This is a genomic window from Agarivorans sp. OAG1 (genome assembly GCF_037076485.1).
In the GTDB taxonomy this organism is placed as follows: Bacteria; Pseudomonadota; Gammaproteobacteria; order Enterobacterales; family Celerinatantimonadaceae; genus Agarivorans; species Agarivorans albus.
This window is the reverse complement of sequence record NZ_AP028990.1, coordinates 4,114,028-4,229,370: the sequence shown is the minus strand read 5'-3', so window position 1 is coordinate 4,229,370 and position 115,343 is coordinate 4,114,028. Positions and strand designations below refer to the sequence as shown.

Sequence of the window (115,343 nt, the reverse complement as noted above, 5' to 3'; positions counted from 1 at the left end):
CTTAGCGCTATTTTGGACAATTTAGCTCAGCTTCCCTGTATGAGTTGGCAAACAGTGAGTGAGCAAACACTTGCGCCATATAGCCCGCTAAACCAAGAGCAGCAAAGTTTTGCTGCTAAGCAATTTACTACCCAGCTTAATCGAAACTGGTGGCTAACCAGTTATTCTGCGCTTAGTCGCCAGCAAGGCCATGGCGCAGGCTTTGATGCAAGTAGTGATATGGCATGGCTAGATGAAGCAGAAGGTTTAAGTGCTGAGCCAAGCCAAGTTGAACAGCCGCAATCGCTGACTATTTTTGATTTTCCTCGTGGTGCCGAGGCTGGTACTTTTTTGCACTTATTGTTTGAAGAAGTGGATTTTCAAGCCGATTTAGCGAGTATTCAGCTGGCTATTGCCCCTTTACTGCAAGCCTCTAGTTATAATCAGTTGGACGCCCAAGGCGAGTTGTTATGGTTAGCGCCACTGGCTGATATGTTCCAACAAGTGTGTGCTACGCCTTTGGATGATGCTGGGAGCGCTGCTGCATATAGTTTAAGCCAACTAAGCCCAGCGCAACGCTTGGTCGAAATGGAGTTTTTCTTGCCAATTGCAGACCTACAAGCCAATCAAGTTAATCAGCTAATTCAATATTTCGACCCATTAAGTCGCCAAGCTAAACCTTTGGATTTTGCCAGTGTGCAAGGCATGTTAAAGGGCTTTATCGATTTAGTGTATCAACATGATGGTCGTTATTACGTATTGGACTACAAGTCGAATTACCTGGGGGCAGAAGTAAGTGAGTACCAACAACAGGCAATGATGGATGCCATGGCTGAGCATCGCTACGATTTCCAATATCAGCTGTACAGTTTGGCTTTACACCGTTGGTTGGGGCAACGAATACCTGACTACGACTATGAGCAGCACTTTGGCGGGGTTTATTATTTATTTTTGCGTGGAATGGCCGGTGATATGGCTAGTCAAACCGCTCAAAACGAGCAGCGTAATGGTGTGTATTTTAGCCGACCAGATCCGCAATTTATTGAGTACCTTGATCAGCTATTTGCCGGGCAAGATCTTAATCAAACATTAGTGCAGCTAAATCTTGAGGAGGCGAATGATGACTAGTTTACTGGTTAATGATGTCAGCCTTCTAAGCGCTACTGATTGGCTCCAACAGTTAAAACAACAGGGACAAATCAGCGCCTTAGATTTTCACTTTGCTAAGTCGTTTGCAAGCAGCGAACAGGCAGATGTTTTGATGGTTGCAGCCGCGCTGGTAAGTAATGAATTACAAGCCGGCCATGTTTGTATAGATATGCCTAGCCTAGCCAAGCGTTGTGAACAATTGGGCGCTTGCCCACTTGCTGGCGCGCTAGAGCCTGAGTTTTGGCAAGTGCAACTTGGGTTTTCAACGGCAGTAATGCAAGCCGAATTATCCAGAGATGCTAAGCCATTGGTATTGCAGTATGGGCGCTTATATTTGTATCGATATTGGAACTATGAGCAGCAAATTGCCGATTACTTCGGTGAAAACTCACTTACCAGTGATTACCCCTTAGCCAAAATACAACAGCAAGCGGAGCAATTGTTTAGCCCTAACTGGCAAATGCTATTACAGGCTAAAGCCGCTTATACTCCGCAACAGATGGCTTTATATGCCCAGCAATATTTGGATGTAAGTGACGCGAACTTGCTTAATAATGCCGAGTTCTTAAGCAAACTCGCTGGTATTGAACAAGTATCAGAACTGCAAAGCCTAGTCGCTAAAATTACGAATACTAGCAAGATAAATTGGCAGAAGCTGGCAGCCTTGCAAGCCTGTTACCAACCTCGGCTAGTGATTAGTGGCGGGCCGGGCACCGGCAAAACCACCACCGTGACGCGCTTGCTCGCCTTATTACAAGATTTACAACTTAGTGCAGAAAAAGCGGCGTTACACATTCAGCTGGTTGCACCAACGGGTAAAGCTGCCGCGCGCTTAAGTGAATCTATTATCGGCGCAAAACAGCAGCTTAATGCGAGCGAGCAAACCATAGCGACTATCCCTGAGCAAGCTTCTACGATTCACCGCTTGTTAGGTGTTATACCTGGGCGGGCGGAGTTTCGTCATCATGCCGACAATCCTTTAGCTTTAGATTTATTAGTTGTAGATGAAGCGTCGATGATTGATATGCCACTTATGGTGAAGCTATTGGCGGCCATGCCTAAACAGGCGCGAATTATATTGTTGGGAGATAAGGACCAACTGGCTTCGGTAGAGGCGGGGGCAGTATTGGGGGATTTATGTGCCTTTATTGAGCAGGGTTACAGCCAAACCTTGCTGGATAATTTGCAAGCCAGTAGTGGTTTTAACTTAAGTGCTTGGCAAGCTAAGCAGCCTTTGCCCATAGCTGATAAGCTGTGTTTATTGCGTAAAAGCTATCGCTTTGATGCTCATTCAGGCATCGGTTTGTTGGCAGCTGCGGTAAACCAAGGCCAAGTTAAACAAACTATGGCTTTGCTGGAATTACGCCGCGAAGACTTACCCTATCAAACGCTAAATCAAGACAGTTACCAGCACTTGCTTGGGCAAAGCGCTAAGGCTTACCAGCCCTATTTAGAGGCGTTGCGTCAAGGTTTACCGATGGAGCAGGTGTTTGCCGAGTTTCATCAGTTTCAGCTTTTAGTTGCACTTCGTAATGGTGATTTGGGTGTGACTGGGCTTAATCAACGCATCGAGAAACGGCTAAACCAGCAAGGTTTTATTACCTTGCCAAAACATGCCGATAGCGTGTGGTATGCCGGTAGACCAGTGATGATTGAGCAAAACGATCACGAGCAGCAGCTGTACAACGGCGATATTGGCATTTGTGCGCAAGATGAAAATGGCCAGCTAATGGTGGCTTTTGAGTCTGCCAATGGTTTGCGCTGGTTATTGCCTAGTCGCTTACCTGCTCACCAAAGTGTTTACGCCATGACGGTACATAAAAGCCAAGGTAGCGAATTTAAACAGGTTTGTATGTTGCTGCCGCCTGCCACCCAAGCGTTGGTAAATCGAGAGTTGTTGTATACCGCAATCACCCGCGCAAAAACTACCTTTAGTTTATATGCCGATGCCGAGAGCATAAGTGCAGCATGTCGGAATAAAACCCAGCGGCGCTCGGGCTTGGTAGAGCGCTTGGCTGTTGGTGAGTAAATCTGATGCTTAGCGCTCCAATTCTTAAATGTTTCACAGTTGGCTAGTTTTTACGTTGTTGAATGTATTCCTTAAACAGCTTATGCACGCCGTGTAAAAACTCTATATCGTCGCGCCGAGCACCCAGCATATCGTCAACAAAGCGCAGGCTGCTGGCTGGAATTGGTGGCCCTTTCACTAAATCACGCTCATGTTGAGATAGCGGCAATAAGTACACCACACTCAGATCTAACGCTTTGGCAATTTTAAATAACTCAATCTGGCTAAAGTTAGCGTTGCCGTCTTTATCTAGCTTGTTGTAAAGGGCACTTTTTGAAATGCCGCTTAGCTTGGCCAGTTGATTACGGTTAAGTTTGCAATAGGCTAGCAGTGACTCGATCCGGTCGATTTGCATAAAGCGATATTCGCGCTCGTTTATATCTTTAAATTCAAAACTGCCCGTGGCAATGCTGTCTAAATCAGAGTTGTCCATAACTTTTCCCTGTTTGCGGAAAATACGATGCATTCTGTTCCAGTATAGGGAATCGTATACCGATAAAATAGCCTTATTGAATCGAACTGGAGATAAGCATGAGACAAACATCCGATAGAATTCGCCATGCCGTAGGTTTTGAGTTAGTTGGCCTATTGGGAGCTATGCCTTTGCTGGCTGTGCTATTTGGGGTAGACCCAATGCATTCTGGCGCGATGGGTTTGTTTTTTTCGGTTATCGCTACAGCGTGGAACTATTTCTACAATCGCTGGTTTGATATTTTTTTATTTAAACGCCAAGGGCATAGCGATAAAAGCCAAAAGCAACGCATCTTCCATGCCTTTGGTTTTGAGTTAGGTCTGTTAGTTATCACTATTCCAGTAATGGCTTGGTGGCTAAATGTTAGTTTGCTAGATGCGCTGATTATGGATGCAGCCATGATCATCTATTACTTGTTTTTTGCATACTTTTATAACCTGGCCTATGACAAGTTATTTCCAATTAACAAAGCCAGTAAACTGCTTACCAGCGTTTAGTCGAGTAAACCCGCAAGCTTAGCGCGGCTATAACAAGCAATGGTTTTGGCATCGTTGATGGTTCCATTAACGATGCCTTTTTCAAACTCTGCACTGCTCATTTCAAATACTTCAATAAACTCATCTTCGTCGCATTGACCTGCTTGATGCGAAAGCTGCTTGGCCAAAAACAAATACTGTATCTCGTCACAAAAGCCCGGCGCCGGATATAGTTTACCAAGGCTGTGCCATTGCTCGGCGACGAGATTAACTTCTTCCTGTAGCTCGCGTTTAGCACAGGCTAGTATTCCATCTTCGCTTTGTTCATCGGCTTCTATGGTGCCCGCAGGGAGTTCCACCAACCAGTCTTGAATGGCAGTACGATACTGGCGCTCCATAATAATATTGCCCGCATCATTAATCGCTAGCACTACCACTGCACCAGGGTGGCGAAGTGTGGTGATGGTTTTTTGCAGTTGATTAGGCAGACGTTGTTGCTCGCGAGTTACCTCAAAACAATGCCATTTTAGTAGGCTTTGCTGTTGCATAGCGGGATCCTTTTAGCGCCAAAAAACTTAGCTTACTGCAGCGGCAATTAATTGTATTTGTAAAAAACCTGAAAAATTAAATATAAATTTATCAATTGCTGGTGGTTTGTATAAAAATTAACCATAGTTTAAAGAGTTGTAGGAGGGAATATTATGTCTCGCTTAAGTCTTTATCTTATTGCCAGTGCCTTATTTATTGGGGTCGTTATGGGCTTAACCAGCATGAGCTTGCTGAGCCAACATAACGCAGCAGTGAATCAGCTTTCCAGCAGTGTCGCTAAGCGCGCTGCCGCCGTTGCTGCCTTAATTAAGCATACCGAAACGCAACACCGCCAAGAGCTAGAATACTTTGCCGAACTTTCGATGGTGCCCAAAGCTTTAGATAGTGGCAACTATGAGGTTGTCGCGGAGTTGCTTAGCAAGCTAATGCAAAGTAAATCAACCGTGGTGCAAACGCGTTTGTTTAACCCCGAAGGGCAAGAGGTATTCAAGCTGGTGAATCGCGCAGGTGTGCCAGTGCGTTTAAGCAATATAGAGCTTCAGGATAAGTCTCAGCGCTACTATTTCAAGCAATTAAGTAGCACTGCTATTGGCAATAGCTACTTGTCTCCGGTGGATTTAAACGTTGATTATGGGGTGATTGAGCGGCCTTATCGACCGGTGATGCGCATTGCGCAAAAGATAAGGCATTTAGATAGCGGCCAATATCTAGGTAGTTTGATGTTTAATTACGATGTGAAACAAGAGCTTAGACAGTTAGCTAGCTTGTTACCCGAGCAGCTAAGGTTTTACATTGTAGATGAGCGCCAGCAGTTTTTGGCCCACCCAAATTCGGCGAGTTTATATTGTGCAGAGTTGAGTTGTGACGATCTTTTCATTGAATCTCAAGTTCAGCGCTTGGCCCACCAGCGGGTTTATTTCGACGATAGTTTAGCCGCAGAAATAAACCTAGATAGCCCCGTTCAGCCGGTAATGATGGGCGCACAACTTATTGTGGCTTACCAACATAATTATTTACCACATTTAACCCAGCCTATCTCTAATTTAGGCGTGTTAACAAGGAGCTACCAATGGTGGGCTGCTTTGCTTGTGGCGAGCTTAGTATGCTTGGTTGGATGCTATTCCTACCAACATTTGCAAAACCGGATAGAAGAACGCCTGCAAAAAGCCAGAATGCATAAGGTGCTAGAAGGGGTAACCGAAATGTTAGAGCGCTTGCATGAGAATGACGACGCGGTAACCGGCAGCCATGTGCAACGGGTGGCCGATTATTCTCGGCTTATGGCGGAGCATGTTGGTTTAGATAAGCAGCTGGTTGAGGATATTCATCAATTTGCCTCTTTGCATGACATTGGCAAAATCTCTACTCCCGACGCGATTCTTGGCAAACCGGGCAAGCTTGATGCGCAAGAGTGGGAAGTGATGAAGCAACACGTGGATAATGGTTATCAACTATTAAGAGAATTTGAGTTAAGCCCAGTAGCCGAAAACATTGTTCGCGGTCACCATGAGCGTTGGGATGGGCAAGGCTACCCACAAAAAATTGCCGGTGAAGAGATTCCTATTGAGGCAAGAATCGTTAGTTTAGTGGATTGTTTTGATGCCTTAATGTCGGAGCGGCCCTATAAACCGGCTTTCTCCTTTGAGAAGTCGAAGGAGATTATTAACGACTTGAGCGGAAAAGCTTTTGATCCCTACCTAGTCAAAATGTTTAATTTTTTGGAAGCTGATTTTCGTAACAGCCACCCTAGCCCAAAAACTAAAAGTGGCTAAGGTAAACTGCTTGGTTTATTGGTAGCGCTATTTAAGCTGTTTGGTAGCCAAAAGGGTCATCAATGCTTGGGCTTGGCTGGGTGAACCAAACTGGCCCCGACTCGCCGATATAAAAATGATCTTCTAAGCGAACGCCAAAGTGTTCGGGGATCACCAACATCGGCTCGTTACTAAACACCATGCCAGGGGCTAACAGGGTTTCATCGCTTGCTACTAAATAAGGCCCTTCGTGAATGTCTAGGCCACAACCGTGCCCTGTGCGATGCGGTAAGCCAGGTAACGCATATTCTGGCCCATAGCCATCCGCTTCTAGCGATTGGCGAGCTGCAGCATCTACACTGGCGCAGCTAGCACCAAGTTGCGCCGCATTAAAAGCGGCTTGTTGCGCTTTATGTTCACTTTGCCAAGCTTTACGTTGTTGTTCAGTGGCTTCACCGTAAGCGTAGCTGCGGGTTATGTCTGAGTTATAACCGTGCAATAGGCAGCCTGTGTCAATGAGTACCCAATCGTTTTCTTGCAAGATTTGCGGCTCTTTTACGCCATGTGGAAATGAGCTGGCTAGGCCAAACAACACAATACAAAAAGACGAACCGCTAGCGCCTACCTTTTGGTGGGCTTGGTGGATGAACTCGGTCACTTCGCTAGTGCTAATGCCAGGGCGCAAAATTTTAGCCGCAGCTTTTTGTACCGCCAAGGTCATGTCTTTGGCTCGTTGCAATAAGGCAATCTCGGCGGCTGATTTTATGGCGCGACAAGCTTGAGTGACTACATCACCATTTACAAAATTTAACTCAGGGTTCGCTTTAATCAGACCGTCTACCAAAAAGAACGCTGCACTAGGGTCGACTGCAATGGTGCCTTTTAGTTTTAAATCTGAACATAGCGTTGAAAACAACTGATAAGGGCTTTGGTGTTCATGCCAGCCATGGAAGGGGGCATCAACAAGCATGAAGTCGTTTAAAGAGTCTTGCTCAAAATACGGAGCAATATAGTGTAATTGACCATCGGCACTTAACAACGCTCCTACCATGCGCTCGCTGGCACTCCACTTTAATCCAGTGAAATAATACAAGTTGGTGCCGGCGTTTAAGTAAATAGCGCTTATGCCTTGTTGTTGCATTAACTCACATGCTCGTTGCTGGCGCTGTTGGTACTCGGCCTTACTAATTCCACTTATGTCGCTACACATATTGCTTAATGCAGCCAACTGCTCGCTGGCTGAACTGCCACCTACCCCTATGGTCATTATTTTTCCTTGTTGCATGATTAGCTAAGATAGTCGCGCTATCTAGGGTTTGCTAAAGAGTATGGCGAAATGCTTAGCGGGTAAAGTGGAATTGCTAAGCTAAAGTAGTGAAATGTTTCAACTAACTGCAGGTGCTTTCATTTAGAGCGTACACCTTGACCTTGTTTCCGCCTTGGCGTTTGGCTTGGTACATTGCTTCATCGGCTTGTTTAATAAGTTTGGATAAATCTTGAGTTTTTAAGTTTGACGCTACGCCAAAGCTGGCACTCATGTAGAGCTTACCCTTGCTGGTTTTTAGCGCTTGCTGATTGAGTTGAATGCGGATTCGGTTTGCTAGTGCATTAGCCTGCTGCGCGTTGGCTCCGTTCAGCGCTATTACAAACTCCTCGCCGCCAAAACGGCCAAATAAATCGCCGACACGCAGGTTGTCTAGGGCTATCTCTGAAAAATGCATCAAGGCTAAGTCACCGTTGTCGTGGCCGTAGTCATCGTTAATGCTTTTAAAACGGTCTAAATCGATAAACACAACGCTAATTTCACCACCAGAAAATTGTGCGCGTTTGGTCATTTTTTCTAGTTGTTTTAAAAAGTAGCTGCGACGCATAGCACCGGTGATATCGTAATTGGCGAGCTGTTCTAATTGAATGATTTGCCGCCAATGCAGTAAAAAGTAGAAAACGTAAGTTTGCAGTGCGTTTCCGGCGAAAATGGCTAACGAGAGCAAGGTAGGCACGCCAAGCAATAAACCCTGGTTTTGCGGCGTATGTTGCATGGTGATGTAAACCCTGAGTAGTAAACAAGTACCAAAGAATAAGTACAAACCAATGACCAGCCACAAGGCATGATTGTGTTGCTGTCGCCAATAGCGAAAATACAGATAGGCGCAGTAGAAACAGCATAGTGCAAGGGTGCTGGAGAATAAGGTAATGCGAGATTGGCTAGAAGGCTCGATCGAGATGAAATAAAACATCAGTGCGCAATACAATAACAGCCCTATCGACAGAAAATTGCGGTTAAAGCGCTGCTTTAAGTAATGGTGATGACCCGCAACGATAAGCAGGAATGAGCCAGCAAATAAGGTATTTTGTAACAACAACTCCGTGGCCGAGGGTTGTCTGGAAAGTAGCACAACCAGCAAGGCACACACTTGAGTGTAGGAGGCCATAATCCAACAATCTAGCGCGGTTTTTTGCCCATGAAATACCCGAATAAGGGTGAGCACCACTGCCGACACCACGGTGACTAAAGTGGTTAAAATAAAATAGGTGAGTCCATCAACAACCATTAACGAGCGATTCCTTTCTGCTACACCCATAGTGTAGATGGCTGTTTTATTTATACAAATTGAATGTTCTGAAGAAGGTGCTGTTCGGCTAAAAAACCAGCATTAAAGCTAAGGAACCCAGAGCACTATAAAGGTACTCTGGGCGCTTTGGCTTATCGGCCTTTTAATAGATATAAGGTATTACGATCGATAGCTTGATTAGCCGGTAGGATCTTTTGGATAACATGCTCGCCTTTAGCGGCTACGGCAAAATCATCATCATTAAGTACCGCCAGCTGATTGTCAGCGCGCAGCCACAAACCTTCCAATTTGTCGTGAGGGTAGGGATTGGGCAAATCTACCAATAGGTCATTCACCAAGGTTTTTGTTACTGGCTTAATCCCTTGTTGTGCGAGTTCTTGCCAGCTCATTTGCTCTAGGGTTTTCCCTGAAAAGGTTAATCCTAGCTCGGCATCTACGTCGCCGCTTACATCGGTGGCTTGGCTTAAATCTATTTGATAAATACGTTTGTATTTCGCCTGTTTTTTGCCACTAGCACCGGCAAAACCGCCGTCACGTTCTATGACCAAAAACTGTTGCTGGTTTAAGGCGACAATTTCTGAGTTAGAAAGGTTATTTGCTTCTTGCTGGTAAAGGTATTGCTTAGTTTTACCACTAGCGATATCAAAACTTACGATGCGAGTGAGGTTTTTGTTGCTGATAGCTTTTTTACTTGGGTTGTATAGTGTCGACTGCATAATGCCAAACAATACTTTCTCGTCTGGGCTAATTGCCAAGCCTTCCATTCCGCGATTAGCACGACGATTCGCCAATACCGCAGGTAGCTTTCTGCCACCAGTTCCGGTGCCAAAGGGATTAATACGCTCCAGTTCTACACCAGTGGCACTGTAATGAACAATATGCGGACCGTATTCATCACTCACCCAAAAGCTGCCATCTTTTAATGCAACTAAGCCTTCGCTATCTAAACCAAAAGGATCGGCTTTTAGTACCGACTTGTCGTTAGCGTAGGCTACTTCACCGGTATCGCCCATGCCTTTGGGGTTTGGTAAGCCAGAAATTAGTTTGCCATTTGGGTCCTTTAACAAAATTTCTTTTACTTGGTTTACCTCACCATTGGTAAAACTAAATAAACCAATGCGTGGTGTGTACCCAGGTGTTGGAAAGATCTTGCCTTTGCCTTCTGGCCCTTGGTATTTGGCATTGGGGCCCCGATCGGTAAGGGCATAAAAGTGATCGGCCAAATGCGGATGGGCGGTCATTGCAGATCCGTATCCACCATTGCGGATTTCGGTGCCGTTTTCCATGCTTGTTAACACTTGATAGGGCAAAGCTGCTGAAGATGCTTCATCTTTAGCTAATATTTGCGGGCTAGTTAACAAGAGTAGAGAGAGGGGGAGAATCAGCCGTGGGCTCATGTTTGCTTCCTTGCTATGATGTTTTATAAAAAAATAATACAAACATCAGGTTAATCTTTTATTACGCATTTTTTTGCACGAACAATGAGCTAAAAAGCCAAAATTAATAATGGCTTACAGTTTTTTGATGTGCGGAACATCGCACAATAACGACTAAAAAAGATAATCAACAAAATCCTTACTAGTCTTACTAGTACGGGAATTAGCGAGCTTTTGGGAAAAGGTAGCAAGGCATGTTGGGAAAAAGTATCAATCAAATCTCGGTTGTTCATCGTTTATATATTGGGTTTGCCGTTCTCACTTTGGTGATAGCGATGGGCGGTGGTGCCGCTTTCTTGCTGGCCCAGCAAATCAATTCAAGTTTCAATACACTTACTGACAACAGTGCAAGAACCCAGTTGCTTGCAAACCAGGTAGGCAGCCAAGCGCTTCGAGCGGGTATCTTGCTGTTAAGTTTGGAAAATGCCAGTAACTTAGATGAGCTGCAAAGCATTAATAGCCAAGCCGATGAATCACTAAATGATCTAGAAAGTCATGTGGCAGAGTTAGAAGCTCATGCCCAAAAGTTTAATATTAATGGGCTTTCACAGTATTTAAATGATGTTAGTAATGTAGAAAACACCTTGGCCTCACAAGGTGGGCGATTAGCGCAATTACAAAATACTTACCTGCAGCAAGACGAAAAAGTACGTGATGATTTAAGTCAGTTTCTATTTCGCTTGTCTGATTTGAAAAGAATTGTGACTAAAGTGGCTAGCCCTGCAGCTGCTGAAGATTCATATATTGAAGATATACTCACCATGGTCATGGACCGTTTTGGTTTGATGGAGTTCTTACTATCAAACATGGTGAATACTCGCGACCCGCAAAAAATCGCAGATTTGGTTAAGAAGATTCAATATAACAACCGTGTATTTAACGATGACTTTTCTTCATTAATTGATGAAGTAGAAGGCTTGGCTGATCCTCAAGTCGCGGACTTGGTTGCTGAGTTTAACCGTCAAGTGAATGACCCAAGCGGCATTGTAGAGCGCTATGTAGATAGCCAAGAAACCATTGCTAATATCGCTATCCAAACTGTAGAAATTAACCGTCAGCTTTCTGGTTTAGATTCTACCGTTACTAAGATTGTTGATTTAGCTAACCAGCAAAGTGAGGTTGCCAGCGAGCAGGGCCGAAGTCTAATTCTTAATGCGCGCTCTATTACCGCTATTGTTGTGCCTTTGGTGATTATTTTTGCTATTGCCGTTGCTTACTGGTTAGCGAGTTTGATTCGTAAACCGCTAGAGCATACCCAATCCCACATTCTACGATTGGCTGAGGGCGACTATAGCCAAAGCATGAATGGTAAATACTCTGGCGAATTTGCGGTGCTGGTGGCAGCCATTAACCGAATGATTGAACAAGCTCGCGAGGTGTTTAGCCAAATTCAAAGTGCTGCTCACCAACTTAGCGATGTATCGGTTAAAAATAACGAAGCTTCAAGCGTGGTAAAAACCAAGCTTGATAAGCAAACCGCGGAACTGAGTAGCGTAGCAACTGCTGTTACTGAAATGGAGTCGGCAATTAAAGAAGTGGCTTCGAACACCGAAAGTAGCCGCGAGTTGTCGATGTCTGTTGAGAACAATATTGATCAAGGCCAGCAGGTAATGAATCAAAATATCGAAATGATCGATAGTTTAGATGATGCCTTGCAGAGCACTTCTGGCCAAGTGGATAAGCTAGCAGACGCCAGTAAACAAATTGGTTCTATTATCGAAGTGATCGATGGTATTGCCGAGAAAACCAACCTGCTAGCGTTAAATGCGGCCATTGAAGCGGCACGTGCCGGTGAGCAAGGTAGAGGTTTTGCGGTGGTTGCCGATGAAGTGCGTAGCTTAGCTAGCCAAACCACCAAAAGCACCGAGTCAGTGCGGGCAATGATTACTACCTTGCAACGCGAATCAACCCAAGTATTTGATGCAATGGCCGCTAGTCGTGAACAAATGAGTCAGTCAAAAGATCTGGCCGAGAAATCTCGTGAAGCGATCATGACTATTCGCACCGACATGAGCCAAATGCGCGAGATGACCGATCAAATTAGTGTGGCCGCTCAAGAGCAACATCATGTTGCAAGCGAAGTTACGCGTAATGTGAATGTGATTGCCGAGGTAGCAGAAGATAATTTTGAGCAAATAGAGCGAGTTGCTCAATCTAGCCAAGCGCTACAACAACAGGTAAATGATATAGAAACTATGTTAAAACGTTTTATATTGAAGTAAATTAGAGAGCCTTTTGGCTCGGTCTTTTGCGAGTGATTCGCTGAGGTTAGTTTATGTTCAATTTATCGCGTTTGTTGAGTCCCAAAACTCAACAGTTGGCTGCTCTGGATTTAGGCAGCAATAGTTTTCATTTAATTATTGCTGACTGGGAAGACGGCGAACTTAAAGTTCGCGATAAAGTGAAAGAAATGGTGCGTTTGGGTTGGGGCTTGCAAGATGATGGCAGCCTCGACGCAGCTGCTTGGAATCGCGCTCAAGCTTGTTTAGAGCGTTTTGGTGAGCGTCTTCGCGAGTTTAAACCTGGCAGCGTTAGAGTTGTTGGCACCAAGACCCTACGTAGCATTATTGATTCCAATGTGTTCCTGCAAGCTGCCGAGCAACGCCTTGGCCATCCAGTAGAAGTTATCTCCGGTGAAGAAGAAGCCCGTTTAATCTACCTAGGTGTTGCTCACTATATGGCGCCAACCAATGGCCCGCGTATGGTCATCGACATTGGCGGTGGTAGCACCGAAGTCACCCTTGGTGAAGGCATGGATCTAAAGCTTAAAGAAAGCTTAGATATGGGCTGTGTATCTATCACTAAACGTTTCTTTAAAAATGGCCGAGTGACCAAAAATCGCTTATTAAAAGCCAGTGTCTATTGTTCGCAGCAATTGTTGCCTGTGGCCGATGATTTCTTGGAACATGCTTGGAATGAGTGTTTAGGTGCTTCTGGCACCATTAAAGCTGTAGCGAAAGTTTGCTTAGAAAACCAATTTTGTGATGGTGAAATTCAGCTCAAAGGCCTAGACGCCATTATTGAACGCTACCTTGAAGCTGGCGAATGTAACTTGCCGCTTAAGGGGCTTTCACTAGAACGTCAGCCGGTGTTTTTAGGAGGGGTTGTCGTCTTACAAGCCTTATTCCAAGCACTGAACATAGATACTATGCACGCCGCAGAATCGGCCCTACGCGAAGGTTTATTGTATGAGCTAAAAGGCCGTTTAGAACACAGTGATATTCGTCCATCTAGTGTGCAAAAGCTAGCTGAGCGTTACCACGTAGACAGCCAGTTTAGTGGCCGAGTAGATAGCACTTGTCAGTTATTGTTAAACCAAGTGGCAGAAACCTGGTCGTTGGATGAAGTAGAAACCACCAAGCTGTTAAATTGGGCTTCGCAATTATTTTTAGTGGGCCTAGATGTAGCACACAGTGATTATCATAAACACGGTGCTTATATTGTGGAGCATGTGGATCTTGCTGGCTTTTCCCGCATCGAGCAACAACAGTTGGCAGCCTTAGTTTTAGCGCATCGTAAGCGCATCCCAGTTAAGCAGTTCCCGATGGAAAACGTAGACTTGCTCAAGGCGTGTTTGATCATTCGTTTATCAGTCATTTTTAACCGTGGCAAACGTCGTCAAACACTGCCAGAACTACAGTTTAGAGCTGCTGGGCAGCAAATGAGTTTATTGTTGGATCAAACTTGGCTGCAGAATAATCCTTTAACCCGCGCAGATTTAGAAAATGAGCAGCAATACTTGAGCCAGATAGATTATAAGCTAGACATTATTGAGCTCTAAAAAGCAAAATGCAGTTCAATGGTGAGTTTCACCAGAACTGCATTTCAAATATTGAAAGCCCGCACTGCAGTGCGGGCTTTTTTATTAGCGGTCTTTGTTGGTTGCGCTAATTTTGTGAATCGCTAAGTCAGCGCCGTGGAATTCGTCTTCTTCAGAAAGACGTAAGCCTGCAACTTTATCTACAATGCCATAAACAATCACACCACCGATTAGCGCTACAGCCACACCTGCAAGACTACCGATGATTTGGCTGATTAGAGATACGCCACCTAAACCGCCTAATGCTTGGCTACCGAAGATACCTGCGGCAACACCACCCCAAACACCACACAAACCGTGAAGTGGCCAAACACCTAATACATCGTCTAAGTCAGAGCGTTGTTGTAACCAAGTGAATACCCAAACAAATAATGCACCAGCTACGCCACCCGTTACTAAGGCGCCAATCGGATGCATTAAGTCTGAACCTGCACAAACAGCAACTAAGCCAGCTAAGGGACCATTGTGAACAAAACCAGGGTCATTACGGCCTACAACTAGCGCAACAATCGTTCCGCCTACCATTGCCATTAAGGTATTAACCGCTACTAAACCGCTGATGCCGTCCATAGTTTGGGCCGACATTACGTTAAAGCCGAACCAGCCAACGGTAAGTACCCAAGCACCTAAAGCTAAGAATGGGATGTTAGAAGGTGCAAATGCCACGCCTGGCTTTCTGCCCTTACGTGCGCCAAGAACTTTAATCGCAACCAGTGCTAACCAGCCACCCATTGCGTGTACAACTACCGAGCCTGCAAAATCATGGAAGGCAGCGCCAAATTGCGCTTCTAACCAATCTTGGAAGCCGAAGTTACCGTTCCAAATAATGCCTTCGAAAATCGGGTATACCAAACCAACAATCAATGAAGAAGCAATTAAGAATGGATAGAACTTACCACGCTCTGCGATACCGCCTGAAACAATGGCTGGAATAGCAGCAGCAAAGGTAAGTAAGAAGAAAAACTTCACTAGCTCGTAGCCGTTTCCTTCAGCAAGTACTTCTGCACTATTAAAAAAATGGCTACCGTAAGCTAAGTAGTAACCAATAACGAAGTAAGCCACACCAGAAAATGCGAAATCGGTGATAATTTTAACTAAGGCGTTTACTTGGTTTTTATGGCGAACTGTACCTACTTCTAAAAAGGCAAAGCCAGCGTGCATGGCTAGAACCATAATGGCACCTAGCAGAATGAATAAAGTGTTTGCGCTTTGCGACAATACGTCGATAGCGTCACTAATATTATCCATTAAAAAATCTCCCTAATTGTTTCTTTTAATATGGTTTGCGCCAAAAAGAAGCAATTTTCAGGCCTTTTGTTGAATAAATTTCTTAACTAAGCACTAAGTTGATGCAATAAAAGGGTTTTAACTTGATGATAACAGTAGAGTTACAAGTTTTAGCTCTAAGTTGGTGCGGTATTTTATGTGATCTATATACGCTGTGTTCTAAATTGGTGCGGTATCGCTATATTTTGGTGCTCGGTAGTTGCGGCTCATCATAGTGTTAAGCGAGCCTTTTTAAGCTGAGGTTTAGTCAACAAAAAAACTAAGGGCGCTGAGCTAATATGCCTGCTCACTAGGTCTTTTAAAAAGGGGTTAATGCCTAAGTTTTTGTGTTAGCAAGCAATACTACAAGCAACTCACCTATACTGAGCATTAGTAGTCGCTAATAAGGAGAATAAATGAGCCAATGGCATGAGTTTTATCGAGCCGCCAACTTTGTAGAAGCGCGATTGCTGCAAGGTATGTTAAGTAAAATGGGCATTGAGAGCCGAGTAGATGGTGAGTATGCCATGGCGGCGGCTGGTGAACTCCCTATGGATGTTGTACAAGTTACATTAATGGTAGAGTTAGCCCAATGGGACAAAGCGAAGCAAGCGGTAAAGGACTACGAAGTAAATAATGTTGTAGAGTGGACCTGCAATAAGTGCCAAGAGATTAATCCCGGAAGCTTCGATTATTGCTGGTCTTGCGAGCAAGAAAACAGCACAAAATAGCGTTCAAAAAGATGCGATTTTGGGCACTTAGTGGTATGCTTAAAAAGTATACAGCTAGGATGGCTGCTCTAGTAAATGTTTTGTTGAGGATATCCAATGGCTATCAATCAGGTTTCAAGCTCCGTTTCTCCGTCCGATTTTTATATGGACCAAGCGAAGAAACGCCAAGAAGAACAAGATGAAAAACTTGCTTCTGGTAAGCGTATTAACACAGCCGCAGATGATCCTGCAGGCTTACAGATCTCTAATCGCTTAACCACTGGTATTAGCGAGCAAGAAGCTTACGCCAATATCTATCAAAACCAAGTTAGCCTCAACAATATTGAATCTGCTCAACTACAGGGCACTACCGAGCTACTGCAGCAGAACCAAGCGTTGGTTGTACAAAGTGGTAATGGTATTTATAACTCTGACGATATTGCCGCTTTGCAAGCTCAAGTTGATGCCAACACTGCCGCTATTCCCAACGCCACCGATCTTGGCGTAGATAATGTTGACCTTAACGATCCTGCCACGGCTCAAGCTGCGTTGCAGGGAGCCCAGCAAACTACCGATGCGAATCAAGCGGAACTAGGCGCTTCTAGTAATGCGGCAGAGTCTGCTTATCGCTCTACCCAAGCTGCCATCGAGGCACAAAGCGCAGCGCGTTCGCGCATACTAGATACCAACTATGCGCAATCAACATCGCAACAAGCACAAAACGATGCCTTGTTGCAAAGCTCTATTCAGTCTTACCAACAACAATTGGCCTCCAAGAACATTGAGAAGCTTATCTAGCTTGTTCTAACGCAACAAACAAACGGCGTGGCACTGGTAAAGTGAACGCCGTTTTTTAATGGAGGTAATAATGAGTCAGTCGATTCACGGGCATCAAGTGATGCAGTTGATGTTAGAACAAGGTGGTAGTTTCACTTCTGCGTCTCTAGAGGCGTTAATGAAAGAAACATTTGGTGAAGACAGTGAGTACCATACTTGTCGTCAAAAAGGCATGAACGCCCAGCAATTGATCGTGTTCTTAGCAGAACGTGGCAAGTTCATCGAAGCAAAACAAGGCTTTACTACTGCTGAATCAAAGATCTGTTCTCACAAATAAACCTGCCTTATATGGGCCATTTCAGGCCCTTTTCATATATAAACGACTAATAATTTAGTTATAACTGATATTACTTGCTATTTATCACTCTTATAGTGTTTAATTCATCTTTCTTTGCTGTTTCCCCATCTTATCTGGAATAAACATCTATAATTTCTTATGCACCTAGGCTTTTAGTCGGAACGGAATAAGTGGTTTAATCTAATAAGATTTCTAACAACATTTAAACATGTGTTTTAATTGTTTTGGATTTGCTTAACAACAGAGAAGTTATTTAAACATTCAGTTGATGGTGCCGATACATAAGTTATCGATACTTGTATTTACATGGAGTGGTATAAATGGATTTGGCTAGACGTCTAAAAATAAGCCATAAGGTTGGGATCTTGGCGGCAATTGCTGTTGTTGGGTTTGCAATCTACTTGGTAAACAACATGCAAGTTCAGCAACAAAGCCAGTTCAATATTGAACAAATTAGAGACCAGTACTTCCCAGCCTTAGACACCGCAACGGTTGCGCAAAACACCCTATATAACGTAGACCAACTACTACAAACAGCAGTAACCACTGGTGAAGAAGAATCATTAGATGCGGCTGATGAGCAAAATCAGCTGTTAAACGATAAGCTAAATGAGCTAATTACAATTCTGCCTAGCGCTAGGCAAGACGTAGAGCAATTGCAAAGCCTGCAAAATAAGTATTACGGCCAAGCTAGAGGCATTGCCATGAGCTTGGTGGATGGCAGTGCCGACTTCGCCACTTTACCTGCCAAAGCTGAGCGCTCCGCCGCGGTACTGCAAGAGCTGACTCAAGGTTTGGCAAGTTTGCGGGTAAACACCGAAAAAGCCTTTAACGAAACCATAGATGGCACCATTGCTAGCTCTCAGTCTGCGGTTACCACTGGTATTATTTTGGGCGTGGCCACCATTGTAGTGGTTATCTTCGTCGGCATTATGACCACTCGCAGTATTGTTAATTCGATTGCCCAAGTGACTTCATCATTGCGTGAAATCGCCGAAGGTGAAGGGGACCTTACGGTTCGTGTTGACTACGACGGTAAAGATGAAATAGCCACACTGGTTCATTGGTTTAATCAGTTTATTAGTAAGATGCAAATTAGCATTGCTACAACCACCGAAACTGTGCAAGCCCTTCAAGATGTGTCTACTCGCTTAATGGAAACCAGTAAACATACTGCGAGTAGTATCGAGTCTCAAAATCACTCGGTAGATGCGGTAAGTGCGGCAATTCAAGAAATGACCGCTAGTGTGCACCATATTGCTGATTTTGCCTCGCAAGCTTCTCAAGAAGCGTCTTCTGCAAACAGTTCCGCGCAAGAAGGCAACCAAGTTGTAGAAAATACCATCTCAGTAATTAACGATTTAGCTGAAGAAGTGAACGGTACTGCACAAGCGATTAACCAGCTTGAATCTTATACCAGCAATGTAGGTGTGATTTTAGATGCGATTCGAGGCATTGCAGAGCAAACCAATTTGCTAGCCTTGAATGCTGCTATTGAAGCAGCACGCGCCGGCGAACAGGGACGAGGTTTTGCGGTAGTAGCTGATGAAGTTCGCACCCTTGCCTCGCGCACCCAAGACTCTACTCAAGAAATTCAACAAGTATTAGAAGAGCTACAAAAAGGCTCTGGATCGGCTGTTGAAGCTATGAACCGCGGTATTGAACAAGCCGGTTTAAGTGTTGAGCAATCTGCTCAAGCGGGTAAATCACTAATGGATATCACCGGTAAGGTGGAATCAATTCATGCTGTGAACGAGCAAATTGCAGCAGCAACAGAAGAGCAAACTAAAACTTCAGATGTTATTCACAACAGCGTGAATGACATTCAACAAATATCTCTCGCGGTGGCAAAAAGTTCTAGCGAAATAGACAACGTTAGCGAGGATGTAAGGCAAGTAACTCAGCGATTAAGTGACGTTATTAGCCAATTTAAAGTGTAAATAAAAAAACTATAAAAGAAAGGAGATGCCCCATGGATTTAAGGGCGTGGCAGGCGTTACCAATATGCTTATTGAGTGGCGCAGTAATGGCAGACGAAGCTCTCGAGCAACGAGTAAATGATCTCGAGCAAGAGGTGCAGGTTCTAAGAGAACAAAATCAGGATAATGCCTTTGATAGAATCAGCTTTAACGGTTTCTACAGCGTGGGCATTAATCAAGCTAACAATAACCTAGGTTATGCCGGTTCTACCGACGAGTACGATTTTAATAATCTTACTTTGGTGGGCCTACAGGGTGACTTTGCTTTAGCTGACAGTACCAGTGTAACGGTGCAGTTAGTGGCACGTGGTGAAGATGACTTTAGCCCAGATGTTGAATGGGCTTATTTAAAGCATACCTTTGATAACTACATTACAGTGCGTGGCGGTAAACTTCGCTTACCTATGTATATGTATTCTGATTATCTAGAAGTGGGTTACGCACAACCGTGGGCTCGCCCGCCAGAAGAAGTATATGGTTTTGTGCCATTTAACTCTTTTGTAGGTGTTGATGGTAGCTACGACTTTGAGTTTGATAACTCAACCCTAACGGTACAGGGCTTTTGGGGACAGTCGGAAGAAGATGGCACAAACTACGATGACATCTTAGGAGCTAACCTTACTTGGGCTATCGACGATTTCACCGTTCGGGCTGTTTACGGTGTAACTAAAATTACCGTTGACCCAAGCAATCAACCCGATGCCCAGGTATTGGCCGATAAAAACAAATCTGACTTCTTAGGTGCAGGTTTTAGCTACGATAACGGCTCCTTGCTTGTTGTGTCAGAGGTGACTCGTGCAACGGTTGAAGGCGGTTATTCAGATGTTGATTCAGGTTACTTTACTCTAGGTTACCGCTTTGGCAAGGCGATGCCTTACGGCACTATTGCTGGGATGAAAACTCAGGATGACGACGAGCGTGTAAATATTTTTGTGCCTAACCCAGGTTATGACCCGACCCTACCAGACGGGCCGACTAACCCGCCTGTTGTTTCTACTGATTCTTCATTCATCTACAGCGGTAAACGTACTTCGTACTCTTTAGGTTTACGCTACGACTTACTGTCTAATCTAGCAGTGAAGTTTGACGCTACTTTAGTGAATGGCTTTGGTGATACTAACGGCTTGCTTGAAAGCAAAGTGGCTGGTGCAACCGAAGATAGCACTACAGTTTACAGTATCGTATTTGACGGCGTATTTTAGGAGGAGTCATGAAAAAACTATTATTGGCTCTGTCTTTGAGCGTATTTAGTCTAAGTAGCTTGGCTGCTCCGGTAGTGATTGCAAACCCTGCGGGCCCAGACGCTTTATCAAAAGCAGAAGTGAAAAAGCTGTTTTTAGGTAAGCTTAAAAAGCTACCTAATGGCACACCACCAGTGGTGATTGAATATAAAGAAGGCGACGCATTACGTGCTAGCTTTCACGATGCTGCGACCGGTAAAAGTGAAGCCCAGCTTCAAGCTTATTGGTCAAAGTTAATCTTCACTGGTAAAGCTAAGCCGCCTAAAACGGCTGCTTCTCCGTCAGTTGCTGTATCAGAAGTTGCTGGCAATGCCGCTGCTATAGCCTATGTTGACGAAGCGGATGTAACTGACGCAGTAAAAGTCGTTTATAAACCGTAAATAAAGCTAAGCTATAAAAGAGTCAGGGTGTTATGCTCTGGCTCTTTTTTATTTCTTAGACAAAATAGTCGTTATTTAGTGAGTTAACCAATGGATATGTTATCAGCAGCAGTGATGTTGTTTTTGATTATGGATCCGCTAGGAAACCTTCCTGTGTTCCTTAGCATGGTCAAACATCTTGACCCAAAACGTCGGCGAATCGTTTTACTGCGCGAGCTGGTGTTTGCCCTTACTGTTATGTTTGCCTTTTTGTTTGCTGGTGAGCAAATTCTAGGTTTCTTAAATCTTCGACAAGAAGCGGTAAGCCTTGCTGGCGGGATAATTCTATTCCTTATTGCCTTGAAGATGATTTTCCCTCAGCCCGGTGGTGTTGCTGGTCTTGCAGCGGGTGAAGAGCCCTTTTTAGTGCCGATGGCAATCCCAATGATTGCCGGCCCCTCGGTACTTGCATCGTTAATGCTGCTGGCAAATCAAGATGGTAGCCGGATGCTAGATTGGTCTTTGGCGCTACTCATTGCGTGGGGCATTAGCGTAGTGATTTTCTTATTTAGTGGGGTGCTTTTAAAACTGCTGGGTGAGAAAGGCTTAAAAGCCATGGAGCGTTTAATGGGCATGTTGCTTATTATGCTTGCGGTGCAAATGTTCCTTGATGGAATAGCCGATTATTGGCAATCACTATAAGCAGAATGGCTAGCCTTGCGGATTCCAGCTTTAAACTGGTAATCCGCAAGTGTATTAAGCCTGTTGATCTTTAGAGCAAAATTAACCACGGAAGACTTGCAAATCTTAGTAAGGGTGATTAATACCTAAACGAAAAATGCTGTCATCGCCGCTGGTAGCAAAATCACCGCGTAGTACAACACCTTCCATCATTACTCTAAGACTGCCGCCTATGCTGTATTTCATATCTTGGTGTAAGGTTGCCAAGTTGTATTCATCGGCCACTCGGCCAATTTCAACAAAGGCTACCCAGTACCAAGCAGGTACGTTAAACCAATTTACAACTGGCACTTTGGGAAGTGGGTTCCAGTTGGGTGTGAAGCGGTATTCTGCCGAATAATAGATCATCGAACGGTCGTGATAGCGGGCAGTTTCATAGCCTTTAAGCCTGTCCATTCCCCCTAAACGAGAACCAGCAAACCACGCAGGGCGGTGAAATTGCTGTTCGCCATTGTTGTAAGAACTATGGTTCCAAGTGGGGGTATCAGAGGTGGCAAAACCAAACGCTAAAACTTGGCTTTGTGCCCAAGAGGTTTTTGGCAAACTGATATATTTAGAGGCCGAAAGCTCCCACATCGTCCACGAAGGTCGCTCACTATCGCCCCAATCACGGCTTACATTTAAGCGCTGTCGGCTACCTGCTGTTGGGTTTTGATGGTAGTTACGATTATCGTATTCGAGTTCTAAGGTAAGGCCCGCCGAGGTATTAGAATCTTGCAGTTGGTTATATTCGCCAACATCTTGTTTCCAATAAAAAGGTTCAAGTTGAATAATGGTGCGACCGCTGGTGAGTGGATTCCATTCTTTAGCGCCTGCTTCGTAACCTTCCATTACTTCACCGCGGTTTACTCTAAAAGTGTGAACTGCTGAGTTTTCACCGTGGCCTAGAGGCAGTAAATAGCGAAATCTAAAGCGATACTCTTGGCCTTTGCTGTGGGTATAAACACGGTTCTCTTGGCTAGAATCATTGCTACCCGCTCGCTCTCCTGGGTAATCCGAATTACCGTTAATATATTGCGGATCGCGAGTAAAATTAGTTTGATACAAAGTGGTATCAAAAAAGATCCGATCAGCAAAAGGCATTTGATAGTCACCGCTATACAAAAAGCCCATCCAGCTATCGTTACTGGTTACAGTCGCCGTTGCCACCATGCTAGAGCTGGGTTGAATATGTCCTGCCGCGCCTACGCCAACACCCACGCCCCACTGGAGGTTTTCGGTGTAATAGGCATAGGGTAATACTTGGGTCCAAGCTCCGCTGCGTTGATGTTTAGCATCATCAATGACCGTAACGCTCATCGCCCAACTAGGCAGACTTACAAAGCAAATGCTCGCCAATAGTAACTGGCGTGTAATCAAGAGTCTTTCCCAGTCATACGTTTGTGAATTTGCCACATAGCAAAAAAGCCAAAGAACATAATTTGTAGATTATCACCTTTCTTCAACACGCCAGCTTCAACTAAAGTGCCTCGAATGGATAACAGCTGAACGCCGTGCAGCAATAACAAAAAACCACCCACTAGCGGTAAAATCCAATTGTAAGGCGGAACAAAAATAATTGGGCTGAGTAGCATCGCTAACCACATGGCAGCCATAAACAGTTTGCCAATTTTAATAAACATAAATAGGGCTCTTAAGTTAGTTGGTATAAACGGTAGCTTACTTGGCCTGCTTGTTTTTCTTTTATGCAGTGCCAGTTTGCGGGTAATTGGGGCTCGTTGGCTTCGTTCTCAAATTCAAGATAAACCAGTGCGTCGGGTTTTAACCAGCCGTTGTCATTTAGCATTGCGCAGCTAGGTGCTAGTAGCTCGCAACGAAACGGCGGGTCAATAAATACAATGTCGTAGGCTTCGCTTGGTGTTTGCTTTAGCCATTGCAAGGCATCTTGGTTAATTAACTTTGCTTGCTCGCTGCTAAGCTCTAATACTTGTAAATTGGCCTTAAGTTGCTTAGCGGCTTGCGCATCTTTCTCTACAAAGGTGGTAAAACTAGCAAAACGCGACAAGGCCTCAAAACCTAAGCTGCCACTTCCAGCAAAAAGATCTAAACAGTGGCTGTTGTGCAAATAGGGGCTTAACCAGTTAAATACGGTTTCTTTAACTCGGTCGGTAGTAGGGCGTAAGCCTTGGCTATTCAGCACCTTGAGCTTGCGCCCGCGCCATTGACCAGCGATTATGCGTACCTGGCCACTGCCATTATTAGATTTGTTACTTTGATTTGAATGTTTTCTTGAGGAAAGCCGTGCCATTTACTTAGACCATTGAGAAACTGTGATAATATCCGAGCAATATTGATTGGACGTTGGCATTGTAACAGCCAACGTCGTTTACTGGTAAAAAAGGTTTTGCAGTAATGGCAAAAAAGAAGGGCCTATTTTCTTGGTTTGGCCGAAAAAAAGATGACGAGCAGCAACAATCAAGCGATCCCGCCGCAGAACAACAAGATACTCAGCAAGCTGAGTTAGACGCCCAAGCAGAACGCGAAGCACAAGCAGAACGTGAAGCACAAGCAGAACGTGAAGCTCAAGCAGAACGTGAAGCTCAAGCAGAACGCGAAGCGCAAGCAGAGCGCGAAGCTCAAGCAGAACGCGAAGCGCAAGCAGAACGTGAAGCGCAAGCAGAACGCGAAGCGCAAGCAGAACGTGAAGCTCAAGCAGAGCGTGAAGCTCAAGCAGAACGTGAAGCTCAAGCAGAACGTGAAGCCCAAGCCGAACGCGAAGCCCAAGCAGAACGTGAAGCCCAAGCAGAACGTGAGGCCCAAGCAGCACAAGAGGCCGAACTAGCGGCGCAGGCTGAACAAGAAGCCGAGCTAGCCGCAGCGTCGCAAGCTGCTGAGCCAGTGAAAAAAATGGGCTTGTTTGCCCGTTTGCGTGCAGGCTTAAGGCGTACCCGTAAGAATTTTGGTTGGGGTTTCTTTTCTCTCTTTAAAGGGCGAAAGATCGACGATGAGCTGTTTGAAGAATTAGAAGAACAGTTATTGGTGGCGGATGTTGGCGTAGATACCACTTTAAAAATTATCGAAAACCTCACCAGTCACGTTAAACGTAGCGACCTACAAGATGGTGAAGCCTTATACCAGCAACTAAAACTCGATATGGCTAGCATGCTTAATCAAGTTGAAGCGCCTTTAGATTTAGATAGTAGTGATGGACCGTTTGTTATCTTAATGGTTGGGGTTAATGGTGTGGGTAAAACCACCACCATCGGTAAGCTTGCCAAGCAATATCAAAGTCAGGGTAAATCGGTGATGTTGGCCGCGGGTGATACCTTCCGCGCCGCTGCGGTAGAGCAGCTGCAAGTGTGGGGGGAGCGTAACGAGATCCCGGTAATTGCTCAACACACTGGCGCCGACAGCGCTTCGGTAATTTTCGATGCTTTTCAAGCAGCTAAGTCACGAAATGTAGATGTATTGATTGCCGATACAGCAGGTCGCTTGCAAAATAAAGCGCATCTAATGGAAGAGTTGAAGAAAATTGTACGAGTAATGAAAAAGCTCGACGATGCCGCTCCTCATGAAATTATGTTAACTATTGATGCCAGCACTGGCCAAAATGCCATTAGCCAAGCTAACTTGTTTAACCAAGCAGTGGGCTTAACGGGTTTAACACTTACCAAGTTAGATGGCACCGCTAAAGGTGGGGTGATTTTTGCCTTAGCCGACAAGTTTGCTTTGCCTATTCGTTATATTGGTGTGGGTGAAGGCATTGATGATTTACGCGAGTTTGAGTCACAACCCTTTGTTGATGCGCTATTTAGCAGCGAAGAGAGTGAAGAGGCGTAGTTAAACGCTGCCTAAACAGTATAAAAGGTCTAGGAATGATCCGGTTTGAGCAAGTAAGTAAAATTTATCCAGGTAGTCAGCGAGCCTTACAAAAAGTCTCGTTTCAACTAGAACAGGGAAAAATGGCCTTTTTAACCGGCCACTCTGGCGCAGGAAAAAGTACCTTGCTCAAACTTATCACCGCCATGGAGCGCCCCAGCGACGGTAAAGTATGGGTAAATGGCGACGATATTAGTCGTATCACTCATCGAAAGATCCCTTATCTTCGCCGTCAAATGGGGGTGATTTTTCAAGATCACAAACTGCTAATGGACCGTACGGTATTCGACAATGTTGCTCTGCCTTTAGTCATTGAAGGCTATAGCATGGGCAATATTAAACGCCGCGTGGCCGCTGCCCTGGATAAAGTGGGGCTATTAGACAAAGCCAATTGCACCCCGGTTATTCTCTCTGGTGGTGAGCAGCAGCGAGTAGGCATTGCGCGCGCTGTAGTTAACAAACCTGCTATTTTGATCGCCGATGAGCCAACCGGTAACTTAGACCCAGCATTGTCCTTAGAGATTTTCCGCTTATTCGAAGAGTTCAACCGCGTAGGTGTTGCGGTGCTTATCGCAAGTCACGATTTAAGCCTAATCGCTAAAATGCACTATCAGCGACTTATTCTCCAAAATGGTCAGTTGCTTAATGCCTCACAAGCCGAGGAGGTGCAGTAATGGCTGGCGCTAAACCGCAGGTGAAAGTCGCGTTTCCGGTACGCTTTATGATGTTTTGGGTACGCCATTTACAGCAATGCATTGCCAGCTTAGGCGAGCTTTGGCGCACCCCTGCTAGCTCAATGCTTACTTTAGCGGTAATCGGCGTTTGTTTGGCTTTGCCAGCAAGCTTTTATTTGGCCACCAAAAATGTCCAACAGCTTACTGCCTACTGGAAAAGCGACGCTCAAATCAGTTTGTTTCTAAAACAAAACGTTACCGAACAACAGCGCGATTTATTGCAAAAAAATATATCCAGTATGCAGCAAGTTGCTGCTGTGGGGCTGGTTACCAAGCAACAGGGCTTGGCCGAGTTCCAAGCCAACAGCGGTTTTGAAGACGTGCTCGCTTTACTGCCAGAAAACCCCTTGCCCGATGTATTACTGGTGCTGCCAAGTGCCGAGTACAGCTCCGCTAGCGCTGCAAAAACCTTACTCGACAGTTTGCAAGAGCATAGCTTGGTTGAAGAAGGCCGTTTAGATGTTGAATGGTTACAACGTTTAGACACCATTGTAAGCATGCTGCAGCAAGCCGCTTGGCTGCTGATTATATTGTTGCTCACCGCGGTGGCCTTAATTGTAAGTAATACTCTGCGATTAAACATTCTCAATCGTCGTAACGAAATCGAAGTTATGAAATTGGTCGGCGCTACTGACGCCTTTATTCAACGGCCGTTTTTATATACCGGATTTTGGTTTGGCATTGTAGGCGGCTTAATGGCTTGGGTATTGTGTAATATTCTGCTTATTTGGACCGAGTACGCCCTGCAGCAAATCGGTTTGTTGTACCAACAAGACATTTACCTTTCGGGTCTAAGTATTCAAGAGTTTGGCTGGTTAATCTTATTTGCGACTTTACTGGGTTTAGGCGCATCGTGGTTCTCGGTAAATCGCCATATTAAGCAAATAGAACCAAGCTAGGCGGAATGAGAAATAGCTAGTTATTCAAAAATGGAGTAATTCTGCATGCCGGCCTCAGCCTTCAGGTTATTTAATCTAGCACTTGCTCTGCCGGCACTTTTCTCCATATTTGCTATATTACTGAACATTTCTTTTCTTCATCTCATAATCGATAAACACTTCATTATTCTTCCTTCTGTCTGGTCTAGCACACCCAGTGGCATAAAAATGCTAACTGCGATCAGCGTAAATATTTGGCTTCCTGCTTTTTTGATTGTGGGCATCTTCATCTCCTTTAGTTTTCATCGAAAGGCGATTATGTCACCGCCTTTTAGACGTCATTTGAGCATTGCTTCAATATGGATAGTGGCGCTATTTTTTGAAGCCTTAGCTTTAAAATATAAAGGGATGAATCACGGTGGGTTGTTCATGATAGGTTCAGTATTCTTGGCTTTGCCGTTTGTAATACTGGTAACTATTGTAGGTAGTTCATCGGTACTAAAAGAAATTGAGAGTTTTCGGCAGGCTCCAAGGATATTTGATCCTTTCTTTCCGGCGAGCATTTTATTATGGGCGCTACCCATACCTTTGTTCACGCTTATGTTAATTAGTTTGCTGTCTGTGCTGTCTTGGTCTCCGGTCTCTTTATCTTGGAAGATGAATAAGGATTTCCATAAACTCTGTGAAGATACAGGTGTTGAGTATTTTGCTCGCCCTTCAGGCAAAGTACGTTCGGTTGCTTACTTGAGCACTCTTAATCAAGAAGTCGTTGATTCTAAACATGCTGAAATAGTATTGAATCAAGAGGGGAGACTCAAAAGAACATTATATGAGGCTTATGGAGACCGGTTCGAAAGGGAGTTAACCCTCAAATTAAGCGAAGGAGAATCGGACTTAGTTAGAGTAGAAGAGGTAACTCTCAAACTTGAAGAACCTTTTTATGGAGCTCCTCAGTCTTTAACTAATACTGTAGACTCTGGCGTTGATGCTGTAGAAGCGGATATTTTGGTGTATTACAACATAGAGCAAGCTTTGTATGAGGCTCGTAGGTTGAAATGGTCGGGGCCTAAGCATTACACAATTGAAATTAGTGATCGTCGTTCTGATGAGTTACTTGGAGTAATGAGGTACGTTATTGATAGAAGTAATCGACGTGCTTGTGGGGCTAACCTAGACAACACAATTGACGAAGACTATTTTGTGGTGACTGCTCTTACTCGTTAAGCGTTATTAGGTCTCATTGGTTTAAATTTTAGAAGCTATTTAAACTACTTCTCGTTTTAATACCCAACTTAAAGTTTAGTCCGGTGCTAACTTACGCTTCCATTTATCGCTCTTCCAGCGGCGCCAGTTTATTTGGCTACGTAGGAACTCGTCTACCATGCCTGCTAGTAACACCGCATATAAACCATAACCTAGGTAAACGCCGGTAAAGTAGGCCAGTGGTACTGAGAATAGCCAAGTCACCGCAATGGCGTTACCGGTAACAAACACTGCGTCACCACAACCGCGCAATACATTGCCGCTGATTATATTAATTGCCCTTAGTGGCTCGTTAAGGCTGTGAATTAAACATACCACCACGCCTAGGGCGAGTACTTCAGGGTTACTGGTAAATAAACCTAGTAAGCTTTGATGAAAGATAAAGATAATGCTGGCAACAATAGCCACCGCTATTAAGCCCCAGCGCATGCCTTGGCGCATTTGTTGGTGGCAACGTTCAAAGTGGCCAGCACCTGCAAGTTGGGTCACTAACATGGTATTAGCAATGCCTATGGCGACTAGCATCATGGTGCAATAAACGTAGATGTTTAGTGCGTAGATACGCACGGTGAGCGAGGTTTCGCCAAACTGGACAATCATTAAGTTCATGACCATCACAAAGCTTTGGTAAGAGAAGGGCTCGAGCGCAGAAGGTACGGCAATTTTTAGAATAGGTTTAAGGCTAAGAGCTGGCTGTTTAATCGCCTCGGCTAAGGGCAGCTTCACTTTTATTAACAGCAATACCACTAACAAACTAAAGCTAAGGCTTAGCAACCAAGCAATTAAGCTGGCTAAGGCTACCCCAGTCACGCCCATTGGTGTTGCGCCAAACCAGCCCAATACCAACACGCCATTGCCAATAATATTGGTGACCAGCATGAGCGCCGCCGAAATGGTGTTCCAATGAGATTGACCATAGCTATTACAGATGTTGGCTAAGGTCATTCGTAAACCCATAAAGCCCACACCCGCCCCAGCGAGCACTAAGTATTCGGCGGCTAATAGGCTCATGTCTGGAGGAAGGCTCATCCATTGGCCAATGTTGCTGGCTTGGCTTACAAAGAATAGCCCGCAGAGTAGCCCTGCAAGTACACCGAGTATTATCAAGCCGGCTAGAATCAAATTAGCCCGTTGATAGTTTTGTTTGCCCATGTACTGCGATGCCAAACTTGCGCCAGCGATGCCTGTGGCCGAGAAAAATACAATGGCCATTGAGAACCAAGGCATCACTGCACCTACCGATGCGGCGGCTTGATCAGAGACTTGGCTAAGGAATAGCGCGTCAAATACCGGTACCGACATGTTCAGCATGAACTCGCCAAAAATAGGCAAGGCCATTCCAAACAGTCCTTTTTTTAGGGTTTTACTCTGGGTAGTAGACGACATGCTGACCACAAACTAGCAAGAAATTGCGCTTATACTAGGCACTTCCTAGTAACTAGGCCTTTATGTAAATCAACTTTATATTTATGAAAGTTAATTAAGTTGGCTGGCCCACTGCCATATCACCACTAGCAGCAAAAATAAGGTGGTTGATTGCCAAAAACGCACCGGATTACGCTCGATTAAGGGTTTGGCTTGATAGCTGGCTTTAAGTTTGGGATTGGCATGTTGTAAGTCATGAATCAGTTCCGACAAGCTCTGATAACGCTGCTGTGGTTTAGGATGGCAGCCTTGCTCTAAAGCGGCGTCTAACCAATCGGGCATGTCATTGCGGAAATGCTGAATGTTTTGATAGTGCCAGTCGCTGTAATTTCGCTGAGCAATTTGCTCACGGCTGGCTTGCTTGTAGGGCAACTTGCCAGAGAGCATTTCGTAAGCAATCACCGCAAACGAGAAAATGTCGCTACGATGGCGACCCGTTTCACCCACTAAATACTCTGGTGCGATGTATTGCACCGAGCCAACCGGTGTGGTGTTTTTTTCATCTTGCTCAAGTTGTTCGGCCGATTGCACTGTGCCAAAGTCGACCAGTTTAAGTTGGTCGTCGGCGGTGATAATAATGTTCTCGGGTTTAAGATCGCGGTGCACCATTTCGTAACGGCGTAAGGCTCGCAAGGCTTTAGCCAGTTTTTGCAGCATGCGTACTACTTGCTGAATGGGTGGGTGAGGGTGCTTATCCATCCATTGGCGAAGGGTAATGCCAGGTACGTATTCGGCGATTAAGTAACGAAAGCGGCGAGTACCAATAGGCTCGAAGGTGCGCATGATATAAGGATTACTAACCACGCGGCCAACCCACTCTTCGCGGGCAAAGCCGGCAAAGTATTCTTGGTCGTCGGCCATACTGGCATCGGGCGCTTTAAGAATACGTACACGCCCATTGCTATTACCTTGTTCATCTAGTTCTTCGACTAAATACACATGGCTACGTGGGCTGGTATGCAGGATCTCACTAACGCGGTATTGGTCGATTTTATTGCCAACCGACATTACCGGTGGAATAGGCAAGTGCAGCAGCTGTGCGCGGCTTTCATCCAGCTCGGCTTCAGGCACGTTATCAACGTTAACTAGCATGGCGCTAATATTGTCGTCGCTGCCTGCTAATTCCGCAGCATTAACAATGGCACTGGCTTGTTCTTCTAAGCTTGAAAACTTGGCTTGTAATAGCTTAACCAGTTGCTGTTCGCTTAGTGCATCGTGCACGCCATCGCTGGTTAGCATGAAGATATCGCCAGTCTCTACGGTACGAGTGGAATAATCTAACTCGAGGCTCGAATCCACACCCATAGCACGAGTGAGGTGGTTTTTTTGTTTACCGCGAATTTGCACATGGTCACGGGTTAGTTGGCGTAGTTTGCCCGCGCGAAAGCGATAGATGCGGCTGTCACCCACATGAAAAAGGTGGGCGACTCGCGATTTAATAATTAGTGTTGATAGGGTACAGGCGTAAGAGCCTGTTTGTTTACCTTGTTGGAATAGCCAATTGTTCAGCGATTTGGCGACTTGAGCGGTAGATTTGTTTACCGACCAGCTTTCTGGGGTTGCGTAGTAGTCTTCAACAAATTGGGTAACCGAGATTTGAGCAGCCATTTTGGCATGTTCTGCACTGCTTAAACCGTCGGCCAGCACTGCTACAACACCTTTGTAGTATCGGGTCCATGGCTCGGGGATTTTGGCTACACATGCATCTTGGTTTTCTGGTTTGGGACCAGGAATGGAGGCGCCTCCAAAAGACGCCTCCAACTTGTTGCTAGCTTCAGAGGATGCTTTTTCGCTGTTACTAACTCGGTTACTGCTGGCTGGGGTGGCCGCTGCAGTTTGCTGTTCTTCTAACACTAAGATCGCTTCCTTGAGGTAAGCAGCGTGGCCAATTAAGGCGCACGCCGCTATACGGGGCTGGCTTAGCTAACGTTGATTAGCGTTACTTCGCCATCTGGGCCTACTTCAGCAATAGTGCCCTTCGGCTCTTCTAGAAGCAATAAGGCGATAAAACCTAACACCGCAGTGGCACCAATTACGTAGAAAAACGCTTGGTAGCTTACTAGGCTTAACACGGTTAAGTAGAATACTGCGCCTACGTTACCGTATGCACCTGTCATACCGGCAATTTGACCGGTTAAGCGACGCTTGATAAGCGGTACAGCGGCAAATACTGCGCCTTCACCAGCTTGTACAAAGAATGAACATGCCATGGCCATTGCTACTGCTAGGAATAGTGGCCAAGTTCCGTCAATTTGGCCCATGCCAAAGTAACCTAAGGCTAAACCAGCGGTTAATACTAATAGGGTTTTCTTACGGCCAAATCGATCCGAAATCCAACCACCGCCTGGGCGAGAAGCTAAGTTCATAAAGGCATAAGCAGAGGCGAGTAGGCCCGCGTAAACCATATCTAGTTCGAATACTTCGCTAAAGAACAATGGCAACATAGATACTACCGCTAGCTCTGAACCAAAGGTTGCGAAGTACAATACGTTTAATACCGCTACTTGCTTAAATTTGTATTGTTCAATTTCTGGAACTGGCTTAACAAAGATGTTTTTGTTTACTTGGTAAGTTTTCCAAAAATCCAGAACGTATAAAGCAACTAAGCCCGCGTAACACGCATATACCACTTCTTGGCTTAGCATTTTTACGCCAGCTGGAGACAGTTTCCATGCTAACAAAGCAAGGGTGGCATACATTGGAACCTTCATAATTAGCAGCAATACAAAGTCACCTTTGGTGGTTACTTCCATTGCGCCAACATTTTTTGGCTTAAAGTAGGTAGAGCCTTTAGGCGTGTCGCTTACGTTTTTGTAGTAAATAACACTGAACACAAGGCTGATTAAACCGGTAAGGCCAACTGCATAACGCCAGCCGTCTTCACCGCCAAATATAATAGCTAGTGTAGGAAGTGACATAGCTGCAGCTGCGCTACCAAAGTTACCCCAACCGCCGTAAATACCTTCTGCAGTACCTAACTCTTTAGCTGGGAACCACTCCGATACCATACGAATACCCACTACAAAGCCGGCGCCAATAAAGCCCAATAAGAAACGAGCGATAGCGGCTTGCTCAAAGCTATTAGCAAAGGCAAACATGAAACAAGGGATAGAACATACTGCCAACAGGGTAGAGTAGGTAAGGCGTGGACCAAAGCGGTCGGTAAACATGCCAATAACAATTCGCGCAGGAATGGTTAAGGCTACGTTTAGAATAAGTAGGGTTTTAATTTGGCTGGAAGTTAAACCTAGGCTGGCAGCAATGCTGGCCATTAATGGTGCGTGGTTAAACCACACCAAAAAGGTAATAAAAAAAGCCATCCAGCTCATGTGTAGTATTTTCATTTTTCCGGTAAAGGAAAACAGGTTAAATTTTTCTGCACTCATCATAATGTCTCTAAAAAAGTTAAAGCGTTTCCTACCACGCCGCCGTAGCGGCGCGGTTTAGTATTATTTTTTTAAGTATTTTTTATTAAGCGGCGACTTTGATGCTGTCACCCTCTACCTTCACTTGGAAGGTAGGAATAGTGACGCTGTCGTCGTCTAGGCATTGGCCGGTTTTTAAACTAAAACGTTGCTTGTAAAGGGGAGATGCCACCATTAATTCGCCTTTGAAGTCTCCAATAATGCCTCGAGACAACATGTTTACTTTGCCAAACGGGCAGTAGTTACTTATGGCGAATATTTGGTCACTAATTCCTTCCCAGAAAATGGCGACTTGTTTGCCTTTGACTAAGGCACAAACACCGGTTCCTGGGCTAAGCTGCGATTTGCGACAAACTTCGGTCCAAGTTTCTGTAGCTAATTCACTCATCATCACTCTCCTTGTTATGGTGCTTCTACAATTTCGATGGTTTGAATACGTTCTTCTTCGGTAGCTGGGCGACGTTGGCCACGCTCACGAACATATTGCAGGTTGTTGTCTGGCTCGTCGGCGTTAATAAACTGGCTGAAGCGCTGCAGTTTCTTCTCGTCATTAATCGTAGATTTCCACTCACACTGGTAGCTTTCTACTACGTGATTCATGTTTGCTTCGAGTTCTTCACAAATGTTGAGTTTGTCGTCGATAACCACTTCTTTTAGGTAATCTAGGCCGCCTTCAAGGTTTTCTAACCATACCGAGGTACGCTGTAAGCGGTCGGCAGTACGTACGTAGAACATCAATACGCGGTCGATGTAGCGCATTAGGGTTACGTCGTCTAAATCGGTAGCGAATAAGTCGGCGTGTCGAGGGCGCATACCACCATTACCACAAACATACAGACCCCAACCGCCCTCAGTTGCAATAACACCAATATCCTTGCTCTGTGCCTCAGCGCACTCACGAGTACACCCTGACACACCAAACTTAATTTTGTGCGGGGCGCGTAGGCCCTTGTAACGGTTTTCTAGCAGAATCGCCATGCCAACACTGTCTTGCACGCCGTAACGACACCAGGTTGAACCAACACAAGACTTAACGGTACGTAATGCTTTACCGTAGGCGTGGCCAGTTTCGAAACCCGCATCAATTAACTTGCCCCAAATCTTCGGTAGTTCGTGCAGTTGCGCGCCAAATAAATCAACCCGCTGGCCACCCGTAATTTTGGTGTATAGGTCGAACTCTTTGGCCACTTCACCAATGGCAATTAGCTTGTCTGGAGTAATTTCACCGCCAGCTACTCGAGGTACTACTGAGTAGGTGCCATCTTTTTGCATGTTGCCTAAGAAGATGTCGTTGGTATCTTGTAGAGCAATATGGTCATCGGTAAGAACGTAGTCGTTCCAGAAAGTGGCTAAAATAGAACCCACTGCTGGTTTACAAATTTCACAGCCATGTCCGGTTCCGTGTTCTTTAAGCAACTGTTCAAAGGTTTTGATTTTCTTAACGCGTACAATGTCGGCTAGCTCGGCACGTGAATAGGCAAAGTGCTCACAAATGTCATTACTAACTTCAACGCCTAGGTTTTCTAGTTCTGCGTTCATCACTTGAACGGCTAATGCGCTACAGCCGCCACAGCCGGTTGCGGCACCTGTAGTGGCTTTAATATCAGCCATGCTGGTTGCGCCGTCGCGTACTGCTTGGCAAATTTGCCCTTTGGTTACGTCGAAACATGAACAAATTTGTGCGCTGTCTGGCAGTGAATCAACACCCATCGCCGAAGCTGCACCTTCTTCTGATGAAGGTACCAGTAAGTATTCTGGTGCTACTGGCAGTGGCATGTCGTTTAAGAACAATTGTAACCAGTTGCCGTAATCGTCGGCATCACCTACCAATACTGCGCCCAACAAACGGTCGCCAGCGGCGTTGGTAACAACTTTTTTGTACACTTGACGGGCTTCGTCGCTCAAGCTGTAACTTAAAGCGCCTTCGGTGTTAGCGTGTGCGTCACCAATACTGGCTACGTCTACACCCATCAACTTAAGCTTGGTGCTCATGTCGGCACCGGCAAATTCTTTAGCTTGCTCACCGGCGATATGGTCGACGGCTACTTTAGCCATGCTGTAACCTGGGGCTACTAGGCCAAAAATTTTGCCTTCCCATAAGGCACATTCACCAATCGCGTAAATGTCTGGGTTAGACGTTTGACATTGATTGTTAATCACTATGCCGCCACGAGGACCAAGCTCTAGGCCGGTTTCGCGTGCTAACTGATCTTGTGGGCGAATACCTGCAGAGAACAAAATCATGTCGGTATCTAAACTGCTACCGTCTGCAAAGTTCATGCGGTAGCGAGTGTTTTCACCTGCCACAATTTCTTTGGTATTTTTCTCGGTATGAACTTGTACGCCAAGCTCTTCTATTTTAGTGCGAAGAATTGCACCGCCACCGTCACACACTTGCACAGCCATTAGGCGAGGTGCAAATTCTACAACGTGAGTTTCCATACCAAGATCTTTAAGTGCTTTAGCGGCTTCTAAGCCAAGTAAACCACCACCTACAACTACACCTACTTTTGAGTTTTCGCCTGACTTAGTCATGGCTTCTAAATCTTCAATGGTACGGTATACCAAGATGTTTTCTTGTGCCGCTTGATCGTCTGGACGAGGAATTGGCGGAACAAATGGGTAAGAACCGGTAGCTAGCACCAGTTTGTCGTAGCTTTCGCGGCGACCACTTGCGGTAACTACAATCTTTTCTTCAGGCAATACTTCAACAACTTTGTCGTTTACAAAGTATTGAACGCCATGTTCGTCATAGTATTCAGGAGAGGTCATCATCAAGTCGTCTGCGGTTTTACCCGAGAAGTAACTTGATAATTGCACGCGGTCGTATGCTAAGCGCGACTCTTCACTAAAAGTGGTTACCTGAACTTGGCCTAACTTGTCTTGCTGTATCAATTGGTCAATGAAGTGGTGACCAACCATGCCGTTACCAACAACGATGATACGTTCCATGTACTCTCTCCTATGCGCTTAGAGCGGCGCTATTTTCTAATTCAAATTGGTTCTGGTTCGCGTCTAACTTACTTAGCCAGTTGAGTTGCTCGCGCAGTGATACCACTTCACCGATTACAATTAATGTAGGGGATTGCAATTGGTGTTCACTGGCGAGCGTAGGTAACTGGTCTAATTGGCCGGTAACAACGCGTTGATCGCTTTGGCAGCCTTTTTCTATTAATGCGGCAGGTGTCTTTGCACTCTTTCCAAAACGTTGTAGCTGTTGGCTGATTTCAGGCAAGCTGCTCAGCCCCATGTAAAACACTAAGGTGTGGTCGAGTTGCGCCAGTTGGGCCCAATCGATATCTAATTTGCCATCTTGTTTGTGGCCAGTAATAAAGCTACAACCAGTGGCTAGGCCACGGTGAGTAAGCGGAATACCCGCGTAGCTAGTACAGCCAGATGCAGCAGTAATACCAGGAATAACCCGAGCTGGAACGTCATGTTCATGTAAAACACTGAGTTCTTCACTGCCGCGACCAAATACAAATGGGTCTCCACCTTTAAGGCGACAAATACGTAAACCTTGTTTAGCTTTGTCTACCATATAGAGGTTAAGTTGTTCTTGCGGGATGCAGTGATTGGCTTTGGCTTTGCCTACGTAAATAGCTTTAGTGTTGCTAGGAATAAGCGCTAAGATTTCTTCGCTTACTAGGCGGTCATATAACACAAGGTCTGCTTGTTCTATGCTGCGTAGGGCCTTTAAGGTGAGCAGCTCTGGATCGCCAGGGCCAGCACCCACTAAGTCAACCATGCCTGTTTCAATAGGCTGCTTTTGACTTGTTTTAGGATGTTGGCTAATTCTTTGTATGCTCATATCACTGTCTCGCAATTACTTATGCCAGCTATGACGCAATCATGGTGCCAGTAGCAAAAAAAACACTAAAACTTGATTAAAATCATTTTTTATCAACGAGTTAGAGGTTTTTGAAATTTTTATTGAGCTCCAACTGTCTATACTCCTTAAGGGATAACTTGCACCTATTTGGTAAAATTGCGCACCTAGAAAGTGCTTAAAAATGTGAACTATCTCTGATTTAGTGCGTCATATATCTGGAAACAAGTGAGACTGCGCAAAGCCGCGCAGCCTGCTATATAGGGGGTTAGATCTTGCTAATTGGCTATGGTAGACTCGTTGACCGAGTAATATTTAGAGGTTGAAATGGATCAAGTAAATGCATCTATGGCGCTAGTCCCGCAAGGGAGCATTGAAGCCTACATTCAATCAGTTAATCGCGCTGATATGCTCACGCCTGAGCGTGAGAAAGAGCTTGCTACTCGTTTATACGACGAGGGTGATTTAACAGCAGCTCGCGAATTAGTTATGTCGCACCTACGTTTTGTAGTGCATGTCGCTAAAAATTACGCAGGTTATGGCTTGCCGCAAGCCGATTTAATTCAAGAGGGCAACGTAGGCTTAATGAAAGCCGTAAAACGTTTTGACCCTAAAGTGGGTGTTCGTTTGGTATCTTTTGCTGTGCATTGGATTAAAGCGGAGATTCATGAATACGTATTACGTAATTGGCGTATGGTTAAAATTGCTACCACTAAAGCACAACGTAAGTTGTTCTTTAATCTTCGTAAATCTAAAAAGCGTTTAGGCTGGTTTAGTAATGACGAAGTAAACATGGTGGCTGAGAACCTTGGTGTAAGCACCAAAGACGTATTGGAAATGGAATCTCGAATGAGTGCCCAAGACCAAGCCTTTGATTTAGCCGCCGATGATGATGAGCGTGAAGGCAGTTTTGCGCCGATTCAGTACTTGGAAGATAAGTCTTCTGATGTAGCCCTGTTTGTTGAAAAAGAAAACTGGGAAGTTGCTGCAGCTAATCGCTTAAGAGCCGCTTTAAATACCCTAGACGAGCGAAATGCGCATATTGTGCAGCGCCGTTGGTTAGATGAAGACAAAGCCACTTTGCAAGAATTGGCAGATCATTACCAAGTTTCTGCAGAGCGGATTAGGCAGCTAGAAAAAAATGCCATGAAGAAGCTCAAAGCAGCCATGGAATAAAAACTTATTAAAAACCTCGCCTAGCGAGGTTTTTTTATATTCAAATCTGCCGCTTGCCTGTGTTAAATTTGCACAAACTTTCTAATACATGGTCTGACATGGACGGTCCATTCGAACTTTCTAAAGTTAATTTTGTTATTGACGGTGATGGCCGCAAAACCGCTGCAATTTTACCTATTGAACTGTATCAGCAGCTATTGTCTTTACGTGAGCTAGTGGTTGAGAGCAGTCAGCACACCATATCCGCTGAATATTCGTTCAGCGTTAAGCAAGCGGTTGCGCATGGTTACCCTACTGGCGCTAAAAACAAACCCGGCTTTACTGTAGTGAAAGGTTCAACTGCCAATGGTGGTGGGGCGGAGTCGTTACGTCCGGCAGTGTTGGCACTACGCGAGCAGTTACTTGAAGATACTGTTCTTTGCCGTCAAGGCGATGGTTACGAGTTTATGCGTGATTATCAATTCTCTAGCCCCAGCTCCGCTGCTTGCTTAATCGCTGGTAATGCTCGCAGTGGCTTAGATGCTTGGTTAGATAAATGGGGGCGCAGCCTTAAAGATCGCGGGTATGGCAAAAAGCGCTAAGGCTTAATAATTAATCTGAGCTCGGGACAATAAACCGGTTTCTAACGACTATTTTTACTTATTTCGGTGTTGAAGCCACTTGCAATAGGCTAGCTATTGACGCGCAGCTTCTCCTTGAACTAAGCAAAACTATCTCGCCAGAAACATGAAATTAGATTAAGTACTGGTTTGCGGAGTTATCGTCAGTTCCTTATCCCGAGTTCAGGTTAACTAGACAGATATAAAAAAGAGCGCCTAAGCGCTCTTTTTTGTGACTTAGGCCAGTAGCTCTAAAGGGTCGACCGTTTCAATGCCTAGGGCTTCGCCTACCTCGGCGCAAGTTAACTTGCCATGCATTACGTTTAAGCCATTGCGTAGGTGTTCATCTTCTAGCAGTGCTTGCTTATATCCCTTGTTAGCGAGGGTGATGATGTAAGGTAAAGTTGCATTATTAAGTGCCATGGTAGAGGTACGAGCCACGCCGCCTGGCATATTTGCAACGCAGTAGTGCACCACATCATCCACGATATAAATAGGATCTTGATGGGTGGTAGCCTTTGAGGTTTCGGCACAACCGCCTTGGTCGATGGCAACATCAACAATAGCGCTGCCAGCCTTCATGCGTTTAACCAAATCCTTAGTGATAAGCTTGGGCGCAGCGGCACCTGGTAACAATACACCACCAATCACCAAATCAGCCTCTAATACATGCTGCTCAATACTGCTGGTCGTTGAGTAAACCGTTTTAAGTTGGCCATGGTATTCAGCATCAACACTGCGAAGTACATCAATGCTGCGATCGAGTATGGTGACGTCTGCACCCATTCCAACAGCCATTTGTGCAGCATTACGACCAACCATGCCGCCGCCAATTACGGTAACTTTGGCAGGCTCTACCCCTGGCACGCCACCCAGTAATACCCCGCGACCGCCTTTAGATTTTTCTAAGGCAAGTGCGCCTGCTTGGATCGCCATTCTGCCCGCAACCTCTGACATTGGTGCCAGCAAAGGAAGACCACCACGTGGGCTAGTTACTGTTTCATAAGCCACACAAACTGCGCCAGATTTTATTAAATCATAAGTTTGTTCTGGGTCGGGAGCGAGGTGCAAGTAAGTGAACAATAGCTGGTCTTCACGCAACATAGCGCGTTCAACCGCTTGTGGTTCTTTTACTTTCACAATCATTTCGGCTGCGGCAAATACTTCCGCGGCAGTGTTTGAGATGTTCGCGCCGACCGCTTGGTAATCAGCATCACTGAAGCCAATACCTGCGCCGGCCTGAGTCTCAACAATGACTTGATGGCCATGTTGAATTAACTCATTCACACTGGCGGGTGTCATTCCCACACGATATTCGTGATTTTTTATTTCCTTAGGTACACCAATCAGCATAGCGATTAACTCCTTTTTAGATATATATGTTGGTCATATATGCCGCTCTAATTATTAACATATAGTTAAATGCGCTGATAATGCAATTGTTTTTTGGTGTAACCGTCTGTGTTGTTTTTGGCTTTTCGGTAGGATATGTTGTGCCCTTGTTAAAGGATAAAACAAAGTTATGGGAAAACCGCAAATCATGCAGCAAAATATTCTGAATCAGGTTTTAAACGATATCGATCAATTTAACTTAAATGACCCAAATAAGGAGATAGATGAGTTAGGAACCGAGCATGCCAAAGAATTTTTGTACGGTAAGCGCATGTCTAATTGCTTACATGATTTTATGTTAGCACCTCCAGCTGAATTACAAATTGCTGCCCGAGCTCAGCACATTGGCCGTTGGCTATCACTACGAAGTGATTACCCAGAAGGGCGAGCTGGCTATTTAAAATGGCGCAGCGATTTAGGTAAAAAGCATGCTGAGTTGTGTGCTGAAATAATGCGTAAGCACAATTTAGATGAAACCCTCATTGATGCTACTGCCAGTTTATTACGTAAAGAAAAGCTAAAACGAAATCCGCTTACTCAAGCCCTTGAAGATGTTATTTGCTTGGTATTCTTAAAGTACTACTTTGTTGAATTTGCTAATAAACATGCTCAAGAGAAAGTGATTAGCATTGTGCAAAAAACCTGGGCAAAAATGTCTGAACAAGGCCAGCAAGCAGCACTTGCACTAGATTTGTCTGACGAAGCGCTAAGCTTGGTAAAGCAGGCCTTAGCTTAGCTTTTCAAGCTGAATAAAACATAATCTTGTGCTAGTATTCGTCACGATTTTTAGTTGATTAGGCGTATCTGATGAGAAGAGATCTGGCATTTCGTTTTTCCCGTGTGACCGAAGCCGCAGCATTAGCTGGTTATAAGTGGTTGGGGCGTGGGGATAAAAATATTGCTGATAACGCAGCTGTTGAAGCCATGCGTATCATGCTCAATGACATCGACATTGATGGCGAAGTGGTTATTGGCGAAGGCGAGATTGATGATGCACCGATGCTTTACATTGGCGAGCATGTTGGTACCGGTGGCGAAGGTGTAGATATTGCGGTAGATCCTATTGAAGGCACCCGCATGACCGCAATGGGTCAAAACAATGCTGTTGCCGTACTTGCTGTAGGCGAAAAAGGCGCATTCTTACGTGCACCAGATATGTACATGGAAAAGTTGGTAGTTGGACCGGAAGCCAAAGGTTGCATCGATTTAAACCAACCTCTTGAGCACAACATTAAAATGGTTGCGTCGGTCTTGGGCAAAGAGCTGAGCGATATGACAGTGATTACCTTGGCTAAGCCTCGTCATGACCAAGTGATTGCTGAGATGCAAAAGCTAGGTGTTCGAGTCTTTGCGATTCCTGATGGGGATGTAGCTGCATCGATTTTATCGTGTATGCCGCTTAGCGAAGTTGACATGATGTACTGTGTAGGCGGAGCGCCAGAAGGGGTTATTTCGGCGGCGGTAATTCGCGCTTTAGGCGGTGATATGCAAGGCCGTTTAATTCCACGTCACCAGGTAAAAGAAGATACCCCGGAAAATCGCGCAATTGGTGAAGAAGAGATTCGTCGCTGTGAAGCAGAAGATATTCAAGTAAATAGCGTATTGCAGTTGAATGACTTAGCCAAAAACGACAATGTGATATTTTCGGCGACGGGCATTACCAAGGGTGATTTACTGGAAGGCATTAATCGCCAAGGTAATATTGCCACCACCGAAACGCTATTGGTTCGTGGTAAAACGCGTACTATTCGTAAAATACAATCAACCCACTATTTAGATCGTAAAAACGATGATTTGAAGTCGATTATTTTGTAGTAATACGGGTAGTAAAGGTACAAAAAACCAGAGCCATGGCTCTGGTTTTTTTATAGCTGAAAGGTGAATTGATTGTTTAAGCCAAGATGCTGATAAAAGGCCAGCACGGCTGGATCGTTACTGTGCGGAAAAGTGAGTTGGCTTAGACCCTTTTGAGCCGCTAACTGCAGAAGCTGCTGGAACATAAACAAGCCTATGCCACGGCGTTGAGTAATATCTCGTACGTGAAAGCGCTGCACTAATAGCTGTTGTTTATTACAACTTACAACACAATATGCAACTACACGCTGATTAAACGTACAGCTGTAGAGTTGAGCCGCTTGCTGCCATTCTTGCCACTGTGAGGGCTCTAGATTACTGGATATTTTCGATAAATCACTGGCGTGCTGTTGCCAGTTTTCAATAGCTTGAAAAGATAAACGCATAAAACCTTTAACTGTATAAATTAAGAAACTTGAGAGAGTGGTGTATCGGTAATTTGTTCTATATCGAGACTGTGCCAGCTTTTTAAGAAATGCTGAGCATCTTGGTGAATAAGTTTAATTGCACCTTTTAACTCTTCACTAAGGTAGTCTTTGTCTTGGTTAGCTAATTGATTAAGGGTATAGCTCAAGTCGTAAATGAGAGGTCCAAGGTCGAATAGATTATTGGGTTCGATATTTCGCTTATGGTTAGGTTGCGCTCGGCGCTTTCTCCAAGTGCTAAAAGCGACCAAAAATAAATGCAATAGTTGTTTTGATTCTCGGCAATCTAAACACGATTGTTGTACCCACCACGGCGCACTCCCCTTCATGAAACTGACACATTCGTTAACAACATTGTTTACATAGTTATCATCAACGTAGCTAGGTACTGACTGAGGTTTCATAAAAAAAGTTGCGTGATTATTGGTGGATTTAGATTACACATTTTCATTGTTACACACCAATATTTTTATCTGGCTTTGTTAAGAAAAGTGTTGCTAACACGGTTCGCCGGACAAAATTGTGTTGGGTATTTGAGACAGTATTTCATGCTGTCAACCCTGCATTACAGAAGTGGTAGTTCGAAGTATGATATCTGTCAACTATTGTTGCTCTGCTTATTGTGTATACAAGGTATGTTTGACAAAATGACTCGCTAATTTATTGATTTTTTTACTATATAGTCTCATCAATTTTTTACCTGTGGAGTGACTGGTTCGCTTTACATTATTTGCTGTGATTATTGCTGTTATGGATGATAAGCAATGCTTGGTATTTCCAAACAAGGCTATGTAGCCAAAGGCTTTACCCTGCTTGAACTGATGATCGCCGTGGCGATTCTGGTGATAGTACTAGTAATAGCTGTGCCCTCGATGCAAGGCTTGATGCAAGACAACAAGCAAAAGGTCACTCGCGATCTACTTGCCAATAGCTTAATAGTGGCTCAACAAGAAGCGATTAGAAGTAACCTCTCTACCTATGTTTGTCCCACAACTAATGGCACAAGTTGCGAAGCAGCTTGGGGAGCGAATAAGGGCTGGTTGGTTTATCTTGATACTGCTAGAGATAGTTCTTTGACTGATGGGGCTCAAATCATTGCGGCCCATCCTAAGCCTCAATCCGGAGAATTGAAATATAGTCCTTCTGCCAGTGGGAGCACTAGTACTTTGGTACGTTTTTTCCCTACTGGTCACGCTACCGCTGGTGAGTTAACTGTTTGTGCTCCTTCAAACGATTATGAAGACCAGCGTATCAGCATTACACGCATGGGGAGGGTTGAATATGCTTCGCCATCAACAACTTACTGCAACTAAACAACAAGGCTTTACCTTAATTGAACTGCTGATAGCAGTAGTTATTGTTGCTATTGGTTTACTTGGGCATGCCGCTTTACAGATCCAGTCGGTAAATACTGCTCACCAAGCCCGCTTTGCGCAAACGGCTAACATTGCCATGTTAGATATTGTACAGCGCTTTAGTGCCATGCCAGAAGCCACCGTAAACAATGAGTTTAATATCGATAACCTTGCCGATGGCACTGCCCCTACCAGTTCCAAAAACTGTATTAGCGAAACTTGCACGCGTGCAGAGTTTGCGGCGTTTGAGTTAGCTGATTGGTTTGGTAATCATTCTGTATATATACCCCAGCTACGCTTTTCAATACAACACGCCAACAACCTGGTCACTGTAAAAATGACCTGGGATGCCAACTTATCAGGTGCTGGGGTAGCTAACTGTAATGCTGATACCAGTGGGGCTGGTCACCAATGTAGTGAGGTAGCGGTATGGGTAAGGTAATGCACAAACAAAGTGGTTTTGGCTTAGTTGAGTTAATGATCGCCTTGGTATTGTCACTGATTGTGGTCGGAGGCTTATATGCAGCCTTGATCGGTGACCAAAAAAGCTATGAAGCCACTCGAGCTAGCCATTTATTGGTGAGTAAAAACCGGATGAGCATTCAAACCTTGCGTCTTTATTTGCAACAAGCAGGCTTCCGGGATTACAACCAACTCTATCAAAATACCTTGTTGCCGCTGGTTTCAACCGCCGATAGTTTTGGCTTTACTTGGGATGAAGCGCAAATGGTGCAAGGTTTAAACGACCAAACCACCTTTGCTGGCGCAAAAGCCGCTACCGATGTTATTGCTTTTCGCTTTTTTGGTGCAGCAGCGCCCAATGCCAGTATGTATACCTGTGACGGCTCTGAGTTGGCGGCGGATACAGTAACAACCTTGGTGTTCTTTATTTCTACTAGTGACCAATTGATTTGCCGTGACGCAAGTGGCGATACTGTATTTGACGAAAGCATAGATAATTTGCAAGTGCTATACGGAAGTATCGAGGACAGTACATTTAAGTACTATACAGCCACTGAAGTCTCGGATTGGAATGAAGTTAATCGCGTCAAAGTGGGCTTACTGGTTTCACAGGAAGTATCGATGAGTAATTTGACGAATACCAGAGACTATCAGGTATTAGATAAAGAAATTTCGGTGAATGATAGAAGTATCCGCCAAGCGGTGAGTGAAACTGTTTTACTATTAAATATGGGAACCTAAATATGCCTTTAGTCAGTATTAAGCAACAAGGCATGGCGCTAATCATGTCCCTGGTAATGGTAGTGATTATCGCGATGATTGGTATTGCCATTGCCCAGCAAGTCACCAGTGGCCGTAAAGGCTCTGCGGTACACCAAGACCACTCTATGAGCTTTTCTCGTGCAACTTCCGGAGTGAACGAAGCTGAGTTTGTAGTTCGCCAGCAGGCCTATCATACCGATGCTTTATTAAATCCAGACACACCTAATAATCTAGTGACTCCTGCTTTTGCAAGTGATACTTGGTGGCAAGATAACAGTAATTGGAGCGCGGCCAATAAAGTGACAGCAGTGACTGATGCTGGCGGCAATTCTTTGGCTGGAACACCTCGTTACATTATCGAGGATGGTGGAGTTGATTCCGGCTTAGTATTGGGTGTACAAGTACCTAAACGTCGCTTTTTACGTATTACTTCGAAAGCGGAAGGTGAAGGTGGCGCGGTAACTTATCTACAATCTTATGTAGCATTTATGGAGTAATGTAGTGAAACAAGTAAAAGGATTTACACTGCTAGAGGTGATGATAACCGTTGCTATCGTAGCCATTCTTGCGGGCATTGCATACCCTAGTTATTTGAGCCATGTGCAAAGCACTAAAAGAGAAGAAGCTAAGCGCACTTTGGTGGAAGCTGCTCAGAAAATGGAAAGTTATTACGCAATGCATCTTAGCTATGCTAGTGCTGCAACAGGAACCAGCTTGACTATCTACAGCCCTAGCACCGAATTTAATGAAATTTATACCCTCACAGTAAGTAATGTTGGCGCTTCTAGCTACACACTTACCGCTACGCCTAAAGGCTCTCAATCAAGTGATGATTGCCAAAGTTTATCAATCACCCATACCGGTCACACAAGCTCAACTAGTGGGGATTGTTGGTAATGAATAGTTTTTTAAAGTCCGCACTTTGTTGTTCGGTTTTAGGGGCCGTATCGCTTGGTATTAAGGCTGCTCAGCTGGATTTAGCCGAGCAGCCTCTGTATACAGCTAGTAAGCCACCACCAATGGTTATGTTAGTAATGGGGCGTGACCACACACTTTATTATGAAGCGTATAATGATGCCTCTGATTTAGATGGTGATGGTGAGTTAGATATTACCTATAAACCTAATAAAATAAATTACGCAGGCTACTTCGATAGTAACCGCTGTTATGCGTATGAGTCTGGCAAGTTTGTACCTAAACAGGCGGTTATCAACTCAGGTATTGCGCAATCAGACTCTGATACCAATGACTACAAAACATGTGCTCAATCGGGAGCTGGGCCTTGGAGTGGCGATTTCTTAAATTATCTTACTATGTCTCGCATGGACGTCTTACGCAAAGTTTTATACGGCGGATATCGATACATCGACACTGCTGCAAGCGGCGATTCACTTGGTGAGACAGTTCTAGAGCGTGTTTTTATTCCACAAGATGCACATAGTTGGGGGAAAATGTATACATCTGTGGCCATCGATAAGTTTGATATAAGGAATTATTCACCCTTTGGGCTACCAGAAGATAACACTAAGCATTTTTTTGGCACAGCCTCTTTTAGCGATGGTGGCACTCCCAAATTAAAAGTTAGAAGAGATGTAGCTCCTAGTGCTAGTAACCCTAATGAGCCTACCGGTAGCATTTGGGAGTGGGCGAGTACCGAGCGGCCGGTGCTAAGCAGTTCTAATCGAACGATCGATAATACTTTCAATATACGAGTTGCAGTGTGTGTTGAAGGTGTTCTTGAAGAAAACTGTAAAGAGTACTCTGATGGAAACTATAAACCTACAGGGGTTCTTCATGAGTATGGAGAAAGCGGTAGTATTGAGTTTGGTTTAATCACTGGAAGCTACGACAAGAATCTATCGGGTGGTGTACTTCGCAAAGCGGTGGGAGACTTTAATTTAGAAGTTAAATCTGACTCCGGCATATTTGATAGTAGCGTTAATGGCATTGTTAGTACCATCAACAAGTTGAAGATATACGGTTTCAATTATGACTCTGAAGAATATGGCTGTGGTTGGGTGGCGACTAGGGCGATCACCAATGGAGAGTGTACTTCTTGGGGTAATCCGGTTGGTGAAATGCTTTATGAAAGCCTTCGCTATTTTAACGGAGAGAAGAGCGCAAGTTCGAGCTATTCTGCCGGTAGCGGCACCATTGACGGAACTTTAGGCCTACCATATGCCACTTGGGATGATCCTTATGAGAATTGGGATGACCCTGCTACCGCCAAGCGTTCGTATTGTGCAGCGCCTTACAACTTAGTTATTAGTGATATCAATCCATCTTATGATTCCGATGAGCTTCCTGGCACACTTGATGACTTTCTTAAGCGGGATAGCGAAGGCAATGCTATTAACTATCAAGGCTCTACACTTAATGGCTTTAATATAACCAATCTTCTAAAAACTATCTCCTCAGAAGAAGGGTTAGATAATGGTCATTATTTTGTTGGTGAGTCAGTTGGAGATACGTCGAATACTAAAAGTGCGCCTACCGCTAAAGACGTCACTGATTTATCAACTATTCGTGGTTTATCACCTGCCGAGCCGACTAAAGAAGGCAGCTACTCCGTAGCTGGAGTCGCTTATTATGGACATAAGACGGACTTGTTTCCTTCAAAAGAAGGTAAGCAGAATATCAATACTATGGTAGTGGCGATTTCTTCCCCATTACCTGAGGTAGACGTTAAAGTTGACGGTAGTATTATTAAAATAGTTCCCTTCGCTAAGTCTGTGTCAGGTTACAGCATTGACAAAACACAAGGGGAGTTTCAGCCCACCAATACTATTGTTGATTATTATGTCGAAGAGTTATCACCTACCAAAGGTAAGTTTAGGATTAACTTTGAAGATGTTGAGCAAGGTGCTGACCACGACATGGATTTAATCGTTGAGTATAGCTATGAGGTCAAACAGTTATGCCTAGACTATGATGATCCTGTTGATTGTGTCACGAAGGAGGGCTTAGAGTTAAGCTTAGTCTCTAGTTATGCTTATGGGAGCATCGATCAGCACGCTGGTTATGTTATTTCAGGGGCTGAGAATGGTGATGGTGAGAATGCAGATGGTATATATCTAGATGTAAGAGACAAAAAGGATGGTGGCGGTAGTTTGACCAACTATTATCTTGATACACCTGAGCAAAATGATTTGCCATTTCCTAATAATTCACGTCTACGGATTATTAATCCAAATGTTGATAATTTGGAATTAGTGCGTACTCGCCGATTCTTCCCAAGTTCTACGCCGGCAAACTTACTATCTTCACCATTGTGGTATGCAGCTAAGTGGGGAGCCTTTGTAGACTCAGATGAAGGGCCAAACGCTAATGGTATGCCAGATCCAGACGAGTGGGATAAAAACCAATCTGGCGAACCTGACAATTACTTCCCAGTAACTAATGCTGGTGAGCTACAAGCTCAGATTGGTAAAGCGCTCGATAGCACATTTGGTGATGATCAATCTTCAACTTCTCCTGTTTTTAATAACACCTTTTTAAACAGTGGCGCTTTCTTGTACCAGACAAGATTTGAAGGTGAAGCTTGGAGCGGGGATGTTTTAGCTTACTCTAGTAACGGGGGGAGCTTTAGTGATACGCCGTCTTGGCAAGCTGCTGAAAAAATAGACGCCATATCTTCATCAAGTCGAGTAATTTATACTCGAAATGATGAGAGTAATGAAATTATTGATTTCGTAGTTCCTACCGATTTGCTTGGTGCTGATGATGGCTTAAGCTCTAATCAAATAGGTGCTTTGTTAGCCGGGCAAAATGGTTCTGATGATGAAAAGCTTGCTTATCTTACGGCTGTTATTAACTATTTGCGAGGTGATAGAACTTTCGAATCACCAGATCTTGCTTACAACATGAGGGAGCGAAAGTCAGCTTTAGGCGACATAATTAACTCTACTCCATATTATGTGGACAAAGTAAACGGCCATGATGTAGGGAAGCCTGTATTAGTTTTTGGCGCAAATGATGGCATGGTTCATGTTTTAGATGTTGCTACAGGCGAAGAGATAATGGCTTATATACCTAGTCAGGTTTACGCGGATCTAAATAGTTTGACTAAAAGTAGTTACACGCATAGGTATTTTGTTGATGGTGGTATTGCAGGCTTCACCGATGATAATGATAAAACTATTGTTGTAGGTACTTTGGGTACTGGATTTAAAGGTCTTTATGCGATTGATGTGAGCGATATGTCGAGCCCAAATAAAAATAAGATTAAATGGGAAATCGATGCTGACACTTCTGGTTATGGTGGGCTAGGTTACACAAGAGAAACACCTACTATTGCAAAGCTTGCAAACGGAAAAACTGGGGTTATTTTTAGTAATGGCTACAACTCAAGTGATGATGAAGGCCAGCTATTTATTGCTGATATCGAAGATGGCAGTTTAATTGCCACTTTAAAAACTGGAGTGGGAAGTAGTGATGATCCTACTGGAGAAAGCAGGCCTAATGGACTTGCTAGCCCAGCAGTCGTAGACAAGAATAGCGATGGGGTGGCTGATCGTATCTACGTTGGCGATTTATTTGGCAATCTATGGGCTTTCGATATTTCTAATTCAAGCTCTTCAAATTGGACGATTGATAACTCAGATAACAAACCTCTATTTACCGCGGTTAGCTTGGATAAATCTGGCTCTCCCGCTGAGTATATTTCGCAAGCTATAACCACAAAACCTTCGGTTGGTATTCACCCTAATGGCTTATCTCAAGGGGTTCTGGTGGCTTTTGGAACAGGTAAATATATTGAAAATGACGATAACAAGTATCTTGGTGAGCCAACTCAAACCGTTTATGCGATTTGGGATAAGTTGAATCAGACTTATTACACCGATACTCGAGAGGAGGTTGATGGAGAGCAGGTCTATACTAGTCTTTTACGTCAATCTATCATTGAAGAGGATTCAAGAAACCGCCGTCTCTCTAGCTATCCAATAGACTGGGGAGCACACAAAGGCTGGTATTTGGATTTGGTGAATACTCAGAATGACAATACAAACAACTATGGCGAGCGACAGGTAACTAATAGTTTATTGTTGGCTAACAAATTGAGTTTTACGACTTTATTGCCGAACGAGGACCCTTGCACAACTGGTGGTAGTGGTTGGTACATGGAAATGAATTTACATTCTGGCGTTACTTGGAACTCTGGGAATGAAAATTATGTCGATCCCAATGATGATACAAATACCATTGATGATGAAAGCTCTCATCAAAAAGTAAATGACGGGATTCCATCAGCACCTTCGGTGATTATTGACCCTAATTTGACTGACGGAGTAGTTAGTGACGATGGAATTATTCAGAAGAATTGTATTACTTTAAGTAACGGCTCAATGTTCTGTTACGACGATTACCAATCACCCACAGGGCGTTTAAGTTTAAGAACCTTACACTAAGAGCCAGGGTAGGAAATCAGACAATAAAAAGGGAGCCTTAATCGGCTCCCTTTTTTATCATATATTTGCTATTTGGGTCATTTTTATATTCTCTATATAACCTTGATATGTTTTGGCTGAGAGTTTATTTAAATATATGTTTTTCAAATATATTACTAATTTAAACTGTCTAGTGCTTCACTAAATTTCTATTGCTTAAAGATTAAAATTTCAGCAGGTTTTCTATGGTTGTTAGTTGTCGCTTCAAACCAGTTTGAGGTAACAATAGCCTAAGTTGTTGGAAGCAAAACTTTGAGTACTCTCACCACACTATTTACACACGTGCGTTGCTGCATGCTCGCGCAAAAATCTATCCGTTTTACTTGCCTTTATTTGACTATGGGGTTGCTGCTAAGTGTAATTTCATTAGCAACTAAAGCAGCTCAGTTAAATCTGGCTGATAGCCCCTTATACGTCGCTACTTCACCCTCGCCAATGGTGATGTTGGTGATGGGAAGGGACCATACTCTTTACTATGAAGCTTATAACGATGCTACCGACTTAAGTGGTAATAACGATCTAGATATTAACTATAACCCCTTAGTTGTAGATTATGCGGGTTACTTCAATAATGAGCGCTGCTACACCTATAATTCTTCGCAAAGACGTTTTACCCCTGGCGTCGAGGCAAATACGAATACCAAGGCGTGCACCGGTTCAGGAGAGTGGAGTGGCGATTTTCTCAATTACCTCACCATGTCACGCATGGATGTTCTGCGTACCGTACTGTATGGCGGCTATAGAGCGATAGACACTGAAGGTACAACGGTATTGGAGCGGGTATTTATTCCGCAGGATGCCCACTCATGGGGTAAAAGCTATACCTCGGAAGCGGTGAATGGTTACCGTATCGACAACTACACCCCATTGTCTCAGCCTAATAGTAATCGTAAGCACTTTTTTGGAACTGCGTCTTGGTCTGATGGCGGTGCCCCCGAGATAAGAATCAAAAAAAACCAGAACAGTGAAATATGGGAGTGGGCGACTACAGAGCGTCCTGTATTGGCTGGAAATTATAGTGAGTCTTATGAGATTAGGGTTGAGGTATGTGTACAAGGCAAGTTGGAGGCTAACTGTAAAGAGTATCCCAACAAACAATATAAACCTACCGGATTGCTGCATGACTACGGTGAAGACGGCAGTATCGAGTTTGGGCTTATTACTGGTAGTTACGACAAAAACTTATCAGGTGGGGTATTGCGTAAAGCGGTATCTCATTTTGGCGACGAGTTAATCAGCAATACCGGGCAGTTTAAAACCAGCGTAAACGGCATTGTAAGTACAATCAATAAATTGCGTATTTACGGTTTTAAATATGGCAGCTATGAGTATGGCTGTGGCTGGATTACCGATCGCGCAATTCGTAATGGCGAATGTACTTCATGGGGTAACCCTATTGGTGAGATGTTGTACGAAAGCTTACGTTATTTCCACGGCGAAGGTTTTGCTAGTAGCTCATATTCAAGCGGCAGCGGTACTGTCGATGGCCAACTAGGCTTGCCGTTTGCAAAGTGGGACGACCCTTTTGCTAATCGAGAATATTGCGCAGCACCTTATAATTTGGTGATTAGCGATATTAGCCCGTCTTATGATTCTGACGAAATTCCCAATGCACACCCAAGTTACGCAGGTTCTTATCAAGGGTCGATACTTGACGGATTTCACCTTAAAAACTTGTTAGATAATATTTCAAAATACGAAAATATTGGTGGTGATTATTTCATTGGTGAATCGGTTAGCGATACTACCGGTACTACTAGTGCACCCACTGCAAAAACTGTAAATACTTTATCGGAGATTCGAGGCCTCTCTCCTCAAGAGCCAACAAAAGAGGGCAGTTATGCGGTAGCTGCAGTGGCGCATTATGGTCACAAAACCGATATCTTCCCCAATAAGCCGGGTAAGCAAAACATTCAAACCACGGTGGTAGCTGTTTCTTCTCCGCTGCCTGAGGTGGAAGTTGAAGTCGATGGAGAAACTATCATCATTGTTCCGTTTGCTAAGTCAGTAGGCGGCTGTGCTAGTGGTAGTTGTATTAGTACTAATAAGGGGGATTTTCAGCCAACAAATGCCATTGTTGATTACTACGTGGAAGAGTTTTCTCCCACTAAAGGCACCTTTAGGATTAACTTTGAGGATGTCGAACAAGGTGCTGATCACGAGATGGACATGATCGTGAAATACCACTACGAAGTAAAACAGCTGTGTGAGAATGCCTACGATAATGAGGCCACTTGTAGTAAGCGCTTAGGTGTTCAATTAACGTTAGATTCAATTTACGCTGCGGGCAGTATTGACCAACATGCTGGTTACGTTATTTCCGGTACTGACAAAGATGGTATCTATTTAGATGTGAAAGATCGTGGTGGAAGTAAGCGTACTTATTACTTAGATACACCGTTACAAAATGATTCGGCTTTTCCAAATAACTCTCGGGAATCTAGCAACAACAGCTCAGATTTACCGCTAATTCGTAAGCGGAATTTCTTTCCTAGCTCAAGCTCTGAGGCTGCGACCTTATTGCCTTCGCCGCTTTGGTATGCGGCAAAGTGGGGCGGCTTTACCGATACCAATAACAACGGCATACCTGATGACGGCGAATGGGACGAAGAAGAAAGTGGTCAGCCAGATAACTACTTCCCGGTAACTAACGCTGGGCAACTGGGCGCGCAAATTGGCAAAGCCTTAGAGAAAATAGCCAGTGGCAGCCAATCAGCTAGCCCTCCGGTGTTTAATAACAATTTTTTAAGTAGTAGCTCGTTTTTATATCAATCGTCATTTGATGGGGAATACTGGAGTGGCGATGTAAAGGCATTTAAAGCGGCAAGTGGAGGTGGATTTAGCTCTACTGAGACTTGGAGCGTAGCCAAAGAACTTGATGCAATGCCTCATCAACAGCGTACCATTTTCTCCCGTAACGATGAATCCGGGGAGGTCTTTGAGTTTACAGCGCCAAACAGTTTACAGCCTTCGGCTACTGGCTTTAGCCAATCGCAAATCTCCGCCTTGCTGGCAGGGCAAACAGGCTCCGATTCTCTGAAGTTAGATTATCTTCAGACGGTAGTGAATTACCTGCGAGGTGAGCGCACTTATGAGCAAAGTGACTTGCAGTTTTCCATGCGAAAACGCGCTACTGCATTGGGTGATGTCATCAACTCCATTCCCTATTATGTGGATCTTGCTACTGGCCATAAAGTGAATAAGCCAGTGCTGGTGTTTGGAGCAAACGATGGCATGGTGCATGTGGTTGATGCTAAAACCGGCAAAGAGCTAATGGCCTATTTACCTAGCCAAGTTTATCAACATCTAAATAGCCTTACCCGCAGTACTTATACTCACAAGTATTTTGTCGATGGGGCTATTACCGGCTACACCGACGAATCGGATAAAACCACTGTAGTGGGAACCTTGGGCACTGGCGTGAAGGGCTTATATGCATTAGATGTTACCAATATGAATTGGCCAACTAAGAATAACATTAAATGGGAAATTGATAGTTCCACCAAAGGTTTTGAAGGCCTAGGTTATAGTCGTGAGCAGCCTACTATTGCTAAGTTGGCCAATGGTACAACTGGAGTGATCTTTTCAAATGGCTATAACGCTGCAGATGACCAAGCAACTCTATATATTGCCGACCTAAAAGACGGCAGTTTAATTGCCGACCTAAGTACTGGGGTCGGTAGCACAGAGGACCCAACAGGACAAGGCCGGCCAAACGCATTGGCTTCTCCCGCCGTGGTCGACTTAACGGGTAATGGTGTTGCCGATCGCATTTATGCGGGTGATCTATATGGAAACATGTGGGCATTTGATGTATCCGATACTCGAGCTAGCAACTGGGATCTTGCTACCATTCAAAGTGCGGGGTCCAAGCCGCCGTTATTTTCTGCAACTAGCCCAAGCAAACGTTTAGTTGGCTCTAGCATGCAATATCAAGCGCAGCCAATAACTACCAAACCGTCGGTTGGCGCTCATCCAATGGGCTTGAATCAAGGTGTGTTAGTAGCATTTGGAACGGGTAAGTATATCGAAGTCGATGATAACGATGCAGATGATCAAGATACTCAAAGCATCTATGTCATTTGGGATCGTTTAAACGGCGAAGCAGTAAGTTCCAAGCGTTCTAGAGTGAGTGGAGAAGATGTTTATAATGCTAATTTATTACGGCAAGCCATTATAGAAGAGGACTCCAGCAATCGCTTGTTAAGCGATAATCCAATTGATTGGAATACCCATAGCGGCTGGTATTTGGATTTTGTGAATACTCAGAATAACAATACCAATAACTACGGTGAACGGCAGGTAAGTAACAGTCTACTGCTCGCCAATAAACTTAGCTTTACCACTATGCTACCCAATACTGATACTTGTGCCTCTGGCGGTAGTGGCTGGTATATGGAGTTGAATCTGCATTCAGGAAGAACCTGGAATACGGGAACTAATGGCAACACCGATCCCAACGATCCTAACGATACGATTAATAATGATAGCTCCCATCAAAAGGTAGAAGATGGCATTCCTTCTTCACCAGGAGTGATTATCGATCCCAACTTACCTAGTGATGGTTCAGTTCACGATGGCTCGATTAATCAGAAAAACTGCATTACTTTAAGTAACGGCACCATGCTCTGTTTTGACGACTTTACCTCGCCAACCGGTCGATTAAGTTTACGCCGCTTACACTAGTAAGCCGCAAAGCGTAATAAAAGCAGCCCTCTAGGGCTGCTTTTTTGTTCAAATAAACATCGATTTATGTTGGCGTGTTTTGCTACACTAGCCGCCCTTTTTTGGAGAGCCTGTTATGCAGTGTCGTTTAGGCTGCGGTGCTTGTTGCATTGCGCCATCAATTAGCTCATTAAATAAAGTAGCGAGTGAGCGATGTGTTCATTTAAATGCTGATAATTTATGCGCTATTTTTGGTAAAGCTGAGCGACCTAAGGTTTGCAGCGATTTTAAAGCTGCAGAGTGGCTGTGTGGAACTACCCAGCAACAAGCCATGGACAATCTCATCTACTTAGAAAAGCAAACTGCGTAATGTATCGCTTGGTATTGTGGCTTTGTATTGCTTGCTTTAAATCAACTGCCTAGAGCTGTTTGTTGTGCACAGGCTGCACAATGGGCTCTTCTGAACCCACTAAACGAATGCTAGGTTCGCTCTCGAGCTCTGGTGCTAATAAAGCTAGGCGCTGGGCTACCCCAACCAATTGAACATCTTCCGGCAAACTTAGCTGATTAAGTAAATCCACCGAGTGTGGTCTGGGATGAGCGATTAGCACTGCATGACCATATTTTCGAGCAAGGCTTAGGGCTTTTTGCCATTGGCGTTCAATGGCCACGGGATTGTCTTGGTGGTCAAGAAACACATGGCGCTTTAAATTGGGTACTTGGTACACCCTGGCTGTTTGCTGGGCTATGCTGGCTAGGTGGGTGCGGCTATCCACAAAAAATAGCTGCTGTTTAGCCAGTACTTGCATTAACCAATGCATTTCTGTGGGCAGTTGGGTGAGTTGGCTACCCATGTGATTGTTTAAGCCAGTGGCTTCTGGAAAGTCATTAATAGCTGCTTCTACACGTTGCTTAAAGGCCGCTTCTTCTAAGTTGTCTGGTAAGCCATATGGCCCTAAAGCAATGGTGCCACTGCCCTGCATCGGCAGGTGCAGCATTATTTCGCGTTGCTGTTGCTGAGCTTGTTCGGCAATGTCTTTGGCATAAGGACTTGATGGAAGTACCGATAAGGTAATATTGGGGTGCAGATCTAATAGCGCAAAGTCGCGAGCACTATTACCGACATCATCAATGATGATACTTAACTGTGCAGCCATAGCTGAGCTTGTCGCCAGCATACCTAGGCAACGTAGAATTATTTTAACCATTTACGTGGGTCTTGGGTTTGCCCTTTATGGCGAATCTGGAAGAACAAGGCGTTGGTAGTTTGGCCGCCAGTATTGCCGGCGTAAGCCACGGTTTGACCGGCACTTACTCGCTCACCAATTTCTGCATTTAAGCTTTGGTTATAGCCGTAAAAGCTAAGGTATTGCTCGCCATGATCGATGGCAACAACTAGACCATAACCACGCAACCAATCAGCAAATACTACATTGCCAGAGGCCACTGCTTTTACGTTAGTACCAGGGTGGGAGTCAATCACTATGCCTTGCCAACGTGTTTGCCCCTGATTTTTACTATTATAACTGTGAAGTACTCTGCCTTTGAGCGGCCAAGGCAGTTTGCCTTTTGCCTTGGCGAGGCCAGTGAGAGGCGTTTTATCTAAGTTTTGTTTAAGGGCAAGTTGTTGTTGCTGTTCTATTTGGTCACTAATCACTTGCTGTAAGTGCTGTTCATTAATTTGTAGCTGCTCTAAACGGCTTTGCTCAGTATTTTGCAGCTTATTAAGTTTAGCGAGCTGTTGCTTACGTTGATTTTGTTGAGACTGTAGCTGGTCCAGCTTTTGTTTTTGCTGAGCGACCAAGCCTTCTAGATGCTTTTGCACCTCGGCCAGCTGGCTTTGAACTTTGCTTAACTCTAGTTGTTGGAAGCTGACTTGCTCTAAGGCCTTGCTTCGGGCTTTGGCCAAATATTGGTAGTAACTTAACATCCGCTCTAAATCTGCGGCATTTTGCTGGTTCAGTAGCATTTTCATGTAATCGCTATTACCTAAGCGATAAGCGCTGTTGATTTGTGCTTTAAGTGCTTGTTGCTGTTGAGCTAGCTTTTCTTCTAGGGCTTTTTCTTGCTGCTGAATATATTGCTGTTCGATTTTTGAGTGGGAAAGCTGATTGTTAAGTTTGCGTAGTTGTTGGCTGGAGTCCGCGAGCGCCAGCTCATATTGTCTTAACTGTTCTTGCGCTTTGCTTATATCATTTTTGCGCTTTTTAAGTTGCTGTTGTTGCTGCTTGAGCTGTTGTTGAACGTCGAGCAACTGTTGTTGTTCATTGGCATGAAGTGGCGGGCAGAGCAATAGCAAAACGCCAGCAATAAGGCTGGCGTTAAACAGGCGAATAAGGCGCTTGCTAGCGCCTTGTTTCGAAGCTGAAATAGGCTCTTTCATCAAGCCATTATTTCAAATTCATCAATACCTTGCCAGTCATTTCTGCTGGAGTTTCCATGCCCATCAAGCTTAGCATTGTTGGTGCAATATCACTTAAACGACCGCCTTCAACTGGGCTTGCTTCACGACCATAGTAGATGAAAGGTACAGGCAGGTTGGTATGAGCTGTGTGGATACCACCCGTTTCTGGGTCAACCATTTGCTCGGCGTTACCGTGGTCGGCTGTGATTAAACATTCGCCGCCAACTTTATCAAGTGCTTCAACCAAACGGCCAATACTCTTATCTACGGCTTCACAGGCTTTAACTGCAGCATCGTATACGCCAGTGTGGCCAACCATATCGCCATTCGGGTAGTTACAAATGATTACGTCGTACTTGCCGCTCTCGATTGCAGCTACAAACTTGTCGGTTAGCATTTCCGAGTTCATTTCTGGTTGTAGGTCGTAAGTGGCTACTTTTGGAGAAGGGATAAGCTCGCGGTCTTCACCAACAAAAGCGTCTTCTTTACCGCCATTGAAGAAGAAGGTTACGTGGGCGTATTTTTCTGTCTCAGAAATACGTAGTTGCGTTTTGTTGTTCTTCTCTAGCCACTCACCTAGTGTGTTAACTAAGTCTGTAGGGCCATAAGCACAAGGAGCTTTAATGTCCGCTGCATATTGGGTTAGTGTAACAAAGGCACATGCAGGCACTTTAGCGCGCTCAAATCCAGTGAAGTCTTGCTCAACAAAACAACGTGAAATTTCACGGGCACGGTCAGCACGGAAGTTCATGAACAATACCGCATCGCCATCGTTAATGCTGGCTGCGCTTTCGCCTACTACGGAGGCTTTAACAAACTCATCGTTTTCGTCACGCGCGTAAGCTGCTGCTAGCGCTTCAGTAGCGTTAGCGTAGCTGTATTCAGCTTTACCTTCAGTAAGTAATTGATAAGCTTCTTCTACACGTTCCCAACGGTTATCGCGGTCCATTGCGTAGTAACGACCTACTAAAGAAGCAATACGACCTGAACCAATTTCAGCAAATTTTGCATCAAACTTTTCAATTGAGCCTTGCGCGCTGCGTGGTGGAGTGTCACGTCCGTCTAAGAAAGCGTGTAAGTAAATTTCTTTTGCGCCTTGCTTAGCGGCTAATTCAATCGCAGCTAGCATGTGATCTTCGTGGCTGTGAACACCGCCTGGAGAAAGTAGACCCATGATGTGAACGGCTTTACCGGCTGCTACGGCTTTATCTACCGCACCTACTAATACTTCGTTAGTGAAAAAATCACCGTCTGTAATTGACTTACCAACACGGGTAAGTTCTTGGTATACAACGCGACCAGCACCAATGTTAGTGTGACCAACTTCTGAGTTGCCCATTTGTCCGTCAGGTAAACCTACATCTAGGCCTGAACCCGAGATAAGGGTGCTAGCAGCAGTTTCCCAAAGGTTGTCTAATACTGGTGTGTTGGCGTTTGCTACAGCGTTATTGGCGCTGTCTTGGCGGTAGCCCCAGCCGTCCATAATAACTAGTGCTAAAGGCTTTTTGCTTGCAGACATTGCAATTTCCTCAATCGGTAAATGTTTAAGTGAAAAACGAATTAGTGAAATATTACTACATTTTTTGTCTGAGTCACCTGATTGAGCGCAAATCAACCGAGATTAGTTGTTTTTGCTCAGATTTGTTCTGGTGTATGAATCTTAGGTCAATTTGCGAGCTTTGGCGCGCTTGAGAGCTGCTATTCTTCTCGCTCAGGTGTATACTCTCGCCCCAATATCACTAACTATTTGCTTAACTGGAATTGTCATACTATGCAGCAAGTTGTCGAATTTGTCGGAAATAACCCTATCATTTCATTCGCTTGGGTAGGTTTGTTCGGTGCCGTTATCTACACTTTTATTCAACCAATGCTGTCGAAGGTTACCTCGGTAGGCAATCACGAAGCTACATTGCTCATTAATAAAGAAGATGCAGTAGTGGTGGATGTTCGTACTAACGACGAGTACAAAAAAGGGTATATTGCGGGCGCACGTCACATTCCTTTAACCCAAATACAGGCTAATAACTTTAAGCCTATTGAAAATTTAAAGGGCAACCCCATTATCGTTGTATGTGAAACAGGGATGCGTTCAGGCTCAGCGGCTAACGCTCTGGTTAAAGGCGGTTTTGAGAAAGTGTATAACCTACGCGGCGGCATGACCGATTGGAAATCAGCAAACCTACCGATCACTAAGAAGTAAGATCGAGTTTTAATGGCTAGCGCTCTAGCGATTAAGCAATTTTAAATAAATATATTAAAGGTAATTATCATGGCTGAAGCAGCAACCACTGAAGCACCACAAGTAGAATTTGCAATTCAACGTATTTACACAAAAGATATTTCTTTTGAAACACCTAACTCTCCACAAATCTTTCAACAAGAGTGGAAACCAGAAGTTAAGGTTGACCTAGACACTACTAGCAACAAACTAGCTGACAACGTATTTGAAGTAGTATTAACACTTACTGTTACTGCTAAAGTTGGCGAGCAAACTGCATTCTTATGTGAAGTTCACCAAGGTGGTATCTTCACTCTAGGTAACATGCCAGAGCCTCAACTTGCTCACGCAATTAACGCTTACTGCCCTAACATTCTTTTCCCTTACGCACGTGAAGCGGTATCTAACCTAGTTAACCGTGGTTCTTTCCCACAAATTAACTTAGCGCCAGTTAACTTTGATGCTTTGTTTGCTAACTATGTACAACAGCAAGCAGAACAACAGCAAGCGGCTAAAGCTGACGCTTAATGGTTAACTCAAAGGCTACTATGACCGTATTGGGCGCAGGCTCATACGGTACCGCGTTGGCAATTGCGATTGCTCGAAATGGACAACGTACCGTGTTATGGGGTCATGAGCCTGAGCACGTGGCTGCGCTTGATGCAGCCCGTGAAAACCAAGACTTCTTGCCTGGGGTTGCTTTCCCCGAAAGCCTAGAACTAGAAGCTGATTTAGCCACCGCGGTTGCGCAAAGTGACAACTTGCTAGTGGTAGTGCCTAGTTTTGCTTTCGCTGATGTAATGCGTCAGATAAAACCAATGTTAAGTGAACAATCACGAGTAGCTTGGGCAACCAAAGGTTTAGAAGCGAATACCGGACATTTGTTGTCTGAGGTTGCGATTGATGCCTTAGGTGAACAGGTGTCGCTAGCGGTGATCTCTGGGCCTACTTTTGCTAAAGAACTAGCCGCAGGTTTACCTACCGCCATTTCTGCGTCATCTTCAGATGCTGAGTTTGTGCGCTATTTGGCGAAGGTTATGCACTGTGAGCGAAGCTTTAGGGTGTACACCAATAACGATATTATTGGCGTACAGCTAGGGGGCGCAGTTAAAAACGTTATAGCGATTGGCGCTGGTTTAGCCGACGGTTTAGGTTTTGGTGCAAATGCACGTACTGCCTTAATTACCCGCGGTCTGCGCGAAATGGCGCGTTTGGGTAAGGCCTTAGGTGCTGATCCTGAAACCTTTAAAGGCATGGCTGGCTTGGGCGATTTAGTGCTTACCTGTACTGATAATCAAAGCCGTAATCGCCGTTTTGGCTTGGCATTAGGCGCCGGAAAATCCTTCGAGGAAGCGGAACGCGAAATTGGCCAAGTGGTAGAAGGTTACCGCAATACTAAAGAAGTCTATTTGTTAGCTGAAAGAGTTGGAGTTGAAATGCCAATTGTGGAGCAGGTTTATCAAGTGCTCTACAAAGGGAAACAAGCTAAACAAGCTGCTATTGATTTGCTTGCGCGCGACCAGCGCGAAGAGTAGTGACAAGCGCCACAAGCTAGCAACAAAAAAGCCTATCAAATGATAGGCTTTTTTATATTTATAGTTCGCAAGACTTAATAGTAAGAGTGCTCACCGGCTTGGTGCTCGGTAACATCTTTAACACCGGTTAGCTCACCAGGGAAGGCTTCAAGCAACTGCTTTTCAATACCTTCTTTTAGCGTAACATCTACCATGCTACAACCATTACAACCGCCGCCGAACTGCAGCACTACCACGCCTTCTTCGGTTAACTCCATTACGCTAACTTTACCACCGTGTGAGGCTAAGTTAGGGTTAACTTGAGTTTCAATGGTGTATTCAACACGCTCAATGAGTGGGGCGTCATCATCTACTTTGCGCATCTTGGCATTTGGTGCTTTAAGAGTAAGTTGTGAACCCACTTTGTCGGTCACAAAGTCGATTTCGGCTTCTTCTAAAAACGGCGCGCTAGCGGTATCAACCATGGCTTTAAAGCCGTCGAATTGTAGCGCGGTATCATCTTCTTCAACCGACTCTGGTGGGCAATACGATACACCACACTCTGCGCTTGGTGTACCAGGATTAACCACAAATACACGAATATGGGTGCCTTCAGGCTGTTGTTCTAGCAACTTAACAAAATGCTGTTGAGCTGTTTCTGAGATCGATACCATCTGCTTCCTCGATACCTGACTAAAATACTAAGGTTTATTGTACGGCTTTTTAAACAGCGCTGCTAGTGTTGCGAGTGCTTATCTTCGTTGTGAAGGTTTTGGGGTGCGTGCAAGAGCCCAGATGTCGACTCGTTCTGCGCCGGCGTCTTTAAGCTGCCTAGCTAGCACGTTAGCGGTGCTGCCGGTAGTTACAACATCATCAACGATTACCCAGTGTTTATAGTTAAGCGTATCTTGGCAACTAAAGCTGGCCGCCAAGCCTCTTTGTCGCTGGCGGCGGGTAAGCCCTGCCTGGCTTGAGCCATATTGCTTGCGCGTAAACGGTTTTTGCATTGGCTTTGCTGCGTGTTTTGCCAACTGCTTACATAAAACCTCACTTTGGTTAAAACCACGCTGCCATTGCTTAAACCAATGCAAAGGTACTGGACAAAAAACATCTGGCAGCATTGCTTGAGTATGTTGAATATGCTGCCAAATAAGGTAGCTTAAGGGCTTCGCCAAGTGTTGCTGTTTGGCGTATTTGTAGGCTTTAATCACCGGCTCTATCGGCCATTGGTAGTCACTTAAACAGATTACTTGATCGTAAAAAGGAATATTGCCTTGGCACTCGCCACATATTCCTGGCTCAGCTAAGGGCAAATAACAAGTCTTACAACGGTGTTGGTTTGGGGTTAACAGCAGGGCGCTGCAGCTGTCGCAACAAACCTGATTGAGCCTTTTACTTTGAAAACAAAAATCACAGTGTTTAGACAAAACTAAGCGGGAGTTTAAAGCCGCGTGAAATCTAGTTAACATGAGCATCCTTTTTGATGAGTAGTTAAGTGTAGATGAGCAAATTGCATTTTGAACGTCATGGCTCAGGCCCTGCGCTCATTCTTATTCATGGTTGGGGCTTAAACGGCGCTGTATGGCAGCCTGTTACCGAGCTATTAGCCGAGCATTTCAGTGTATATCTGGTGGACTTACCCGGTTTTGGTCACTCTCCTGCTATTGAGCCGCTTAGTTTAGATGGCATGGTGCAAGCCATTAGTGCGCAGGTGCCGGAGCGGGCCATTTGGCTAGGCTGGTCTTTAGGTGGTTTAGTGGCAAAGTATGCAGCTATTCACCAGCCGCAACAGGTTGCGGGCCTAATTACAGTGGCCAGCTCGGCTCACTTTATCGCTAAATCGGAGTGGCCGGGAATTCAGGAAAAAGTGCTCGATGGTTTTGCCAGTGGTTTGCAGCAAGATTTTAAGAAAACCTTACAGCAATTTTTGGCCATTCAAGCCATGGGAAGCGATCAAGCTAAGCAAGATATCAAGCAGTTGCGAGAGCTACTAGCAAGCCGACCACTACCCCAGCTTAGCGCCTTAGAACAGGGCTTAGCGCTATTGCAAAGCCAAGATTTACGTGATGAGTTAGCGCAAATCTCAATGCCTTGGTTACAGCTATATGGTCGTAGTGATGCGTTGGTGCCAAAGGCTGCTATGCAGCAACATGCCGAGCTTCATCCCGAGGCTACTCAATACCTATTTGCTAGTTCTTCGCATGCACCTTTCATCTCTGAGAAACAGCTATTTGCTGAAAAAGTACTCAGCTTTGCGCGCAGCATAGTGGTGTAAAAGTGAGCAATTTGCTAGAATTAAGGCTAACTATGATCTAGGCGGCAACTAACTAAGCGGAGGGCATATGCAAATTGGCGCAGCAAGTAGCGGTTTTCAAATTATTGCTAATGCAAATCAGCAGGTTAGTGAAAGTGCTCAAACCCTTGCAGAAGTAGCGGCAAAACGTGAACCACAGCAAAACGAAGTGGTTGATGCCATGGTGAGCCTTAGCCAAGCTGAGCTTTATGCTAAAGCTGGCGCAAAGGTGATACAAACCGAATCAAAAATGTTAGGCACTTTACTGGATGTAGAGGCCTAGTATGAATATCAATGTTAGCTTGCCTAATGTTTTCCCCAATACCTTAACTCCGCCTACGGATTCCGCCCGTCGCGATAATCAGTTGCGTCAGGTGATAGCTCAACCCAAAGAAGTCGCTAGTTTTGCTAAAGAGCCCGAGGTAGGCGCTGAGAAAGATCGCAGCAAGCCGCAAAGTACGGCTCAATACCCTCAAGTTCAAGAACAGCAGCAAGCTAAAATAAACGAGCGTGAAGCGCAGCAAGGTCGCGAGCAACAAGGCGAGCAGCAGGGTAAACAAGACGAGCAAAAAGGCAGCCAAGACCAGTCCGGTTCTGAGCAACCCAGTGCCAGACAAAAAGGCCAAAATGAGCTTAGCGAAAGCGAGCAGAAGAAAGTTGATGAGCTAAGTGCGCGCGACCAAGAAGTACGCACCCATGAAGCGCAACACCAAGCGGTTGGTGGGCAATACGCCAGTGCCGCCTCTTTTGAGTTTGAACGTGGCCCAGATGGAAAGCAATATGCGGTAGGCGGTGAAGTGTCTATCGATGTGAGTGAAATCCCCGACGACCCACAAGCTACCATTGCTAAAATGGAGCAGGTACAACGGGCGGCACTAGCACCCGCAGAGCCTTCCTCGCAAGATCGGCAAGTGGCCGCTCAGGCTCAACAAAAAGCAGCCGAAGCACAACGCGAACTTAATCATGCGCAACCGCCTGGTTTGCTGGCATCAGACGAACAACCTTCAGCCTTTGGCACCATTGCTGCCGAAGGTGCCGAGTTTGAACCTACACAGCAAGCGCGAGAGCAGCAAAATGCTCAAGCCTTGCAACAACGCTACCCCGATATCGCACAGCAAATGGCGCAGCGTAATCAAACCATCGAACAGCGCTATAGCAGTGCTGCGGCCTTTAAGCCGCAATCTCAACTAAGCTTACAAGCTTAATCTAAATCTCCGCTTAAATTTATTTCTTCGCTTTAGCAAAAGCATCTGCAAAGGCGCTATTTATCGGCGCACTAGCTTGCGGCTTTTTGGCCGAATGAGGCTTATTGGGTGTTGGTTTTGTTTTGTTTGTAGATGGAGTAGAGCGGACGTCTTCATCTAAGCGCATGCTAAGGGCAATGCGTTTACGTTGTACTTCTACTTCCAGCACTTTTACCTTAACAATATCGCCGGCTTTAACCACTTGATGAGGATCTTTCACAAAGTGATTGGCTAAGCAGGAGATATGTACCAAACCGTCTTGATGTACGCCAACATCAACAAAGGCACCAAAGTTAGTTACGTTGGTCACAACGCCCTCCAACAGCATGGCTGGCTTTAGATCGCTAATGGTGTTTACACCCTCTTTAAAGGTGGCGGTAGCAAACTCTGGGCGAGGATCGCGACCAGGCTTTTTAAGCTCATCAATAATGTCGGTTACAGTGGGTAGACCAAATTTGTCACTAGTAAATTGTTTCGGGTCGAGTTTGTTTAAGCGCTCACCGTTAGCAATCAACTGGCTAACTTCACACTGGCTATGCTCAGCAATGGCCTGTACTACGGGATAAGCCTCGGGGTGAACCGCAGAACCATCTAGGGCATTTTTCGCTTGGTTAATCCTTAAAAAACCCGCCGCTTGTTCAAAAGCTTTAGGCCCTAAACGAGCCACTTTTTTAATGGCTGCGCGTGATTTAAACGCACCGTGCTCGTCGCGGTAGGCCACAATGTTTTGCGCTATGGTGGTGTTTAAACCGGCCACAAAACTTAGCAGTGGTGCCGAGGCCATGTTTACATCTACACCTACGGCATTTACACAGTCTTCAACTACGCTGTCTAATTGTTGTGATAGTTTGCTTTGGCTAACATCGTGTTGGTATTGGCCAACACCAATTGCTTTGGGCTCAATTTTCACTAACTCGGCTAAGGGATCTTGCAGCCGGCGTGCAATCGATACTGCACCGCGAATCGACACATCCAACTCTGGAAATTCTTGCGCTGCTAACTCTGAGGCAGAATACACCGAGGCACCAGCTTCACTCACCATTACTTTTTGCAAACCTTGCGGTGGCAACATGCTAATCAGATCCGCGGCCAGTTTATCGGTTTCACGCGAGGCGGTGCCGTTACCTACACTAATCAACTTAACTTGGTGCTTAGTCACTAAGCTCGCCAGTGTTTTTAGTGAGTCTTGCCATTGATTTCGTGGCGCGTGAGGGTAAATGGTGTCGTACGCAACCAGTTTACCGGTAGCGTCAACCACCGCGACTTTAACCCCAGTACGCAAACCTGGATCTAGACCTAAGGTGGCTTTTGGCCCTGCAGGGGCTGCCATCAATAAATCATTTAAGTTACGCGAAAACACACTAATTGCTTCGTCTTCGCCACGTTCACGTAGCTGATTGAGCAATTCTGTTTCCAGTTGTAGTTTCAGTTTTACTCGCCAGGTCCATTGCACCACGGTCGCTATCCAACGGTCGCTAGCATGCCCTTTAGGGGCTAAAGCAAAATAGTCGCGGATCATTTGTTCGGCTGGGTGGTTTAGCCCGTCCTCTTGCTCAACTTCTACGCTTAGGTTGAGTATGCCTTCATTGCGCCCTCGCAATATGGCTAAAGCGCGGTGAGAAGGTATTTTTCCTATGGCTTCGTGGTAGTCAAAATAGTCTTGGAATTTCTGACCATTTTGTTGCTGACCATCGATAACTTCGGCCTTTACTGTGGCATTTTGTTGTAAAAATAAACGAAGCTTAGCGAGCAGCGGGGCTTGCACGGCAAAGCGCTCCATCAGTATGAACTTGGCGCCATCTAATACCGCTTTGCTGTCGGCAAAACCTGCTTCGCTATTAATAAAATCTTCGGCTAGGCCTTCTGGGCTGGTATCTGGCTGGCTTAGCAAAAGCTCTGCTAAAGGCTCTATACCAGCTTCAATGGCAATTTGCCCTTTAGTGCGGCGTTTGGGTTTGTAAGGAAGATAGAGATCTTCTAGTTCAGTTTTACTGCTTGCTGCATTAATGCCTTGTTCTAATTGCGGTGTAAGTTTGTCCTGTTCGGCAATAGATTTAAGAATGGCGCTGCGACGTTGCTGCATCTCTCGCAAATAAATTAAGCGTTGCTCTAACAAGCGTAATTGCCCGTCATCTAATCCGCCGGTAACTTCTTTACGGTAGCGGGCAATAAAAGGAACCGTTGAACCTTCATCAAGAAGCTTAATGGCGGCACTCACTTGTTGAGCTTGTGCGTTGATATCTGAAGCAATTTGTTGTTCTAAATTTTGCATGGGCTTATGTAATTTTAGAGGTGCTGCTTGCTGCAGCAAAAGAAAGTGCCTTCTATCTTATTCGCTTATTAACTGGCATCAAGCAGAAAAGTTAATATGTAGAATCTTAATAGCGTGAAAACTATTTCACAGCGTGACAAATTTTTCATAAGCACTTCATAGATACGTTTTGTTGCAGGCCCTTGGTCATAGTTATGTGAGCTAAGCCCATCAACAAAACCGACTTGCTGAATTAGAGTGAAGTTAGATTTTAATGCCTCAGTTCAAGGAGAGCGAAATGAGCGCGAGCGACAAGACTCTTATCAATTTTAGTTTAAGCCGTATTAGCCAAAGTATTGTATTGGCTAGTTTAATCAGTGCCCCAGCACTAGCGGCTAGCGATGAAATGCTTAGTAATACTGATTTTAGCAATGGAACCACCGGCTGGTGGTCAAGCGGTGCCGAGTTAGTAGCAAAAGACGGCGAAGCCTGTATGGACATTAAGCGTGCCGGCTCTAACCCATGGGATGTAATTTTAGGCCAGCGCGGATTTGGTTTAGAAGAAGGCCAAGACTATGCTATCGACTTTGTGGCGCGCGCCAACAAAGACACGGCCTTTACCGCACTTATTCAGCATAATGGTGCACCTTATACGCAATACTTTAATCAAGTATTAGAAATTGGCACTGAGCCAAAATCCTTTAGCTTCAAGTTCACTCAAGATCAAAAGAGTGATGCTAAAACCGAGTTTCAGTTCCAGCTAGGAGCCCAAAAAGAAGCGGTACTGTGTTTTAGCGATATCTCGGTGAAAGGTAAGTCGTTCGTAATCGTAAACAAAATTCCTAATATTCGTTTAAATCAGATTGGCTTCTATCCTAAATCAGAAAAAATTGCGGTGATTCGCAGCGAAGAACAACAGCCTCGTGTTTGGCGAGTGAAAGATGCCGAAGGCAATCACCTGCTTACCGGTAAAACCAAAATATTTGGGGTGAATGCTGCATCTGGCGAAACAGTGCATCAAGCTGATTTTTCTGCTTTAACCACCAAGCATGAAAACTTGGTATTAGATGTAGATGGCCAAACTAGTCATCCTTTCAAAATCGCCGACGATATATATAGTGAGCTGAAACATGATGCCTTAGCTTACTTCTACCAGAACCGAAGCGGTATTGAGATTAAGCCAGAGTTTGTACAACGTCCAAACTTGGCGCGCCCAGCAGGGCATGTGCCAGATGTAGTGAGCTGCTTTAACAAAACCGACGACAAAGGCAACAAGTGGCCAGGTTGTGATTTTGACATGGACCTCACTGGCGGTTGGTATGATGCGGGCGACCACGGCAAGTATGTGGTAAACGGCGGCATTAGTACCTGGACCTTAATGAACCTGTACGAGCGCTCGCAGTTTATTGAAGGCGCTAGCGAACCGTTTGCCGATGGCAAACAACCGATGCCAGAAGCGGGCAATGGTGTTAACGATTTATTGGATGAAGCGCGCTGGAACATGGAATTCATGCTAGCGATGCAAATCCCAGAAGGCAGCAAAGTATCGGTGCCAGTGGGTAACCAACAAGAAAACATTCGTTCCCTTAAGCTAACCGAAATTGACGCCTCTGGTATGGCGTTCCATAAAGTAGCCGATGAGAAGTGGACCGGTATGCCATTACCGCCGCATAAGGATACTCAAAAGCGCCATGTTGGCCAATCTAGTACAGCGGCAACCTTAAACCTAGCCGCAACGGCAGCCCAGTGTGCGCGTATTTGGAAAGATATTGATGCAGATTTCTCGGCTCAGTGTTTAACTGCGGCAAACCGTGCATGGCAAGCTGCCAATAAACACCCAGAAGTATACGCTTACGATAACTTCACTGGCTCTGGCCCTTACGGGGATTTAGAACTAGCTGATGAGTTTTATTGGGCAGCGGCAGAGCTATTTATTACTACAGGTGAATCTAAGTACTTAGAAGCAGCTAAAGCATCTCCTGCATTCTTAGCGGCGCCAGTAGGTGATGAAACCGCTAAAGGTGACTTATTCTGGCAAGATTTAAGTTCAGCAGGCACCTTGAGCCTAGCTCTTGTTCCTAGCAAGTTAGATCAAGCAACTCGTGATAAAGCGCGTGCCAAGATTGTTGCTACGGCCGATGCATACAGCTCATTAATGACAAAAGAGGGCTACCACATTCCATACAGCGCAGAGCAGTATCCTTGGGGGTCTAACTCAAACTTAGTGAATCGCGGTATTTTCCTTACCTATGCAAGTGATTACAGTGGCGATAGTAAGTACATGCAAGCTTTGGTACATGCCATGGATTACATCTTAGGGCGTAACCCGCTTGACCAGTCATACATTACTGGTTACGGCAGCAACCCGCTTAAAAATCCGCACCACCGTTTTTGGGCGCATCAAGCTGATGCTAATTCTCCAAAACCGGCACCAGGCGCATTATCGGGTGGACCAAATTCAATCAGCTTTAGCGACCCAGTTGCGGCAGGTATGAAGGGCGGCTGTGTTGGCCAAACTTGTTTTGCCGATGAAATTGGTGCGTGGACCTTGAACGAAATTACCATCAACTGGAATGCACCTTTGGTATGGGTGACTACAGTGTTGGATGAACACCGTCTCAAGTAAGTAAATCCATAACAATTAAGTATTTTAGGCCGACATTATGTCGGCCTTTATTGCTTCAAAAATTAAGTAATTACTGATACTTGGGTGTAAGCACCAGCAGATTATGTGATCTGTCACGGCGTTCTAACGCTCAATGTCATTGAAAACAAGTTCTTGGCTAAGTAGACGGTTATAGTGAGACAGGGAGTTATATCTTTCTAGGTCGCTATCACTATTTAGCAACACCGGGAGAGATATAATGCGAACTAGTGTTAGTTGTCAGAGAATCAATGTGAAAGATAAAAATAAATTAGAGCAACGCTCAACTGTTTATGATGTCGCTGCGTTGGCTGGGGTTTCACCTAGCACTGTATCTCGGTTTATGAATCAAACCACTTATGTGTCTGATGCAAAACGTAAGCAAATTCAAGCTGCAATGATTGAGCTTGGCTATAAACCTGGCCAGCAAACCGGAGCCAGTGCTAGCAGCCGCACCATGACAATTGGTGTATTGGTGCAAGACCCAGACAGCCCGTTTTATTCATCTATTTTAAATGGAATTGAAGAAGTTCTGCTGGCTCAAGGTTACTCACATATTATTGTAACGGGCCACTGGAATAGCGAAGAAGAAATGGAGTCGATGCAGCTGTTGTTATCGCGCTCGGTGGATGGAATTATCATCGTAACTGGCGGGTTGAGTGACGAACAGGTGGTCGAGTTTTCAAAGAAAAGACCCATCGTTGCTTTAGGCCGTGAGTTAGAAGCAGCCCGCTTACGTTCGATAAAGATTGAAAACTCAGTGGGCGCTTACATGGCCACCAATCATCTTATTCAATTGGGCCACCGCGAGATTGTGCACATTAAAGGTGCCGAGGGGCATCCCGACGCTCAGCAACGTTATGAAGGTTATTGCCAGGCTATGGAGCATGCAGGTTTGCCTGTGAAGCTGCAGCTGGTTGAGCAGGGCGATTTTACCGAACAAGGCGGTTTTGATGCGGTGCAACGTTTGTTAACCAACAAGCGTCAGTTTAGTGCTATTTTTGCTTCTAATGATTTAACCGCACATGGTGCAATGTTGGCTTTATACAAAGCCAAGCGACCAGTGCCAGAGCGGGTTTCGGTGATTGGATTTGATGATGTGCCGGGCTCGGCGTTTTTCATTCCGCCGCTAACTACAGTGCGTCAACCCATATTTGATACCGGTTATGCTGCCGCCTTAACCATTTTAGACATGCTAAATGGTGGTGCTAGCAACAACTTCCGTATTCCTCCAGTTGAATTGGTGAAACGCGAAACCACCCAAGCACATATCCTCTAGTTAAAGCTTGCGAGTTTGCTGCCTAAGTCGTTTATAATCGGCTTAGGCAGACTTAATTACGTAGCTATGAAAACCAATTTAATCACTCGCCCTGGCTGGCATAAACTCGATGAAGAATTAAAGTATTTGTGGAAGGTTAAACGCCCACAAGTAACTCAAGCAGTATCCGAAGCCGCAGCACTGGGTGATCGCTCAGAAAACGCGGAATACAAAGAAGGTAAGCGAGAGCTTCGCCGCATCGATTCTCGATTAAGGTTCTTAACCAAACGCTTAGATGCCTTAGAAATCGTTGACCATCACCCCCAACAAAACGGCAAAGTATTTTTTGGCGCATGGGTTGAGCTGGAAAATGATGAAGGCGATATCGTTCGCTACCGCATTGTTGGCACCGATGAAATAGACCCAAAGCTGGGTTACATCACTATCGACTCTCCTATGGCTCGGGCGCTTATCGGCAAACAAGTTGACGATGATGTGTTTGTAAAAACGCCCTCTGGCACTAAAGAGTGGTGGATTAATCTTATTCAATACACTCCTTTCGAGTAGCGGAGCTAATTCTGTTAGCTAACTATTTGCCTTAATGCATATTTAACGAGTAGTTAGCGGCTAAAATCCCGATGTTGAAAATAATTCATCTAAAGCTATGTTTAAGATGAATAGCGTTGACTTACTTTGTCTTCTCTTTAGTATCTAGCGGTATAGACGTCTAAAAGTCTTTAACGGAGAAGGTCAATGGGATTTCACAACGCGCAACAAATCGAAACACTCAATCAAAGCTTAAGTGAGCTTAACCGCGATATTAACGTGTCCTTTGAGTTCTTCCCGCCAACCACCGAGACCATGGAGCAAACTTTGTGGTCGTCTATCGAGCGTTTGCAAACCTTAAAGCCTAAGTTTGTATCTGTAACCTACGGCGCTAATTCGGGCACTCGAGACCGCACTCACAAGGTGATTAAAGCGATTAAAGACCGCACAGGCTTAGCAGCTGCACCGCATTTAACCTGCATCGACTCAACGCCTGATGAGTTGCGCCAAATTGCTCGCGATTACTGGAACAGTGGCATTAAAGACATTGTGGCACTGCGAGGTGATTTACCAGAAGGTTCAGCCAAGCCGCAAATGTACGCCAGCGATTTGGTGGCTTTGTTAAAAGAAGAAGCTGATTTTGATATCTCGGTAGCGGCTTACCCAGAGATTCATCCAGAAGCAAAAAGTGCCCAAGCTGATTTGCTGGCACTTAAACGTAAAATGGATGCCGGTGCCAACCGCGCCATTACCCAGTTCTTTTTTGATGTAGAAAGCTACCTACGCTTTCGTGACCGCTGTGCAGCAATCGGCATTGAAGGGGAAATCGTACCCGGTATTTTGCCAGTATCTAACTACAATACCCTGAAAAAGTTTGCCTCTTTTGCCAATGTAAAAGTGCCAAAATGGCTACACAATCAGTTTGCTGGCTTAGAGCATGACCAAACTACTCGAAACCTAGTAGGCGCCAGTGTTGCTATTGAAATGGTTAAAGTATTATCGCGCGAAGGAGTGAAAGACTTTCACTTTTACACGCTTAACCGCTCGGAATTGTCTTACGCTATTTGCCACACTTTAGGAGTTCGCCCGGCGGAGGCAGTGCCTGCTTAGTGACGAATACAGCTGATAGATAAAAAGCCTAGCAATGCTAGGCTTTTTTGGTCTGGGTAGGTAGTCAATAACAGTAGATTATCTTCAAACGCTTATTAGTTTAGAGATTGACTTCAATAATTTTTGATACCTAGGGTATGCGATTGGGAGCAGCTTTAACTCGTTCAGTTCTTTAAGCAGAATAAACTGAAATTTGAGATTCACTTCACGGCTTTATTATCTAGGTTTAGAGCGTAATCGTTAAGATGCATATCATACGAGGTGACTATTCATGTTTTGGTTTTAGGAATGCTTTAAGCGTTACTTTAATGCAGCGGCAATCAATTACTTTTTTCAGAAACGGCACAGTAAAATTGAATACAAAAAACATCCATTTAGAAACTTTTCTTTTTATTCTTGGGGTTACGTGGAGTTTTGGTAATGTACTAACAATTATTAATCCGGCTTTTGACTCAGTAGATACTAATGTTTTCTGGATATCAAACTTAGCATTTGTTTTCATATCTATGTTTTCATTTTACTTTAAAGCTAAGCGTAAATTAGGAATTATTTATCTTTTATGGCAAGCATTTCTGTTTCTATTTGCTGTGTGGATTATTTACGATATCAATGCCAGAATTTGGATTAGCACTCATGATGATTATTCGATTATTATTTTGTCGCTGCTATTCAACCTACTTTTGTTTTCATTATCTTTTACTATTAAAGTTTTTGATCCCGCTTCTAATTTTATACAGAGTATTAATGCCAAGCGATTTAAGAAAGGCCGCTTTACATTCAACCCTTACGCACATCTCTCAAATATAGCTTCTACTGATAATCCCTTTTTGAAAAAAATTGGCTGGAAACCAAATAATGAGTCTAACAACTTTGCTGATAACGTTAGAAAAGGCGGTAGTGGCACAGCAATTCTCACTCCTCTGGGGATAATGCTAAAACTCTACAATCTAGAGGAATTGTTTTTATTGATTCTTTTAACGGGCGGAGTGGCGTGTTTCAGCTATATGGCAGCAAATAACTTTTTTGTAGACCTTTATTATTGCTTACGAGCAGGCTTTCGTATGAAGTAATTCTTACGAAAGCCCCTGTTTATGCTTTGACGGCTGGCTTACTTGAGGTTCATCTTATAAACCATTGAATTCAAACCTTACTGTAACTTAGCCTGGGTCTGGTATATGATACTTTCCCTTTCTTCCTTCATTATCGCCGAGTCGCGGAAGTGACAAGCGATCAAGCTGAGCATTGTTTGAGCGCAGCGAGTTGCGCAGGCGCGCTTGCCACTGAGCAACGAAGGATAAAGATAATGCAGGGCGACCTTTCTTTTTGCTTCGTTTTTCTTTGGTCGTCAAAGAAAAATGACGTCGCCGAGAGGCGAAACTCAATATACATGCCCACGACCCTTGTTACATCAACAGCGCATTTACCCCAGAGCATATTAGCCACATGATTAGGGCGTAGTACCAGTTGTTTTTAAGTATCTGCCGAGTGGAGAATTGGTAGCGGCCAATCATGGTTAAACCCACTCCCGACAAGGGGCTGCTGCCGGTGGATATTGCCCAAGAACTTAAGAATAGAAAACCTAGCTGACTAGGTTCTGGATTAAGCGGTAATAACAAAGGGCTGGCTAAAGAAATGCTAATAACTGGATGAATACCAAACATGCAGGCCACGATCATCATAGCTAACACTATTGCAAAGGTTTGATGATTAAAGCTTACGTTGTGCAGGCTTAAGGTTTCTGGATAGGCCAGCAACAAGGCTTTAATACCCGCCGAGAATACCCCAGCAGCTAAAAACAGCACGTACTGGCTGCCAACGTTAGATAAGCGATGGCTAACAAAGTTTCTGGCAATGAGCACTTTTGAGTTCCCTTTGGCAAAACTCAAGGCTGCAATCGGTGCTAGGCAGGTGATCATCAAAATAATGCTGAAATCGGGGAAGGCGAAATGCAATGCAATCACGCTGGTGGCGAGCACAAAGGGAATGGTTAAGCTTTCTCGACGCAAGGGGTAACCAGCAAAACTGTCTTTCTCTCTTAGTGATACTTCGGCAGTGGTAAAAGCCAAGGCAATTAGCGCCATTAAAGCGCCCGGAAGCAGTACATCTAGCCATTGCATACCGGGGGCGTAAGTAATGGAAACCGCAGTGGCAATAAAAAATGGAGACCACCAGGCCGCGGCACAAAAGCAGCGCATTAATACTTTTTGTTGGGCATTAGTTAAAGCTTGCTGTTTGGCCAAGCGGTCGCCGACAATGAATACAATCGATAGATTGATTACCGCACCCAGCAGGTTCATACCTAGGGCGGTTGAGGCAATGCTGCGTTTGCCAATAGGTAAAGGGTCTTGCTGATTCTCTGGATTGGCTAAGGCGAGAAAAGATACCGCGCTAAACATCGCCAGCAAGGGAAGGTTTATTGAGAGTATGTCGGAGGCACTTAGCAAAGTATTTTGCTTGGCTGCAATTAATAGCAATACGATGCCAATGCTTAACAAACAACCCGCCTGAATGCGAATGGCTTTGCTAAGTTGAGGTAAATACAGCAAGGCGGCAGCCCAGGTTACTGCGGTGGCTAAACCAATGCCAATTACGCCAAAGGCATACAGTAAGTAAAGTAGCAGCGAGGCAAGAAATAACCACCCTTTGTATTGTTGCATTGAAGACATCCTAGCTATCAATGAGCCAACGCTGCCAAGCAGCAAAAGTACCCTGTAAAGTAAGCTATTAGCTTAGCCTAAGAACAAACAACCCCGCATAAAGCGGGGTTGCTACGGTTAAATAGGTGTGTATTTAACCGGTGTTACGCATACCCGCAGCGATACCGGCAATGCTTACCATTAAGGCTTGATCAACTACAGGGCAAAGTTCTTCGTTAGCGCGAGAACGATTTAGCAGCTCAACCTGTAATACATGCAAAGGATCGATGTAAGGGTTACGCAGATTAAGTGACTCAACCACCCAGGCTTGATTAGCCAATAGCTTGTTGTCTGGTGCTAGCGAAACAATGGCCGCTTTAGCGCCTTCTAACTTAACCCGAAGTTTTTCACCTAGCTCCTGTAGCTCTGGCTCCACTAAACGCTCGTCGTAGATTTTTGATAGCCAAGTATCGGCTTTCATAAATACCATTTCTAGCATTGCTAAGCGGTTATCGAAGAATGGCCACGCGCGCATTTCGGTTAGCAGCTCGCTTTTACCTTCTTTAATTAAACCTTCGAATGCCGCACCGCTACCTAACCAAGCTGGCAGCAATAGGCGGTTTTGGCTCCATGAGAAAATCCATGGGATTGCACGTAAGCTTTCTACACCACCGTCTGAGCGACGCTTGGCTGGGCGACTGCCCAATGGCAGTTTAGCTAACTCGCGCTCTGGGGTTGCCGAGCGGAAGTAAGGCACAAACTCTTCTTCACCCCAAACAATGCCACGGTAGGCTTCACAAGAGGTTTCGGCAATTTGATCCATCACTTCGCGCCATTCGTCTTTTGGCTCCATGGGTGGGATCAAGTTCGCTTCTAATACTGCGCTGGCGTAGAGGTTTAGGCTATCCATGGCAACTTTAGGTAAGCCGAACTTAAAGCGGATCATTTCGCCCTGCTCAGTTACACGTAAGCCACCTTTTAGCGAACCTGGAGGTTGTGATAACAAGGCTGCGTGCGCTGGCGCGCCACCACGACCAATTGTACCGCCACGTCCATGGAACAAGGTTAGGCTGATTTGATGGCCTTCACAGATAGATACCAGCGCTTCTTGAGCGCGGTATTGCGCCCACGATGCCGCTAATACACCGGCATCTTTAGCTGAATCTGAGTAGCCAATCATTACATGTTGTTGGCCAGAGATGTAACCGCGGTACCAATCTACTGATAGCAGTTTGCTCATGGTAGCAGGCGCATTGTTCAAATCGTCTAGGGTTTCGAACAAAGGCGCAACCGGCAAGCGGAATGGACAACCGGCTTCTTGCAGTAGCAGTTGCACGGCTAATACGTCAGATGGCTCGCTCGCCATGGAGATAATGTAAATGCCTAATGCTTCGCGCTCTTGCTTGGCGATAATGGCGCACGTGTCTAGTACTTCTTGTACCGATTCACTGGGCTCCCAATCACGTGGGAACAGCGGGCGCTTAGAGTTTAACTCTTGCAGTAAGAAGTGCTGCTTATCGGTTTCGTTCCAATGTGCATAGTCGCCCATGCCTAGGTAACGAGTGATTTCTGAGAACACTTCTTCGTGGCGGCCACTGTCTTGGCGAATATCCAAACGTAGTAAGTTGATGCCAAAACAGGCAATACGACGTAGTAGATCTAGCAAGGTGCCGTCGGCGATGATGCCCATGCCACAGTCTTGTAGCGAGTAGTAACAAAGCTCAAGTGGCTCACGTAGCTGCTCGGTATTGGTGATAATATCGCGCGCTTCGGTGTACTGGCCTTTTAGCTTGGCTGTAAGGTAGTCGTGAGTTTCTTGTAGCTCGCTGCGCAATACTTTTAATAAGGCGCGGTAAGGTTCGTTTTGGTCACCGGTTTGCTCAAGCAGTGCTTCGTTAGCATCGCTCATCGACAATTCGCTAACTAAGGTTTGAATTTCTTTTAGGTAAAGATCTACCGCTACCCAGCGGCTAGACAACAATACTTCTTCGGTTACTTTGGAAGTAACAAATGGGTTACCGTCACGGTCGCCGCCCATCCAAGATGAGAACACTACTGGCGCAGCATCTAAGGCCATGCGCATATCGAAGTGCTGGCCAAGTTTTTTGTCTAACTGGCGCACAAAGTCTGGCACGGCTTGCCATAGCGAGTTTTCAATTACCGCAAAACCCCATTTAGCTTCATCTACCGGAGTAGGGCGCTGCTGGCGAATTTCGTCGGTGTGCCATGCTTGGTTGATTAGCTGCTCTAAGCGGCTTAGCAATTGGCTGCGCTCTTGATCTGGTAAGTCGAGTTCTAACCAATCTAAACAGTTATTAATGGCAACGTGTTTGTTGATTAGGGTACGACGGGTCACCTCGGTTGGGTGCGCGGTAAGTACCAACTCAATATTTAGCTGTGCCACTGCATGGTGGATCTCTGCTTCACTTAAGTTTTCTTGCTTTAATTTGTTGAAAACTTGGTCGATAGGATCTTGGGCACAGGTACTGCCTTCGCAGTTACGTGAAATGGTGTGGAATTGCTCGGCGATATTTGCCAAATTTAGGAATTGGCTAAAGGCACGGGTTACCGGCAATAGCTCGTCATCACTTAGGTTACGCAATAGCTCCAACAACTGCTCGCGCGCCTCATCATCGTTATTACGTGAGGCCTTAGCTAGCTGGCGTATGGTTTCTACTTTCTCTAGAAACGCTTCTCCCATATGGCTCTTGATCGTGTTACCAAGTAGTTGTCCGAGTAGACTCACATTTCCTCGTAACGAGGCGTTAATCTCCTGAGGCATATTCTGGCTCATTGTCTTTCCTTCACTGTTTGCGTTTGCTAGCGATTATTGAAATTTTTTTACTAAATCACCCTAGTCCTAGGGCAAAAACATACCTAAGACCGAGCATATAGTCAAAATACCTGTAATTAAATTACAAATAACGCTGTTTCCTTTGCTTAGGATCAAGCGGCTATTTATAGATTGTTACTCATATTTTAATAAGGGCAACTTTGTTCGGCTTACTTTTTAACCTATACGCGTAAATTTAACAATAAATAAAAATTCATTTTTATTGCATAAAGAATTGCCTGTGGTATTCTCCGTTTATATTAAAGACAGCTAGTTTTTTTTGAGCTGACAAGCGTGACATTTTGTTCATTTGGTCAGTAAAATGCAGCTCAATAAATAACACTATGCCATAAGATTTCAAGGGAACAAGAAACGATGTTAAAGGCAGCGATTGTTGGTGCAAGTGGATACACCGGAGCAGAGTTGGCAGGCTATGTAAGTCGCCATTCAGATTTAGAACTTGCCGGGTTGTATGTTTCAGAGCGAAGTGTAGACGCAGGCAAGGCGCTATCTACTCTGCACGGCAAATTACGCGGTGTGGTTGACGCTCCTGTACAACCGTTAATTGTGGCTGATATCGCCAAAAACTTTGCTGATATTGATATTGTTTTGTTAGCCACTGCTCACGAAGTAAGCCATGATTTAGCCGAAGCATTTTTAAATGCAGGTTGTCAGGTCTTCGATTTGTCTGGCGCCTTCCGTGTTCAAAGCGCAGAGTTTTACGAAAAATTCTACGGTTTTACTCATCAATTCCCCGAGTTATTAGAAAAAGCGGTATACGGTTTAGCTGAATGGAATGCCGAGAAAATTAAGAAAACGGATTTAGTTGCTGTAGCGGGTTGTTACCCAACTGCATCGTTAACTGCGCTTAAGCCACTAGCTGAAGCAGGATTGATTGAGCCAAGCAACAAAGCAGTAATTAATGCTACTAGTGGCGTGAGTGGTGCAGGGCGCAAAGCCTCGTTAACTAGCTCATTCTGCGAAGTAAGCTTAGCGCCTTATGGGGTGTTTAATCACCGCCACCAACCAGAAATTGCTGCCCACTTAGGTCACCCAGTGATCTTCACTCCACATTTGGGTAACTTTAAACGCGGTATTTTAGCCACCATCAATGTGGTGCTAAAAGCAGGCACCACTGAAGAGCAAGTAAATGCAGCTTATCAGCAAGCGTATGCAGGCCAAAACATTGTACGTATATTGGAAGGTGAGTGGCCTTCTATTGCCAAAGTAGAAAACACCCCGTTTATTGATGTGGCTTGGCAACAACAAGGTGAAGACTTAATTGTGGTGTCGGCTGAAGATAACCTATTAAAAGGTGCCGCTAGCCAAGCTATCCAGTGTTTGAATATTCGTAATGGCTTTGCCCTTACCGAGTCGCTGGTTTAGGAGCAGGCAATGAAACCATTAGTGATTAAGTTAGGCGGTGCCGTTTTAAATAACAGCCTAGCCCTAGACAATTTATTTGCTGCCTTGCAACAAGTTGAGCAACCTATTGTTTTAGTGCATGGCGGTGGCGTAGTAGTAGAAGATGTATTAGCTAAAACCGGCTTTGTATCGGAAAAGTTAGACGGCTTGCGCATTACCCCAAAAGAGCAGATTCCTTATGTGGTGGGAGCCTTAGCGGGTACCAGCAATAAGTTGTTGTTAGCGCAAGCGCTAAAAGCAGGTTTGTCGGCTGTGGGCTTGTGTTTAAGTGATGCAGGCTCTTGTAAAGTAAGCCAAATGGATGCTCGTTTAGGCCATGTAGGCGAGGCATCTTTAGGCAACCCCGCTTTACTAAATAGCCTTATTGAGCTGGGCCACGTGCCGGTAATGAGCTCAATTGGTATTGGCGAAGATGGCGAACTTTACAATGTGAATGCCGACCAAGCTGCGTTAGCGGTGTGTAAATTGCTGCAGGGCCAATTGGTGTTATTATCCGATGTGGCTGGCGTACTTGACCAAGATAAACAGTTGGTGGCTGAGCTAAATAGCGTACTGGCTGATAAATTGATTGCCGATGGGGTAATTACCGATGGCATGACGGTAAAAGTTAAAGCGGCTCTAGAGGCTGCCGAATTTTTGCAAACACCGGTTTCGCTAGCATCATGGAAAGATCCTGCGAAACTTGCCAGCTTGTTAGCTGGACAAACATATAAAGGTGAGTCGGTAGGGACTCAAGTTACCGTTTAAGGAAAGATGATGAGTGATTTTAAACACCTGTTAAGCTTGCAGGACCTAACTCAAGAACAAATTTTAGGGCTGCTTGAGCTGGCCGCTAAAATTAAAAAAACACCCGCAGATTATGGGCAAACCCTTGCAGGTAAAAGTGTTGTAACTTTGTTTGAAAAACCATCATTACGTACACGAGTAACTTTTGATATTGGCATTAACCGTTTAGGCGGCCATGCGGTGTATTTAGACCAGCAAAATGGCGCGATGGGCGAGCGCGAAAGTGTTAAAGACTTTGCCTCTAACATTACTCGTTGGGCTGATGCGATTGTAGCGCGAGTGTTTTCTCATAAAACCCTACAAACTTTGCGTGAGCATTCGTCGGTACCAATTATCAACTCACTGTGTGATTTGTACCACCCATGCCAAGGCTTAGCTGATTTCCAAACCATCGCTGAGCACTACTCAGATTTAAGCAAAGTTAAGCTGGCTTACTTAGGCGATGGCAACAATGTGACGCATTCATTATTGTTAGGTGGCGCTATCTTAGGCATGGAAGTGGCTGCCGTTTGCCCGCTAGGCTCAAGCCCAGATGCGCAAGTTGTGCAAAAAGCTAATCAATTAGCCAAAGCGCATGGCGGCAAAATTGTAGTAACTAATACTGTTGAAGACATTAAAGGCTACGACGTAGTATATGGTGATACTTGGGTATCGATGGGCGACGATACGCCACTGCAATCAGTTAAAGATAAGTTTATGGCTTATCAAATTAACCAGAATTTGATGCAACAATGTGGTATTAACCACGTGCTGCACTGCCAACCTGCTCACCGCGAGTTGGAAATTACTTCGGAAGTGATGGACGGTCCTCAGTCTTTGATTTTTGATCAAGCCGAGAATCGTATGCATGCACAAAACGCCGTACTAGTAAGTTTATTAAGTTAGTGAATGTTCAGCTCTAGGCTGAGTTAAACAAGGAATTTTTAAATGTCAGATATCAAAAAAGTAGTATTAGCATACTCAGGCGGCCTAGATACTTCGGCCATCATTCCGTGGTTAAAAGAAACCTACAACAACTGTGAAATTGTTGCCTTTTGTGCCGATGTTGGCCAAGGCGAAGAAGAGTTAGTTGGCTTAGAAGAGAAAGCTTTAGCCTCTGGTGCATCTGAATGTTACATCGTTGACCTTAAAGAAGAGTTTGTAGCTGACTACATTTATCCAACCATTGCTACCGGTGCAGTATACGAAGGGACTTACTTGTTAGGTACCTCAATGGCGCGCCCTATCATTGCTAAAGCGCAAGTAGAAGTTGCCCGTAAAGTTGGCGCCGACGCGGTATGTCATGGTTGTACCGGTAAAGGTAATGACCAAATTCGCTTCGAAAGCTGTTTTGCAGCATTGGCTCCAGAACTAACAGTAATTGCGCCTTGGCGTGAGTGGGACATGGAAAGCCGTGAAGATTTGCTGGACTACTTAGCAGAGCGCAACATTGCGACAACTGCTTCTGCAACCAAAATCTACAGCCGTGATGCTAACGCATGGCATATCTCGCACGAAGGTGGCGAGCTAGAAGACCCTTGGAACGAGCCAAGCAAAGGTGTTTGGACCTTAACTGTTGATCCAGTAGATGCGCCAAACGAGCCAGAATACGTAAGCCTTAAAGTTGAACAAGGCCGTGTTGTTGCGGTTAACGACGAAGCATTAAGCCCTTACCAAGTAGTAATGAAGTTAAACGATATTGCTGCTGCTCATGGTGTTGGTCGTATTGATATTACTGAGAACCGTACTGTTGGTATGAAGTCTCGTGGTTGTTACGAAACTCCTGGCGGCACGGTGATTGTTGCGGCGCTACGCGCAATCGAAGAATTAGTATTAGACAAAACTTCACGGGTATGGCGTGAGAAAGTGGGCCAAGAAATGGCACACTTGGTATACGACGGTCGTTGGTTTACGCCGCTGTGTAAATCACTGATTGCTGCTTCAGAAGCTATGGCTGCTGATGCCAATGGCGATGTAGTGATTAAGCTTTATAAAGGCCAAGCCGTTGCGGTGCAAAAACGTTCGCCAAATAGCTTGTACTCGGAAGAGTTTGCAACCTTTGGTGAAGACCAAGTTTACGATCAAAAGCACGCTGAAGGCTTTATTCGTTTATACTCTCTAGCCAGCCGGATCCGCGCTTTAAATAGCAAGTAAGATTGGCAGAAGTAATAAGCAGGAATACTTAGACCTCAGAGGCAAGTTGCTCTGAGGTCTTTGCAATAATAAATGGAGAGTAAAATGGCATTGTGGGGTGGGCGTTTTAGCCAAGCTGCAGATACCAGATTTAAGCAGTTCAACGATTCTTTACGTTTTGATTACCGTTTAGCGGAACAAGACATAACGGGTTCTATTGCCTGGTCTAAGGCCTTATTAAGTGTTGGCGTTCTCACACAAGATGAGCAAAGCAAACTTGAAGACGCGTTATTAGATTTAGGTAAGCAAGTCGCCGAAAACCCACAGCAAATTTTGGGTAGCGATGCCGAAGATATTCACTCCTGGGTTGAGATTCAACTGATTCAACGGGTGGGTGATTTAGGTAAAAAGCTACATACAGGCCGCAGCCGTAATGACCAAGTTGCTACCGATTTAAAATTGTGGTGTAAAAGCCAAGGGGTTGAGCTTCTTGAGCATTTAGACAAGCTGCAACAAAAACTGGTTAAATTTGCGCGCCAGCAGCAAGACACCGTTCTGCCAGGTTACACTCACTTACAACGTGCCCAACCGGTGACTTTTTCTCACTGGGCAATGGCCTATGTAGAAATGTTTGAACGTGATTACTCACGTTTGCAAGATGCGCTAAGCAGAGTAGATGTTTGCCCGCTTGGATGTGGTGCGCTTGCTGGTACTGCTTACCCAATGGATCGCCAACAAATTGCTAAAGATTTAGGCTTTCGCCGTGCGACACGTAACAGCTTAGATTCGGTATCGGATCGCGACCACGTGGTTGAGCTTATTTCTACTGCATCTATTAGTATGATTCACCTAAGCCGCATGGCTGAAGACTTAATTTTCTATAATTCAGGTGAGTCTGCCTTCCTTGATTTGTCAGACCAAGTGACTTCTGGCTCGTCATTAATGCCACAAAAGAAAAACCCCGATGCGCTAGAGCTTATTCGTGGTAAAGCCGGTCGAGTTTACGGCTCTTTGTCTGGCATTATGATGACCTTAAAAGCATTGCCTTTGGCTTACAACAAAGACATGCAGGAAGACAAAGAAGGGTTGTTCGACGCGCTAGATACGTGGGGCGACTGCTTAGCTATGGCTGAGTTAGTGCTTGATGATATGAACGTGCACGAAGAAACCACTACCGAAGCAGCCAAAGGTGGTTACTCTAATGCTACAGAGCTTGCCGACTATCTAGTGGCTAAAGGCATCCCATTCCGTGAGGCTCACCATATTGTGGGTATTGCGGTAGTGAAAGCCATTGAAAAAGGTGTGCCGCTAGAAGAGCTAAGCTTGGCTGAGTTTAAAGAGCTAGCCCCAGAGATTGAAGACGACGTTTATCCAAACTTATCGCTAGAATCTACTCTTGCGAAGCGCCAAGCTCTAGGTGGTGTAGCGCCTGAGCAAGTAGAGCATGCCTTAACAGAAGCCGAAGTGCGTTTATCAAAACGTAACGTAAAAGGTTTGTATGTACGTTCAGCCCGCATGACCGACTTAGACAACATCGAAGAGATGGTCAACTACTGGTCACAAGCCGGTGAAAACTTGCCTCGTCCTCGTCCGGAGCTAGTTCAAGCAATTGGTGATTTCACGGTTAGTGAGCAAGCTGGCAAAGTTACCGGCTGTGCATCGCTTTACCTTTATGACACTGGTTTAGCAGAGATTCGCTCATTGGGTGTAAACCCTGGCTCACAGCGTGTTGGTCAAGGTCGTGCAATGGTGCAGCACTTAATGAAGAAAGCCAAGAAAATGGAAATCGAGAAGGTATTTGTACTAACTCGAGTGCCAGAATTCTTCATGAAGTTAGGTTTTAGCCCAACCTCTAAAAATATGCTGCCAGAGAAAGTGATGAAAGATTGTGATATTTGTCCTCGTCAGCATGCCTGTGATGAAGTTGCTTTAGAGTTCATCATTGATAACAGCACACTTATTCATAAGCAAAACGTGGCTTAACAGTCATCGTTTGTGTTGCCAAAGCCTCGCATCGCGAGGCTTTTTTTATTGCCGTTTCTATTGTCGTTTAGTGTGTCGGAATTTGAATCAGGCTAATTACAGGGCGATGGTCAGATAAGCTATCTGGCCCAACTTGGTAGTCAATAAAACTCAGGTCTTTAGAAAGAAAAATCCAATCTAAGCGTTTGCTTTTATAGCTGGCCAAGGCTTTGTTGCCCAGCTCAAATGCTCGGTAAGGACTATGCTGAAGAAAGTGGTTTACTTCATCTGGTTTGTCTAGCTGCCCCTCACTATTAAAGTCGCCCATAATAATGGTGTGATTTACCGTATCTTTTAGTTGTTTATTGAGTTGTTCAAGTTGTTGCTGGCGAATACTGGCGCGAGAAAAATCTAGGTGCACAGAAACTACATCAAGGCTCTGCTCAGAGTTAAGCCTTATGCGTGCATGGGTAAAGCCTTTACTGGTAGTGGGCGGGCTAGGTGCAAAGTTAACCGCAAGCGCTTCACTAATAGGATATTTGGAAAGAATGGCGGTGCCATAGCTCGCCAACTTACTGCTGCTGTGAATGCTATGTGCATACCAGCGATAGCCAGCATGTTGAGCGAGGTAAGCAACATGGTCAAAGGCGCCAGACCAAGATGAACTTGCGTCTGCTTCTTGTAAAGCCACAATGTCGATATTTTGTTGTTGTAAGTAAGTGGCTATATCTAACAAATTCTTTTTGGTGGTATCGCCGTTCACCAGCAGCTGGTTAAGTGCATGTTTACGCCCATGGGCAAGGTTTAGCGTAGCGACTTTAAGTAGTGGTAAAGGTGTTGTGCTCACCTCAGAATGTGGCCAGTAAGCGATTTTTAAAGGAACTGAGCTGGCAGTATTATTACCATTGCTCGAGCATGCAGATAACCCCAGAATCAGGCTAAATAGCACTAGCCTTAAGGTAAACCTTAACTGCTGAGTCAAGATTAGCTTATGCCTAGCAGTTGTTGCTGAGCCTGTTTGTTCATGCCTTTAACTACCAACTCAAACGAGTTATCAATTAAGCGCAAGGCTTCTTGTTCGGCGTCACTTCCATCAAAATAAAGAGTTAGCCAGTGGCGTTTATTCATATGATAGCCACGGGTGATGGCGGGATAAATATCGGTTAGCGCATCGATTTGCTCGGGTTGGCATTTTAAGTTCATATTCATTACGCCGTCTTTCCAACCAACTAGAGCGAACATTTTCCCGCGAACTTTAAATACTGGCACATCTGGGGCAAAGGGCAAATCTTGGGTCACCTCAGGCTTGCCCATTAAATACGCTTTTAGTTGTTCGTAATCCATAACTTTGCCTAATACCAATCGTACTAAGTAACTGTTCATTCTATCTGGTTAAAATACTGGATAACTGAGTTAGAATTTTTGATTGTAGAATAACTACTTATCGAAAAGTCCTGCTTTATTCTCGAGTATTTTTCCTGCGTTATTTTTAATCACTTACCTAGCGTGATTGGTATAACTCTAGAATCCTGCTTTCATAATAAAGCCATTAAACAATTTTTTCTAAGCAGCAAGCATTCTCTACTGACATTTTGTTAATTACCTAGATCTAGGCGGTGTTGGCTCATATGACTAAAGATCCGCTCTCCGTCTAGTACCTGAGCAAAGGGCATAGGGTTGTCGCAATACTCAATAACAAAATCGGTTAGCTTTTCTTTAATGATGTTAAGCAGTTGCTCTTCTGACCATGGCTTAGCGAGATAGTAATTTAGTCCACCTCGATTAATCGCTTCTATGGTGTCGTGCAGACCAGCCTGCCCAGTTAATAGGATTTTTTTAGCTGATTCACTGGTGCTAGCGTGGTTGAGGTCGATGAGAAAATCGATGCCTAACTTATCGGGCATAATGTGGTCGGCAAGTATTAAGGCTAGCTTGCCGCCTTGCGCTTCAAAGTCTTTAATCACTTGGCGTGCTTCCGCAACGCTTTCGGCGCCATCTATAGTAAATGGTGGGCTTAAAGGGGCTATATCGTTAAGAACGCTATCCAATACTTCGCGTTCATCATCAACACACAAAATCAGTAGTTGTTCCATGGTGCGACTCCTCTAAGTCCTATTGTTGGTTTAATGGTAAGGTAATAATGAAACGGGTAAATTGTCCTAGCTCAGATTCCACTTCGATTCTGCCTAAATGTTGCGCAACTATTTGTTGGCAAACGGTTAAGCCTATGCCAAGGCCAAAATTACCTTCTCGTTTGGTGGTGAAATTTAGCTGGAAAATCTTCTCAATTATCTCGGGTTTTATCCCGGGGCCGGTGTCTTCTATAACAATTGAAATATAACTAGGTGAAGCTTCTACATATTGACTACTAATACTTAGCTTGCCACGACTCTCCATGGCATCTAAAGCGTTAGCGATGAGGTTAGTCCAAACTTGCTGTAAGGCGATTGGGTGACAACGATACACTGGCAGTAAACCGTAATTACACTCTACTTCGAAGCCGCGTAATCGGTTTTCTAAGATCACTAGCGTTTCAGCAATGCCTTCATTTAGATCGGCTAGTACCGGTTGCTCAGGGTCTTGCCCTGCGTAGTGTTTTAAGCCTTTAACTAGCTCTGCGATACGTGCTGCACAGACTTGAATATTGCGTAAAAAATTACCAATTTGATGGAAGCTAGATAAGGCGTTTATTAACTCCACGTTATCGGAGGTGCTTGGACACTGTAAATACTGTTGCCTAAGGTTTGGTCTATCTAAGCCTATGCTGACAGCCTTTCTAGCGGTTATGGCATCACCAAATAAATCGATTGAGTTATTGCTACGCTGACGAATCTCGCTGGTAGACATTGGGGTTAGGGTAAAAGCGGCTTCGAGTAACTGTTGTCCCAAAGCTTGTTGTGCATCACTAAGCGGACTGTTAAGTACTTTTGGCAATTGCTTTGCAATAGTGTCACTGCCGCGGGTAATGGCGGCAACAGGATTATTTAGTTCGTGAGCAATGCCAGAGATGAGCTGACCGAGCACTGCCATCTTCTCCTTTTCGATGAGCTGTTCGTGGGCAGAATCTAAAGAGTTGAGCGTGCTTTGTAAGGTAAGTTTGGTATGAATGCTTTTTTGTAGGCGCCGATTAAAATGCCGCAACAACAAGTTGGTAAACAAAGGCAATAAGTGGCTGCTAGAATCCAATACCTTGGCAAACGTGACCCTATCTAACTTAATCACATCGGTTTGCATGGTGGTCACTGCGCTAGTAAAACCGAGTTCGCCAGTTACAAAGGACATGCCTCCTACCAATGAGCCTGCCTGCATGCGGGCAACTTCTAAGGTTTGTTGGTCTTGTTGTTTCTTTAAAACCACTTCGCCTTTGGCAATAAACCACAAAAACTGATTGGCCTTTCCTTCTTGGGTAAGTAAATGGTTGGCACTGTAAGTTCGGCACAAGTGGTCTTCATCGTTATCCTTAAAAAAGGCATACAGCGCCGAAATAACTTGGTCGGATAACTCTTGGTCGCTAAGCGCGGTGTAATCAAAAAAGTTAGCGCGAAACTGAGCTACATGCTCGGCCAATTGTTTTTCTAACCAACGTTGCTGCTGGTGATGTTCGGCAATTGGCCAATGCAATCTAAGTTGCTCAATCAACTCACTGTCAGAGTCTTCTGGAGACAGGATATGCATTGGCGTGAACTGATTTACTAGCTCGCATAATTGTTTAGCGCTAGGTAGCTTGTCGGCATAAAACAGCACATTAGCTGTTTCTGTTGTAGGCAGACTGAGCAAATGCCTTAGGCTAGCTTTGTTTTCAGGGCTTTGCAGTAAGGCGATATCTACAACGACTAGCGCAAGTTGGTGCTCAGAGAGTTGTAGGGAATTAGGAAAGGTTTTAGTTTGCCAGTAGATCCAGGGAGCATCTTCATGCTCCAGCTGCTTTGGCCAAGGGTGTTGGCTAACAATCAGTAAGCTATGTTGGGTATTCATACTAGCTCTATTTAATGCTTGTTGTTGAATATTATAGGCTTACAACTATTAAGGTTTTGCGAGCTGCTTAAAGATTCCCGCTGTTGTATGGAGGTGATTTGGTTAGCGATTGAACAAAATTTGTAGATTGGCTTGTTTTTTAACAGTGCTTGAGTATAATACCGCGGCTCACTAAATTAGTGGCTGAGTTGTTTCGGCAATTCATCAGTTAACTGGTTAAACAGTTAGCACTAACAGTGCTTCCGATTTGGAAGCAAACGTTACTCGTCGCATGCACTACCATCCCCAGATATTGGAATCGGATGTCGTTGGTGTGTGTTAGGTTCTTTTATTTTTTATTTGGAGCTCTGTCAATGCAGAACCAAAGAATTCGAATCCGCTTGAAAGCATTTGATCACCGTCTGATCGATCAATCTACTGCGGAAATCGTAGAAACTGCCAAACGCACTGGCGCTCAGGTTCGTGGTCCTATTCCACTACCTACTCGTAAAGAGCGTTACACCGTACTAGTATCTCCGCACGTTAACAAAGACGCGCGTGATCAGTATGAAATTCGCACCCACAAACGTCTTGTAGACATCGTTGAGCCAACTGATAAAACAGTTGACGCTTTGATGCGCCTTGACCTTGCTGCTGGTGTAGATGTGCAAATCAGCTTGGGCTAAGCCTGAGTCTGTTTAATAAGAGGTTTTTACAATGATTGGTCTAATCGGTCGTAAAGTTGGAATGACTCGCATCTTCACTGAAGATGGCGCTTCTATTCCAGTTACCGTAATCGAATGTGAGCCAAACCGCGTTACTCGTGTTATCACTGAGGACAGCGACGGTTACCGCGCTCTGCAAGTGACCACCGGCGCTAAAAAAGCAAGTCGTGTTAGCAAACCAGAAGCGGGTCAATTCGCTAAAGCTGGTGTTGACGCGGGTCGCGGCCTGTGGGAATTCCGTCTAGCAGACGGTGAAGGCGAAGAAGTTAACGTAGCTGATGAGCTAAAAGTTGACTTGTTCAATGAAGTTAAAAAAGTAGACGTTACTGGTACTTCTAAAGGTAAGGGTTTCCAAGGCGGTGTTAAACGCTGGAACTTCGCTACCCAAGATTTTACTCACGGTAACTCTTTGAGCCACCGTGCTCCTGGTTCTATTGGTCAAAACCAAAGCCCAGGTAAAGTATTCAAGGGCAAGAAGATGGCCGGACATATGGGTGCTGAGCGTGTAACTACGCAAAACCTAGATGTTGTACGTGTTGATGTTGAACGTAACCTAATTTTGGTTAAAGGTGCCGTACCTGGCGCTACCAATGGTGACGTGATCATTAAACCTGCTGTTAAAGCGTAACGTTAGGAGATAGTAATGGAATTGGTATTGAAAGACGCGCAAAGCGCTCTTGAAGTTTCCGAAACTACCTTCGGACGTGACTTTAACGAAGCGTTGATTCACCAGGTAGTAACTGCATATGCTGCAGGTTCTCGCCAGGGTTCACGCGCTCAGAAAACACGTTCTGAAGTATCAGGTGGTGGTAAGAAACCATGGCGTCAGAAAGGTACAGGCCGAGCTCGTGCCGGTACTATTCGTAGCCCAATTTGGCGTAGCGGCGGGGTAACCTTTGCAGCTAAGCCACAAGATCACAGCCAAAAAGTTAACAAGAAAATGTACCGCGGCGCAATCCGCAGCATCTTGTCTGAACTTGTTCGTCAAGAACGTTTGATTGTGGTTGAAAAATTTGCTGTTGAAGCGCCAAAAACTAAAGAATTAGTTGCTAAGTTGAAAGACTTCGATCTTAACGATGTATTAATCGTTACTCCTGAAGTTGACGAAAACTTATTCTTGGCCGCACGTAACCTATATAAAGTAGACGTACGTGACGTAGCTGGTATTGACCCAGTTAGCTTGATTGCCTTTGATAAAGTGTTGGTAACTGCTGATGCAGTTAAACAAATTGAGGAGTGGTTAGCATGATCAGCGAAGAACGTTTGTTGAAAGTTCTAGTAGCTCCACATATCTCTGAAAAGAGCACTATGTCTGCTGAAGCCGATAACACTATCGTATTCAAAGTAGTGAAAACCGCTACTAAAGCAGAAATCAAAGCTGCAGTTGAAAAACTATTCGAAGTTGAAGTGACTGGTGTTACTACCTTGAACCAAAAAGGTAAAACTAAGCGTCACGGAGCACGTTTTGGTCGCCGCAACGACGTGAAGAAAGCGTATGTAACCTTAGCTGAAGGTGCAGACATCGACTTCACCGGTGCCGCAGAGTAAGGAGTATCTTAAATGGCTATTGTAAAATGTAAGCCTACATCTGCTGGTCGTCGCCACGTTGTTAAAGTGGTTAACCAAGACCTGCACAAAGGCAAGCCTTACGCTCCTTTATTGGAAAGTAAGTCTAAGTCTGGTGGTCGTAACAACCGCGGTGTAATTACCGTTCGTCATATCGGTGGTGGTCATAAGCAACACTACCGCATGATCGACTTCAAACGTAATGACAAAGACGGCATCCCTGCGAAAGTAGAGCGTCTAGAATACGATCCAAACCGTAGCGCAAACATTGCACTTGTATTGTTTGCTGACGGTGAGCGTCGTTACATTTTAGCACCTAAAGGTGTTAAAGCAGGCACTCCGCTAATGACTGGTGTTGATGCACCAATCGAAGCAGGTAACTGTTTGCCAATGCGCAACATGCCAGTAGGTTCTACTGTGCACGCGATTGAAATGAAGCCTGGTAAAGGTGCCCAAATGGCGCGTTCTGCTGGTGCTTACGCTCAAATCGTAGCGCGTGATGGTGCATACGTAACTCTACGTCTACGTAGCGGTGAAATGCGTAAAGTTTTATCTGATTGTCGCGCTACATTGGGCGAAGTTGGTAACGCTGAGCATATGCTACGTAAACTTGGTAAAGCTGGTGCAACGCGCTGGCGTGGTGTTCGTCCTACCGTTCGCGGTGTGGTAATGAACCCAGTTGATCACCCACACGGTGGTGGTGAAGGTCGTACTTCTGGTGGCCGTCATCCAGTTACTCCATGGGGTGTTCCAACCAAAGGTTACAAAACTCGTAAAAACAAGAGTACGGATCAATATATCGTACGCCGTCGTTCTAAGAAATAAGGGGAATCGCCATGCCACGTTCTCTCAAGAAGGGTCCATTCATTGACCTACACTTGTTGAAGAAGGTAGAGAAAGCGGTGGAAAGCGGGGACAAGAAACCATTGAAAACTTGGTCTCGTCGCTCAATGATCATTCCACAAATGATCGGTTTGACCATCGCTGTCCATAATGGTCGTCAGCACGTTCCAGTATTTGTTACCGATGAAATGATCGGTCATAAACTGGGTGAATTTGCGCCAACTCGTACTTATCGCGGCCACGCTGCTGATAAGAAAGCGAAGAAGAAGTAGGAGTCTAAATAATGGAAGCTTTAGCTAAACATCGTTTTGCTCGTGGTTCTGCGCAAAAAGCTCGCCTGGTTGCAGATCAAGTACGTGGTCTACCAGTTGAAAAAGCACTTGTTACGTTGCAATTCAGCAGCAAAAAAGCAGCAGGACTTGTTAAGAAAGTTCTAGAATCTGCCATTGCTAACGCTGAGCACAACGAAGGTGCTGATATTGATGAGTTGAAAATCACCAAAATCTTCGTAGATGATGGTCCAACTCTAAAGCGTATTCGTCCTCGTGCTAAAGGCCGAGCCGACCGTATTATCAAGCGTACCAGCCACATCACTGTGGTTGTGTCTGATAACTAGGAGATAAGCAATGGGTCAGAAAGTACATCCTAATGGTATTCGCCTAGGTATCGTAAAACCATGGAATTCAACCTGGTATGCCGATAAAGGTGAATACGCAGATAACCTTTACAGCGACCACAAAGTGCGTCAATTCTTAACTAAAGAATTGAAAAGCGCTTCTGTATCTCGCATTACTATTGAACGTCCTGCTAAGAGCATTCGTGTAACTATTCACACTGCTCGTCCAGGTGTTGTAATTGGTAAGAAAGGTGAAGATGTTGAAAAACTTCGCAAGAACGTAGCTAAATTAGCTGGCGTACCTGCGCAAATCAATATCTCAGAAGTTCGTAAGCCTGAGTTAGACGCTAAATTAGTAGCAGACTCTATCTCTAGCCAGCTAGAGCGTCGTGTTATGTTCCGTCGTGCTATGAAGCGCGCAGTACAAAACGCAATGCGCCTAGGCGCTAAAGGTATCAAGGTTCAAGTTAGTGGTCGTTTAGGCGGTGCAGAAATTGCTCGTGCTGAATGGTACCGTGAAGGTCGTGTACCTCTACACACTTTACGTGCTGATATCGATTACTCAACTTCAGAAGCGTTGACTACTTACGGTATCATCGGCGTTAAAGTTTGGATCTTTAAAGGCGAAGTACTTGGCGGAATGCCAGTGGCTGCAGCACCTGAAGCTCCTTCTAAGCCGAAGCGCGGTAACAAGCGCAACGCTAAATAGGAGAACCGGGAATGTTACAACCAAAACGTACTAAATTCCGTAAGCAACACACTGGTCGTAACCGTGGTTTAGGCAAAGGACAAAACGTGTCTTTTGGCGACTTCGGTCTTAAAGCGACTGGTCGTGGCCGTCTTACTGCTCGTCAGATCGAAGCAGCACGTCGTGCGATGACTCGTCACATTAAACGTCAAGGTAAAATCTGGATCCGTGTATTCCCAGACAAGCCGATTACTCAGAAGCCTCTTGAGGTTCGTATGGGTAAAGGTAAAGGTAACGTGGAATACTGGGTAGCCCAAATTCAGCCAGGCAAAGTTCTGTATGAAATGGACGGCGTTTCAGAAGGTCTTGCTCGCGAAGCTTTCGAGCTTGCTGCGCGTAAGTTACCTATTAGCACCACTTTTGTAACGCGGACGGTGATGTAATGACAGCGAACGAACTTAAAGATAAAAGTGTTGAAGAGCTTAAAGCTGAGCTACTAAACCTGCTTCGTGAGCAATTCAACTTGCGTATGCAAGCAAGTACTGGCCAATTGGCTCAAACTCACTTGCTTAAAAACGTACGTCGCGATATCGCGCGTGTGAAAACAATTCTGAATCAGAAGGCAGGTGCGTAATGAGCGATATCCGTACATTGCAAGGTAAAGTAGTTAGCGACAAAATGGACAAGTCTATTGTTGTTGCTATTGAGCGTCAGGTTAAACACCCTATCTACGGGAAATACACCAAACGCACTACTAAGCTACACGCTCATGATGAAGCTAACGTTGCCGCTCAAGGCGATGTAGTTACCATCAGAGAATGTGCTCCAATCTCTAAGACTAAGTCTTGGACTTTGGTAGACGTAGTAGTTAAAGCCTAAGCTTTAAAACTATGAAAAAGGCTCCCATTGGGAGCCTTTTTTCGTTTATTAATAACAATTATATTATTATTGTTTTTTGCAGCATGACGCATTTTTTTCACCTGCAATTCCAATATTTCCTAATTGCATGTAGCCCGCTGAGCTGGCAGTATCAGTTAGTTATAGGAAGTACATTAGGTAATGGAGTCACCGTTTAGGTTCATGGAAGAGCAGAAGTCGTCACAAAATAGGGAGAGCAAAGAAGTCGATTTACGTCATCTCTTTGTTACTTTGTGGCAAGCAAAATTAAACATTATCTTGGTTGTGATGGTCACGTTGCTGCTAAGTATGTTGTATGTAAAAGCACTGCCTTCGTTATACCAAGCATCCTCTAAGCTAATGATCGGTTACAGCCAAACCAAAATGGTAGCTGTAGAAGATGTCTACAACTTCGATACCCAAGCTGAAGCATATTTTAATACTGAAACAGAAATTCTTCGTTCTGAGCGTATCGCATTAGCGGTTATTCATAAGTTAGATTTACAACATCACCCTGAATTCTTACGCAAACCAATTGCCCCTTGGCGTTATTGGTGGCAGGTCATTACCCTAGGCTATAGTTCCCAATTTAGTAGCACTAATTCACCAAGTGAAGCCCAGATATTAAGGGTATTTAAAAGTCGACTATCGGTAACGCCTTTACCTAAGAGTCGTTTAGTCGAAATCAAATTTAGAAGCTGGGACAAGTTACTGGCTCAGCAAGTCTCTATCGCGGTAGCAGAAGCCTATATTGAGTATCACCGAAGCTCTAGTGAAGCGGCCACTGATCAAACTATTGGCTGGTTATTGCAAGAGCTGAATCGCTTAAAGTCTGCCCTGCAGAGCTCAGAAGTTGAACTGCAGCTGTATCGCGAGCAAGAAAACCTAGTTGATCAGGAAGGTATCTTAGGGCTTATCGGTAAAGAGCTGCAGCAACTGACAACTCAGCAACTGGAAGCTCAGCGGATCAAAAGTGAGGCCAGTGCGCTATGGAATCTAGTAAGACGCACCGCCACTGGCGATTTAAATAAACTAACCTCCCTAAGTGAGATTCAACGTGATCCTATGGTGCAAAATATTAAGCGCCGACGGATTGAGCTGGAATTAGAACAAGCCGACTTAGCTAAGCGTTATGGACCTAAACACCCTAAGCGTGTGTCCTTGACGGGAGAGATCTCAAGGGTTGAATTAGAGCTACGCAGCCAAACCGATTTTATTATCTCAGGTATCGAGAAAAGCTATCAGTCTGCTGTTGCGCGCGAAGCCGCTTTATCAGAATCTTTACGATTAGCTAAGGTGAGATATCAAGACCTTAGCCGCAAGACAACGCGTTTTAACCAACTGACTCGCGAGATAGAAAGTAATACCCGACTTTACAACACTTTCCTTGAGAAGTTTAAGGAAGCCGAAGCAGCAGAAGGATTCAACCGGGGTTATGCTCAGTTGGTTGATAGCGCACGGATCCCTGAGTCTCCAATTAAACCAAAGAAAGCAATCATCGTGATACTAGCCGGCATGCTTGCCGGTATTTTGAGTGTGGTGTTTGTATTACTTAGACAGGCTATGTCGCGCACCTTCTCAACGGTTGATGAGCTGGAAAATGCGCTAAGTGTTGAAGTGATAGCTGAAGTACCAAAAGTGAAGGTTCGCAGCAACAAATGGCTCAGACAAGGTGTTCACCCTTGGTTGGGTGAGCCACTGCGTTCTTTGCGAGCGCGTTTACAAATGCGGCCAAACCGCGGCCAAGTAGTGTTGTTTACCTCTGCTTTAGAAGGTGAGGGCAAAACCAGTTTAACCATCCAAACAGCCTCGGCCTGTAGTGATGTAGAAAAGGTATTGTTGATTGATGCTGACTTACGCCGTGCTTCGGTTTCTACCTACTTAAATTACTCGTTGTCACAACCGGGTTTAACCCACTTACTCGCGCGTACTCATTCTGTATCGCAATGTATTCACCGTGATAACCAGTTAGGTTTTGATGTTCTAACCGCAGGTTTGATTGACCGACACTCTACCTCTTTATTAGCCTCTAAAAAGTTCAAGCTGTTGCTTAAGGGCCTGCGTCAGCACTACGATCGCATTGTTATTGAAACCGGCCCATTAATGCAGGTTAGTGATGCGGTTATGGTTGCACCTTCGGTAGACGCCACGTTGTTGGTTGTGCAGGCGGAACGAACTGATGGCAAATCAATAGAGAATGCTTTGAATAAGTTGGCGCGGATGGATTTAGAAATATCTGGCGTAGTATTTAATAAAGTCGCCCGCAACAAACGTGCTTACGATTACGACCTACCTTCTGTTCATTTGGTTGAACGCAGCCCTAAAGTAGTTCCCTTACGCGAAGACAAATTCCGCAAACAGGGTTAAATCCTGCCTTAAGCTGGAGAGTTATTTAGTTTTGGTATATGGTTGTGCCGCACTATATAGGAAGGGCCCATGCCAGCAACTTACACCACCGCGCCGCATGCGTTTAGTTATTTAGATTTTGAACGCGAAGCTTGGTCAACACTCCGTCAATCAGTACCTCTTACTCTTACCGAAGATGATCTTGAAAGCATTCGTGGTATTAACGAAGCGCTGTCCCTGCCTCAGGTTGTAGATATTTACCTGCCGTTATCTCGCTTGCTCAACTTATACGTTAAAGCGCGCCAAGACCGCCGAGAAGTATTAGCTAATTTTTTAGGTAGTGGAAAACATGTCCCGTATATCATTGGTGTTTCTGGTAGTGTAGCCGGCGGCAAAAGTACTACATCGCGGATCTTGCAGGCGCTGTTGCAACGTTGGCCAGAGCATCCTAAGGTTGATATTGTAACCACCGACGGTTTCTTATTGCCTAACGAAGAGCTTGAAGCGCGTGGCTTGATGCAGCGTAAGGGTTTTCCAGAAAGTTACGATCAAAAAGCCTTGGTCGATTTTGTGGCAGCGCTTAAATCTGGAGAGGAGAGTGTTTCGGCGCCAGTATACTCTCACCTTTCATACAACATCGTAAAAGATAAGCAGATTAAAGTAGAACAGCCGGATATTGTTATTCTTGAAGGCTTAAACGTGCTGCAATCGGCCCGCGATTATCCCAATCAACCTCGGCAGGTATTTGTTTCCGATTACCTAGACTTTTCAATATTTGTTGATGCCGAACCAGAGCTTCTTGAAACCTGGTATATCGAACGCTTTCAAAAGTTACGGGCTAGCGCTTTTACTCACCCCAACAACTATTTCCATCATTACGCTCGACTTGATGAAAACGAAGCCGCGGAGATTGCTAAGCAGATCTGGTCTTCAATTAACCACGTCAATTTGATTGAGAATATTCTTCCCACCCGAGAGCGCGCTGATTTGATATTAGAAAAAAGTGCTAACCATGAAGTAAGTCGGGTTCGTTTAAGAAAATGAGTGTAGTTTCCTCGATACAAAGTGATGTTGATTTAAGCTCCTACAATACCTTTGCTTTAGCGGCTAAAGCTAAGCATTTTGTTGAAGTAAAACATGCTGAAGACATCAACGAGCTCATTTCCTGGGCTGGCTCAAAGCAACTGCCGTGGATGGTGATTGGTGGAGGCTCTAACTTACTGCTGCTAGAAGACTTTAGCGGGCTGGTTATAGTCAATAAGTTACGCGGCATTGAAGTCAGTGATGACGATGACTGCTACACCATTAAAGCAGCAGCGGGAGAAGATTGGCACCAGTTTGTGCAGTGGACTGTCAAACAAGGAATGCCTGGCTTAGAGAATTTAGCTCTGATCCCCGGAACAGTGGGTGCGTCTCCCGTACAAAACATTGGCGCTTATGGCATTGAGCTAGCCGATGTATGCAGTGAGGTTGAATTTTACTCTTTGCTGACTAACAGCATGCAAACTCTCAGCAGTAAACAGTGCAAATTTGCTTATCGAGACAGCATTTTCAAAGCTCAGCTAAAAGACCAAGTTATTATCAGTAAGGTTACCTTTAAGCTTAGTAAGTCATGGCTAGCAAAGCGTGACTATGGTGGATTGCAGCAGCTAGCTGAAGGTGTGTCTGCGCAGACAGTGTTTGAAGAGGTGTGCAGAATGCGCATCAGCAAACTTCCTGATCCTAAGATACTAGGCAATGCTGGCAGCTTTTTTAAGAACCCTCTGGTTAGCCAAGGGCATCTTTCAAGCTTGCTTTCTCGTTACCCTGAGATGCCAAATTATCCAGCAAGCAAGGGACAAGCTAAGTTAGCCGCGGGTTGGCTAATAGATAAACTTGGCCTAAAAGGTTATTCAATAGGTGGTGCAGCAGTGCATCAAGATCAAGCATTGGTATTGGTTAACAAAGCCAATGCAAAAGCTAGCGACTTACTCGCACTATGTCGCCACATTCGCCAGCAAGTATGGCAATCCTTTAATGTGTTACTGCAACCAGAAGTTCGTTTTATTACACACTCTGGTGAGATCGAGCCAAGCACAGTATTAGGCAAGCCCGATGCAGCAGAGTAAACCTTATCAGCTGATAAACGCTCTCTCATTAGGTGAATTTTGCTCTGGCGAAAGTTTAGCTAAGCAACTTGATGTTTCTCGAACCACAATTGCTAGTTATATCAAGCAGTACTCGGTTTTGGGTTTAGATATCTACAGTGTGAAAGGCAAAGGTTATCGCTTGGCCCAGCCGCTCTCTCTGCTAGATTCTGAAGTCTTAGAACAGGCTCTACCCAATAATATGCCCTTGGTATTCGATCAGGTGGATTCGACCAATGCTTGGTTAATGAGCAATATAGACGGCGTGGAACATGGCCAAGTGGTTCTCGCAGAGTACCAAAGTGCTGGTCGCGGCAGGAGAGGGCGAGCATGGCAAACGCCCTATGCGGGTCAACTTTGTATGTCTTTGTTGTGGCGCTTGCAAGATGGCATTGAAGCCGCCATGGGCTTAAGCCTAGCTGTTGGGCTAGCGATTGTAGAAGCATTAGAAAAGGCCGGTTTTAAGGATTTAGGCTTAAAGTGGCCAAATGATATTTATCATGGTGGTAAAAAGCTTGGTGGAGTACTAATTGAGCTTCAAGGTCACGCTAATAGCGAAGTTAGTTTGGTGGTTGGCTTAGGAGTGAATGTTAGAGTGGCCAGCCTTCAAGCAGAGCAAATTGACCAAGCTTTCGCTCAGTTAGAAACTAATGCCAAGTCCCCTTTAAACAGAACCGACTTAGCTATAGCCATTGTTGAGTCTTTGAATCAGATGTTCGAGGTATTTCGGTTACAGGGCTTCGCTGCACTGCAGCAGCGTTGGAATCGCTACGATATTTTTGCGGATCAAGCAGTAAGCTTGCGCTTCTCCGAGGAGCGACAGTTAAAAGGCACGGCAAAAGGCGTAGATAAGCAAGGCCAATTACTGCTTGAAATAAACGGCCAACAACAAGCCTTTATGGCCGGTGAAGTATCGCTACGCGGCCAATAATTGAGCCTGCTGGCTGATTTTTGCGCGTTCACATCAATCCTTAGTTTTTTTTTCCATTTGGTTGTTGCATTTAATAAATGCATTACATAGAATGCGCAGCACTTAAGCGATGCCGATTTAGCTCAGTTGGTAGAGCAACTGACTTGTAATCAGTAGGTCGCCAGTTCGACTCCGGCAATCGGCACCATCTCTTAAGTGTAAGGCTTCACCTTGTTACAAGGTGACAGTGTGGGGGGGTTCCCGAGTGGCCAAAGGGAGCAGATTGTAAATCTGCCGCGAAAGCTTCGATGGTTCGAATCCGTCCCCCCCCACCATTTATTTTGGTAGTAGGTCGTCTTCCAAAGGTTTGATGCGGGCATCGTATAATGGCTATTACCTCAGCCTTCCAAGCTGATGATGCGGGTTCGATTCCCGCTGCCCGCTCCACAGTGCTGATATAGCTCAGTTGGTAGAGCGCACCCTTGGTAAGGGTGAGGTCGGCAGTTCGAATCTGCCTATCAGCACCACATTCCTTTTTAAGTCTCCCTATTGCTTTTTACCGGTCGGTAAGCGTAAACCAATGGTGCTTTGTACCAATGACCTTTATCCAGAGGGACTATTATGTCTAAAGAAAAATTTGAACGTTCAAAACCGCACGTAAACGTTGGTACAATTGGCCACGTTGACCACGGTAAAACAACTCTAACAGCCGCTATTACCAACGTACTTGCAAAAGTATACGGTGGTGAAGCTAAAGATTTCGCAGCAATCGATAACGCTCCAGAAGAGCGCGAGCGCGGTATCACCATTTCTACTTCACACGTAGAGTACGACACTCCAACTCGTCACTACGCACACGTAGACTGTCCTGGACACGCCGATTACGTTAAAAACATGATCACTGGTGCAGCACAGATGGACGGCGCTATCCTAGTAGTAGCTTCTACAGATGGCCCAATGCCACAAACACGTGAGCACATCCTACTTTCTCGTCAGGTTGGTGTACCTTACATCATCGTATTCATGAACAAATGTGACATGGTAGACGACGAAGAGCTTCTAGAATTAGTAGAAATGGAAGTACGTGAACTTCTATCTGAATACGAATTCCCAGGTGATGACATTCCAGTAATCCAAGGTTCAGCGCTTAAAGCCCTAGAAGGCGAAGAAGCGTGGGAAGCAAAAATTGTAGAACTAGCAGAAGCGCTAGATACTTACATCCCAGAGCCAGAGCGTGACATCGACAAGCCATTCCTACTACCAATTGAAGATGTATTCTCAATTTCAGGTCGTGGTACGGTAGTAACAGGTCGTGTAGAGCGCGGTATCATCAAGGTTTCAGAAGAAATTGAAATCGTAGGTGTTAAAGAGACTACTAAGACAACTTGTACTGGTGTAGAAATGTTCCGCAAGCTTCTAGACGAAGGTCGTGCTGGTGAGAACTGTGGTATTCTTCTACGTGGTACTAAGCGTGACGAAGTACAGCGTGGTCAAGTATTGGCAGCGCCTGGTTCAATCACTCCACACACCAAGTTCGAAGCTGAAGTATACGTACTAAGCAAAGACGAAGGTGGCCGTCACACGCCATTCTTCAAAGGCTACCGTCCACAGTTCTACTTCCGTACAACTGACGTAACTGGTTCTGTAGAGTTACCAGAAGGCGTAGAAATGGTAATGCCAGGCGACAACTTGAAATTTGTTGTAGAGCTAATTTGCCCAATCGCGATGGACGAAGGTTTACGCTTCGCAATCCGTGAAGGTGGCCGTACAGTAGGTGCGGGTGTTGTAGCTAAAATCTTCGAATAAGAAGAGTAGCACAGCAAGAAAAAGGTCGCGTAAGCGGCCTTTTTTTGTTTTTAAAGGCAAGATCTTTAAGTTCTGCTCTGGTGTTATAAATACCCGGGCGATTTATTGTTTGCCTAGTCGCGTTTTTTCGACATTCAAGGGTTACAATCTTGAAACAAAGTGCCTATAATGTCGGGCTTCGTGCTATAGGGGTGTAGTTCCAATGGCAGAACGTCGGATTCCAAATCCGAATGTTGGGAGTTCGAATCTCTCCACCCCTGCCACTATCCCTATATGAAGGGATTTATGATTTTGTGGGATTATTTGTAGGTTGTTTGATGAGTACCAGTACTGAAAACCAAAGTGGGTCGTTAGATGGCCTAAAATGGGCATTAGCTGCTCTAATTTTAATCGCCGCTGTTGTAGGTAACTACCTATATACAGATATGTCGATCTTGGTGCGTGTAATCGGTGTTGTGATTGCCGTGATTGCTGCTTTAGGCATTGCATCGCAAACCAATAAAGGCAAGCAAGCCTTCGAATTTGCTAAAGAGTCGCGTATGGAAGTGCGTAAGGTTATCTGGCCTACTCGTCAAGAAGCCATTCAAACTACCATGATTGTATTAGCTGCTACTGCATTCATGTCACTAATTTTGTGGGGCCTAGATGCGATATTGGTTCGTCTAGTTGCCTTTGTAACAGGGGTAGGTATCTAATGACTGAAGAGCGCAAATTGCGTTGGTACGTGGTTCAGGCTTTTTCTGGCTATGAAGCTCGCGTATCTAAATCATTAAAAGAGTACATCCAAATCCATTCTATGGAAGATTCTTTTGGTGAGATTCTAGTACCGACTGAAGAAGTAGTTGAAATGCGCGCTGGTCAAAAGCGTAAGAGTGAGCGCAAGTTCTTCCCTGGTTACGTTTTGGTTCAAATGGATCTAAACGATGAAAGCTGGCACTTAGTGAAAAGTGTACCGCGGGTACTAGGCTTTATTGGTGGAACGGCAGAGCGCCCAGCTCCAATTTCTGATAAAGAAGCGAAAGCTATCTTGGATCGCTTGGATGAAACCAGTGATAAGCCAAGACCAAAAACTCTATTCGAACCAGGCGAAGTGGTTCGTGTTACCGATGGCCCATTCGCCGACTTCAACGGTACTATCGAAGAAGTGGATTACGAAAAGAGCCGCGTAAAAGTATCAGTATTGATTTTCGGCCGAGCTACGCCAGTAGAGCTAGAATTCGGACAAATCGAAAAAGGCTGATAAAAAATAAACAATCAGTTGTTTTTAGGGCAGGGGATCGACTATAATCCGCTGCCCTTTGTTCTATCGGGAAGCTAATCGCATGTGCGAAAGGCGTTTGAACCCAAAATAAGGTAAATTTAAAATGGCTAAAAAAGTCCAAGCTTATATTAAGCTTCAAGTTGCTGCGGGTGCCGCAAACCCGTCACCACCAGTTGGTCCTGCTCTAGGTCAACATGGTGTAAACATCATGGAATTCTGTAAAGCATTCAACGCGAAAACAGATTCAATTGAAAAAGGCGCGCCAGTACCAGTAGTAATTACTGTTTATTCTGACCGTTCTTTCACTTTTGAAACCAAAACTCCACCTGCTTCTTACTTATTGAAGAAAGCGGCTGGCATCAAGTCTGGTTCTGGTGTTCCAAACAAAGAAAAAGTTGGCAAAGTAACACGCGCTCAACTAGAAGAGATTGTTAATACTAAAGCAGTAGATATGACTGGTGCTGACGTAGACGCAATGGTTCGTTCAATTGAAGGTTCTGCCCGTTCTATGGGCTTGGTTGTAGAGGGCTAATACGATGGCAAAACTTTCTAAGCGCATGCGTGCGATCAACGAAAAAGTTGATTCAACAAAAGAATACTCAGTAAACGAAGCTGTTGCTCTTCTTAAAGAATTAGCGTCAGCTAAGTTCCTAGAAAGCGTAGATGCAGCGGTTAACCTTGGGGTTGACCCACGTAAATCTGACCAAAACGTTCGTGGTGCTACTGTACTACCACACGGTACTGGTCGTAACGTTCGTGTTGCTGTATTTACTCAAGGTGCTAACGCCGAAGCCGCTACTGAAGCTGGTGCTGACGTAGTTGGTATGGACGACTTGGCTGCTCAAGTTAAAGCAGGTGAGATGGACTTCGACGTAGTAATTGCTTCTCCAGATGCAATGCGCGTTGTTGGTCAACTAGGTCAAATCCTAGGTCCACGTGGTTTAATGCCTAACCCTAAAGTGGGTACAGTTACTCCTAACGTAGCTGATGCAGTTAAACTAGCTAAAGCGGGTCAGATTCGTTACCGCAACGACAAGAACGGTATTATCCATACTACTATTGGTAAAGCCGATTTTGATGCTGACAAGCTTAAAGAGAACCTTGAAGCATTGGTTGTTGCTCTTAAAAAAGCAAAACCTGCTCAATCTAAAGGTCAGTTCATCAAGAAAGTTAGCCTATCAACCACTATGGGTGCTGGTCTAACTGTTGATGTAGCTACTTTAGATACTCAAGCTTAATCATTTACAAAGCGCAAAATTTATACTATCATTTTGCGCTTTGTATTTATGGGTCAGGGCTTATGCCCTCATCCAAGACCGTAGGTGCTAGTTTCTAGCTTAATCTCCTACGTAGATGGTGAGGAAACCCAAGAATAATTTTTTATTCTGGACAACCAAACCGTAAAGGCCTCTAAATCTAATGACTTAGAGGGAAGTAAACACCAGATTTATCTGGTATTGGAATCCAGGAGTAAAGCCAATGGCCTTAAGACTCGAAGACAAGAAGCAAATTGTTGCTGGCGTCAACGAAGCTGCCAAAGGTGCACTTTCTGCAGTAGTTGCTGATTCACGTGGCGTAACTGTAGATGCGATGACTTCACTTCGTGCTAAAGCACGTGAAGCTGGCGTATCTATGCAAGTGGTACGTAATACCCTTGCTCGCCGTGCAGTAGCTGGCACAGACCTAGAATGTCTTACTGAGTCATTCACTGGTCCTACTTTGATTGCCTTCTCTAATGAGCACCCAGGTGCTGCAGCGCGTCTATTTACAGACTTCGCTAAAGAGCAAGACAACTTTGAAGTACGTGCAGCAGCATTTGAAGGTGCATTAGCAGACGTAAACGTTCTTGCAAAACTACCAACTTACGAAGAAGCAATTGCCAAGTTAATGGCAACTATGAAAGAAGCTTCTGCAGGCAAGCTGGTTCGCACTCTGGCCGCATTACGCGACCAAAAAGAGTCAGAAGCAGCATAATTTGCTTGTTGCTACATTATTTTATAAATTTAATTGAATTTAGGAATTTGAGTCATGTCTATCACTAAAGACCAAATTATCGAAGCTGTTGCTGAAATGTCAGTAATGGACGTTGTTGAACTAATCGAAGCTATGGAAGAGAAGTTCGGCGTATCTGCTGCTGCAGCTGTTGCTGTTGCTGGTGACGCTGGTGCTGCTGCTGAAGAGCAATCAGAATTCGACGTAATTCTTACTGCTGCTGGCGCTAACAAAGTTGCTGCTATTAAAGCGGTACGTGGCGCTACAGGTCTAGGCCTGAAAGAAGCTAAAGGTCTTGTTGATTCAGCTCCTGCTGCAATCAAAGAAGGCGTTGAGAAAGAAGAAGCTGAAGCTCTTAAAGCTGCTCTTGAAGAAGCTGGTGCTTCTGTTGAGCTTAAGTAATCTACCTATAAGTAGATTGCAGCCTTTATAGGCTATGGCTGGTGGTTATTTAACCACCGGCCTTTTTGCGCTGTAGGACGCCGTCTTTTTTATCACCGTTTTAGATGGTGCGTCTAGCAAAAAACTTAGAGAAGGAATTCTCTTCGACAATGACAAACGGTATGTAAGAACTGTCCCAGATTTTGCGGACAGAGTGGGTCACTTATCAGCGAGCTGAGGAACCATATGGTTTACTCTTATACAGAGAAAAAACGCATTCGTAAGGACTTTGGAAAACGTCCTCAAGTAGTGGACACGCCTTACCTGCTTTCAATACAGCTTGACTCTTTTGAGAAATTCATAGAGATCGATCCTGAAGGCGAGTATGGGCTGGAAGCTGCATTCCGCAGTGTATTCCCGATTGCCAGTTATTCAGGATATTCAGAGCTACAATATGTTAGCTATCGTCTTGGCGAGCCGGTTTTTGACGTTAAAGAATGTCAAATTCGTGGAGTCACCTACTCTGCTCCCTTGCGCGTTAAATTGCGTTTAGTGTTATTTGATCGTGAGGCTCCGGCTGGCACGGTTAAAGACATCAAAGAGCAAGAAGTATACATGGGTGAAATCCCATTGATGACAGGTAACGGTACCTTTGTAATTAATGGTACAGAGCGTGTTATCGTATCTCAGTTACACCGTAGTCCTGGTGTATTCTACGATCATGACCGTGGTAAAACACACTCATCAGGTAAAGTGTTATATAACGCGCGCGTTATTCCTTACCGTGGTTCATGGTTAGACTTCGAATTCGATCCTAAAGACAACTTGTTTGTTCGTATCGACCGTCGTCGTAAGCTTCCAGCATCTATTATTTTGCGCGCGTTAGAAATGACCACGCAAGAGATTCTAGAGACCTTCTTTGACTCTACTGCTTTCGAATTGAAAGACGGTAAAGTGATGATGGAGCTAGTACCAGCTCGTTTACGTGGTGATACTGTTTCTTTCGACGTTATGCTAAACGGCGAAGTATTGATTGAAGCAGGCCGTCGTGTAACAGCGCGCCATATTCGTCAACTGGAAAAATCAGGCGTTGAGCAAATCGAAGTGCCGGTTGAGTACCTTGCTGATAAAGTATTGGCTGAAGAGTATGTTGACGAAAGCACTGGTGAAGTTATTGCCGAAGCTAACAGTGAATTAAACCTAGAGTTAATTGCTGCGCTTTCGCAAGCTGGTCACTCGGTGATAAAAACGATTTATACCAATGACTTAGATCATGGTTCATTTATCTCTGATACCTTGCGTGTTGATTCTTCAACAAACCGCCTAGAAGCGTTAGTTGAAATCTACCGTATGATGCGTCCTGGTGAGCCACCAACAAAAGACGCAGCCGAAGCCTTGTTCGAGAACTTGTTCTTTAACGGTGATCGTTACGACTTATCAACAGTTGGCCGTATGAAGTTCAACAGCCGTGTTGGCCGTGAAGACGGTTCAGTGGCTGGTGTACTTGATAAAGAAGACATCGTTAAGGTTATGCAAACGCTAATCGAAATTCGTAACGGCCGTGGTGAAGTTGATGATATCGACCACCTTGGTAACCGTCGTATTCGTAGCGTAGGCGAAATGGCTGAAAACCAATTCCGCGTTGGTCTAGTACGTGTAGAGCGTGCTGTTAAAGAGCGCCTAAGCTTAGGTGACCTTGATGCATTGATGCCACAAGACTTAATTAACGCTAAGCCTATCTCGGCTGCGGTTAAAGAGTTCTTTGGTTCAAGCCAATTGTCTCAGTTCATGGATCAAAACAACCCGCTTTCTGAAGTAACACACAAACGTCGTGTTTCTGCATTAGGCCCAGGTGGTTTAACTCGTGAACGTGCTGGCTTCGAAGTGCGAGATGTACACCCAACGCACTACGGTCGTTTATGTCCGATTGAAACGCCGGAAGGTCCAAACATTGGTTTGATTAACTCGTTGGCGGTTTACTCTCGCACTAATGAGTTTGGTTTCTTAGAAACACCTTACCGCAAAGTAATTGAAGGCCAAATCACTGATGAAGTAGATTACTTATCAGCGATTGATGAAGGCACTTATGTGATCGCTCAGGCAAACGCTGAAGCCGACGCAAACGGTAAATTACTTGAAACAGATTTAGTACCTTGTCGCCACAAGGGTGAATCAACCTACATGCCTACTGACCAAATTCAGTACATGGATGTAAGTCCTCAGCAGATTATTTCTGTAGCGGCATCGTTGATTCCGTTCCTAGAACACGATGATGCAAACCGTGCATTGATGGGTTCTAACATGCAGCGTCAAGCTGTACCAACACTACGCGCTGACAAGCCATTAGTAGGTACTGGTATTGAGCGTGCTGTAGCGGTTGACTCTGGTGTAACTGTTGTATCGAAACGTGGCGGTACGGTTGACTACGCAGATGCTAGCCGCATCGTAGTTAAAGTAAATGAAGACGAGATGCTTCCAGGTGAAGCAGGAATCGACATTTACACGCTAACTAAGTACACCCGTTCTAACCAAAACACCTGTATCAACCAACGTCCGGTAGTTAAATCAGGCGAATTGGTAGCTAAAGGCGACGTACTAGCAGATGGTCCTTCAACTGACTTAGGTGAGTTGGCATTGGGTCAAAACATGCGCGTAGCGTTCATGCCTTGGAATGGTTACAACTTTGAGGATTCAATCGGTATTTCTGAGAACGTAGTTAAAGAAGATCGCTTTACTACTATTCACATTCAAGAGTTAAGCTGTATCGCTCGTGATACCAAGCTTGGCAGTGAAGAAATCTCAGCCGATATTCCAAACGTTGGTGAATCAGCGCTAAGCAAACTTGATGAGTCAGGTATTGTTTACGTAGGTGCTGAAGTTAAGCCAGGTGACATCTTAGTGGGTAAAGTAACCCCTAAAGGTGAAACACAATTAACACCTGAAGAGAAGCTATTGCGTGCCATCTTCGGTGAGAAAGCGTCTGATGTTAAAGATACATCACTACGTGTACCTAACTCTGTATTTGGTACCGTAATCGACGTTCAAGTCTTTACTCGCGATGGCGTAGAAAAAGACAAGCGTGCTCAAGAAATTGAGTCTATGCAGCTTAAAGAAGCGAAGAAAGATTTAACCGAAGAATTCAAGATCCTTGAAGACGGTATCTTTGCTCGTGCTAAATCTGTATTGATTGCAGCCGGCAAGTCAGAAGCTGACTTAGACCGCCAGCAACCTGCAGAGTGGCTAGAAGCGGCATTAAGCGATGAAGACGCGCAAACGCAGCTAGAGCAAATTGCTGCACAATATGACGAAATCAAAGCTGAATTCGACAAGCAGTTCGACATTAAGCGCCGTAAGATTACCCAAGGTGATGACTTGGCGCCTGGCGTACTGAAGATTGTTAAAGTTTACTTAGCAGTTAAGCGTCGTATTCAACCTGGTGACAAGATGGCGGGTCGTCACGGTAACAAAGGTGTAATTTCTACCATTGTTCCTCGTGAAGATATGCCTTATGACGAAACTGGTCGCCCAGTAGACATCTGCTTGAACCCACTAGGTGTACCATCGCGGATGAACATCGGTCAGATCCTTGAAACCCACTTAGGCTTAGCGGCTAAAGGTGTTGGTGAAAAAATTGATGAAATGCTGAAAGTTCAGCGTGAAATCGAAATGGATAAACTGCGTGATTTCATCCAGAAAGTGTACAACGTAGGTGATGACGCGCTTAAAGTTGACGTTGCTAGCTTCACTGATGAAGAAGTAATGACTTTAGCCAAGAACTTACGTGGCGGTGTGCCAATGGCTACCCCAGCATTTGATGGTGCTAAAGAAGCTGAAATTAAAGAGCTATTACGTTTAGCCGACTTACCTGATTCAGGTCAAATCGTGTTACGTGACGGCCGTACCGGTCAAGAATTTGAGCGCCCTGTAACTGTTGGTTACATGTACATGTTGAAACTTAACCACTTGGTTGATGACAAGATGCACGCTCGTTCTACTGGTTCTTACAGCTTGGTTACTCAGCAACCTCTAGGTGGTAAAGCACAGTTTGGTGGTCAGCGCTTCGGTGAGATGGAAGTATGGGCACTAGAAGCATACGGTGCTGCTTACACCCTACAGGAAATGCTAACGGTTAAATCTGATGACGTTAACGGTCGTACTAAGATGTACAAGAACATCGTTGATGGTAACCACCAGATGGAGCCAGGCATGCCTGAGTCGTTCAACGTGTTGCTCAAAGAGATTCGCTCTCTAGGTATCAACATTGAGTTGGATGAGCTGTAAGCACAGGACTTCACCTGAATTAAAAGCAAGGCGGGCGTTTCATTAGAAACGCCCCAGGTTTAACTCCAACCTGGAGAGAAACGTGAAAGATTTACTTAAGTTTCTTAAGCAACAAAGCAAGACCGAAGAGTTTGAAGGCATTAAAATTGGCCTAGCTTCACCAGACCAGATCCGCAGTTGGTCGTTTGGTGAGGTGAAGAAACCAGAGACGATTAACTATCGTACTTTTAAGCCTGAGCGTGACGGTTTATTCTGTGCTCGTATTTTCGGCCCAGTAAAAGATTACGAATGTTTGTGTGGTAAATACAAACGTTTGAAACACCGTGGTGTTATTTGTGAGAAGTGTGGCGTAGAAGTTACCCAATCTAAAGTTCGTCGTGATCGTATGGGTCACATCGAATTAGCTTCTCCTGTAGCGCACATCTGGTTCTTAAAATCACTACCATCGCGTATTGGTTTATTACTAGATATGACTTTACGTGATATTGAACGAGTTCTTTACTTCGAATCATTTGTTGTGACTGAGCCTGGCATGACCAGCTTAGAGCGCGGTCAAATGCTTACCGAAGAAACTTACTTGGATTCACTTGAAGAGTACGGTGACGAGTTTGAAGCTAAAATGGGTGCTGAAGCTGTATTAGCTTTATTGCGTCATTTAGAGCTTGACCAAGAAATCGAAGTAATGCGCGAAGAGTTACAAACTACTAACTCTGAAACTAAGCGTAAGAAGACCACTAAGCGTCTTAAGCTTATGGAAGCGTTCCGCGATTCAGGTAACAAACCTGAGTGGATGATTATGACCGTATTACCGGTTCTTCCACCAGATTTACGCCCACTAGTACCACTAGATGGCGGCCGTTTTGCTACGTCTGATTTGAACGATTTATACCGTCGTGTAATCAACCGTAACAACCGTTTGAAGCGTCTATTAGACCTAGCTGCTCCAGACATCATTGTGCGTAACGAAAAGCGTATGCTGCAAGAAGCAGTAGATGCTTTGTTAGACAATGGTCGTCGTGGTCGTGCTATTACTGGTTCTAACAAACGTCCGCTTAAATCTTTGGCTGATATGATCAAAGGTAAGCAAGGTCGTTTCCGTCAGAACTTGCTAGGTAAGCGTGTAGATTACTCAGGTCGTTCGGTAATTACCGTTGGTCCAACACTGCGTCTACACCAGTGTGGTCTTCCTAAGAAAATGGCACTTGAGCTATTCAAACCATTCATCTATGGCAAGCTAGAGCTGCGTGGTCTTGCGACTACAATTAAAGCTGCTAAGAAAATGGTTGAGCGCGAAGGCGGTGAAGTGTGGGATATTCTTGAAGAGGTTATCCGCGAACACCCAGTATTACTTAACCGTGCACCAACCTTGCACCGTTTGGGTATTCAAGCCTTTGAGCCCGTGCTAATTGAAGGTAAAGCAATTCAATTACACCCGCTAGTGTGTGCGGCTTATAACGCCGACTTCGATGGTGACCAAATGGCGGTACACGTACCGTTGACCCTAGAAGCACAGTTAGAAGCACGTTCGTTGATGATGTCGACCAACAACGTACTATCACCAGCAAACGGTGAGCCTATTATCGTTCCTTCGCAAGACGTTGTATTGGGTCTGTACTACATGACTCGTGAACGTGTTAACGCTGAAGGTGAAGGTATGTACCTTTCTGGCCCTAAAGAGGCAGAGAAGTTATACCGTGCTAAACAAGCCAGTATTCACGCACGTGTAAACGTACGTATTACCGAGGTTGTTGTAGCAGAAGACGGCTCTAAAATCGAAAAAACTGAGATTAAGCAAACTACCATTGGTCGTGCCATTTTATGGTTAATTGTACCTAAAGGTTTGCCATTTGATTTAGTTAACCAGTCAATGGGTAAGAAGCAAATCTCAGGATTGCTAAACACCTGTTACCGTAAACTAGGTCTTAAGCACTCAGTTATTTTTGCTGACCAATTAATGTACACCGGTTTCCATTACGCAACCTTGTCTGGTGCCTCTGTAGGTATTAACGACATGGTTATCCCTGATGCTAAGAAAGACATCGTGGAAGAAGCCAGTGACGAAGTAAGCGAAATTCAAGAGCAGTTCCTAGCTGGTTTGGTAACCGCGGGCGAGCGTTACAACAAAGTAATCGATATTTGGGCTTCGGCTAACGAAAAAGTATCGAAAGCGATGATGGACAACTTGTCTACTGAGACCGTAATTAACAAAGATGGCGAAGAAGAGAGTCAAGACTCGTTCAACAGCATCTTTATGATGGCCGACTCTGGCGCACGTGGTAGTGCTGCTCAGATTCGTCAGCTAGCTGGTATGCGTGGCTTGATGGCTAAACCGGATGGTTCGATTATCGAAACCCCGATTGTGGCTAACTTCCGCGAAGGTTTGAACGTACTTCAGTACTTCATCTCAACCCACGGTGCGCGTAAAGGTTTGGCCGATACCGCATTGAAGACTGCTAACTCTGGTTACTTAACACGTCGTCTAGTAGATGTTGCACAGGATTTGGTTGTTACCGAAACTGACTGTGGTACCGAAGACGGTATTATCATGACGCCTCACATTGAGGGCGGTGATGTTGTTGAGCCATTACGTGAGCGTGTTCTTGGTCGTGTTCTAGTAGGCGATGTAATTAAGCCTGGTACTGAGAACGAAGTACTGCTTAAAGACAAAACACTACTTGACGAGAAACTGTGTGACCTTCTTGAAGAGAACTCAGTAGATACCGTTAAAGTACGCTCAGTAATTAGCTGTGCTAACGACTTTGGTGTTTGTGCTCTTTGTTATGGTCGTGACCTAGCTCGTGGTCACTTGGTTGGTCGCGGTGAAGCGGTTGGTGTAGTTGCAGCTCAATCAATTGGTGAGCCAGGTACTCAGCTTACCATGCGTACCTTCCACATTGGTGGTGCGGCATCGCGTGCAGCAGCAGAAAACAGCATTCAAGTTAAGAACGCAGGTACTATTAAGCTACACAACGCTAAAGTAGTAACTAACAGCGAAGGCAAGTTGGTTGTAACCTCTCGTTCTACTGAATTGACCATTATTGATGAAATGGGGCAAACCAAAGAAAGCCACAAGCTTCAATACGGTGCAATACTAGAAGTAGTAGATGGTGGTGCGGTTACCTCTGGCGACACAGTTGCTAACTGGGACCCACATACACACCCAATTATTACTGAAGTACCGGGGCGCGTTAAGTTCATCGACATGGTTGAAGGCGTAACTGTTAGCCGTCAAACTGATGAACTAACTGGTCTTTCTAGTATTCACGTTATGGACCCTAACGAGCGCCCTGGCGCTGGTAAAGAAATGCGTCCAATGGTGAAATTGGTAGACGGTTCTGGTAACGACGTACTTATTGCCGGTACTGATATTCCAGCTCAGTACTTCTTATCTGCAAAAGCGATTGTAAACTTAGAAGATAATGCTGAAGTGGGTGTTGGTGATGCGATTGCTCGTATCCCACAAGAATCAAGCGGTACTAAAGATATTACCGGTGGTCTACCTCGCGTAGCCGACTTGTTCGAAGCTCGTCAGCCTAAAGAGCCAGCTATTTTGGCAGAAATTACCGGTACTATTAGTTTCGGTAAAGAAACCAAAGGTAAGCGCCGCTTGGTGATTACTCCTGCTGAAGGCGATGCTTACGAAGAAATGATTCCTAAGTGGCGTAACCTAAACGTGTTTGAAGGTGAGAAAGTGGCTAAAGGTGAAGTAATTGCCGATGGTCCAGAATCACCACATGACATTTTACGTTTGCGTGGCATTAGCCCTGTTTCTAACTACATCGTAAACGAAGTACAAGACGTATACCGTTTACAAGGTGTGAAGATTAACGATAAACACATTGAAACTATCGTGCGTCAAATGCTTCGTAAGTGTTTGATTCTAGATGCTGGTGATTCTAGCTTCTTGCTAGGTGAGCAAGCTGAAGTTGCCCGTGTGAATATTGAGAATCGTCAATTGGAAGCTGAAGGCAAACGCCCTGCGGTATACCGTCGTGAGTTACTAGGTATTACTAAGGCGTCACTATCTACAGAGTCGTTTATTTCTGCGGCTTCGTTCCAAGAAACTACTCGTGTGCTTACCGAAGCAGCAGTGGGTGGTAAACAGGACGAACTACGCGGTCTTAAAGAGAACGTTATTGTTGGTCGCTTGATTCCTGCTGGTACTGGTTATGCCTACCACGAGAATCGTCGCAACCAAACTGAAGCGCCAGCTCCAATTACTGCAGATGAAGCAGCTGATAACTTAGCTGCTCTACTAAATGCAGCCCCTGGCGGCGAAACAGAGTAGTAACTGACTCTACTAAGATAAAAAGGCAGCCATTGGCTGCCTTTTTTAATGTCTGCGGTTTAATTATCTCTCTGCAAAATATTTGACAAGTGTTGGCGTTCGTCACAGACTCCATTTTTAAAAACAACAAAATCTAGAGCATTTTATGAGCAAACAAATTGTATCTACAGAGGCGGCTCCAGCTGCAATCGGCCCATATTCTCAAGCAACTAAAATTGATGAGTTGGTCTTTACTTCAGGCCAAATTCCGCTAAACCCAGAGTCGATGGAGATCGTGGAAGGCGGAATAAGCGAGCAAACAAAACAAGTAATGGAAAATCTAATGGCGGTATTAGCTGCTGCTGGTGCAGATGCTTCAACAGTGTTTAAAACTACCTGCTTTCTAAGTGATATGGCTAATTTTGTTGCCTTTAATGATGTTTACGCGAGTTACTTCCCAGAAAGTGCACCTGCGCGCTCATGTGTAGAAGTAGCACGTTTACCTAAAGATGTGTTGGTAGAAGTAGAAGCTATTGCGCATATTAAGTAGTTTATGAGCCTTACCTATACTCTGGTTGTTACTAGCCCCTTGTATGGCAAACAAGGAAGTGCTTCGGCGCTTAACTTTGCCAATGCTTTGATTGAAGCCGGTCATCAGATAAAAACGGTATTCTTTTATCTAGATGGGGTGAGTAATGGCCTGTCTACTTCTCTACCAGCAGGTGATGAAGTAAATATTCATCAGCACTGGCTCGATATAAAAAAAGCATCTGCGTGTTCGCTTCTTGTATGCAGTGCAGCAGCCTACCGCAGAGGAATTATTGGTCAGGAAGAAGCAGCAGTAAATCAATTGCCGGCGAATATGCACAACGAGTTTAATATGTCTGGTTTAGCCGAAATGGCTACTGCGATGTTAAGTAGTGATAGAGTGGTGCATCTATGAGCAAATCATTAGTGTTTGTATTTAGTCGCGCACCACACGGCAACTCTTTAGCACGAGAAACACTGGATGCTGCACTTGCTGCCTCTGCCGTATCGGAAGATATTGTCGCCTATTTTGAGGGCGATGGGGTTTATCAGTTATTGAAGGGGCAAAACCCCACCAACATTAAGCAACGAGACGTGCTTCCTACTTATGGGTTGTTAGATCTTTACGATGTTGAAGAGATCTACGTTGATCAACAATCATTAAAAGAACGTGGCCTTTCTTTAGAACAACTTGCTATTAGCGTTAGAGTTAAACAAGCAAAACAGTTCTATTCAGAATGCTGTCATGCTCATGCAATATTGAGATTTTAGCATGCTACATATTATGCGACATCCTTATGCAAGTGACCCCTACGAACGCTGCCTTGCTCAGCTTGAAAACGGTGGGCATCTAGTACTCATCGAAGATGCTGTTTACTCATGGCTGCGTGATGACGCTCGTTTAAAGGTACTTGCACAAAGCGCTAGAGTCTCGGTGTTAAGTGCCGATGTGAGTGCTCGGGGTATTGAAGTCTGCGATAGCGTACTGATCGATTACCAAGGTTTGGTAACGTTAACCGAACAACACACGCCATCTATGACTTGGTAACTCAGCTCCCATTCATCAAAAATATCAAGCTTGTGATCATCGCAAGCCTTGACTCTTTACCTGCAAGCGCATAAAATTTCGCCTCCCCAAAATTGGGGTAGATTTTTTCACATGTTTAAATGTAATTTCAGGAGCTATTTCGAATGGCAACGATTAACCAGTTGGTTCGCAAGCCACGTGCAAGTAAGGTTGCTAAAAGCAACGTACCAGCACTAGCTGCGTGTCCACAACGTCGTGGTGTATGTACTCGTGTATATACCACCACACCAAAGAAACCAAACTCAGCACTACGTAAAGTAGCTCGTGTTCGTTTAACTAACGGATTCGAAGTGACTTCTTACATCGGTGGTGAAGGTCACAACCTACAAGAGCACAGCGTAATTTTGATTCGCGGTGGTCGTGTTAAAGATTTACCAGGTGTGCGTTATCACACCGTACGCGGCGCATTAGACTGTGCTGGCGTAAGTGATCGTCGTCAAGGACGTTCAAAGTACGGCGCTAAACGTCCTAAGTCATAACGGCTCTCCGTTAAGTAAGGCCAAACATTTAGTTATAGCGAAATTTTTTTAAAATTCGTTTTGGGGAAACCTGAAGCAAACCGGAGATATTAAAATGCCAAGACGTCGAGTGATCGGTCAACGCAAAATCTTGCCAGATC

Annotated in this window: 105 protein-coding genes and 5 tRNA genes (2 of these 110 running past the window's edge); 80 read left to right on the top strand and 30 right to left on the bottom strand. The window is 44.8% G+C overall.

From position 1 onward, the window contains the following. Both recB and recD read left to right on the top strand, forming a co-directional pair. Window positions 1-1,107, top strand: the 3' portion of a protein-coding gene (recB, locus tag OAG1_RS19250) for an exodeoxyribonuclease V subunit beta (protein WP_338622382.1). 2,610 nt of this gene lie to the left of the window's left edge; the window shows 1,107 of its 3,717 coding nt (coding positions 2,611-3,717); its start codon lies beyond the left edge, outside the window; its stop codon occupies window positions 1,105-1,107. Then, window positions 1,097-3,157, top strand: coding sequence for an exodeoxyribonuclease V subunit alpha (gene recD, locus OAG1_RS19245; RefSeq protein WP_338622381.1), 2,061 nt, complete (start codon window positions 1,097-1,099; stop codon window positions 3,155-3,157). Before recB ends, recD begins: the two co-directional genes overlap by 11 nt. 43 nt (window positions 3,158-3,200) lie before the next feature. Here recD and OAG1_RS19240 read toward each other — a convergent pair whose 3' ends face one another. Further along, window positions 3,201-3,629, bottom strand: a complete 429-nt coding sequence (locus OAG1_RS19240; protein WP_016402295.1) for a helix-turn-helix transcriptional regulator — start codon at window positions 3,627-3,629, stop codon at window positions 3,201-3,203. Window positions 3,630-3,727: 98 nt separating this feature from the next. Between OAG1_RS19240 and OAG1_RS19235 the strand changes: the two genes are divergently transcribed. Beyond that, on the top strand, window positions 3,728-4,165 hold the full coding sequence (locus tag OAG1_RS19235; protein WP_220720096.1) for a PACE efflux transporter: 438 nt from the start codon (window positions 3,728-3,730) through the stop codon (window positions 4,163-4,165). Here OAG1_RS19235 and OAG1_RS19230 read toward each other — a convergent pair. Beyond that, a complete protein-coding gene (locus OAG1_RS19230) occupies window positions 4,162-4,692 on the bottom strand; it encodes an NUDIX hydrolase (RefSeq protein ID WP_338622380.1) in 531 nt (176 codons plus the stop codon). The two genes, OAG1_RS19235 and OAG1_RS19230, sit on opposite strands and share 4 nt — an antisense overlap. A 153-nt stretch (window positions 4,693-4,845) precedes the next feature. On the opposite strand from OAG1_RS19230, the gene OAG1_RS19225 reads away from it, so the two are divergent. Beyond that, window positions 4,846-6,465, top strand: a complete 1,620-nt coding sequence (locus tag OAG1_RS19225; RefSeq protein WP_338622379.1) for an HD domain-containing phosphohydrolase — start codon at window positions 4,846-4,848, stop codon at window positions 6,463-6,465. 31 nt (window positions 6,466-6,496) lie between these two features. On the opposite strand, the gene OAG1_RS19220 is transcribed toward OAG1_RS19225, so the two are convergent. The 3 genes from OAG1_RS19220 to OAG1_RS19210 all read right to left on the bottom strand — a co-directional run bounded on the left by OAG1_RS19220 (window position 6,497) and on the right by OAG1_RS19210 (window position 10,414). After that, the gene (locus OAG1_RS19220; protein WP_338622378.1) at window positions 6,497-7,711 is read right to left on the bottom strand and encodes a Xaa-Pro peptidase family protein; all 1,215 of its coding nucleotides are present in this window, start codon (window positions 7,709-7,711) and stop codon (window positions 6,497-6,499) included. 121 nt (window positions 7,712-7,832) lie between these two features. Further along, the gene (locus tag OAG1_RS19215; protein WP_338622377.1) at window positions 7,833-8,996 is read right to left on the bottom strand and encodes a GGDEF domain-containing protein; all 1,164 of its coding nucleotides are present in this window, start codon (window positions 8,994-8,996) and stop codon (window positions 7,833-7,835) included. 152 nt (window positions 8,997-9,148) lie between these two features. Continuing rightward, entirely contained in the window at window positions 9,149-10,414 is a 1,266-nt protein-coding gene (locus tag OAG1_RS19210; protein WP_338622376.1) for an esterase-like activity of phytase family protein, read from the bottom strand. A 233-nt stretch (window positions 10,415-10,647) separates the two neighbouring features. Between OAG1_RS19210 and OAG1_RS19205 the strand changes: the two genes are divergently transcribed. Both OAG1_RS19205 and OAG1_RS19200 read left to right on the top strand, forming a co-directional pair. Beyond that, a complete protein-coding gene (locus tag OAG1_RS19205; protein WP_016402288.1) occupies window positions 10,648-12,675 on the top strand; it encodes a methyl-accepting chemotaxis protein in 2,028 nt (675 codons plus the stop codon). A 53-nt stretch (window positions 12,676-12,728) separates the two neighbouring features. Beyond that, a complete protein-coding gene (locus OAG1_RS19200) occupies window positions 12,729-14,234 on the top strand; it encodes a Ppx/GppA phosphatase family protein (RefSeq protein ID WP_338622375.1) in 1,506 nt (501 codons plus the stop codon). 84 nt (window positions 14,235-14,318) lie between these two features. Here the strand turns inward: OAG1_RS19200 and OAG1_RS19195 are convergent, their stop codons facing one another. Beyond that, window positions 14,319-15,521, bottom strand: coding sequence for an ammonium transporter (locus OAG1_RS19195; RefSeq protein WP_016402286.1), 1,203 nt, complete (start codon window positions 15,519-15,521; stop codon window positions 14,319-14,321). A 434-nt stretch (window positions 15,522-15,955) separates the two neighbouring features. On the opposite strand from OAG1_RS19195, the gene OAG1_RS19190 reads away from it, so the two are divergent. The 7 genes from OAG1_RS19190 (at window position 15,956) to OAG1_RS19160 (ending at window position 21,665) form a co-directional block, all read left to right on the top strand. Then, window positions 15,956-16,270 carry a DUF2007 domain-containing protein gene (locus OAG1_RS19190; protein WP_338622374.1) on the top strand — a complete coding sequence of 105 codons (315 nt, stop codon included), beginning with the start codon at window positions 15,956-15,958 and terminating at the stop codon, window positions 16,268-16,270. Window positions 16,271-16,366: 96 nt separating this feature from the next. Continuing rightward, complete coding sequence (locus tag OAG1_RS19185; RefSeq protein ID WP_016402284.1) at window positions 16,367-17,047, top strand: flagellin protein FlaA; 681 nt, start codon at window positions 16,367-16,369, stop codon at window positions 17,045-17,047. A 70-nt stretch (window positions 17,048-17,117) separates the two neighbouring features. Next, complete coding sequence (locus OAG1_RS19180) at window positions 17,118-17,363, top strand: YecH family metal-binding protein (RefSeq protein ID WP_016402283.1); 246 nt, start codon at window positions 17,118-17,120, stop codon at window positions 17,361-17,363. A gap of 341 nt (window positions 17,364-17,704) precedes the next feature. Continuing rightward, window positions 17,705-19,324, top strand: a complete 1,620-nt coding sequence (locus OAG1_RS19175; protein WP_338622373.1) for a methyl-accepting chemotaxis protein — start codon at window positions 17,705-17,707, stop codon at window positions 19,322-19,324. Window positions 19,325-19,356: 32 nt separating this feature from the next. After that, window positions 19,357-20,565: a hypothetical protein gene (locus tag OAG1_RS19170; RefSeq protein ID WP_338622372.1), complete on the top strand. Its 1,209-nt coding sequence runs from the start codon at window positions 19,357-19,359 to the stop codon at window positions 20,563-20,565. 8 nt (window positions 20,566-20,573) lie between these two features. After that, complete coding sequence (locus OAG1_RS19165) at window positions 20,574-20,984, top strand: phosphate ABC transporter substrate-binding protein (protein WP_220720108.1); 411 nt, start codon at window positions 20,574-20,576, stop codon at window positions 20,982-20,984. Window positions 20,985-21,074: 90 nt separating this feature from the next. After that, window positions 21,075-21,665 (top strand): YhgN family NAAT transporter, encoded by a 591-nt coding sequence (locus OAG1_RS19160; RefSeq protein ID WP_016402279.1) that lies wholly within the window; start codon window positions 21,075-21,077, stop codon window positions 21,663-21,665. 105 nt (window positions 21,666-21,770) lie between these two features. Here OAG1_RS19160 and OAG1_RS19155 read toward each other — a convergent pair whose 3' ends face one another. Genes OAG1_RS19155 through rsmD form a run of 3 tightly spaced genes read right to left on the bottom strand, consistent with a single transcriptional unit; the run spans window position 21,771 to window position 23,952 of the window. Then, entirely contained in the window at window positions 21,771-23,063 is a 1,293-nt protein-coding gene (locus OAG1_RS19155) for a BamA/TamA family outer membrane protein (protein ID WP_338622371.1), read from the bottom strand. Further along, complete coding sequence (locus tag OAG1_RS19150; protein WP_338622370.1) at window positions 23,060-23,326, bottom strand: DUF1145 domain-containing protein; 267 nt, start codon at window positions 23,324-23,326, stop codon at window positions 23,060-23,062. The genes OAG1_RS19155 and OAG1_RS19150 overlap by 4 nt, the downstream gene beginning before the upstream one ends. An 11-nt stretch (window positions 23,327-23,337) precedes the next feature. After that, window positions 23,338-23,952, bottom strand: coding sequence for a 16S rRNA (guanine(966)-N(2))-methyltransferase RsmD (gene rsmD, locus OAG1_RS19145; RefSeq protein WP_040307299.1), 615 nt, complete (start codon window positions 23,950-23,952; stop codon window positions 23,338-23,340). Between the two features lie 104 nt (window positions 23,953-24,056). On the opposite strand from rsmD, the gene ftsY reads away from it, so the two are divergent. From ftsY to OAG1_RS19125, 4 genes are read left to right on the top strand one after another with little or no spacing between them, the layout of a single operon-like run. Continuing rightward, window positions 24,057-25,484 (top strand): signal recognition particle-docking protein FtsY, encoded by a 1,428-nt coding sequence (ftsY, locus tag OAG1_RS19140; RefSeq protein ID WP_338622369.1) that lies wholly within the window; start codon window positions 24,057-24,059, stop codon window positions 25,482-25,484. A 35-nt stretch (window positions 25,485-25,519) separates the two neighbouring features. Further along, entirely contained in the window at window positions 25,520-26,197 is a 678-nt protein-coding gene (ftsE, locus tag OAG1_RS19135; RefSeq protein WP_016402274.1) for a cell division ATP-binding protein FtsE, read from the top strand. Continuing rightward, window positions 26,197-27,156 carry a permease-like cell division protein FtsX gene (gene ftsX / locus OAG1_RS19130; RefSeq protein WP_338622368.1) on the top strand — a complete coding sequence of 320 codons (960 nt, stop codon included), beginning with the start codon at window positions 26,197-26,199 and terminating at the stop codon, window positions 27,154-27,156. Before ftsE ends, ftsX begins: the two co-directional genes overlap by 1 nt. Before the next feature lie 45 nt (window positions 27,157-27,201). Further along, entirely contained in the window at window positions 27,202-28,359 is a 1,158-nt protein-coding gene (locus OAG1_RS19125) for a hypothetical protein (RefSeq protein WP_338622367.1), read from the top strand. Window positions 28,360-28,434: 75 nt separating this feature from the next. Here the strand turns inward: OAG1_RS19125 and OAG1_RS19120 are convergent, their stop codons facing one another. The 6 genes from OAG1_RS19120 to cobA all read right to left on the bottom strand — a co-directional run bounded on the left by OAG1_RS19120 (window position 28,435) and on the right by cobA (window position 37,059). Beyond that, on the bottom strand, window positions 28,435-29,736 hold the full coding sequence (locus tag OAG1_RS19120) for an MATE family efflux transporter (RefSeq protein ID WP_338622366.1): 1,302 nt from the start codon (window positions 29,734-29,736) through the stop codon (window positions 28,435-28,437). Window positions 29,737-29,874: 138 nt separating this feature from the next. Then, entirely contained in the window at window positions 29,875-31,677 is a 1,803-nt protein-coding gene (locus tag OAG1_RS19115) for a bifunctional protein-serine/threonine kinase/phosphatase (protein WP_338622365.1), read from the bottom strand. Window positions 31,678-31,742: 65 nt separating this feature from the next. Then, window positions 31,743-33,209: a NarK family nitrate/nitrite MFS transporter gene (locus tag OAG1_RS19110; RefSeq protein ID WP_040307297.1), complete on the bottom strand. Its 1,467-nt coding sequence runs from the start codon at window positions 33,207-33,209 to the stop codon at window positions 31,743-31,745. Between the two features lie 85 nt (window positions 33,210-33,294). After that, entirely contained in the window at window positions 33,295-33,639 is a 345-nt protein-coding gene (gene nirD / locus OAG1_RS19105) for a nitrite reductase small subunit NirD (protein WP_016402267.1), read from the bottom strand. Between the two features lie 11 nt (window positions 33,640-33,650). Further along, on the bottom strand, window positions 33,651-36,200 hold the full coding sequence (gene nirB / locus OAG1_RS19100; protein ID WP_338622364.1) for a nitrite reductase large subunit NirB: 2,550 nt from the start codon (window positions 36,198-36,200) through the stop codon (window positions 33,651-33,653). A gap of 10 nt (window positions 36,201-36,210) precedes the next feature. Next, complete coding sequence (gene cobA / locus OAG1_RS19095; RefSeq protein WP_338622363.1) at window positions 36,211-37,059, bottom strand: uroporphyrinogen-III C-methyltransferase; 849 nt, start codon at window positions 37,057-37,059, stop codon at window positions 36,211-36,213. A 345-nt stretch (window positions 37,060-37,404) separates the two neighbouring features. On the opposite strand from cobA, the gene rpoH reads away from it, so the two are divergent. Together rpoH and OAG1_RS19085 are read left to right on the top strand one after the other, a co-directional pair. Then, window positions 37,405-38,253, top strand: a complete 849-nt coding sequence (gene rpoH / locus OAG1_RS19090; RefSeq protein WP_338622362.1) for an RNA polymerase sigma factor RpoH — start codon at window positions 37,405-37,407, stop codon at window positions 38,251-38,253. Window positions 38,254-38,351: 98 nt separating this feature from the next. Then, window positions 38,352-38,834, top strand: coding sequence for a DUF4357 domain-containing protein (locus tag OAG1_RS19085; RefSeq protein WP_016402263.1), 483 nt, complete (start codon window positions 38,352-38,354; stop codon window positions 38,832-38,834). 255 nt (window positions 38,835-39,089) lie between these two features. Here OAG1_RS19085 and ald read toward each other — a convergent pair whose 3' ends face one another. After that, window positions 39,090-40,205: an alanine dehydrogenase gene (ald, locus tag OAG1_RS19080; RefSeq protein ID WP_338622361.1), complete on the bottom strand. Its 1,116-nt coding sequence runs from the start codon at window positions 40,203-40,205 to the stop codon at window positions 39,090-39,092. A gap of 169 nt (window positions 40,206-40,374) precedes the next feature. Between ald and OAG1_RS19075 the strand changes: the two genes are divergently transcribed. Both OAG1_RS19075 and glpX read left to right on the top strand, forming a co-directional pair. Further along, complete coding sequence (locus OAG1_RS19075) at window positions 40,375-40,980, top strand: DUF4202 domain-containing protein (protein ID WP_016402261.1); 606 nt, start codon at window positions 40,375-40,377, stop codon at window positions 40,978-40,980. A 71-nt stretch (window positions 40,981-41,051) separates the two neighbouring features. Further along, on the top strand, window positions 41,052-42,059 hold the full coding sequence (gene glpX, locus OAG1_RS19070) for a class II fructose-bisphosphatase (RefSeq protein WP_016402260.1): 1,008 nt from the start codon (window positions 41,052-41,054) through the stop codon (window positions 42,057-42,059). Between the two features lie 50 nt (window positions 42,060-42,109). Here glpX and OAG1_RS19065 read toward each other — a convergent pair whose 3' ends face one another. Together OAG1_RS19065 and OAG1_RS19060 are read right to left on the bottom strand one after the other, a co-directional pair. Next, on the bottom strand, window positions 42,110-42,484 hold the full coding sequence (locus tag OAG1_RS19065) for an acetyl-CoA sensor PanZ family protein (RefSeq protein WP_338622360.1): 375 nt from the start codon (window positions 42,482-42,484) through the stop codon (window positions 42,110-42,112). A 20-nt stretch (window positions 42,485-42,504) separates the two neighbouring features. Continuing rightward, entirely contained in the window at window positions 42,505-42,927 is a 423-nt protein-coding gene (locus tag OAG1_RS19060; protein WP_152783368.1) for a hypothetical protein, read from the bottom strand. Window positions 42,928-43,287: 360 nt separating this feature from the next. Here OAG1_RS19060 and OAG1_RS19055 point away from each other — a divergent pair, with 360 nt between their 5' ends. The 8 genes from OAG1_RS19055 (at window position 43,288) to OAG1_RS19020 (ending at window position 55,584) form a co-directional block, all read left to right on the top strand. Next, window positions 43,288-43,836 carry a GspH/FimT family pseudopilin gene (locus tag OAG1_RS19055; protein ID WP_338622359.1) on the top strand — a complete coding sequence of 183 codons (549 nt, stop codon included), beginning with the start codon at window positions 43,288-43,290 and terminating at the stop codon, window positions 43,834-43,836. Beyond that, window positions 43,805-44,320 carry a type IV pilus modification protein PilV gene (gene pilV / locus OAG1_RS19050; protein WP_338622358.1) on the top strand — a complete coding sequence of 172 codons (516 nt, stop codon included), beginning with the start codon at window positions 43,805-43,807 and terminating at the stop codon, window positions 44,318-44,320. The genes OAG1_RS19055 and pilV overlap by 32 nt, the downstream gene beginning before the upstream one ends. Continuing rightward, window positions 44,308-45,081: a PilW family protein gene (locus OAG1_RS19045; RefSeq protein ID WP_338622357.1), complete on the top strand. Its 774-nt coding sequence runs from the start codon at window positions 44,308-44,310 to the stop codon at window positions 45,079-45,081. Before pilV ends, OAG1_RS19045 begins: the two co-directional genes overlap by 13 nt. A gap of 2 nt (window positions 45,082-45,083) precedes the next feature. Beyond that, window positions 45,084-45,599: a hypothetical protein gene (locus OAG1_RS19040; RefSeq protein WP_338622356.1), complete on the top strand. Its 516-nt coding sequence runs from the start codon at window positions 45,084-45,086 to the stop codon at window positions 45,597-45,599. A gap of 4 nt (window positions 45,600-45,603) precedes the next feature. Continuing rightward, window positions 45,604-45,999: a type IV pilin protein gene (locus OAG1_RS19035; RefSeq protein WP_338622355.1), complete on the top strand. Its 396-nt coding sequence runs from the start codon at window positions 45,604-45,606 to the stop codon at window positions 45,997-45,999. 122 nt (window positions 46,000-46,121) lie between these two features. After that, on the top strand, window positions 46,122-50,510 hold the full coding sequence (locus tag OAG1_RS19030; protein ID WP_338622354.1) for a PilC/PilY family type IV pilus protein: 4,389 nt from the start codon (window positions 46,122-46,124) through the stop codon (window positions 50,508-50,510). A gap of 291 nt (window positions 50,511-50,801) precedes the next feature. Further along, window positions 50,802-55,235, top strand: a complete 4,434-nt coding sequence (locus tag OAG1_RS19025; protein ID WP_338622353.1) for a PilC/PilY family type IV pilus protein — start codon at window positions 50,802-50,804, stop codon at window positions 55,233-55,235. A gap of 115 nt (window positions 55,236-55,350) precedes the next feature. Continuing rightward, a complete protein-coding gene (locus OAG1_RS19020) occupies window positions 55,351-55,584 on the top strand; it encodes a YkgJ family cysteine cluster protein (protein ID WP_338622352.1) in 234 nt (77 codons plus the stop codon). Between the two features lie 49 nt (window positions 55,585-55,633). Here the strand turns inward: OAG1_RS19020 and OAG1_RS19015 are convergent, their stop codons facing one another. Genes OAG1_RS19015 through gpmM form a run of 3 tightly spaced genes read right to left on the bottom strand, consistent with a single transcriptional unit; the run spans window position 55,634 to window position 59,137 of the window. Then, window positions 55,634-56,422, bottom strand: a complete 789-nt coding sequence (locus OAG1_RS19015; protein WP_338622351.1) for a divergent polysaccharide deacetylase family protein — start codon at window positions 56,420-56,422, stop codon at window positions 55,634-55,636. Continuing rightward, window positions 56,410-57,597 carry a peptidoglycan DD-metalloendopeptidase family protein gene (locus OAG1_RS19010; protein WP_338622350.1) on the bottom strand — a complete coding sequence of 396 codons (1,188 nt, stop codon included), beginning with the start codon at window positions 57,595-57,597 and terminating at the stop codon, window positions 56,410-56,412. Before OAG1_RS19010 ends, OAG1_RS19015 begins: the two co-directional genes overlap by 13 nt. Window positions 57,598-57,604: 7 nt before the next feature. Next, window positions 57,605-59,137, bottom strand: coding sequence for a 2,3-bisphosphoglycerate-independent phosphoglycerate mutase (gpmM, locus tag OAG1_RS19005; protein WP_152783386.1), 1,533 nt, complete (start codon window positions 59,135-59,137; stop codon window positions 57,605-57,607). 252 nt (window positions 59,138-59,389) lie between these two features. On the opposite strand from gpmM, the gene OAG1_RS19000 reads away from it, so the two are divergent. From OAG1_RS19000 to gpsA, 3 genes are all read left to right on the top strand, one after another. Continuing rightward, window positions 59,390-59,818 (top strand): rhodanese-like domain-containing protein, encoded by a 429-nt coding sequence (locus OAG1_RS19000; RefSeq protein ID WP_016403465.1) that lies wholly within the window; start codon window positions 59,390-59,392, stop codon window positions 59,816-59,818. 69 nt (window positions 59,819-59,887) lie between these two features. After that, window positions 59,888-60,364, top strand: a complete 477-nt coding sequence (gene secB / locus OAG1_RS18995) for a protein-export chaperone SecB (RefSeq protein WP_016403466.1) — start codon at window positions 59,888-59,890, stop codon at window positions 60,362-60,364. Beyond that, window positions 60,364-61,371 carry an NAD(P)H-dependent glycerol-3-phosphate dehydrogenase gene (gene gpsA, locus OAG1_RS18990; protein ID WP_338622349.1) on the top strand — a complete coding sequence of 336 codons (1,008 nt, stop codon included), beginning with the start codon at window positions 60,364-60,366 and terminating at the stop codon, window positions 61,369-61,371. Before secB ends, gpsA begins: the two co-directional genes overlap by 1 nt. A 74-nt stretch (window positions 61,372-61,445) precedes the next feature. On the opposite strand, the gene nfuA is transcribed toward gpsA, so the two are convergent. Both nfuA and OAG1_RS18980 read right to left on the bottom strand, forming a co-directional pair. Next, complete coding sequence (nfuA, locus tag OAG1_RS18985; protein ID WP_016403468.1) at window positions 61,446-62,024, bottom strand: Fe-S biogenesis protein NfuA; 579 nt, start codon at window positions 62,022-62,024, stop codon at window positions 61,446-61,448. Between the two features lie 78 nt (window positions 62,025-62,102). Then, window positions 62,103-62,819 carry a ComF family protein gene (locus tag OAG1_RS18980; RefSeq protein WP_338622348.1) on the bottom strand — a complete coding sequence of 239 codons (717 nt, stop codon included), beginning with the start codon at window positions 62,817-62,819 and terminating at the stop codon, window positions 62,103-62,105. Window positions 62,820-62,851: 32 nt separating this feature from the next. Between OAG1_RS18980 and bioH the strand changes: the two genes are divergently transcribed. The 3 genes from bioH (at window position 62,852) to OAG1_RS18965 (ending at window position 64,848) form a co-directional block, all read left to right on the top strand. Continuing rightward, complete coding sequence (bioH, locus tag OAG1_RS18975; protein WP_338622347.1) at window positions 62,852-63,625, top strand: pimeloyl-ACP methyl ester esterase BioH; 774 nt, start codon at window positions 62,852-62,854, stop codon at window positions 63,623-63,625. A gap of 67 nt (window positions 63,626-63,692) precedes the next feature. Further along, complete coding sequence (locus OAG1_RS18970; RefSeq protein WP_016403471.1) at window positions 63,693-63,926, top strand: hypothetical protein; 234 nt, start codon at window positions 63,693-63,695, stop codon at window positions 63,924-63,926. A 1-nt stretch (window position 63,927) separates the two neighbouring features. After that, window positions 63,928-64,848: a putative metalloprotease CJM1_0395 family protein gene (locus OAG1_RS18965; protein ID WP_338622346.1), complete on the top strand. Its 921-nt coding sequence runs from the start codon at window positions 63,928-63,930 to the stop codon at window positions 64,846-64,848. 19 nt (window positions 64,849-64,867) lie between these two features. Here OAG1_RS18965 and OAG1_RS18960 read toward each other — a convergent pair whose 3' ends face one another. After that, entirely contained in the window at window positions 64,868-67,159 is a 2,292-nt protein-coding gene (locus tag OAG1_RS18960; RefSeq protein ID WP_338622345.1) for a Tex family protein, read from the bottom strand. Window positions 67,160-67,436: 277 nt separating this feature from the next. On the opposite strand from OAG1_RS18960, the gene OAG1_RS18955 reads away from it, so the two are divergent. From OAG1_RS18955 to OAG1_RS18935, 5 genes are all read left to right on the top strand, one after another. Then, window positions 67,437-69,764, top strand: coding sequence for a glycoside hydrolase family 9 protein (locus OAG1_RS18955; protein WP_338622344.1), 2,328 nt, complete (start codon window positions 67,437-67,439; stop codon window positions 69,762-69,764). A gap of 271 nt (window positions 69,765-70,035) precedes the next feature. After that, on the top strand, window positions 70,036-71,061 hold the full coding sequence (locus OAG1_RS18950; RefSeq protein ID WP_016403475.1) for a substrate-binding domain-containing protein: 1,026 nt from the start codon (window positions 70,036-70,038) through the stop codon (window positions 71,059-71,061). A gap of 66 nt (window positions 71,062-71,127) precedes the next feature. Next, window positions 71,128-71,607: a transcription elongation factor GreB gene (gene greB / locus OAG1_RS18945; protein ID WP_152783402.1), complete on the top strand. Its 480-nt coding sequence runs from the start codon at window positions 71,128-71,130 to the stop codon at window positions 71,605-71,607. 186 nt (window positions 71,608-71,793) lie between these two features. Further along, entirely contained in the window at window positions 71,794-72,696 is a 903-nt protein-coding gene (gene metF / locus OAG1_RS18940) for a methylenetetrahydrofolate reductase (protein WP_152783404.1), read from the top strand. A 308-nt stretch (window positions 72,697-73,004) separates the two neighbouring features. Next, the gene (locus tag OAG1_RS18935) at window positions 73,005-73,766 is read left to right on the top strand and encodes a hypothetical protein (RefSeq protein WP_338622343.1); all 762 of its coding nucleotides are present in this window, start codon (window positions 73,005-73,007) and stop codon (window positions 73,764-73,766) included. Window positions 73,767-74,099: 333 nt separating this feature from the next. Here the strand turns inward: OAG1_RS18935 and OAG1_RS18930 are convergent, their stop codons facing one another. Together OAG1_RS18930 and ppc are read right to left on the bottom strand one after the other, a co-directional pair. Then, window positions 74,100-75,353 (bottom strand): hypothetical protein, encoded by a 1,254-nt coding sequence (locus OAG1_RS18930; protein ID WP_338622342.1) that lies wholly within the window; start codon window positions 75,351-75,353, stop codon window positions 74,100-74,102. 133 nt (window positions 75,354-75,486) lie between these two features. After that, window positions 75,487-78,114, bottom strand: coding sequence for a phosphoenolpyruvate carboxylase (ppc, locus tag OAG1_RS18925; protein WP_152783527.1), 2,628 nt, complete (start codon window positions 78,112-78,114; stop codon window positions 75,487-75,489). Between the two features lie 426 nt (window positions 78,115-78,540). Between ppc and argC the strand changes: the two genes are divergently transcribed. The 5 genes from argC (at window position 78,541) to argH (ending at window position 84,471) form a co-directional block, all read left to right on the top strand. After that, window positions 78,541-79,551, top strand: coding sequence for an N-acetyl-gamma-glutamyl-phosphate reductase (argC, locus tag OAG1_RS18920; RefSeq protein ID WP_338622341.1), 1,011 nt, complete (start codon window positions 78,541-78,543; stop codon window positions 79,549-79,551). Between the two features lie 9 nt (window positions 79,552-79,560). Continuing rightward, window positions 79,561-80,337, top strand: a complete 777-nt coding sequence (argB, locus tag OAG1_RS18915) for an acetylglutamate kinase (RefSeq protein WP_338622340.1) — start codon at window positions 79,561-79,563, stop codon at window positions 80,335-80,337. 9 nt (window positions 80,338-80,346) lie between these two features. After that, entirely contained in the window at window positions 80,347-81,261 is a 915-nt protein-coding gene (locus tag OAG1_RS18910) for an ornithine carbamoyltransferase (protein WP_016403485.1), read from the top strand. A gap of 42 nt (window positions 81,262-81,303) precedes the next feature. Further along, the gene (locus OAG1_RS18905; RefSeq protein ID WP_152783416.1) at window positions 81,304-82,509 is read left to right on the top strand and encodes an argininosuccinate synthase; all 1,206 of its coding nucleotides are present in this window, start codon (window positions 81,304-81,306) and stop codon (window positions 82,507-82,509) included. An 84-nt stretch (window positions 82,510-82,593) separates the two neighbouring features. After that, the gene (argH, locus tag OAG1_RS18900) at window positions 82,594-84,471 is read left to right on the top strand and encodes an argininosuccinate lyase (RefSeq protein WP_016403487.1); all 1,878 of its coding nucleotides are present in this window, start codon (window positions 82,594-82,596) and stop codon (window positions 84,469-84,471) included. Window positions 84,472-84,538: 67 nt separating this feature from the next. Here the strand turns inward: argH and OAG1_RS18895 are convergent, their stop codons facing one another. The 4 genes from OAG1_RS18895 to OAG1_RS18880 all read right to left on the bottom strand — a co-directional run bounded on the left by OAG1_RS18895 (window position 84,539) and on the right by OAG1_RS18880 (window position 88,425). Then, the gene (locus OAG1_RS18895) at window positions 84,539-85,297 is read right to left on the bottom strand and encodes an endonuclease/exonuclease/phosphatase family protein (RefSeq protein ID WP_338622339.1); all 759 of its coding nucleotides are present in this window, start codon (window positions 85,295-85,297) and stop codon (window positions 84,539-84,541) included. A gap of 137 nt (window positions 85,298-85,434) precedes the next feature. After that, on the bottom strand, window positions 85,435-85,833 hold the full coding sequence (locus tag OAG1_RS18890) for an MmcQ/YjbR family DNA-binding protein (protein ID WP_338622338.1): 399 nt from the start codon (window positions 85,831-85,833) through the stop codon (window positions 85,435-85,437). Between the two features lie 212 nt (window positions 85,834-86,045). Next, the gene (locus tag OAG1_RS18885; RefSeq protein ID WP_338622337.1) at window positions 86,046-86,543 is read right to left on the bottom strand and encodes a response regulator; all 498 of its coding nucleotides are present in this window, start codon (window positions 86,541-86,543) and stop codon (window positions 86,046-86,048) included. Between the two features lie 19 nt (window positions 86,544-86,562). Further along, window positions 86,563-88,425 (bottom strand): ATP-binding protein, encoded by a 1,863-nt coding sequence (locus OAG1_RS18880; RefSeq protein WP_338622336.1) that lies wholly within the window; start codon window positions 88,423-88,425, stop codon window positions 86,563-86,565. Window positions 88,426-88,778: 353 nt separating this feature from the next. On the opposite strand from OAG1_RS18880, the gene rpsJ reads away from it, so the two are divergent. From rpsJ to rpsG, 35 genes are all read left to right on the top strand, one after another. Then, a complete protein-coding gene (gene rpsJ / locus OAG1_RS18875; protein ID WP_014290685.1) occupies window positions 88,779-89,090 on the top strand; it encodes a 30S ribosomal protein S10 in 312 nt (103 codons plus the stop codon). 31 nt (window positions 89,091-89,121) lie between these two features. Further along, window positions 89,122-89,757, top strand: coding sequence for a 50S ribosomal protein L3 (rplC, locus tag OAG1_RS18870; protein WP_016403494.1), 636 nt, complete (start codon window positions 89,122-89,124; stop codon window positions 89,755-89,757). A 15-nt stretch (window positions 89,758-89,772) separates the two neighbouring features. Next, window positions 89,773-90,378 carry a 50S ribosomal protein L4 gene (gene rplD, locus OAG1_RS18865; protein WP_016403495.1) on the top strand — a complete coding sequence of 202 codons (606 nt, stop codon included), beginning with the start codon at window positions 89,773-89,775 and terminating at the stop codon, window positions 90,376-90,378. Continuing rightward, a complete protein-coding gene (rplW, locus tag OAG1_RS18860) occupies window positions 90,375-90,677 on the top strand; it encodes a 50S ribosomal protein L23 (RefSeq protein ID WP_016403496.1) in 303 nt (100 codons plus the stop codon). The genes rplD and rplW overlap by 4 nt, the downstream gene beginning before the upstream one ends. A 12-nt stretch (window positions 90,678-90,689) precedes the next feature. Then, on the top strand, window positions 90,690-91,520 hold the full coding sequence (rplB, locus tag OAG1_RS18855; RefSeq protein WP_016403497.1) for a 50S ribosomal protein L2: 831 nt from the start codon (window positions 90,690-90,692) through the stop codon (window positions 91,518-91,520). 11 nt (window positions 91,521-91,531) lie between these two features. Next, entirely contained in the window at window positions 91,532-91,810 is a 279-nt protein-coding gene (rpsS, locus tag OAG1_RS18850) for a 30S ribosomal protein S19 (protein WP_026959667.1), read from the top strand. 11 nt (window positions 91,811-91,821) lie between these two features. Then, window positions 91,822-92,154, top strand: a complete 333-nt coding sequence (rplV, locus tag OAG1_RS18845; protein WP_016403499.1) for a 50S ribosomal protein L22 — start codon at window positions 91,822-91,824, stop codon at window positions 92,152-92,154. 10 nt (window positions 92,155-92,164) lie between these two features. Further along, window positions 92,165-92,863 (top strand): 30S ribosomal protein S3, encoded by a 699-nt coding sequence (gene rpsC, locus OAG1_RS18840; RefSeq protein ID WP_016403500.1) that lies wholly within the window; start codon window positions 92,165-92,167, stop codon window positions 92,861-92,863. 11 nt (window positions 92,864-92,874) lie between these two features. Continuing rightward, the gene (gene rplP / locus OAG1_RS18835) at window positions 92,875-93,285 is read left to right on the top strand and encodes a 50S ribosomal protein L16 (RefSeq protein WP_016403501.1); all 411 of its coding nucleotides are present in this window, start codon (window positions 92,875-92,877) and stop codon (window positions 93,283-93,285) included. Further along, entirely contained in the window at window positions 93,285-93,476 is a 192-nt protein-coding gene (rpmC, locus tag OAG1_RS18830; RefSeq protein ID WP_016403502.1) for a 50S ribosomal protein L29, read from the top strand. Before rplP ends, rpmC begins: the two co-directional genes overlap by 1 nt. Then, the gene (gene rpsQ / locus OAG1_RS18825; protein ID WP_016403503.1) at window positions 93,476-93,721 is read left to right on the top strand and encodes a 30S ribosomal protein S17; all 246 of its coding nucleotides are present in this window, start codon (window positions 93,476-93,478) and stop codon (window positions 93,719-93,721) included. The genes rpmC and rpsQ overlap by 1 nt, the downstream gene beginning before the upstream one ends. Window positions 93,722-93,901: 180 nt before the next feature. Further along, window positions 93,902-96,106 carry a polysaccharide biosynthesis tyrosine autokinase gene (locus tag OAG1_RS18820; RefSeq protein WP_016403504.1) on the top strand — a complete coding sequence of 735 codons (2,205 nt, stop codon included), beginning with the start codon at window positions 93,902-93,904 and terminating at the stop codon, window positions 96,104-96,106. Between the two features lie 69 nt (window positions 96,107-96,175). Beyond that, a complete protein-coding gene (coaA, locus tag OAG1_RS18815; RefSeq protein ID WP_016403505.1) occupies window positions 96,176-97,129 on the top strand; it encodes a type I pantothenate kinase in 954 nt (317 codons plus the stop codon). Beyond that, a complete protein-coding gene (gene murB / locus OAG1_RS18810; RefSeq protein WP_338622335.1) occupies window positions 97,126-98,193 on the top strand; it encodes a UDP-N-acetylmuramate dehydrogenase in 1,068 nt (355 codons plus the stop codon). The genes coaA and murB overlap by 4 nt, the downstream gene beginning before the upstream one ends. After that, window positions 98,180-99,142 carry a bifunctional biotin--[acetyl-CoA-carboxylase] ligase/biotin operon repressor BirA gene (gene birA, locus OAG1_RS18805; RefSeq protein ID WP_338622334.1) on the top strand — a complete coding sequence of 321 codons (963 nt, stop codon included), beginning with the start codon at window positions 98,180-98,182 and terminating at the stop codon, window positions 99,140-99,142. The genes murB and birA overlap by 14 nt, the downstream gene beginning before the upstream one ends. 111 nt (window positions 99,143-99,253) lie before the next feature. After that, window positions 99,254-99,329: transfer RNA gene (locus OAG1_RS18800), tRNA-Thr, on the top strand. A gap of 43 nt (window positions 99,330-99,372) precedes the next feature. Then, window positions 99,373-99,456 (top strand) — tRNA-Tyr (locus OAG1_RS18795). Between the two features lie 37 nt (window positions 99,457-99,493). Continuing rightward, window positions 99,494-99,568, top strand: a tRNA-Gly gene (locus tag OAG1_RS18790). A gap of 4 nt (window positions 99,569-99,572) precedes the next feature. Continuing rightward, window positions 99,573-99,648, top strand: a tRNA-Thr gene (locus tag OAG1_RS18785). 94 nt (window positions 99,649-99,742) lie between these two features. Then, complete coding sequence (gene tuf, locus OAG1_RS18780) at window positions 99,743-100,927, top strand: elongation factor Tu (RefSeq protein ID WP_221077417.1); 1,185 nt, start codon at window positions 99,743-99,745, stop codon at window positions 100,925-100,927. A 187-nt stretch (window positions 100,928-101,114) separates the two neighbouring features. Next, window positions 101,115-101,190, top strand: a tRNA-Trp gene (locus tag OAG1_RS18775). 54 nt (window positions 101,191-101,244) lie between these two features. Next, window positions 101,245-101,622 (top strand): preprotein translocase subunit SecE, encoded by a 378-nt coding sequence (gene secE / locus OAG1_RS18770; protein ID WP_016404044.1) that lies wholly within the window; start codon window positions 101,245-101,247, stop codon window positions 101,620-101,622. Beyond that, a complete protein-coding gene (gene nusG / locus OAG1_RS18765; RefSeq protein WP_016404043.1) occupies window positions 101,622-102,167 on the top strand; it encodes a transcription termination/antitermination protein NusG in 546 nt (181 codons plus the stop codon). The genes secE and nusG overlap by 1 nt, the downstream gene beginning before the upstream one ends. Before the next feature lie 124 nt (window positions 102,168-102,291). Continuing rightward, complete coding sequence (gene rplK / locus OAG1_RS18760) at window positions 102,292-102,720, top strand: 50S ribosomal protein L11 (protein WP_016404042.1); 429 nt, start codon at window positions 102,292-102,294, stop codon at window positions 102,718-102,720. Window positions 102,721-102,724: 4 nt separating this feature from the next. Next, window positions 102,725-103,426, top strand: coding sequence for a 50S ribosomal protein L1 (gene rplA, locus OAG1_RS18755; protein WP_016404041.1), 702 nt, complete (start codon window positions 102,725-102,727; stop codon window positions 103,424-103,426). A gap of 241 nt (window positions 103,427-103,667) precedes the next feature. Further along, the gene (rplJ, locus tag OAG1_RS18750; RefSeq protein WP_016404040.1) at window positions 103,668-104,162 is read left to right on the top strand and encodes a 50S ribosomal protein L10; all 495 of its coding nucleotides are present in this window, start codon (window positions 103,668-103,670) and stop codon (window positions 104,160-104,162) included. A gap of 54 nt (window positions 104,163-104,216) precedes the next feature. Continuing rightward, the gene (rplL, locus tag OAG1_RS18745) at window positions 104,217-104,582 is read left to right on the top strand and encodes a 50S ribosomal protein L7/L12 (RefSeq protein ID WP_016404039.1); all 366 of its coding nucleotides are present in this window, start codon (window positions 104,217-104,219) and stop codon (window positions 104,580-104,582) included. A gap of 225 nt (window positions 104,583-104,807) precedes the next feature. Beyond that, complete coding sequence (rpoB, locus tag OAG1_RS18740) at window positions 104,808-108,842, top strand: DNA-directed RNA polymerase subunit beta (protein WP_016404038.1); 4,035 nt, start codon at window positions 104,808-104,810, stop codon at window positions 108,840-108,842. A gap of 82 nt (window positions 108,843-108,924) precedes the next feature. Beyond that, window positions 108,925-113,130, top strand: coding sequence for a DNA-directed RNA polymerase subunit beta' (gene rpoC / locus OAG1_RS18735; protein ID WP_221077416.1), 4,206 nt, complete (start codon window positions 108,925-108,927; stop codon window positions 113,128-113,130). Window positions 113,131-113,275: 145 nt separating this feature from the next. Then, the gene (locus OAG1_RS18730; protein ID WP_220720172.1) at window positions 113,276-113,659 is read left to right on the top strand and encodes a RidA family protein; all 384 of its coding nucleotides are present in this window, start codon (window positions 113,276-113,278) and stop codon (window positions 113,657-113,659) included. A 3-nt stretch (window positions 113,660-113,662) separates the two neighbouring features. Further along, window positions 113,663-114,052 (top strand): sulfurtransferase complex subunit TusD, encoded by a 390-nt coding sequence (gene tusD / locus OAG1_RS18725; RefSeq protein WP_338622333.1) that lies wholly within the window; start codon window positions 113,663-113,665, stop codon window positions 114,050-114,052. Further along, window positions 114,049-114,408, top strand: a complete 360-nt coding sequence (tusC, locus tag OAG1_RS18720; RefSeq protein WP_152783443.1) for a sulfurtransferase complex subunit TusC — start codon at window positions 114,049-114,051, stop codon at window positions 114,406-114,408. Before tusD ends, tusC begins: the two co-directional genes overlap by 4 nt. A 1-nt stretch (window position 114,409) precedes the next feature. Further along, window positions 114,410-114,685 (top strand): sulfurtransferase complex subunit TusB, encoded by a 276-nt coding sequence (tusB, locus tag OAG1_RS18715; protein WP_338622332.1) that lies wholly within the window; start codon window positions 114,410-114,412, stop codon window positions 114,683-114,685. 143 nt (window positions 114,686-114,828) lie between these two features. Continuing rightward, complete coding sequence (rpsL, locus tag OAG1_RS18710; protein WP_016404065.1) at window positions 114,829-115,203, top strand: 30S ribosomal protein S12; 375 nt, start codon at window positions 114,829-114,831, stop codon at window positions 115,201-115,203. A 94-nt stretch (window positions 115,204-115,297) separates the two neighbouring features. Next, window positions 115,298-115,343, top strand: partial view of a 30S ribosomal protein S7 gene (gene rpsG / locus OAG1_RS18705; RefSeq protein ID WP_016404064.1) — the 5' portion only. Its footprint extends 425 nt past the window's final position; 46 of the gene's 471 nt are visible here — the first part of the coding sequence; its start codon is at window positions 115,298-115,300; the stop codon falls past the right edge of the window.

Bases quoted from the DNA above. Each gene is read 5' to 3' on its own strand.
- rpsC (WP_016403500.1), top strand. From the start codon at position 92,165: ATGGGTCAGAAAGTACATCCTAATGGTATTCGCCTAGGTATCGTAAAA.
- OAG1_RS19180 (WP_016402283.1), top strand. From the start codon at position 17,118: ATGAGTCAGTCGATTCACGGGCATCAAGTGATGCAGTTGATGTTAGAA.
- argC (WP_338622341.1), top strand. From the start codon at position 78,541: ATGTTAAAGGCAGCGATTGTTGGTGCAAGTGGATACACCGGAGCAGAG.
- metF (WP_152783404.1), top strand. From the start codon at position 71,794: ATGGGATTTCACAACGCGCAACAAATCGAAACACTCAATCAAAGCTTA.
- OAG1_RS18910 (WP_016403485.1), top strand. From the start codon at position 80,347: ATGAGTGATTTTAAACACCTGTTAAGCTTGCAGGACCTAACTCAAGAA.
- OAG1_RS19010 (WP_338622350.1), bottom strand. From the start codon at position 57,597: ATGAAAGAGCCTATTTCAGCTTCGAAACAAGGCGCTAGCAAGCGCCTT.
- OAG1_RS19075 (WP_016402261.1), top strand. From the start codon at position 40,375: ATGGGAAAACCGCAAATCATGCAGCAAAATATTCTGAATCAGGTTTTA.
- OAG1_RS19060 (WP_152783368.1), bottom strand. From the start codon at position 42,927: ATGAAACCTCAGTCAGTACCTAGCTACGTTGATGATAACTATGTAAAC.
- murB (WP_338622335.1), top strand. From the start codon at position 97,126: ATGAGTGTAGTTTCCTCGATACAAAGTGATGTTGATTTAAGCTCCTAC.
- argB (WP_338622340.1), top strand. From the start codon at position 79,561: ATGAAACCATTAGTGATTAAGTTAGGCGGTGCCGTTTTAAATAACAGC.
- OAG1_RS19055 (WP_338622359.1), top strand. From the start codon at position 43,288: ATGCTTGGTATTTCCAAACAAGGCTATGTAGCCAAAGGCTTTACCCTG.
- OAG1_RS19000 (WP_016403465.1), top strand. From the start codon at position 59,390: ATGCAGCAAGTTGTCGAATTTGTCGGAAATAACCCTATCATTTCATTC.
- OAG1_RS19225 (WP_338622379.1), top strand. From the start codon at position 4,846: ATGTCTCGCTTAAGTCTTTATCTTATTGCCAGTGCCTTATTTATTGGG.
- glpX (WP_016402260.1), top strand. From the start codon at position 41,052: ATGAGAAGAGATCTGGCATTTCGTTTTTCCCGTGTGACCGAAGCCGCA.
- nfuA (WP_016403468.1), bottom strand. From the start codon at position 62,024: ATGGTATCGATCTCAGAAACAGCTCAACAGCATTTTGTTAAGTTGCTA.
- OAG1_RS19125 (WP_338622367.1), top strand. From the start codon at position 27,202: ATGCCGGCCTCAGCCTTCAGGTTATTTAATCTAGCACTTGCTCTGCCG.
- gpmM (WP_152783386.1), bottom strand. From the start codon at position 59,137: ATGTCTGCAAGCAAAAAGCCTTTAGCACTAGTTATTATGGACGGCTGG.
- rplA (WP_016404041.1), top strand. From the start codon at position 102,725: ATGGCAAAACTTTCTAAGCGCATGCGTGCGATCAACGAAAAAGTTGAT.
- gpsA (WP_338622349.1), top strand. From the start codon at position 60,364: ATGGTTAACTCAAAGGCTACTATGACCGTATTGGGCGCAGGCTCATAC.
- OAG1_RS19065 (WP_338622360.1), bottom strand. From the start codon at position 42,484: ATGCGTTTATCTTTTCAAGCTATTGAAAACTGGCAACAGCACGCCAGT.
- OAG1_RS19045 (WP_338622357.1), top strand. From the start codon at position 44,308: ATGGGTAAGGTAATGCACAAACAAAGTGGTTTTGGCTTAGTTGAGTTA.
- greB (WP_152783402.1), top strand. From the start codon at position 71,128: ATGAAAACCAATTTAATCACTCGCCCTGGCTGGCATAAACTCGATGAA.
- rpmC (WP_016403502.1), top strand. From the start codon at position 93,285: ATGACAGCGAACGAACTTAAAGATAAAAGTGTTGAAGAGCTTAAAGCT.
- nirB (WP_338622364.1), bottom strand. From the start codon at position 36,200: ATGGAACGTATCATCGTTGTTGGTAACGGCATGGTTGGTCACCACTTC.
- OAG1_RS18885 (WP_338622337.1), bottom strand. From the start codon at position 86,543: ATGGAACAACTACTGATTTTGTGTGTTGATGATGAACGCGAAGTATTG.
- tusC (WP_152783443.1), top strand. From the start codon at position 114,049: ATGAGCAAATCATTAGTGTTTGTATTTAGTCGCGCACCACACGGCAAC.
- OAG1_RS18880 (WP_338622336.1), bottom strand. From the start codon at position 88,425: ATGAATACCCAACATAGCTTACTGATTGTTAGCCAACACCCTTGGCCA.
- rplJ (WP_016404040.1), top strand. From the start codon at position 103,668: ATGGCCTTAAGACTCGAAGACAAGAAGCAAATTGTTGCTGGCGTCAAC.
- ppc (WP_152783527.1), bottom strand. From the start codon at position 78,114: ATGCCTCAGGAGATTAACGCCTCGTTACGAGGAAATGTGAGTCTACTC.
- OAG1_RS18930 (WP_338622342.1), bottom strand. From the start codon at position 75,353: ATGCAACAATACAAAGGGTGGTTATTTCTTGCCTCGCTGCTACTTTAC.
- OAG1_RS19205 (WP_016402288.1), top strand. From the start codon at position 10,648: ATGTTGGGAAAAAGTATCAATCAAATCTCGGTTGTTCATCGTTTATAT.
- rplL (WP_016404039.1), top strand. From the start codon at position 104,217: ATGTCTATCACTAAAGACCAAATTATCGAAGCTGTTGCTGAAATGTCA.
- OAG1_RS18890 (WP_338622338.1), bottom strand. From the start codon at position 85,833: ATGAACAGTTACTTAGTACGATTGGTATTAGGCAAAGTTATGGATTAC.
- OAG1_RS19195 (WP_016402286.1), bottom strand. From the start codon at position 15,521: ATGGATAATATTAGTGACGCTATCGACGTATTGTCGCAAAGCGCAAAC.
- ftsY (WP_338622369.1), top strand. From the start codon at position 24,057: ATGGCAAAAAAGAAGGGCCTATTTTCTTGGTTTGGCCGAAAAAAAGAT.
- argH (WP_016403487.1), top strand. From the start codon at position 82,594: ATGGCATTGTGGGGTGGGCGTTTTAGCCAAGCTGCAGATACCAGATTT.
- rplP (WP_016403501.1), top strand. From the start codon at position 92,875: ATGTTACAACCAAAACGTACTAAATTCCGTAAGCAACACACTGGTCGT.
- rplD (WP_016403495.1), top strand. From the start codon at position 89,773: ATGGAATTGGTATTGAAAGACGCGCAAAGCGCTCTTGAAGTTTCCGAA.
- OAG1_RS19015 (WP_338622351.1), bottom strand. From the start codon at position 56,422: ATGGTTAAAATAATTCTACGTTGCCTAGGTATGCTGGCGACAAGCTCA.
- OAG1_RS19165 (WP_220720108.1), top strand. From the start codon at position 20,574: ATGAAAAAACTATTATTGGCTCTGTCTTTGAGCGTATTTAGTCTAAGT.
- OAG1_RS19120 (WP_338622366.1), bottom strand. From the start codon at position 29,736: ATGGCCTTGCCTATTTTTGGCGAGTTCATGCTGAACATGTCGGTACCG.
- OAG1_RS19220 (WP_338622378.1), bottom strand. From the start codon at position 7,711: ATGACCATAGGGGTAGGTGGCAGTTCAGCCAGCGAGCAGTTGGCTGCA.
- rpoH (WP_338622362.1), top strand. From the start codon at position 37,405: ATGGATCAAGTAAATGCATCTATGGCGCTAGTCCCGCAAGGGAGCATT.
- OAG1_RS18965 (WP_338622346.1), top strand. From the start codon at position 63,928: ATGAATATCAATGTTAGCTTGCCTAATGTTTTCCCCAATACCTTAACT.
- OAG1_RS18970 (WP_016403471.1), top strand. From the start codon at position 63,693: ATGCAAATTGGCGCAGCAAGTAGCGGTTTTCAAATTATTGCTAATGCA.
- OAG1_RS19185 (WP_016402284.1), top strand. From the start codon at position 16,367: ATGGCTATCAATCAGGTTTCAAGCTCCGTTTCTCCGTCCGATTTTTAT.
- tusB (WP_338622332.1), top strand. From the start codon at position 114,410: ATGCTACATATTATGCGACATCCTTATGCAAGTGACCCCTACGAACGC.
- OAG1_RS19160 (WP_016402279.1), top strand. From the start codon at position 21,075: ATGGATATGTTATCAGCAGCAGTGATGTTGTTTTTGATTATGGATCCG.
- rpsL (WP_016404065.1), top strand. From the start codon at position 114,829: ATGGCAACGATTAACCAGTTGGTTCGCAAGCCACGTGCAAGTAAGGTT.
- rplV (WP_016403499.1), top strand. From the start codon at position 91,822: ATGGAAGCTTTAGCTAAACATCGTTTTGCTCGTGGTTCTGCGCAAAAA.
- OAG1_RS18960 (WP_338622345.1), bottom strand. From the start codon at position 67,159: ATGCAAAATTTAGAACAACAAATTGCTTCAGATATCAACGCACAAGCT.
- rpsJ (WP_014290685.1), top strand. From the start codon at position 88,779: ATGCAGAACCAAAGAATTCGAATCCGCTTGAAAGCATTTGATCACCGT.
- OAG1_RS19230 (WP_338622380.1), bottom strand. From the start codon at position 4,692: ATGCAACAGCAAAGCCTACTAAAATGGCATTGTTTTGAGGTAACTCGC.
- OAG1_RS18820 (WP_016403504.1), top strand. From the start codon at position 93,902: ATGGAGTCACCGTTTAGGTTCATGGAAGAGCAGAAGTCGTCACAAAAT.
- tusD (WP_338622333.1), top strand. From the start codon at position 113,663: ATGAGCCTTACCTATACTCTGGTTGTTACTAGCCCCTTGTATGGCAAA.
- OAG1_RS19110 (WP_040307297.1), bottom strand. From the start codon at position 33,209: ATGAGTGCAGAAAAATTTAACCTGTTTTCCTTTACCGGAAAAATGAAA.
- OAG1_RS18730 (WP_220720172.1), top strand. From the start codon at position 113,276: ATGAGCAAACAAATTGTATCTACAGAGGCGGCTCCAGCTGCAATCGGC.
- cobA (WP_338622363.1), bottom strand. From the start codon at position 37,059: ATGAGCATACAAAGAATTAGCCAACATCCTAAAACAAGTCAAAAGCAG.
- rpoB (WP_016404038.1), top strand. From the start codon at position 104,808: ATGGTTTACTCTTATACAGAGAAAAAACGCATTCGTAAGGACTTTGGA.
- ftsX (WP_338622368.1), top strand. From the start codon at position 26,197: ATGGCTGGCGCTAAACCGCAGGTGAAAGTCGCGTTTCCGGTACGCTTT.
- OAG1_RS19235 (WP_220720096.1), top strand. From the start codon at position 3,728: ATGAGACAAACATCCGATAGAATTCGCCATGCCGTAGGTTTTGAGTTA.
- OAG1_RS18905 (WP_152783416.1), top strand. From the start codon at position 81,304: ATGTCAGATATCAAAAAAGTAGTATTAGCATACTCAGGCGGCCTAGAT.
- nusG (WP_016404043.1), top strand. From the start codon at position 101,622: ATGACTGAAGAGCGCAAATTGCGTTGGTACGTGGTTCAGGCTTTTTCT.
- rplB (WP_016403497.1), top strand. From the start codon at position 90,690: ATGGCTATTGTAAAATGTAAGCCTACATCTGCTGGTCGTCGCCACGTT.
- ald (WP_338622361.1), bottom strand. From the start codon at position 40,205: ATGCTGATTGGTGTACCTAAGGAAATAAAAAATCACGAATATCGTGTG.
- rplC (WP_016403494.1), top strand. From the start codon at position 89,122: ATGATTGGTCTAATCGGTCGTAAAGTTGGAATGACTCGCATCTTCACT.
- secB (WP_016403466.1), top strand. From the start codon at position 59,888: ATGGCTGAAGCAGCAACCACTGAAGCACCACAAGTAGAATTTGCAATT.
- OAG1_RS19200 (WP_338622375.1), top strand. From the start codon at position 12,729: ATGTTCAATTTATCGCGTTTGTTGAGTCCCAAAACTCAACAGTTGGCT.
- OAG1_RS19150 (WP_338622370.1), bottom strand. From the start codon at position 23,326: ATGTTTATTAAAATTGGCAAACTGTTTATGGCTGCCATGTGGTTAGCG.
- OAG1_RS19030 (WP_338622354.1), top strand. From the start codon at position 46,122: ATGGTTATGTTAGTAATGGGGCGTGACCACACACTTTATTATGAAGCG.
- OAG1_RS18935 (WP_338622343.1), top strand. From the start codon at position 73,005: ATGCAGCGGCAATCAATTACTTTTTTCAGAAACGGCACAGTAAAATTG.
- rpsS (WP_026959667.1), top strand. From the start codon at position 91,532: ATGCCACGTTCTCTCAAGAAGGGTCCATTCATTGACCTACACTTGTTG.
- OAG1_RS19240 (WP_016402295.1), bottom strand. From the start codon at position 3,629: ATGGACAACTCTGATTTAGACAGCATTGCCACGGGCAGTTTTGAATTT.
- OAG1_RS19085 (WP_016402263.1), top strand. From the start codon at position 38,352: ATGGACGGTCCATTCGAACTTTCTAAAGTTAATTTTGTTATTGACGGT.
- OAG1_RS19210 (WP_338622376.1), bottom strand. From the start codon at position 10,414: ATGAGCCCACGGCTGATTCTCCCCCTCTCTCTACTCTTGTTAACTAGC.
- OAG1_RS19190 (WP_338622374.1), top strand. From the start codon at position 15,956: ATGAGCCAATGGCATGAGTTTTATCGAGCCGCCAACTTTGTAGAAGCG.
- rsmD (WP_040307299.1), bottom strand. From the start codon at position 23,952: ATGGCACGGCTTTCCTCAAGAAAACATTCAAATCAAAGTAACAAATCT.
- recD (WP_338622381.1), top strand. From the start codon at position 1,097: ATGATGACTAGTTTACTGGTTAATGATGTCAGCCTTCTAAGCGCTACT.
- OAG1_RS19020 (WP_338622352.1), top strand. From the start codon at position 55,351: ATGCAGTGTCGTTTAGGCTGCGGTGCTTGTTGCATTGCGCCATCAATT.
- OAG1_RS19170 (WP_338622372.1), top strand. From the start codon at position 19,357: ATGGATTTAAGGGCGTGGCAGGCGTTACCAATATGCTTATTGAGTGGC.
- secE (WP_016404044.1), top strand. From the start codon at position 101,245: ATGAGTACCAGTACTGAAAACCAAAGTGGGTCGTTAGATGGCCTAAAA.
- tuf (WP_221077417.1), top strand. From the start codon at position 99,743: ATGTCTAAAGAAAAATTTGAACGTTCAAAACCGCACGTAAACGTTGGT.
- birA (WP_338622334.1), top strand. From the start codon at position 98,180: ATGCAGCAGAGTAAACCTTATCAGCTGATAAACGCTCTCTCATTAGGT.
- OAG1_RS18955 (WP_338622344.1), top strand. From the start codon at position 67,437: ATGAGCGCGAGCGACAAGACTCTTATCAATTTTAGTTTAAGCCGTATT.
- ftsE (WP_016402274.1), top strand. From the start codon at position 25,520: ATGATCCGGTTTGAGCAAGTAAGTAAAATTTATCCAGGTAGTCAGCGA.
- rpsQ (WP_016403503.1), top strand. From the start codon at position 93,476: ATGAGCGATATCCGTACATTGCAAGGTAAAGTAGTTAGCGACAAAATG.
- rplW (WP_016403496.1), top strand. From the start codon at position 90,375: ATGATCAGCGAAGAACGTTTGTTGAAAGTTCTAGTAGCTCCACATATC.
- OAG1_RS19215 (WP_338622377.1), bottom strand. From the start codon at position 8,996: ATGGTTGTTGATGGACTCACCTATTTTATTTTAACCACTTTAGTCACC.
- pilV (WP_338622358.1), top strand. From the start codon at position 43,805: ATGCTTCGCCATCAACAACTTACTGCAACTAAACAACAAGGCTTTACC.
- coaA (WP_016403505.1), top strand. From the start codon at position 96,176: ATGCCAGCAACTTACACCACCGCGCCGCATGCGTTTAGTTATTTAGAT.
- OAG1_RS19040 (WP_338622356.1), top strand. From the start codon at position 45,084: ATGCCTTTAGTCAGTATTAAGCAACAAGGCATGGCGCTAATCATGTCC.
- OAG1_RS18980 (WP_338622348.1), bottom strand. From the start codon at position 62,819: ATGTTAACTAGATTTCACGCGGCTTTAAACTCCCGCTTAGTTTTGTCT.
- OAG1_RS19175 (WP_338622373.1), top strand. From the start codon at position 17,705: ATGGATTTGGCTAGACGTCTAAAAATAAGCCATAAGGTTGGGATCTTG.
- bioH (WP_338622347.1), top strand. From the start codon at position 62,852: ATGAGCAAATTGCATTTTGAACGTCATGGCTCAGGCCCTGCGCTCATT.
- rplK (WP_016404042.1), top strand. From the start codon at position 102,292: ATGGCTAAAAAAGTCCAAGCTTATATTAAGCTTCAAGTTGCTGCGGGT.
- nirD (WP_016402267.1), bottom strand. From the start codon at position 33,639: ATGATGAGTGAATTAGCTACAGAAACTTGGACCGAAGTTTGTCGCAAA.